This is a genomic window from Burkholderia stabilis (assembly GCF_001742165.1).
Taxonomy (GTDB): Bacteria; Pseudomonadota; Gammaproteobacteria; order Burkholderiales; family Burkholderiaceae; genus Burkholderia; species Burkholderia stabilis.
The window spans coordinates 1,771,451-1,885,577 of the sequence record NZ_CP016443.1 but is presented as its reverse complement, the minus strand read 5'-3'; the positions used below and the strand labels follow the sequence as shown (position 1 = coordinate 1,885,577).

The 114,127-nt window shown below is 67.3% G+C and carries 100 protein-coding genes and 1 pseudogene (2 of these 101 cut by a window edge); 43 read left to right on the top strand and 58 right to left on the bottom strand.

Annotation, left to right across the window (positions count from 1 at the left end; translation table 11 throughout):
* Together BBJ41_RS26265 and BBJ41_RS26260 are read left to right on the top strand one after the other, a co-directional pair.
* Positions 1-459, top strand: partial view of a porin gene (locus tag BBJ41_RS26265; RefSeq protein WP_069749156.1) — the 3' end only. It extends 654 nt beyond the left edge of the window; only the last 459 of its 1,113 coding nucleotides appear in the window; the start codon falls outside the window, past its left edge; its stop codon occupies positions 457-459.
* An 88-nt stretch (positions 460-547) separates the two neighbouring features.
* Complete coding sequence (locus BBJ41_RS26260; RefSeq protein ID WP_069749155.1) at positions 548-1,600, top strand: nucleoside hydrolase; 1,053 nt, start codon at positions 548-550, stop codon at positions 1,598-1,600.
* Between the two features lie 43 nt (positions 1,601-1,643).
* Here the strand turns inward: BBJ41_RS26260 and BBJ41_RS26255 are convergent, their stop codons facing one another.
* A complete protein-coding gene (locus BBJ41_RS26255) occupies positions 1,644-2,555 on the bottom strand; it encodes a LysR family transcriptional regulator (RefSeq protein WP_069749154.1) in 912 nt (303 codons plus the stop codon).
* A 94-nt stretch (positions 2,556-2,649) separates the two neighbouring features.
* Here BBJ41_RS26255 and BBJ41_RS26250 point away from each other — a divergent pair, with 94 nt between their 5' ends.
* Together BBJ41_RS26250 and add are read left to right on the top strand one after the other, a co-directional pair.
* Entirely contained in the window at positions 2,650-3,999 is a 1,350-nt protein-coding gene (locus BBJ41_RS26250; protein ID WP_069749153.1) for an NCS2 family permease, read from the top strand.
* 44 nt (positions 4,000-4,043) lie between these two features.
* Complete coding sequence (add, locus tag BBJ41_RS26245) at positions 4,044-5,144, top strand: adenosine deaminase (RefSeq protein WP_069749152.1); 1,101 nt, start codon at positions 4,044-4,046, stop codon at positions 5,142-5,144.
* Positions 5,145-5,172: 28 nt separating this feature from the next.
* On the opposite strand, the gene BBJ41_RS26240 is transcribed toward add, so the two are convergent.
* On the bottom strand, positions 5,173-5,631 hold the full coding sequence (locus BBJ41_RS26240; protein ID WP_069749151.1) for a nuclear transport factor 2 family protein: 459 nt from the start codon (positions 5,629-5,631) through the stop codon (positions 5,173-5,175).
* Positions 5,632-5,797: 166 nt separating this feature from the next.
* Here BBJ41_RS26240 and BBJ41_RS26235 point away from each other — a divergent pair, with 166 nt between their 5' ends.
* Positions 5,798-6,145, top strand: coding sequence for a DUF2314 domain-containing protein (locus BBJ41_RS26235; protein WP_069749150.1), 348 nt, complete (start codon positions 5,798-5,800; stop codon positions 6,143-6,145).
* 274 nt (positions 6,146-6,419) lie between these two features.
* Here the strand turns inward: BBJ41_RS26235 and BBJ41_RS26230 are convergent, their stop codons facing one another.
* Both BBJ41_RS26230 and pdxR read right to left on the bottom strand, forming a co-directional pair.
* Positions 6,420-8,648, bottom strand: a complete 2,229-nt coding sequence (locus BBJ41_RS26230; protein ID WP_069749149.1) for a penicillin-binding protein 1A — start codon at positions 8,646-8,648, stop codon at positions 6,420-6,422.
* A 97-nt stretch (positions 8,649-8,745) separates the two neighbouring features.
* Positions 8,746-10,290 carry a MocR-like pyridoxine biosynthesis transcription factor PdxR gene (gene pdxR / locus BBJ41_RS26225; protein WP_069749148.1) on the bottom strand — a complete coding sequence of 515 codons (1,545 nt, stop codon included), beginning with the start codon at positions 10,288-10,290 and terminating at the stop codon, positions 8,746-8,748.
* Positions 10,291-10,415: 125 nt separating this feature from the next.
* Between pdxR and BBJ41_RS26220 the strand changes: the two genes are divergently transcribed.
* Positions 10,416-11,054, top strand: a complete 639-nt coding sequence (locus BBJ41_RS26220) for an FMN-binding negative transcriptional regulator (RefSeq protein WP_069749147.1) — start codon at positions 10,416-10,418, stop codon at positions 11,052-11,054.
* Between the two features lie 60 nt (positions 11,055-11,114).
* Here BBJ41_RS26220 and BBJ41_RS26215 read toward each other — a convergent pair whose 3' ends face one another.
* Positions 11,115-11,696 (bottom strand): thioredoxin family protein, encoded by a 582-nt coding sequence (locus BBJ41_RS26215; protein WP_069750381.1) that lies wholly within the window; start codon positions 11,694-11,696, stop codon positions 11,115-11,117.
* A gap of 226 nt (positions 11,697-11,922) precedes the next feature.
* On the opposite strand from BBJ41_RS26215, the gene BBJ41_RS26210 reads away from it, so the two are divergent.
* Together BBJ41_RS26210 and BBJ41_RS26205 are read left to right on the top strand one after the other, a co-directional pair.
* Complete coding sequence (locus BBJ41_RS26210; RefSeq protein WP_069749146.1) at positions 11,923-12,663, top strand: response regulator; 741 nt, start codon at positions 11,923-11,925, stop codon at positions 12,661-12,663.
* Positions 12,660-13,982: an ATP-binding protein gene (locus BBJ41_RS26205; RefSeq protein WP_069749145.1), complete on the top strand. Its 1,323-nt coding sequence runs from the start codon at positions 12,660-12,662 to the stop codon at positions 13,980-13,982. Before BBJ41_RS26210 ends, BBJ41_RS26205 begins: the two co-directional genes overlap by 4 nt.
* Before the next feature lie 54 nt (positions 13,983-14,036).
* On the opposite strand, the gene BBJ41_RS26200 is transcribed toward BBJ41_RS26205, so the two are convergent.
* The 4 genes from BBJ41_RS26200 to BBJ41_RS26185 form a co-directional block, all read right to left on the bottom strand.
* Positions 14,037-14,648 (bottom strand): alpha/beta fold hydrolase, encoded by a 612-nt coding sequence (locus tag BBJ41_RS26200; RefSeq protein WP_069749144.1) that lies wholly within the window; start codon positions 14,646-14,648, stop codon positions 14,037-14,039.
* 50 nt (positions 14,649-14,698) lie between these two features.
* Positions 14,699-15,433, bottom strand: coding sequence for a metallophosphoesterase family protein (locus BBJ41_RS26195; protein WP_069749143.1), 735 nt, complete (start codon positions 15,431-15,433; stop codon positions 14,699-14,701).
* A 76-nt stretch (positions 15,434-15,509) separates the two neighbouring features.
* Positions 15,510-16,046, bottom strand: coding sequence for a GNAT family N-acetyltransferase (locus tag BBJ41_RS26190; RefSeq protein WP_069749142.1), 537 nt, complete (start codon positions 16,044-16,046; stop codon positions 15,510-15,512).
* A 12-nt stretch (positions 16,047-16,058) separates the two neighbouring features.
* Positions 16,059-16,691: a LysE family translocator gene (locus tag BBJ41_RS26185; protein WP_069749141.1), complete on the bottom strand. Its 633-nt coding sequence runs from the start codon at positions 16,689-16,691 to the stop codon at positions 16,059-16,061.
* A gap of 325 nt (positions 16,692-17,016) precedes the next feature.
* On the opposite strand from BBJ41_RS26185, the gene BBJ41_RS26180 reads away from it, so the two are divergent.
* From BBJ41_RS26180 to BBJ41_RS26170, 3 genes are all read left to right on the top strand, one after another.
* Positions 17,017-18,210, top strand: coding sequence for a porin (locus BBJ41_RS26180; protein WP_069749140.1), 1,194 nt, complete (start codon positions 17,017-17,019; stop codon positions 18,208-18,210).
* Positions 18,211-18,300: 90 nt separating this feature from the next.
* Positions 18,301-18,729, top strand: a complete 429-nt coding sequence (locus tag BBJ41_RS26175) for a GFA family protein (protein WP_069749139.1) — start codon at positions 18,301-18,303, stop codon at positions 18,727-18,729.
* Positions 18,730-19,195: 466 nt separating this feature from the next.
* Complete coding sequence (locus BBJ41_RS26170; RefSeq protein ID WP_069749138.1) at positions 19,196-21,121, top strand: NHL repeat-containing protein; 1,926 nt, start codon at positions 19,196-19,198, stop codon at positions 21,119-21,121.
* Between the two features lie 52 nt (positions 21,122-21,173).
* On the opposite strand, the gene BBJ41_RS26165 is transcribed toward BBJ41_RS26170, so the two are convergent.
* From BBJ41_RS26165 to BBJ41_RS26145, 5 genes are all read right to left on the bottom strand, one after another.
* On the bottom strand, positions 21,174-22,091 hold the full coding sequence (locus BBJ41_RS26165; protein WP_069749137.1) for a c-type cytochrome: 918 nt from the start codon (positions 22,089-22,091) through the stop codon (positions 21,174-21,176).
* The gene (locus tag BBJ41_RS26160; RefSeq protein WP_069749136.1) at positions 22,088-22,774 is read right to left on the bottom strand and encodes a c-type cytochrome; all 687 of its coding nucleotides are present in this window, start codon (positions 22,772-22,774) and stop codon (positions 22,088-22,090) included. Before BBJ41_RS26160 ends, BBJ41_RS26165 begins: the two co-directional genes overlap by 4 nt.
* Before the next feature lie 45 nt (positions 22,775-22,819).
* A complete protein-coding gene (locus tag BBJ41_RS26155; RefSeq protein WP_069750380.1) occupies positions 22,820-23,872 on the bottom strand; it encodes a molybdate ABC transporter substrate-binding protein in 1,053 nt (350 codons plus the stop codon).
* An 8-nt stretch (positions 23,873-23,880) separates the two neighbouring features.
* The gene (tetH, locus tag BBJ41_RS26150) at positions 23,881-24,672 is read right to left on the bottom strand and encodes a thiosulfate dehydrogenase (RefSeq protein ID WP_069749135.1); all 792 of its coding nucleotides are present in this window, start codon (positions 24,670-24,672) and stop codon (positions 23,881-23,883) included.
* 247 nt (positions 24,673-24,919) lie between these two features.
* Positions 24,920-27,103, bottom strand: coding sequence for a TonB-dependent siderophore receptor (locus BBJ41_RS26145; protein ID WP_069749134.1), 2,184 nt, complete (start codon positions 27,101-27,103; stop codon positions 24,920-24,922).
* Positions 27,104-27,519: 416 nt separating this feature from the next.
* Between BBJ41_RS26145 and BBJ41_RS26140 the strand changes: the two genes are divergently transcribed.
* The gene (locus BBJ41_RS26140) at positions 27,520-27,966 is read left to right on the top strand and encodes a hypothetical protein (RefSeq protein WP_069749133.1); all 447 of its coding nucleotides are present in this window, start codon (positions 27,520-27,522) and stop codon (positions 27,964-27,966) included.
* Between the two features lie 21 nt (positions 27,967-27,987).
* On the opposite strand, the gene BBJ41_RS26135 is transcribed toward BBJ41_RS26140, so the two are convergent.
* The 5 genes from BBJ41_RS26135 to BBJ41_RS26115 form a co-directional block, all read right to left on the bottom strand.
* Entirely contained in the window at positions 27,988-29,082 is a 1,095-nt protein-coding gene (locus BBJ41_RS26135; protein ID WP_069749132.1) for a porin, read from the bottom strand.
* 102 nt (positions 29,083-29,184) lie between these two features.
* Positions 29,185-30,528 carry an MFS transporter gene (locus tag BBJ41_RS26130; RefSeq protein ID WP_069749131.1) on the bottom strand — a complete coding sequence of 448 codons (1,344 nt, stop codon included), beginning with the start codon at positions 30,526-30,528 and terminating at the stop codon, positions 29,185-29,187.
* 156 nt (positions 30,529-30,684) lie between these two features.
* The gene (locus tag BBJ41_RS26125) at positions 30,685-31,746 is read right to left on the bottom strand and encodes an aromatic ring-hydroxylating dioxygenase subunit alpha (RefSeq protein WP_069749130.1); all 1,062 of its coding nucleotides are present in this window, start codon (positions 31,744-31,746) and stop codon (positions 30,685-30,687) included.
* 48 nt (positions 31,747-31,794) lie between these two features.
* The gene (locus BBJ41_RS26120; protein WP_069749129.1) at positions 31,795-32,760 is read right to left on the bottom strand and encodes a PDR/VanB family oxidoreductase; all 966 of its coding nucleotides are present in this window, start codon (positions 32,758-32,760) and stop codon (positions 31,795-31,797) included.
* Positions 32,757-33,836 carry an aromatic ring-hydroxylating oxygenase subunit alpha gene (locus BBJ41_RS26115; RefSeq protein ID WP_069750379.1) on the bottom strand — a complete coding sequence of 360 codons (1,080 nt, stop codon included), beginning with the start codon at positions 33,834-33,836 and terminating at the stop codon, positions 32,757-32,759. Before BBJ41_RS26115 ends, BBJ41_RS26120 begins: the two co-directional genes overlap by 4 nt.
* A 198-nt stretch (positions 33,837-34,034) precedes the next feature.
* Between BBJ41_RS26115 and BBJ41_RS26110 the strand changes: the two genes are divergently transcribed.
* A complete protein-coding gene (locus BBJ41_RS26110) occupies positions 34,035-34,523 on the top strand; it encodes a MarR family winged helix-turn-helix transcriptional regulator (protein WP_069749128.1) in 489 nt (162 codons plus the stop codon).
* Between the two features lie 73 nt (positions 34,524-34,596).
* Here BBJ41_RS26110 and BBJ41_RS26105 read toward each other — a convergent pair whose 3' ends face one another.
* A complete protein-coding gene (locus tag BBJ41_RS26105; RefSeq protein WP_069749127.1) occupies positions 34,597-35,343 on the bottom strand; it encodes a TetR/AcrR family transcriptional regulator in 747 nt (248 codons plus the stop codon).
* 170 nt (positions 35,344-35,513) lie between these two features.
* Between BBJ41_RS26105 and BBJ41_RS26100 the strand changes: the two genes are divergently transcribed.
* From BBJ41_RS26100 to BBJ41_RS26070, 7 genes are all read left to right on the top strand, one after another.
* Positions 35,514-36,695: an isovaleryl-CoA dehydrogenase gene (locus BBJ41_RS26100; RefSeq protein WP_069749126.1), complete on the top strand. Its 1,182-nt coding sequence runs from the start codon at positions 35,514-35,516 to the stop codon at positions 36,693-36,695.
* A 31-nt stretch (positions 36,696-36,726) separates the two neighbouring features.
* A complete protein-coding gene (locus BBJ41_RS26095) occupies positions 36,727-38,334 on the top strand; it encodes a carboxyl transferase domain-containing protein (protein WP_069749125.1) in 1,608 nt (535 codons plus the stop codon).
* A gap of 19 nt (positions 38,335-38,353) precedes the next feature.
* Positions 38,354-39,139: an enoyl-CoA hydratase/isomerase family protein gene (locus BBJ41_RS26090; protein ID WP_069749124.1), complete on the top strand. Its 786-nt coding sequence runs from the start codon at positions 38,354-38,356 to the stop codon at positions 39,137-39,139.
* Positions 39,140-39,179: 40 nt separating this feature from the next.
* Complete coding sequence (locus BBJ41_RS26085) at positions 39,180-41,177, top strand: acetyl/propionyl/methylcrotonyl-CoA carboxylase subunit alpha (protein WP_069749123.1); 1,998 nt, start codon at positions 39,180-39,182, stop codon at positions 41,175-41,177.
* A 417-nt stretch (positions 41,178-41,594) separates the two neighbouring features.
* A complete protein-coding gene (locus tag BBJ41_RS26080; protein WP_069749122.1) occupies positions 41,595-41,798 on the top strand; it encodes a hypothetical protein in 204 nt (67 codons plus the stop codon).
* Between the two features lie 42 nt (positions 41,799-41,840).
* Positions 41,841-43,955, top strand: coding sequence for a phosphocholine-specific phospholipase C (locus BBJ41_RS26075; protein ID WP_069749121.1), 2,115 nt, complete (start codon positions 41,841-41,843; stop codon positions 43,953-43,955).
* 345 nt (positions 43,956-44,300) lie between these two features.
* Positions 44,301-45,443: a DUF2827 domain-containing protein gene (locus BBJ41_RS26070; RefSeq protein WP_069749120.1), complete on the top strand. Its 1,143-nt coding sequence runs from the start codon at positions 44,301-44,303 to the stop codon at positions 45,441-45,443.
* A 211-nt stretch (positions 45,444-45,654) separates the two neighbouring features.
* Here BBJ41_RS26070 and BBJ41_RS26065 read toward each other — a convergent pair whose 3' ends face one another.
* Together BBJ41_RS26065 and BBJ41_RS40665 are read right to left on the bottom strand one after the other, a co-directional pair.
* On the bottom strand, positions 45,655-46,746 hold the full coding sequence (locus tag BBJ41_RS26065) for an IS5 family transposase (RefSeq protein WP_069746659.1): 1,092 nt from the start codon (positions 46,744-46,746) through the stop codon (positions 45,655-45,657).
* 253 nt (positions 46,747-46,999) lie between these two features.
* Positions 47,000-47,308 carry a hypothetical protein gene (locus tag BBJ41_RS40665; RefSeq protein WP_156814873.1) on the bottom strand — a complete coding sequence of 103 codons (309 nt, stop codon included), beginning with the start codon at positions 47,306-47,308 and terminating at the stop codon, positions 47,000-47,002.
* A gap of 199 nt (positions 47,309-47,507) precedes the next feature.
* Between BBJ41_RS40665 and BBJ41_RS26060 the strand changes: the two genes are divergently transcribed.
* Together BBJ41_RS26060 and BBJ41_RS26055 are read left to right on the top strand one after the other, a co-directional pair.
* Positions 47,508-48,335 carry an EAL domain-containing protein gene (locus BBJ41_RS26060; RefSeq protein ID WP_069749119.1) on the top strand — a complete coding sequence of 276 codons (828 nt, stop codon included), beginning with the start codon at positions 47,508-47,510 and terminating at the stop codon, positions 48,333-48,335.
* 93 nt (positions 48,336-48,428) lie between these two features.
* Complete coding sequence (locus BBJ41_RS26055) at positions 48,429-48,845, top strand: hypothetical protein (RefSeq protein ID WP_069749118.1); 417 nt, start codon at positions 48,429-48,431, stop codon at positions 48,843-48,845.
* 36 nt (positions 48,846-48,881) lie between these two features.
* Here the strand turns inward: BBJ41_RS26055 and BBJ41_RS26050 are convergent, their stop codons facing one another.
* From BBJ41_RS26050 to BBJ41_RS40660, 6 genes are all read right to left on the bottom strand, one after another.
* Positions 48,882-50,855 (bottom strand): FkbM family methyltransferase, encoded by a 1,974-nt coding sequence (locus tag BBJ41_RS26050; RefSeq protein WP_069749117.1) that lies wholly within the window; start codon positions 50,853-50,855, stop codon positions 48,882-48,884.
* Positions 50,856-50,879: 24 nt separating this feature from the next.
* Positions 50,880-52,016 carry a DUF2827 family protein gene (locus BBJ41_RS26045; protein WP_069749116.1) on the bottom strand — a complete coding sequence of 379 codons (1,137 nt, stop codon included), beginning with the start codon at positions 52,014-52,016 and terminating at the stop codon, positions 50,880-50,882.
* A 58-nt stretch (positions 52,017-52,074) separates the two neighbouring features.
* The gene (locus BBJ41_RS26040; RefSeq protein ID WP_069749115.1) at positions 52,075-53,229 is read right to left on the bottom strand and encodes a DUF2827 domain-containing protein; all 1,155 of its coding nucleotides are present in this window, start codon (positions 53,227-53,229) and stop codon (positions 52,075-52,077) included.
* Positions 53,230-53,243: 14 nt separating this feature from the next.
* On the bottom strand, positions 53,244-54,389 hold the full coding sequence (locus BBJ41_RS26035) for a DUF2827 domain-containing protein (RefSeq protein WP_069749114.1): 1,146 nt from the start codon (positions 54,387-54,389) through the stop codon (positions 53,244-53,246).
* A 406-nt stretch (positions 54,390-54,795) separates the two neighbouring features.
* Positions 54,796-55,458, bottom strand: a complete 663-nt coding sequence (locus BBJ41_RS26030; RefSeq protein WP_069749113.1) for an OmpA family protein — start codon at positions 55,456-55,458, stop codon at positions 54,796-54,798.
* Positions 55,459-55,582: 124 nt separating this feature from the next.
* A complete protein-coding gene (locus BBJ41_RS40660) occupies positions 55,583-63,505 on the bottom strand; it encodes an ESPR-type extended signal peptide-containing protein (protein ID WP_069750378.1) in 7,923 nt (2,640 codons plus the stop codon).
* 198 nt (positions 63,506-63,703) lie between these two features.
* Between BBJ41_RS40660 and BBJ41_RS41460 the strand changes: the two genes are divergently transcribed.
* Positions 63,704-63,943 (top strand): hypothetical protein, encoded by a 240-nt coding sequence (locus BBJ41_RS41460; RefSeq protein WP_223151212.1) that lies wholly within the window; start codon positions 63,704-63,706, stop codon positions 63,941-63,943.
* A gap of 497 nt (positions 63,944-64,440) precedes the next feature.
* Here the strand turns inward: BBJ41_RS41460 and BBJ41_RS26020 are convergent, their stop codons facing one another.
* From BBJ41_RS26020 to BBJ41_RS26005, 4 genes are all read right to left on the bottom strand, one after another.
* Complete coding sequence (locus BBJ41_RS26020; RefSeq protein WP_069749112.1) at positions 64,441-65,343, bottom strand: aminomethyltransferase; 903 nt, start codon at positions 65,341-65,343, stop codon at positions 64,441-64,443.
* A 95-nt stretch (positions 65,344-65,438) separates the two neighbouring features.
* Positions 65,439-65,657, bottom strand: coding sequence for a transcriptional regulator (locus BBJ41_RS26015; RefSeq protein WP_069749111.1), 219 nt, complete (start codon positions 65,655-65,657; stop codon positions 65,439-65,441).
* A 263-nt stretch (positions 65,658-65,920) separates the two neighbouring features.
* Positions 65,921-66,571 carry an NADPH-dependent FMN reductase gene (locus tag BBJ41_RS26010; protein WP_069749110.1) on the bottom strand — a complete coding sequence of 217 codons (651 nt, stop codon included), beginning with the start codon at positions 66,569-66,571 and terminating at the stop codon, positions 65,921-65,923.
* Positions 66,572-66,881: 310 nt separating this feature from the next.
* On the bottom strand, positions 66,882-67,187 hold the full coding sequence (locus BBJ41_RS26005) for an NIPSNAP family protein (protein WP_069749109.1): 306 nt from the start codon (positions 67,185-67,187) through the stop codon (positions 66,882-66,884).
* Between the two features lie 280 nt (positions 67,188-67,467).
* Here BBJ41_RS26005 and BBJ41_RS26000 point away from each other — a divergent pair, with 280 nt between their 5' ends.
* The gene (locus BBJ41_RS26000) at positions 67,468-68,256 is read left to right on the top strand and encodes a GNAT family N-acetyltransferase (RefSeq protein WP_069749108.1); all 789 of its coding nucleotides are present in this window, start codon (positions 67,468-67,470) and stop codon (positions 68,254-68,256) included.
* Between the two features lie 301 nt (positions 68,257-68,557).
* Here BBJ41_RS26000 and BBJ41_RS25995 read toward each other — a convergent pair whose 3' ends face one another.
* Both BBJ41_RS25995 and BBJ41_RS25990 read right to left on the bottom strand, forming a co-directional pair.
* Positions 68,558-69,913, bottom strand: coding sequence for a DUF3999 domain-containing protein (locus tag BBJ41_RS25995; protein ID WP_069749107.1), 1,356 nt, complete (start codon positions 69,911-69,913; stop codon positions 68,558-68,560).
* Positions 69,910-73,299, bottom strand: a complete 3,390-nt coding sequence (locus BBJ41_RS25990; RefSeq protein WP_069749106.1) for a DUF2339 domain-containing protein — start codon at positions 73,297-73,299, stop codon at positions 69,910-69,912. Before BBJ41_RS25990 ends, BBJ41_RS25995 begins: the two co-directional genes overlap by 4 nt.
* 329 nt (positions 73,300-73,628) lie before the next feature.
* Between BBJ41_RS25990 and BBJ41_RS25985 the strand changes: the two are divergent.
* The 4 genes and pseudogenes from BBJ41_RS25985 to BBJ41_RS25970 all read left to right on the top strand — a co-directional run.
* Positions 73,629-75,085 (top strand): annotated as a pseudogene (locus BBJ41_RS25985) (quaternary amine ABC transporter ATP-binding protein); the annotation flags it as partial.
* The gene (choW, locus tag BBJ41_RS25980) at positions 75,078-75,974 is read left to right on the top strand and encodes a choline ABC transporter permease subunit (protein WP_069749104.1); all 897 of its coding nucleotides are present in this window, start codon (positions 75,078-75,080) and stop codon (positions 75,972-75,974) included. The pseudogene BBJ41_RS25985 and the gene choW, both read left to right, overlap by 8 nt.
* Before the next feature lie 105 nt (positions 75,975-76,079).
* Entirely contained in the window at positions 76,080-77,078 is a 999-nt protein-coding gene (locus tag BBJ41_RS25975; protein WP_069749103.1) for a GlxA family transcriptional regulator, read from the top strand.
* A 109-nt stretch (positions 77,079-77,187) separates the two neighbouring features.
* Positions 77,188-78,135 (top strand): choline ABC transporter substrate-binding protein, encoded by a 948-nt coding sequence (locus tag BBJ41_RS25970; protein WP_069749102.1) that lies wholly within the window; start codon positions 77,188-77,190, stop codon positions 78,133-78,135.
* Between the two features lie 122 nt (positions 78,136-78,257).
* Here the strand turns inward: BBJ41_RS25970 and BBJ41_RS25965 are convergent, their stop codons facing one another.
* The gene (locus tag BBJ41_RS25965; RefSeq protein ID WP_069750377.1) at positions 78,258-78,683 is read right to left on the bottom strand and encodes a PACE efflux transporter; all 426 of its coding nucleotides are present in this window, start codon (positions 78,681-78,683) and stop codon (positions 78,258-78,260) included.
* A gap of 147 nt (positions 78,684-78,830) precedes the next feature.
* On the opposite strand from BBJ41_RS25965, the gene BBJ41_RS25960 reads away from it, so the two are divergent.
* Positions 78,831-79,793 carry a LysR substrate-binding domain-containing protein gene (locus BBJ41_RS25960; RefSeq protein WP_069749101.1) on the top strand — a complete coding sequence of 321 codons (963 nt, stop codon included), beginning with the start codon at positions 78,831-78,833 and terminating at the stop codon, positions 79,791-79,793.
* 45 nt (positions 79,794-79,838) lie between these two features.
* On the opposite strand, the gene BBJ41_RS25955 is transcribed toward BBJ41_RS25960, so the two are convergent.
* On the bottom strand, positions 79,839-80,990 hold the full coding sequence (locus tag BBJ41_RS25955; RefSeq protein WP_069749100.1) for a WD40/YVTN/BNR-like repeat-containing protein: 1,152 nt from the start codon (positions 80,988-80,990) through the stop codon (positions 79,839-79,841).
* Positions 80,991-81,071: 81 nt separating this feature from the next.
* A complete protein-coding gene (locus BBJ41_RS25950) occupies positions 81,072-81,341 on the bottom strand; it encodes a MoaD/ThiS family protein (RefSeq protein ID WP_069749099.1) in 270 nt (89 codons plus the stop codon).
* Between the two features lie 227 nt (positions 81,342-81,568).
* Between BBJ41_RS25950 and BBJ41_RS25945 the strand changes: the two genes are divergently transcribed.
* Positions 81,569-81,934 carry an ASCH domain-containing protein gene (locus tag BBJ41_RS25945; RefSeq protein ID WP_069749098.1) on the top strand — a complete coding sequence of 122 codons (366 nt, stop codon included), beginning with the start codon at positions 81,569-81,571 and terminating at the stop codon, positions 81,932-81,934.
* A gap of 15 nt (positions 81,935-81,949) precedes the next feature.
* Here BBJ41_RS25945 and BBJ41_RS25940 read toward each other — a convergent pair whose 3' ends face one another.
* Positions 81,950-82,639, bottom strand: a complete 690-nt coding sequence (locus tag BBJ41_RS25940; protein ID WP_069749097.1) for an aspartyl/asparaginyl beta-hydroxylase domain-containing protein — start codon at positions 82,637-82,639, stop codon at positions 81,950-81,952.
* A gap of 232 nt (positions 82,640-82,871) precedes the next feature.
* On the opposite strand from BBJ41_RS25940, the gene BBJ41_RS25935 reads away from it, so the two are divergent.
* Both BBJ41_RS25935 and BBJ41_RS25930 read left to right on the top strand, forming a co-directional pair.
* Positions 82,872-83,216 (top strand): DUF4148 domain-containing protein, encoded by a 345-nt coding sequence (locus BBJ41_RS25935; RefSeq protein ID WP_069749096.1) that lies wholly within the window; start codon positions 82,872-82,874, stop codon positions 83,214-83,216.
* 75 nt (positions 83,217-83,291) lie between these two features.
* On the top strand, positions 83,292-83,555 hold the full coding sequence (locus BBJ41_RS25930) for a DUF4148 domain-containing protein (RefSeq protein ID WP_069749095.1): 264 nt from the start codon (positions 83,292-83,294) through the stop codon (positions 83,553-83,555).
* 239 nt (positions 83,556-83,794) lie between these two features.
* On the opposite strand, the gene BBJ41_RS25920 is transcribed toward BBJ41_RS25930, so the two are convergent.
* The 3 genes from BBJ41_RS25920 to BBJ41_RS25910 all read right to left on the bottom strand — a co-directional run bounded on the left by BBJ41_RS25920 (position 83,795) and on the right by BBJ41_RS25910 (position 86,512).
* Positions 83,795-84,322: a cytochrome b gene (locus BBJ41_RS25920; RefSeq protein ID WP_069749093.1), complete on the bottom strand. Its 528-nt coding sequence runs from the start codon at positions 84,320-84,322 to the stop codon at positions 83,795-83,797.
* Positions 84,323-84,392: 70 nt separating this feature from the next.
* On the bottom strand, positions 84,393-85,856 hold the full coding sequence (locus BBJ41_RS25915; protein ID WP_069749092.1) for an ATP-binding protein: 1,464 nt from the start codon (positions 85,854-85,856) through the stop codon (positions 84,393-84,395).
* Positions 85,853-86,512 carry a response regulator gene (locus BBJ41_RS25910; RefSeq protein WP_069749091.1) on the bottom strand — a complete coding sequence of 220 codons (660 nt, stop codon included), beginning with the start codon at positions 86,510-86,512 and terminating at the stop codon, positions 85,853-85,855. The genes BBJ41_RS25915 and BBJ41_RS25910 overlap by 4 nt, the downstream gene beginning before the upstream one ends.
* Positions 86,513-86,565: 53 nt before the next feature.
* Between BBJ41_RS25910 and BBJ41_RS40655 the strand changes: the two genes are divergently transcribed.
* The 3 genes from BBJ41_RS40655 to BBJ41_RS25895 all read left to right on the top strand — a co-directional run bounded on the left by BBJ41_RS40655 (position 86,566) and on the right by BBJ41_RS25895 (position 89,458).
* On the top strand, positions 86,566-87,141 hold the full coding sequence (locus tag BBJ41_RS40655; protein ID WP_156814872.1) for a hypothetical protein: 576 nt from the start codon (positions 86,566-86,568) through the stop codon (positions 87,139-87,141).
* A gap of 62 nt (positions 87,142-87,203) precedes the next feature.
* Positions 87,204-88,373, top strand: coding sequence for a bacteriohopanetetrol glucosamine biosynthesis glycosyltransferase HpnI (gene hpnI / locus BBJ41_RS25900; protein WP_083281980.1), 1,170 nt, complete (start codon positions 87,204-87,206; stop codon positions 88,371-88,373).
* Positions 88,370-89,458 (top strand): lysylphosphatidylglycerol synthase domain-containing protein, encoded by a 1,089-nt coding sequence (locus BBJ41_RS25895; RefSeq protein WP_069749089.1) that lies wholly within the window; start codon positions 88,370-88,372, stop codon positions 89,456-89,458. Before hpnI ends, BBJ41_RS25895 begins: the two co-directional genes overlap by 4 nt.
* Positions 89,459-89,501: 43 nt before the next feature.
* On the opposite strand, the gene denD is transcribed toward BBJ41_RS25895, so the two are convergent.
* From denD to BBJ41_RS25855, 8 genes are all read right to left on the bottom strand, one after another.
* Positions 89,502-90,473, bottom strand: coding sequence for a D-erythronate dehydrogenase (gene denD, locus BBJ41_RS25890; protein WP_069749088.1), 972 nt, complete (start codon positions 90,471-90,473; stop codon positions 89,502-89,504).
* 28 nt (positions 90,474-90,501) lie between these two features.
* Positions 90,502-91,278: a 2-oxo-tetronate isomerase gene (gene otnI / locus BBJ41_RS25885; RefSeq protein WP_069749087.1), complete on the bottom strand. Its 777-nt coding sequence runs from the start codon at positions 91,276-91,278 to the stop codon at positions 90,502-90,504.
* Between the two features lie 56 nt (positions 91,279-91,334).
* Positions 91,335-92,660, bottom strand: coding sequence for an MFS transporter (locus tag BBJ41_RS25880; RefSeq protein WP_069749086.1), 1,326 nt, complete (start codon positions 92,658-92,660; stop codon positions 91,335-91,337).
* Between the two features lie 124 nt (positions 92,661-92,784).
* A complete protein-coding gene (gene otnC, locus BBJ41_RS25875; protein ID WP_069749085.1) occupies positions 92,785-93,423 on the bottom strand; it encodes a 3-oxo-tetronate 4-phosphate decarboxylase in 639 nt (212 codons plus the stop codon).
* Positions 93,420-94,745 (bottom strand): 3-oxo-tetronate kinase, encoded by a 1,326-nt coding sequence (otnK, locus tag BBJ41_RS25870; protein ID WP_069749084.1) that lies wholly within the window; start codon positions 94,743-94,745, stop codon positions 93,420-93,422. Before otnK ends, otnC begins: the two co-directional genes overlap by 4 nt.
* Positions 94,746-94,764: 19 nt before the next feature.
* Positions 94,765-95,655, bottom strand: coding sequence for an L-threonate dehydrogenase (gene ltnD, locus BBJ41_RS25865; RefSeq protein WP_069749083.1), 891 nt, complete (start codon positions 95,653-95,655; stop codon positions 94,765-94,767).
* 70 nt (positions 95,656-95,725) lie between these two features.
* Positions 95,726-96,430, bottom strand: coding sequence for a FadR/GntR family transcriptional regulator (locus BBJ41_RS25860; protein WP_059452152.1), 705 nt, complete (start codon positions 96,428-96,430; stop codon positions 95,726-95,728).
* A 189-nt stretch (positions 96,431-96,619) separates the two neighbouring features.
* Positions 96,620-97,687 carry a GlxA family transcriptional regulator gene (locus BBJ41_RS25855; protein WP_069749082.1) on the bottom strand — a complete coding sequence of 356 codons (1,068 nt, stop codon included), beginning with the start codon at positions 97,685-97,687 and terminating at the stop codon, positions 96,620-96,622.
* Positions 97,688-97,973: 286 nt separating this feature from the next.
* On the opposite strand from BBJ41_RS25855, the gene BBJ41_RS25850 reads away from it, so the two are divergent.
* The 6 genes from BBJ41_RS25850 to BBJ41_RS25825 are packed head-to-tail and all read left to right on the top strand — an operon-like array spanning position 97,974 to position 105,009.
* Positions 97,974-99,359, top strand: a complete 1,386-nt coding sequence (locus BBJ41_RS25850) for an L-serine ammonia-lyase (protein ID WP_069749081.1) — start codon at positions 97,974-97,976, stop codon at positions 99,357-99,359.
* A gap of 16 nt (positions 99,360-99,375) precedes the next feature.
* Positions 99,376-100,620 (top strand): sarcosine oxidase subunit beta family protein, encoded by a 1,245-nt coding sequence (locus BBJ41_RS25845; RefSeq protein ID WP_006480591.1) that lies wholly within the window; start codon positions 99,376-99,378, stop codon positions 100,618-100,620.
* 22 nt (positions 100,621-100,642) lie between these two features.
* The gene (locus BBJ41_RS25840; RefSeq protein ID WP_069749080.1) at positions 100,643-100,942 is read left to right on the top strand and encodes a sarcosine oxidase subunit delta; all 300 of its coding nucleotides are present in this window, start codon (positions 100,643-100,645) and stop codon (positions 100,940-100,942) included.
* A complete protein-coding gene (locus BBJ41_RS25835) occupies positions 100,939-103,950 on the top strand; it encodes a sarcosine oxidase subunit alpha family protein (RefSeq protein WP_069749079.1) in 3,012 nt (1,003 codons plus the stop codon). The genes BBJ41_RS25840 and BBJ41_RS25835 overlap by 4 nt, the downstream gene beginning before the upstream one ends.
* On the top strand, positions 103,940-104,572 hold the full coding sequence (locus tag BBJ41_RS25830; protein WP_069749078.1) for a sarcosine oxidase subunit gamma: 633 nt from the start codon (positions 103,940-103,942) through the stop codon (positions 104,570-104,572). The genes BBJ41_RS25835 and BBJ41_RS25830 overlap by 11 nt, the downstream gene beginning before the upstream one ends.
* Positions 104,569-105,009: a dihydroneopterin aldolase gene (locus BBJ41_RS25825; RefSeq protein WP_034186032.1), complete on the top strand. Its 441-nt coding sequence runs from the start codon at positions 104,569-104,571 to the stop codon at positions 105,007-105,009. Before BBJ41_RS25830 ends, BBJ41_RS25825 begins: the two co-directional genes overlap by 4 nt.
* A gap of 102 nt (positions 105,010-105,111) precedes the next feature.
* On the opposite strand, the gene BBJ41_RS25820 is transcribed toward BBJ41_RS25825, so the two are convergent.
* Positions 105,112-106,179, bottom strand: a complete 1,068-nt coding sequence (locus BBJ41_RS25820) for an alkene reductase (RefSeq protein WP_069749077.1) — start codon at positions 106,177-106,179, stop codon at positions 105,112-105,114.
* Between the two features lie 169 nt (positions 106,180-106,348).
* Here BBJ41_RS25820 and BBJ41_RS25815 point away from each other — a divergent pair, with 169 nt between their 5' ends.
* On the top strand, positions 106,349-107,224 hold the full coding sequence (locus tag BBJ41_RS25815) for a LysR family transcriptional regulator (protein WP_069749076.1): 876 nt from the start codon (positions 106,349-106,351) through the stop codon (positions 107,222-107,224).
* Positions 107,225-107,254: 30 nt separating this feature from the next.
* Here BBJ41_RS25815 and BBJ41_RS25810 read toward each other — a convergent pair whose 3' ends face one another.
* The 7 genes from BBJ41_RS25810 to osmF form a co-directional block, all read right to left on the bottom strand.
* Entirely contained in the window at positions 107,255-107,665 is a 411-nt protein-coding gene (locus BBJ41_RS25810) for a lysozyme inhibitor LprI family protein (RefSeq protein WP_083281979.1), read from the bottom strand.
* 38 nt (positions 107,666-107,703) lie between these two features.
* Positions 107,704-108,354, bottom strand: a complete 651-nt coding sequence (locus BBJ41_RS25805; RefSeq protein WP_069749075.1) for a lytic transglycosylase domain-containing protein — start codon at positions 108,352-108,354, stop codon at positions 107,704-107,706.
* A gap of 254 nt (positions 108,355-108,608) precedes the next feature.
* Positions 108,609-109,004: an NAD(+)--rifampin ADP-ribosyltransferase gene (gene arr / locus BBJ41_RS25800; protein WP_069749074.1), complete on the bottom strand. Its 396-nt coding sequence runs from the start codon at positions 109,002-109,004 to the stop codon at positions 108,609-108,611.
* A gap of 32 nt (positions 109,005-109,036) precedes the next feature.
* A complete protein-coding gene (locus tag BBJ41_RS25795; protein ID WP_069749073.1) occupies positions 109,037-109,813 on the bottom strand; it encodes an ABC transporter permease in 777 nt (258 codons plus the stop codon).
* Complete coding sequence (locus tag BBJ41_RS25790; RefSeq protein ID WP_069749072.1) at positions 109,810-110,748, bottom strand: ABC transporter ATP-binding protein; 939 nt, start codon at positions 110,746-110,748, stop codon at positions 109,810-109,812. The genes BBJ41_RS25795 and BBJ41_RS25790 overlap by 4 nt, the downstream gene beginning before the upstream one ends.
* The gene (locus BBJ41_RS25785; RefSeq protein ID WP_069749071.1) at positions 110,745-111,923 is read right to left on the bottom strand and encodes an ABC transporter permease; all 1,179 of its coding nucleotides are present in this window, start codon (positions 111,921-111,923) and stop codon (positions 110,745-110,747) included. The genes BBJ41_RS25790 and BBJ41_RS25785 overlap by 4 nt, the downstream gene beginning before the upstream one ends.
* Positions 111,920-112,843, bottom strand: a complete 924-nt coding sequence (osmF, locus tag BBJ41_RS25780) for a glycine betaine ABC transporter substrate-binding protein OsmF (protein WP_069749070.1) — start codon at positions 112,841-112,843, stop codon at positions 111,920-111,922. The genes BBJ41_RS25785 and osmF overlap by 4 nt, the downstream gene beginning before the upstream one ends.
* A gap of 166 nt (positions 112,844-113,009) precedes the next feature.
* Here osmF and BBJ41_RS25775 point away from each other — a divergent pair, with 166 nt between their 5' ends.
* A complete protein-coding gene (locus BBJ41_RS25775; protein WP_069749069.1) occupies positions 113,010-113,939 on the top strand; it encodes a 2-hydroxyacid dehydrogenase in 930 nt (309 codons plus the stop codon).
* Between the two features lie 24 nt (positions 113,940-113,963).
* Here the strand turns inward: BBJ41_RS25775 and BBJ41_RS25770 are convergent, their stop codons facing one another.
* Positions 113,964-114,127 carry the end of an NUDIX domain-containing protein gene (locus tag BBJ41_RS25770; RefSeq protein ID WP_069749068.1) on the bottom strand. 205 nt of this gene lie beyond the right edge of the window, so only the last 164 of its 369 coding nucleotides appear in the window; its start codon lies beyond the right edge, outside the window; its stop codon occupies positions 113,964-113,966.

The following is a 114,127-nucleotide window of genomic DNA, read 5'->3' as shown; positions in this document are numbered from 1 at the left end:
GACTATGCGTCGCCGCTGCTGATCTTCAGCAAGAGCGCGACGTCGCCGGCGGTGTACGCGAGCCGGCAGCGGATCACGGGCACCGGCGGCTTCTATACGATCGGCCGCGCGCAGTTCGCGGCGATGTTTACCGACGTGCGCTACGATTACCTCGACAATTCGCACCTGCATTTGCAGAACCTCGGCGTGAACGTCGTCTACACGATGACGCCGCAGCTCTTTCTCGGCGCCGCGTATGCGTTCACGAACGGCAAGTACGACGTGATCGACAAGCGCCCGCGATGGCACCAGGTGAACCTGCAGGCCGATTACTACCTGTCGAAACGCACCGACGTCGCGCTGACGGTGATCGCGCAACAGGCGGCCGGCGACGCGGACCACGCGCAGATCTTCGCGTACGCGCGCTCGACCAACACGCGCCAGATGATGGCGACGCTCGGCGTCCGGCACGTATTTTGAGCGCCCCCGAACCTGCCGCTTCGCGCCAGGCCCCCCGACGGGGGCAGGCAAACTCGAGGCGGCCCGGCGTTTTCCCGAGAGAACAACGATGACCCATCCGATCGCATCCCGCCGCACCTTCCTGAAGCTGTCCGCCGCGCTGGCCGGCACCGCGCTGTTGCCGGAAAGCGGCGCATTCGCGGCCGGCGGCGACGCCGCGCGCCGCACGGTCATCATCGACACCGACCCCGGCCAGGACGACGCCATCGCGATCCTGTTCGCGCTCGGCGCGCAGGACCGGCTCGACGTGCGCGCGCTGACCGCGGTTGCGGGCAACGTGCCGCTCGACCTCACCGAACGCAATGCGCGGATCATCCGCGACTGGGCCGGCCGCACGAAGACGCTGCCCGTCTACGCAGGCTGCCCGCGTCCGCTCGTGCGCGAACTCGTGACGGCCGCGAACGTGCACGGCAAGACGGGGCTCGAAGGCGTCGAGTTGCACGAGCCGCGTGCGCCGCTCGCTGCCGGGCACGCGGTGTCGTACCTCGTCGATACGTTGAGTCGCGCAGCGCCGAACAGCGTGACGCTGTGCGCGCTCGGCCCGCTGACGAACATCGCGACCGCGCTGGTCGAAGCGCCGCAGATTCGCGGCGCGCTGCGCGAAATCGTGCTGATGGGCGGCGCGTTTTTCGAGCGCGGCAACATCACGCCGGCCGCCGAGTTCAACATCTACGTCGATCCGCAGGCGGCCGACGTGGTGTTCGGCAGCGGCGTGCCGATCGTCGTGCTGCCGCGCGACGTCGCGGTGAAGGCGCCGATCACCCCGGCGCGCGTGGCGCCGTTCCGTGCGCTCGGCAATCGCTGCGGCGCGATCGTCGCGGACATCATGACGGCCGAGCTCGCGTACAACAAGAAGCGGCGAGGTGTAGAGGACGCACCGATGTACGACCCGACGGCGGTCGGTTATCTCGTCGATCCGACGCTGTTCGGCGGGCGCAAGGTGAACGTGGTGGTCGAGACGACCGGGCAGTGGACGCTCGGCGAAACGATCGTCGACTGGAACGGGCGCAGCGGCCGCGCGGCGAACGCGACGTGGATCAACGAGGTCGACGCGGACCGCTTTTACGCGACGCTCGTCGAGCGCATCGCGAAGCTGCCCTGAACGTACGAACGACCGAACGGGCGGCCGCGCGCGAAACGAGGAATCAGATGTGCTTCGCGATCCACTCGCGGCAGGTGCGCACGTGCGGGCCGCGATCGTCGCCGGCGAGCGAGATCAGCGAGATCGCGCGCGTGACGCGCGGTTTCTCGACGCGCAGCGCGACGAGCTCGGGATCGTGCAGATGCATCGTGTAGAGGCTCGGCAGCACGACCGTCGCGAGACCGTTGCGCGCGAGCGCGTAAAGCGGCTCGGTGTATTCCATCCGGTACGTGACGTTCAGGCGCAGCTTCTCGGCGCCGCCGGTGCGATGCAGCGATTCGCTGACGCTGCCGCGCACGAACACCGCGAGTTCGCGATCGACGAGCTTCGCCCACGTGACGCTCTTCGCGCCCGCGAGCGGATCGTCATGCCGCACGACGATCACGATCTCGTCCTCGAAGAGCTGCTGGTAGCGCAGCGTGCCGTCGTCGCTGTCCGGTTCGCGCACGCCGATGCCGAGATCCGCGACGCTGTCGCGCACGGCCTCGACGAGCGCACTGTTCGGCAGGTCGGTGAGCGTGAAGCGCAGCGTCGGGTGCGTGCCGCGCAGCGCGTTGAGCGCGGGCAGCAGGCGGCCCGCGACCGACGGGATGAAGGCGATCCGTACGGTCTGGATGCGTTCGCCGATGAGGCGCGTCATGTCGTCGAAGGTGCCGCGCGCCTGGTTGAGCAGGCGTTCGGCGAGCGGCAGCACGGCCTCGCCGGCGGAAGTCAGCGTGAGCCGGTGCGCGGAGCGCGCGAACAGGCGCCCGCCGAGCAGGAACTCGATCTGGCGGATCGACGCGGTGAGCGCGGGCTGCGTGAGCGACAGCGCCTGTGCGGCCTGCGTGAAGCTGCGGGCATGCGCGAGCACGACGAAGTGCTGGACTTGCCGCAGCGTGAGCGCGGGCAGCAGCGACGAACGGTCGGACGACATCGGGAATTAGCGGTCGGGGTGCGGTACGCGGCAGTATAAGACCGCGCCGCGCGAACCGACACAGGACAATAATCGGTATCACAGGAGAACCACCATGTCAGCGACTGACACGATGCCGGCGCGCAAGCCGGCCAACTGGCTCGAACGCCGCTTCGCGCTCGCCGCGCGCGGCACGAGCGTGCGCACCGAGACGATCGCGGGCGTCACGTCGTTTCTCGCGGCCGCGTACCTGCTCGTCGTGATCCCGTCGCTGCTTGCCACCGGCGGCATGGAGCGCGGCGCGGCGACGACCGCGACGATCATCGTGTTCGTGCTCTTCACCACGCTGATGGGGCTCTACGCGAACCTGCCGTTCCTCGTCGGCCCCGGCATCGGCGGCTCGGTCATCATCGGCGTGACGCTCGCGACGACGGAGCACGTCGGCTGGCAGACGGGCCTCGGCATCGCCTGCGTGTCGGGCGTGCTGTTCTTTCTGCTGACGATTCTCGGCGCACGCGGCGTCGTGATGAAGCTGATTCCGGTGCAGATCAAGCTCGGGCTCGGCGCGTCGATCGGGTTGTTCGTCACGATGCTCGGGCTGCGCAATGCGGGGATGGTCGTCGCGAACGCGAAAACCAACGCGTTCGCGCTCGGCGATTTCTCGCGGCCGGGCGCGCTTGTCGCGCTGATCGGTCTCGCGGTCGCGATCGTGCTGCAGGCGCGCAAGGTGCCCGGTGCGATCCTGATCGCGATCCTCGCCGCGGCTGCAGCCGGCGTGCCGCTCGGCGTCACGCACCTGCCCGCGTCGTTCGTGTCGCTGCCGCACAGCATCGCGCCGATCGCGTTCAAGCTCGACATCGGCAGCGCGCTGAGCCTCGCCGCCGCGCCGTACCTGTTCGCGTTCTTCGCGGCGGAGTTCTTCTCGACGCTCGGCACCGCGCTCGCGGTCGGCGCGAAGGCGAACCTGCTCGACGAGCAAGGCAACCTGCCGAACATCAACCGGCCGTTCCTCGTCGACTCGCTCGCCGCGACGATCGGGCCCGTGTTCGGCATCCCCGCGCTGACCGCGCTGATCGAATCGGCGGCAGGCGTCGAGGCGGGCGGGCGCAGCGGGTTGTCGTCGCTGGCCGCAGCCGTGCTGTTCGCCGCGATGCTGCTGTTCGTGCCGGTCGCGCTCGCGATCCCGAAGGAGGCCACCGCACCGGCGCTGATCCTGATCGGGCTGTCGATGTTCGCGACGATCCGTCATACGCATTTCGACGATTTCACCGATGCGCTGCCCGTGATGTCGATGGTGCTGCTCACGCTGATGTCGAACAGTTTCGGCACCGGCATTGCCGGCGGGCTGCTGTGCTACGTGCTCGTCAAGCTGCTGGCCGGCCGCTGGCGCGACGTGTCGTGGGGGCTCGTCGTGCTCGCGATTCCGCTCGGCTATTACTTCTGGACCGTCGTGAAGCCGCACTGAGAGACGGCTTTCACGATGCAACTGCACTACCCAAAGAGATCGACATGAAGGGAACACCAGGCAACGTCCCGGCCGCGCGCACGGGCATCGACATCACGCCGGCCCATCGGGCCTTCTTCCGCGCGCTGCCGAAAGTCGAGTTGCATTGCCACCTGCTCGGCGCGGTGCGGCACGACACGTTCGTCGCGCTCGCGGAGCGCAGCGGCGCGCCGATCGAGCGTGCGGAGATCGACGCGTTCTACGCGCGCGGCGAGAAGCCGGTCGGCGTGCTGCACGTGCTGCGCGCGCTCGACAAGTATCTGCTCACGCAGCCTGACGACCTGCGGCGGATCGCATACGAGTACCTCGAAGATGCGGCCGCGCATAACGTTCGGCATGCGGAATTCTTCTGGAATCCGACCGGTACGGTGCGTGTGTCGGGTATCGCGTATGCGGACGCGCAGGCCGCGATCGTGACGGCGATTCGCGACGCCGCGCGCGACTTCGGGATCGGCGCGCGCCTGATTCCGAGCATCGACCGCGAGCAGGACCCCGACGAGGCGGTTGCGATCGTCGAATGGATGAAGGCGAACCGCGCGGACGAAGTCGCGGGGCTCGGCATCGACTATCGCGAGAACGACCGGCCGCCCGAGCTGTTCTGGAAGGCGTATCGCAACGCGCGCGCGGCGGGCTTCCGCACGACCGCGCATGCGGGCGAGTTCGGGATGCCGTGGCGCAACGTCGAGACGGCCGTCGATCTGCTGCAGGTCGATCGCGTCGATCACGGCTATACGATCGTCGACAACCCGGAGCTGTGCGCGCGTTATGCGGAGCGCGGGATCGTCTTCACGGTCGTGCCGACGAATTCGTATTACCTGCGCACACTGCCGCCGGAGCAATGGGCGGAACTGCATCCGATGCGCAAGATGCCGGGCCTCGGGCTGAAGATCCATCCGAACACCGACGATCCGACGCTGCACAAGGTCAATCCGAGCGAGGCGTGGGAGCTGATGTTCAGCCACTTCGGCTTCACGATCGCCGAGCTGAAGCAGTTCATGCTGAACGGGATCGACGGCGCGTGGGTGGACGACGCGACGAAGGCCGCATGGCGTGCCGCGTGGGCGCCGGAGTTCGACGCGCTGGCTGGCACGCTCGCTGCGAGCTGACCGCACGTGTTTTACGTCGGCCGGCGCGTCAGCCGGCCGATGGCTCGTTCGGAATCGGATTCAGATGGCGGCTCAGGTCGCCCGCGAAATCGAACAGCGTGTAGTCGCGGAATGAAAAGCGCCACACGCCGTCGACGCGTTCGAACGCATCGTGATAGCGGCCCGCGGCGATCGGCTGCAGCGCGAGGCCGTCGACTGACTGCAGCACCGTGTAGTTCGAGCGCGCCGTCGCGCGATGCGTGGCCTCATCGATCTCGATGATCGGATTGGTGACGACATGCTTCGTGCGCGGCGTGCCGCACGCGTAACGCTTCACGCTCGCGCTGAACAGCGCGAGCAATTCTTCCGCGCCGATCGTCGGCGCGCCTTCCTTCGTCTTGATGCGCGCATGCCGGAACAGCTCGGCGACGCCCGGCAGGTCGCCGGCATCGAGCCGCTCCGCGTAGAGATACAGCAGGTTCGCGATGTCGACTGCGCTTGGGGTCATGGAGCCTCCGTCATCGATGGACGATCACGGAGATGGTGCGCGGCGCGTGGCGGGCCCGCTTCGTCCGGGTGGACTAATTCGACACGCTGCTGCGCTAGTATGGCGCTTCGATCGCGGCACAATCGGGCATGCCCGGCCGCGCCGTTCAGGCTACAGGACGAAGAGCATGACGACACTCGCACGGATGGATACCGACGGCTGGGAACTCGACGATGCGGACGCGATCGCCGCCGAGCATCCCGATACGTTTCATCTGCCTTCGCGCGCGCAGCGCGACGCGGTCGAGGCCGATGCGCTCGTCAAGCTGATCTTCCGCATCTCGACCGTCGATGAGCACGGACACACCCAGGTCAACGTCGAACGCATGTGGGTTTGCGTGATCGAGCGCGCCGCCGGGCACTGGATCGGCGAGCTCGACAACCAGCCCCGTTGTACGGACGACATCGCACCGGGCATGCGCGTCGCGTTCGACTCGCGGCATGTGATCGATATCTGGGGCGTGGACTGGGAATAGCACGGCGCGGGCATCCTGCCCGTTCACGGCTGAAACGACGAAACCGACAGCAACGACGACGAGGGCGACCCTTTCGATGGGCAATCGAGGGCGAGCACCGGGGGCTGCTCGGCCGCGACGGGCAGTGGCGCGCGTGGCCCGAATGCACGTCGCTCGACCGGTCGCCGGAGCGCGGCGCGTTCCGGGCGGAACGCGCCGGGAAGGTCGGTCTCGTCGACGTGACGATGAAACGGGCAGCCGTCATGCCGGCCGGCGTTGCCTGCCGGCGCGGCGATCAGCGGAAAAACCTCAACCAGTCAAACAGGCCGGAATGCTGCGGGCGCCGTCTCGGCGCCGGCGCGCTGCGCGGCCGGAAGTCGGGCGAGAACTGCGCGCGCGGATCGATCGCACCCGCGCGCAGCGCCGCATCGTAGAACGAGCCGACGATCGGCAACGCGCTGTGCGCGCCCGCACCCCAGTAGTCGCTGCGCAGCGTCACGCTGCCGTCGTCGAAACCGACCCACGCGCCGGCCACGAGTTGCGGATGCATCAGGATGAACCAGCCGTCCGCGTTGTCCTGCGTCGTACCCGTCTTGCCGGCGACGTCGATACGGATGCCGTAGCGCGAGCGGATGTCGGCGCCGGTGCCGCGATCGACGACGTCGCGCATCACGTCGACGAGCGTTTGCGCGGCGGCCACCGGCAGCGCGCGTTCGGGCGGCGCGCTGCCGAACGCGGCGAGCACCTTGCCGTCGCGATCCTCGATGCGCGTGATCATCTGCGGCGCGACGTACACGCCGCGATTCGCGATCGTCCCGTATGCGGACACCATCTCCTTCAGCGTGACCGGGCTCGTGCCGAGCGCGAGCGACGGCACCGCATCGAGCGGACTGTCGCGCACGCCCATCGCGCGCGCGAGCTGCGCGACCTTCGCCGCGCCTTCACGCTGCATCACCTGCGCGGTGATGCGATTGCGCGACAGCGCGAGCGCGTCGCGCAGCGTCATCGGCTCGTCCGTCGGCGGCTCCGCATCGGTCGGGCGCCAGATCGCACGACCGTCGATCGGAATCGCGACGGGGCGGTCGATGAACGTATCGCCCGGCCGCATGCCGTCCGCGAACGCGGCGCCATAGACGAACGGCTTGAACGTCGAGCCCGGCTGGCGCCGCGCCTGCGCGACGTGATCGAACGGCTCGCTGCCGAAATCGGGGCTGCCGACCCACGCGCGGATCGCACCGTTGCGCGGATCGATCGCGACGAAGCCGGCCTGCACCTGCGTCTTGCGCTCGCACAGCGCGCGCATGAACGCGCGGTTCGCGCCGAGCTGCTTCAGCGCGGCGACATCGGCGAGCCCGGCGTCGCGGGCCTCGCGATAGTCGGGCGTCTGGCGGATGAAGCCGCGGAACAGGTCGTTGCGCAACCCGCAGCCGGACGGGCCGCGCCATACGCTGTCGGCAATCGCCTGCAACTGGTCGGTCTGCCGGGTCAGCGCCTGCGTCGCCATGTCCTGCAACTGCGCATCGAGCGTCGTGCGCACGACGAGGCCGTCCGAGTAGAGATCGTAGTTGTTGCGGTCGGCCCACGCGATCAGCCACTTGCGCAGCTGCACTGCGAAGTGCGGGGCCGGCCCGGGCTGCGCGGTCTGCGGCTCGAAGTCGACGCGCAGCGGCCGGCGCTGCAGTTTTGCGAGCTGCTGCGGCGTCAGCATGCCCATCTGCGCCATCCGGCCGAGCACGATGTTGCGCCGCTGTACCGCGCGCTCCGGGTTCAGCACCGGGTTGTAGTAGCTGTTGCCCTTCAGCATCCCGACGAGCGTCGCGCTTTCGACGATGTCGAGCTGGTTCGCCGATTTGCCGAAGTAGGTGCGCGCGGCCATTTCGACGCCGTACGCGTTGTACAGGAACGGCACGGTGTTCAGGTAGGTCTCGAGAATTTCGTTCTTGCTGTAGACCGTCTCGATCTTGAAGGCGGTGATCAGCTCCTTCACCTTGCGCGTGAGCGTCGGCGCGCGGCCGACCTCGTCCGGGTACAGGTTGCGCGCGAGCTGCTGCGTGATCGTCGAGCCGCCCTGGCGGCTGCCCGAGAACGTGTGCAGCCCGGCCGCGAGCGTGCGGCGCCAGTCGATGCCGTGATGGTCGTAGAAGCGATGGTCCTCGGTCGCGATCAGCGCGTCGACCATGTGCGGCGAGATCTGCTTGAGCGGCACCCATTCGCGGTTGACCGGCCGGAATTCGGCGATCACCTGGCCGTCGGCCGACAGCACGCGCGCGGGGCGGTCGATGCGCGCCTTGCGGATGTCGCCGATGCTCGGCGTGAACGGGATGAACGCGAGCAGCACCAGCAGGCCGAGCACCGGTATCGCGGCGAGCGTCAGCGCCACGCCGCGCCGCGTCGGATGACGCAGGCGATGCAGCACGCCGGCGCACAGTGCGCGGGCGCGCGCGCGGCAGGCGGCGGCGAGCGGCGCGAGGCGGGTGCGGCAGCGGGTCCACGAGTCTCGAAGAAACGGCACGAAGCGATTCACGGCGGCAGGGGCGTGGACGGAAGAGGCGCGATCCTAGCAAACGGCGCACGCGTGCCGGCGGTCGAAACGGCGTTTTGCTTGCAGGATTTACAGACAATTACGTTTGTTGCCCGCGGACAACCTTTTGCGGTGCAAACGGCCGCGATTCTCCCGACGAATGTCCGGACGATGCGACTACGTCCGCGAGCCGCTGCGCGGCGGCTTCCATCTGCGCGCGGCCGAATCCGCCGAAGCCGAGCACGAGCCCCGGGCGGGCCGTGCCCGGCGCGAACATCGGCGACACCGCGCGTACCGCGACGCCGGCTTGCGCCGCGCGCGCGACCACGTCGAGATCGTCGATGTCTGGCGCGAGCCACAGCACGACGTGCATCCCCTGGTCGCCCGGCTGCACCCATGCGAGCTCGCGCGGCAGCCGCGCGCCGAGCGTGTCGATCAGCAGCGCGCGCTGTTCCGCATACACGCCGCGCACGCGGCGAATATGGCGATCGAGATGGCCTTCCGCGATGAACGCGGCCAGCACGTGCTGGTCGGCGGTCGGCGCATGGCGGTCCATCAGCACGCGCGCGCCGCAGAACGCGGGCACGAGATCGCCGGGCGCGATCACGTAGCCGAGCCGCAGCGACGGAAACAGGATCTTGCTGAACGTGCCGAGGTAGATCACGCGGTCGGGGTCGAGCCCCTGCAGCGACGGGAACGGATAACCTTCGTAGCGCAGCTCGCTGTCGTAATCGTCCTCGATCACCCAGGCGCGCTGCGCGCGTGCCCATGCGAGCAGCGCGTTGCGTCGCGCCATGCTCATCGGCATGCCGAGCGGGTACTGGTGCGACGGCGTGACGAACGCGGCGCGCGCGTGCGGCGCGATGCGGATGCCGGCTTCGACGTCGATGCCGTCGGCGTCGACCGGCACGCGCACCATCGCGTCGCGCCGCCCGGTGCTTTCGAGCAGCGCGGTGATGCCGCGATAGGCCGGATTCTCGACCCACGCCTGATCGTCCGCGCCGAGCAGCACCTGGCTCGCGAGGTGCAGCCCCTGCTGCGTGCCGCTCGTGATCACGACCTGGTCGGCATGGCAGCGCACCGAGCGCGACCGGCGCACGTAATCGGCGATCGCTTCGCGCAGCGGCAGCGCGCCCTGCGGATCGGCATAACCGGACGGCGCGCCGGCGCCGCGTGCGCGCAGGCGGTTGCCGAGCCGGCGCCAGATGTCGTCGGGCGCGGTGAGGCCGACCGGCACGGAGATCGCGAACGGCATGGCCGGCAGCGGCCGGAATTCGCGGGCGATTTGCGCGAAGGTGGCGGCGGGTTCGGGCAGCCCGGCGTGCGCCGCGCGTTTGCGGGCGACGGGCGGTTCTTCGACGGGCGGCGGTTCCGCGAGCGCGTTCGCGACCCGCGTGCCCGCGCCGCCGCGCGATTCGAGAAAGCCTTCGGCGATGAGCTGCGCATACGCATCGACGACGGTGCCGCGCGCAACCTGCAGCGCCGCCGCGAGCAGCCGCGTGGACGGCAGCGTGTCGCCCGCGCGGACGTCGCCGCGGCGCACGGCTTCGCGCAACGCCTGCGCGAGCTGGCGGCTCAGGTCGCCGGCGGCGCGGTCGAGCGCGCCGAGCGACGGGATTTCGACGATCCGGGCCGTTCTTGCCATGATTCTGGTCTGCTGAAATTGTTCCAAACCGGCTCTACAGCATAAACCAGTTTGCGGTCACAATCGGCGGATGACGGGCCCCGGGCCCGCGCTTTTTCCGAACCCCGCACGACCGTGGAGCCGACATGTACGTCCCTGCCCATTTCGACGAATCCCGCCCCGAAGTGCTGCACGAGCTGATCGTGCAGCACCCGTTCGGCAGCCTGATCACGCACGGGAAGAACGGGCTCGACGCGAACCACATTCCGTTCGAGCTGCTGCCGGGCGAAGGCGCGCTCGGCGAACTGCACGCGCACGTCGCGCGCGCGAATCCGATCTGGCAGGAGGTGGCGAACGGCGACGAGGTGCTCGTGATCTTCCGCGCCGGCGACGCGTACATCTCGCCGAACTGGTACCCGAGCAAGCACGCGGCGCACCGGCAGGTGCCGACGTGGAACTACGTGGTCGTGCATGCGTTCGGCCGCATCACGGTGCGCGACGACGAGAAGTTCGCGCGCGGCGTGGTCGCGCGGCTGACGCGCACGCACGAGGCGTCGCAGCCGGTGCCGTGGAAGATGGGCGATGCGCCGACGGATTATCTCGACATGATGCTGCAGTCGATCGTCGGGCTGCAGATCGAGATCACGCGGCTCGTCGGCAAGCGCAAGCTCGGGCAGAACAAGGCGGTGGAGGATATTCGCGGGGCGGGCGACGGGCTGATCGCGGAAGGGAACGTCAAGATCGGCGAAGCGATGCTCGCCGAGGCCGACGCGAAGCGCGAGTAAGCATACGAATCAACGGGCAAGACCCGCGCGAGCGCCGGCACGCGCCCGCGCGCCGGCCCGTTACTGCGTGCGCGTCGCGCCCTTCGCCGTGTCCCCCGCCTGCGCGAGCGCACTGCGAATCGCCGCCTCGGTCTTGTCGTAGCCGCCTTCGCCGTAGCGCGTATAGACGACCTTCCCGCTCGCATCGATCAGGTACAGCGCGGGCCAGTACTGGTTCCCGTACGCGCGCCACGTGTCGTAGCGGTTGTCCTGCGCGACCGGATACTGGATGCCGAAGCGCTTGATCGCATCGCGGACATTGCCCGCATCGCGTTCGAACGGATATTCGGGCGTATGCACGCCGACCACGACGAGCCCCTGGTCGCGATACTTCCGGTCCCAGTCCTTCACGTACGGAATCGTGTGAATGCAGTTGATGCACGAGTACGTCCAGAAATCGACGAGCACGACCTTGCCGCGCAACTGGCCGAGCGTCAGCGGCGCGCTGTTGTGCCAGCGGTCGATGCCCGTGAAGTCGGGCGCGGGCGTGCCGGCCAGCGACGTCTGCATGCCCGCGTCGTCGCGGGTGCCGGCGAAGGCGGCGAGCCCGGCCGTGGCGGCGAGGGCGATGACGAGGGCGGCGGTCTTGAGTCGGGTCAGCATGGCGTTCTCCTGATCGGGAGGCCGCCGCTCGGGCGCGGCGGCCGACGGGTTTCGACAGGCCTCATTGAGCCGCGCCGACGTATCTGCGATGTGTCCGGCGAGACGCGCGTGTGCAATGTTGTGTGTCGTCACGGCGGCGCGATACATTGGGATACAAACGCGTGCCCGTCGTGCGGTATAACAGCGGACATCGCCAGCCCGAACCCACCCACACCGACCCCGACTCATGGACAAGATCGACCACGTGCTGATCGTCGACGACGATCGCGCCATCCGCGAACTGATTGCGGACTATCTGGAGAAGAACGGCATGCGCGTGTCGCTGGCCGCGAATGGCCGCGAGATGCGCAACGTACTGGACGACGGCGCGCCCGACCTGATCGTGCTCGACCTGATGCTGCCGGGCGAGGACGGCCTCACGCTGTGCCGCGACCTGCGCGCCGGCAAGTTCCGCACGGTGCCCGTGCTGATGCTGACCGCACGCGGCGAGGAAACCGACCGCATCATCGGCCTCGAGATGGGCGCCGACGATTACCTGGCCAAACCGTTCGCGGTGCGCGAACTGCTCGCGCGGATTCGCTCGGTGCTGCGCCGCGCGCGGATGCTGCCGCCCGGCATGCAGGTGACGGAAACGGCCGAGCTGCTCGCGTTCGGCGAATGGCGGCTCGACACGACGGGGCGCCACCTGCTCGACGCCGAAGGGACGCTGGTCGCGCTGAGCGGCGCTGAATACCGGCTGCTGCGCGTGTTCCTCGATCATCCGCAGCGCGTGCTGACGCGCGACCAGCTGCTCAACCTCACGCAGGGGCGGCAGTCCGACCCGTTCGACCGGTCGATCGACCTGCTCGTGAGCCGGTTGCGCCAGCGGCTGCGCGACGGCGCGCGCGAACCGCGCTACATCAAGACGCTGCGCAACGAGGGCTATGTGTTCTCGTCGGCCGTGACTGCCATCGACGGTACGCCATGAGCGCGCGCATGCCGTGGCACTGGCCGCGCTCGCTGTTCGCGCGGCTCGCGCTGATCCTGTGCGTGGGCCTTGCGCTCGCGCAGACGCTGTCGTTCTGGCTCACCGTGACCGAGCGCGACCAGGCGACCACCAACCTGATGATGGGCTACATCGAGCGCGAGGTCGCAAGCTCGGTCGCGCTGCTCGATCACCTGCCGCCGACCGAACGCGCCGCGTGGCTGCCGCGGCTCGCGCGGCGCAGCTACGCGTTCATCCTCGGGCCCGGCGAGACCGGCACGCCGCCGGAGGCGCGGCTGTCGGCGCGCGTCGAGCGGTCGATCTCGGACGGCATCGGCGGCGAATACCCGCTGACCGCGAACGCGATCCCCGGCGATCGCGAACATCTGCAGGTGCATCTGCGCCTGACCGACGGCTCGCCGCTGACGATCGACATCCATCCGATGTCGACGGTGCCGCTGTCGGGCTGGCTGCCGGTCGTGCTCGCGTTGCAGCTCGCGGTGCTGGCCGCGTGCTGCTGGCTCGCGGTGCGGCTCGCGACGCGGCCGCTCAAGCAGCTCGCGCAGGCCGCCGACGCGCTCGGCCCCGACCTGAAGGGCGAGCGCCTGAACGAGGGCGGCCCGTCCGAGGTTGCGCGCGCGGCGCGCGCGTTCAACGCGATGCAGGACCGCATCGCGCAGTACATGGCCGAACGCATGCAGATCCTCGCGTCGATCTCGCACGACCTGCAGACGCCGATCACGCGGATGCGGCTGCGCGTCGACGTGATGGACGACGACGCGCAGGGCGCGAAGCTGCGCCAGGACCTGCTCGAGATGGAGCATCTGGTGAAGGAGGGCGTCGCGTACGCGCGGACGCTGCATGGCACCGAGGAAGCCGCGCGCCGCATCGATCTCGATGCGCTGCTCGACAGCATCGTGTGCGACTACACCGATGCGGGGCAGGACGTCGCGCTGCACAGCCGCGCGCCGCTCGCGCTCGTCACGCGGCCGAAGGCGCTGCGCCGCATCGTCGGCAACCTCGTCGACAACGCGCTGAAGTTCGCGGGCGCGGCCGAGATCGACGTGCACGCCGCGCCGGATGGCGGCGCGGTGATCGCCGTGCTCGACCGCGGGCCCGGCATTCCGGACGATCAGCTCGACGCGGTGTTCGAGCCGTTCCGGCGCGTGGAGACGTCGCGCAATCGCGAGACGGGCGGCACGGGGCTCGGCCTCGCGATCGCGCGGCAGCTCGCGCTCGCGATGGGCGGCACGCTCACGCTGAACAACCGGCCGGATGGCGGCGGGATCGAGGCGCGGCTGACGCTGAGGAACGCAGGGTGACGCGACGCGGCGCGAACGCGCCGCATCGTCGGGTTCAGGCTGAAGCGGGCGGCGTTACGTGCGCTGCAGATGCGCGTCGACGAGCGGCGCGAGCGTGTGCGCATGCACGGCCGCGAGATCGTGCCGGCCGCCCGGCACGACGTGCAGCCGCGCATCGGGCAGCCGTTCGAGCAGGCGCCGGCCGGCCGCGACGGGGCTGACCGGATCGTCGTCGCCCCACAGCAGCAGCGCCGGCTGCGTGATACGGCCGATGTCTTGCGACAGATCGGCGCGAAACGTCATGAACCAGTCGGGCAACTGCGGGTTCGCTTCCGCGAAACCGGTGCGCCAGTCCTGTGCGCCGAGCCCTGCCATGTCGAGTCCGCCGGACGTGACCGTCAGCACCAGATGCGTGACGAGATCCGGCTTGTCGAGCGCCGCGCGCATCGCGATCACGCCGCCCATCGATTGCGCGATCACGGCGGTGGGCCGGTCGATCGTATCGAGCACATGGCGCACGAGGCTGTCGAAATCGTCGACGGACGGATCGCGCGGCGTGTCGCCGAAGCCCGGATAACCGACGATCCGCCGCTCGGCCGGATGCGTCAGCCGGCTGGCCAGCGGTTGCCAGAAGGCGGTGCTGCCCGACGCGCCGGGCAGGAAGAGCAGTTGCGACGGAACGGGCATGTCTCGGGCGTTTTCCGTTGAATGAAGTCGGGGCGTGGCGAGCCGGCGCGTCAGCACCGGCCGGTGCGCAGCGCGACGGTCCAGTCGTCGCGGCCGCGCGAAGCGGCCGTTGCGGCGGCCGTGTGCCAGTCGTATTCGACCGCGTGGAATTCGACGTTCCAGCCCGACGCCGTGCGCGACACCATCGCGTAGCGCGCATGCGGCGAGCCCGTCTCGATGCGGTGCGGATGCGGCAGGTCGTCGGTGTACGCCTGCAGCCCGACGCTGCCCGGGTTGACGATCAGCCGGCCGTCGTCGAGCTTCGCCGTGCGCGGCACGTGCGTGTGCCCGCACAGGATCAGCGACGCCGGTTCGTCGCCCGCGCGCTGCGCGATTTCATCGGGCGTGGCCGCGCGGCAGCCTTCCGGCGTGACCGTTTCGAGGAAATAGACGAGATCGCTGGCGGGCGTGCCGTGCACCATCAGCACGTCGCGATCGAGCGTCATGCGTTCGGGCAGCGCGGCGATCCAGTCGAGATGGTCGGTGCGCAGCGTGTCGTGCGCCCAGCGATCCGACAGCCGCATCGATTCGCGCTCGCCGGTGAGCAGTTGCCGCTCGTGATTGCCCTTGACGGTCGGCAGGTCGAGCGCGATCAGGCGGTCGGCCGTCTCGGCCGGATGAAGCGCGCCCGACACGATGTCGCCGAGATTGACGATCACGTCGGCGCCGCGGCGGCGGACGTCGTCGAGCACCGCGTCGAGCGCGGCAAGGTTGCCGTGGATGTCGGATAGCGCGGCGATTTTCATGGCGGAGCGTCGAGGAGGGGAACGGCGATTGTCGCCAATTCGGTGAGGGCCGTCCAATGGCGGCGCGCGTCGCGCGTCAGTCGGTGGCGAGACGCGCGTACATCGCGAAATCGCCTGGCGTGCCGCGCACCATCCGGTACGCGCGCAGCAATCCTTCGTAGCGGTAGCCGCACTTTTGCAGCACGCGTGCGGAGCCGACGTTGCTGGTCAGCACGATGCCCTGAAGGCGCATGAACCCGCCTTCCGCGAAGGCCCACGCGGTGACGGACGCGCACAGCGCGCTCGCGATCCCGCGCCCCCAGTGCGACGGGGCGAGATCGTAGGCGATTTCCGCCGAGCGGTTCACGGTGGACACCGTATGCAGCCCGATCGTACCGGCGAGCACGCCCGATGCGGTGTCGACGATCGCGAGACGCCGGATCGACTCCGGATGGGCCGATTCGATGCCGTCGAACAGCGGCAGCAGATCGTCGCGCGAGCGCAGGTTCCAGCTCGTGTGGCGGATCACGTCGGGGTTCGACAGGTACGCGTACCACGCGTCGAGATCCGCGCGTTCGAGCTGGCGGAGCGACAGGGCGGAGAGGCCGGAGCGGGGCGGCGCGTCGATTCTCATCCGAACCCGCCCCTACGCGGCATGACGCCGGTACAACGCGAGCGAACCGGCGAGCGCGAGCAGCATCGCGCCGCACGTGCGTTCGAGCCACAGCGCGCCCGAGCGCTTCAGCAGCCGCACCGCGCGTGCGCCGAGCAGCGCGTAGCCGGACATCACGACGCCGTCGAGCAGCGCGAACGTGACCGCGAGCGCGACGTATTGCGGCGCGAGCGGCGCGGACGGATCGAGGAACTGCGGCAGGAACGCGGAGAAGAACAGATAACCCTTCGGGTTCGTCACCGCGGTCAGGAAGCTTTTCGCGAAGATCGATGCGTTGCGCTCGGACGCCGCGTCGCCGTGCGCGGCGGCGACGTCGAGCGAACCCTTCGACGTCAGCAGCCTGATGCCGACGTACGCGAGATACGCGGCGCCGAGCCATTTGACCACCGAGAACCAGAACGCCGACGCCATCAGCAGCGCGCCGAGGCCGAGCGCGACCGCGACGATCAGCACGAAATCGGACAGCATCGCGCCCGCGAAGCCCCAGGCCGCACGGCGCACGCCGTAGCGCGAGCCGTTGGTCAGCGCGAGCAGCACGGTCGGGCCGGGTGTCGCGATGCCGACGAATGCGACGGCGGCGAAGATCAGCAGGGTCGTTTCTTGCATGAAGGCACTCCCGATGGGCGACGTGCGTTCGATTATCGGGGGCGTGCCCCCCCGCTGTACAGGCGTGGATGCCGCGCGCCCGGCCGCGCAGTCGACTATCTCGGATTTCGCAAGAAACTGTTTTCATTCTTCCACTTTCGGTTGGTACCGGTTCCAACTACCATGGCGGCCGCAGCGGGCTTGCCCGCCGCGACGCCGCGCGCGCCCGTCGCATGCGCGCGTTCCCGCGTGTGGATGCCGCCGGACCCGCACGGCCGGCGGCGCTCGCCGCCGCACGCGCTACTCGCATAGAACAACGGGTTCACCGCCCGGAGACACGACAATCATGAACAAGCAACTGATCGCAGCGCCGCTGCTGCTCTCGCTCGCGGGTATCGCATCCGCGCAAAGCTCCGTCACGCTGTACGGCATCGTCGATGCGGGCGTGACCTATCGCAGCAACGAACGGGTCGGCTCGGCCGGCGCGTACACCGGGCATTCGAGTGTCGGGCTCACGACCGGCAACCTGTCCGGCAGCCGCTGGGGCATCAAGGGTTCCGAGGATCTCGGCGGCGGGATGCGCGCGCTGTTCGTCCTCGAGAACGGCTTCGACATCACCAACGGCACGTCGGGCCAGGGCGGCCGCCAGTTCGGCCGGCAGGCGTTCGTCGGCGTCGGCAGCGACCGCTACGGCACGATCACGCTCGGCCGCCAGTACACGTCGCTCGACGATTTCGTGAGCCCGGTCGGCCCGTCGTCGTTCATCGGCGGATTCGGCGCGCACCCGGGCGACATCGACGACCTCGACCAGACCGCACGGGTCGACAGCTCGATCAAGTACACGAGCGCCAACTATTCGGGCTTCACGTTCGGCGCGCTGTACGGCTTCGGCGGCCAGCCGGGCAGCATGAAGCAGCGCAATACGTGGAGCGTCGGCGCGGCCTACGCGGCGGGGCCGCTGCGCGTCGGCGTCGGCTACGAGCGCTCGGACAACAGCAAGACGGGCGTGACCGACCCGACGACGGGCAAGTGGCAGAGCACCGACGACGGCCTGTTCAACTCGTCGATCAACGAGGGTTATGCGAGCGCGCAGTCGCAGCAGGTCATCGCAACCGGCGCGACGTACGACTTCGGCACGGCCGTCGTCGGCGTGAACTACAGCAACGTGCAGTACCGCAGCGGCGGTCAATCGCTGTTCACGGGCCACGCGACGTTCAACGTCGCGGGCGTGTTCACGCGCTGGAACGTGCGGCCGCAGACGCAGCTGTTCGCGGGCTACAGCTACACGCGCGGCAGCGACGTCGACGGCATCGACGACCGCGCGCAGTATCACAACGTCACGCTCGGCGCCGTCTACGACCTGTCGAAGCGCACCAGCGTGTACCTGCTCGGCGCGTACCAGCATGCATCGGGCATGACGCTCGACGCGCTCGGCCGGCCGGTGGCCGCGACCGCGTCGGTGTCCGACAAGGCGAACGGCCATTCGTCGGATTCGCATTCGCAGACGATCGTCAGCCTCGGGTTGCGCCAGAAGTTCTGACGCAACGATCGCGACGCGGCCCGCAGCCGATGCGGGCCGCGTCGCACGCCTGGCTCCTATACTGTCGCCTCCTTTCTACGAGAAGACGACATGACCCGAACGCATTCCGCGCACTGCCTGTGCGGCGCCGTCACCGTCACGCTGCGCGGCGAGCCGGCCGCGCGCGCGAACTGCCATTGCGCGACCTGCCGTGATTTCTACGGCACGCCGATGCTGTCCGCGACCGCGTGGCCGCCGGAACAGGTTGCCGTCGAAGGCGGCGCGACCTTCCCGCATCCGGCGAAGTCGATGTCGCGCACGTGGTGCCCGTCGTGCGGCGAGATCGTGTTCGGGACGAACCGGCTCGGCATGCGCGTCGTGCCGAACAGCCTGGCCGCGCGTGCGCATGGCGGGCAACTGCCCGCCGACCTGCAACCGACGATGCATCTGTTCTACCGGCACCGCGTGATCGACGTCGCCGACGCATTGCCGAAATACCTCGACGGCTGGGACGGCCCGACGCTCGACAACGCGAACTGAACGATCGCGACCGCGTGCCGGCTCGGCCGGCGCGCGGCTTTCTCCGCTGCATCCACCTTTTCCCATCCTCCGTTCTCGCCGCAATCGCGGCATGCCCGCTGCGTGAAATCGCTAAAAGGCGATTGCGCCGGTTAATATTTTTTCTCTTTCATTTCAATTTCGATTTGTAATCATCGAGCCCATTTCCGGGGAATGAAAAAGCAATGCGGGCATATCAGAAAAAATGACGCATTCGCATTGGGTGACCCGGAAGAAAATGCCGGGGAAAAGCGCCGAAATCGCGCTGCCGGCTGGCCTTTCCGGCGCGGCGTTCGGGTTTTGCCATCGTTGACGAAAAAGCGCCGGACGGCAAAAAGCGCGGGGTGAATAATTCGGGATGACGGCGAATGCGCTTTTGCCGGAATCACCAATATTTCATGCGCCGCGATTTACAGTGTCGACAAACGATCGTCCGGGAGCATTATTCATGTCAATGAAACAAATTCGCGCGGCGTTGCTGGGAATGTGCGTGGCCATGCTGGCGAGCGCGAGTCACGCGCAGGTGCAATACACGACCGACTGGCTCGCGAACACGTTCGGCACGCTGGCCGCGCACGTGGGCAACGGCGCGCGTTCGATGTGGGTCGCGCCCGAAGGCGTGATCTACACGGCGTCGCGCTGGGACGAGAACGCGGGCGGCGTCGCGATGTACCAGAACGGCCAGCCGATCGGCACGATCGGCATCCACGACGAATTCCAGGGCGGCGCGATCACCGGCAACGCGACGTCGCTGTTCGTCGCGCTTGGCTACAACCGCAACTTCGGCAGCGGCTCGGTGGGCCGCTACAACCGCGGCACGAACCTGCGCGACCTGCGCATCCCGGTCAGCACGTGGACGGGCATCCAGTACGCGGACGTGATCACCGGCCTCGCGACGGCCGGCAACCTGCTGTACGTGAGCGACTTCTACGGCAACCGCGTGCGGGTCTATACGACCGACGGCGTGTGGCAGCGCGACATCGGCGTATCGGGCCCGGGCGCGCTGGCGCTCGACGCCGCCGGCAACCTGTGGGTCGCGCGCAAGCGCGCGGGCGTCGTCGCGCAGTTCAGCGCGACCGGCACGGCGATGAGCACGATCCAGATGGCGGCCGGCGCGCGGCCGGCGTCGCTGTACTACGACGCATCGATGGCCCAGTTGATGGTGGGCGACGAAGGGCCCGACATGAACATCAAGGTCTACAGCGGGCTGCTCGGGCTGCCGATGCAGGTCGGCACGTTCGGCGTGCAAGGCGGGTATCTCGACACGACCACCGGCATCAAGGGGCAGGTCGGCGACAAGCGCTTCACGCGCGTCGCCGCGCTCGGCAAGGATTCGGGCGGCAACCTGTACGTGCTGAACAACGCATGGGGCGGCGGCTGGGATCTCGGCCGCAACGGCAGCACCGACCTCCATTCGTACGGCCCGACGGGCGCGCTGCAATGGAAGCTGCAGGCGCTGAACTTCGAAGCGATCGCCGCGCCCGACCCGGCGACGGACGGCGCCTTCTTCTACAGCGGCAACAACGTGTACACGGGCGGGGCGGGCGGCACGTTCGTCGCGAACACGGTCGATCCGTTCACCTACCCGAAGGACCCGCGCCTCGACATGAACGACTATCAGCGCGGCCAGCATTTCGGCCAGCTCGTGATGGTCGGCGGCAACCGGATTCTCGTCGCGTCGGGCCAGAACCCGGGCAACTTCAACTTCTATTACTTCAACACGGCGAGCGGCTATATCGCGATCCCGGCCGGCTCGCTGCCCGGCAAGCCGTTCAACACGACGCTGCAGGTGACGGCCGGTTTCGACATCGACGGAAACGGCGACGTGTGGGCCGGGCTGAACGGCTCGAACGTGATTTCCCGCTTCCCGATGACGGGCTTCGACGCGACCGGCAAGCCGTCGTGGGGCAAGCCTGTGACGACGCCCGTGCCGAGCAGCGTGGCGCCGGTCACGCGCATCATCTACCAGGCCGACAGCGACACGATGATTCTCGCGCAGGGCCTCGCGGGCAACTGGGACTGGACCGCGATGAACGGGCACATCGAGGTCTATCACGGCTGGAAGAACGGCAACACGAGCGCGCCGAACCCCGTGATCAACCTGACGAGCGCGAATCCGAAATCGATCGCGGCGGCCGGCCACTACCTGTTCGTCGGCTACGTCCACACGGTGCCGAACATCGACGTGTTCGACCTGAACACCGGTGCGCTCGTCACCACGCTGACGAATTCGAACACGTCGGCGATGGACGTCGGCAACGACGTCGACTCGATGTACGGCGTCCGGGCCTACCTGCGCTCGACCGGCGAGTACGTGATCACCAAGGACAACTACAACGGCACGAGCATCGTCGTGTATCGCTGGCATCCGTGACCGCGCCGGCCGAACCGGCCGGGCGGGTCGAACGGTGCCAACGGTTTGAACGTCAGGGCGCGCCGAGCACGCGGCCGTTCACGCTGAGCCCGTACATCGAGTCGGGCGAATCGTGGAATTTCGCGCGCGTGTCCTGCACGGAGCCCGTGAAGCGCGGGTCTTGCGGACGTTCGTGGCTGTCCATGAAGGTCGCGACGTCCCACGCTTCCTGATCGGTCAGCGTGCCGCCGAGCCCGAGCGGCATGTTGGCCTTGATGAAGCCGGCCGCGTTGCGGATGTCGCCCATCCCCGCGCCCCAGTTGAACGAGCGTGCGCCCCACAGCGCCGGGAACGCCGGCTTGCCGCCGCTCGACTGCCCCTGGCCGTCCGCGCCGTGGCACAGCGCGCAATGCTGCGTGTAGACGGCGGCGCCGCGCGCGTAGTCGGCCTTCTGCGCGGGCGGCGGCAGTTTCGGGAAACCCTGCCCCGGCAGCTTCGTGCCGACCGGCGCGCCTTTTGCGAGCCAGTACGAATACGTTTCGAGCGCGACGAGGATCGGGTCGCCGGCCGGCGGCGCCTTGCCGTTCATGCTGTAGCGGAAGCACCCCTGCAGGCGCTCGGCGAACGTGTTCACGTGGCCGTTCTTCGCGCGGTAGGCCGGATACAGCAGGTACGCGGCCCACATCGGGCTCGAATCCGGCCGGCGGCCCGCATCGAGGTGGCAGCTCGCGCAGGTCAGCTTGTTGCCGACGTATTTGCCCGCGAACTCCGGCGTGTGCAGGAAGATCTGCTCGCCGAGCTTCACGGTCTTGCCGAAGTCGTCGGCGGGAATCGCGGATTCGGCGGGCGGTGTGAACGGTTTGGCTGCCGTTGTAGCGGCAGCCGGTGCCGGTGCGTCCTGCGGCGCCGCCGCGAACGCGAGCGCGGGCAGCCAGGCCGCGCCGAGCAGCGCCGCGCGGGTGCGGCGGATCAGCGTCGTGCGGTCGATCATCGCTTGTCTCCTTGTGCTGCGCCGCCGCGCGCATAGTAGGCGGCCACCGCGTCGATGTCGGCGTCGGACAGTTTGCCGGCGATCATCGGCATCAGCGCCATCGGTCCGGGCGGGCGCGCGCCGTGTTTCCAGCCGTTCAACTGGCCGGCGATATACGCGGCCGGCTGGCCCGCGAGCGGCGGAAATGCGCTGCCCACGCCGAGGCCGCCGGGGCCGTGGCATTGCGCGCATGCGGGCAGGCCCTGCGACCAGCGTCCGCGCGTCGCGAGCCACGCGCCGGTGTCGGCCGGGTCGATCGGCGCGCCATCGGCCGTCACGACGCCGGCCGGCGAGGGCAGGCTCGCGAAGTACGCCGATACCGCGTCGCGCTCGTGCGGCGACAGCAGTTTCGAGAGCGGCTGCATGACGGGATTCTGGCGGCTGCCGTCCGCGAACGCGGCAAGCTGCGCCGACAGATACGCGGCGTTCGTGCCCGCGAGGCGCGGGAAGCCGGCCGCCGCGTTGCCTTCGCCCTGCGCGCCGTGGCAGCCGATGCAGGCGGCCACGCCCGTCGCCGAGCCCTGTGTCGCGAGCGTCTTGCCGAGCGTCGCGTCGTCCGCGTGCGCGCGGCCGGCGAGCAGCGCCGCCGCGGCAAGCAGCAGCGGCGCATACCGGCGTCGCCGTGTGTCGACCTTGTCGTTCACGTGTCCCCTCCTTGTTGTATGTCGCGTGCGTGCGCGATCGGGCGTTCAGCCGGCGCCGGGCCGGTCCTGCTCCGGCGCGAGGTGCTGCGTCGGTGTCGTCTCGTCGTATCGGCCGAAGCCGTAGCGCTGGAAAATCCGGAACGCGTCCGGCGACCGGATGAACGCGAGCCACGCGCGTGCGGCTTCCGGATGCGGCGCATCCTTCACCATCGCGCCCGCATAGATCGCCGTCGTATTCTGCGCGGCCGGAATGTCGATGTGCATCAGCGGATGCCCCACCTGTTCCTGGAATGCCGCTTCGGATTGCCACAACACGCCGGCGTCCGCACGCTCCTGCATCAGGAACAGCGCGGTTTCCCGGTGGTGGATGTGCGTGAGTTCGGTCGTGCCGGCGCGCACCTTGTCGTCGTAGACGGTGCGCGCAAGCGCGTCGCCGCCGGCCTTCACGAGCGATGCGCGAATCTGCCGCGCGACGCCTTCGAATGCCGGGTTCGGCATCGCGAGCTTCACGTCGGGCCGCGCGAGATCGTTCAGCGACGCGATGCGCTTCGGGTTGCCGGCACGCACCATGATCGTCAGCTGGTTCGTCACGTACGGCACCGCCGGGCCGGCGAGCGTACCGTCCGCGATCAGCCCGTTGATCTTGCCGAGCCCCGCGAAATACGCATCGGGCTTGACCGTCCACGTCATGTTCCCGACCGTGATCGTGCCGCCTGCCTGGATCTGCTTCACGAGCAGGCCGGGCGGGATCGTTTCCCAGTAGATGCGGCCGCGGTACTCGGGATGGTCTTCCTCGAACTTCGCGACGAGCGGCGCCATCGCGAAGAAGTAGTTGCCGCCGACGAACAGCACGAGCTTCGGCGCGGTGAGGTCGCCGTGGAAATCGGCGAGCACGTCGACCTGCGGCACCGTGAATTCGAGGCCGCGGTGCGTCGCGTCGTTGTTGCGGCCGTTCTGCCAGGGCGGAAAGATGTTCGTGGCGGTGTCGGCGGGCGCGGCGAGCGACAGCGCGGACGCGCAGCACAGCCAGCCGGCCAGTGCGGCGCGCAGCGTGCGGCGGAGCCGGCGCGAAGGGGAATGCGTGAGGATCGAGGTCATGGTGTGCGTCATTTCGCGTACGTGAAGCCGGCCTGCTGCAGTTCGGGCAGCGTGCCGACCGCGCCCGGCGTGACGATCGCCGAAGGAATCACGTGATTGGTCAGATCGGCCGCGAGCGCGTCGAGCGGCAGCTTGTCGGGATTCGCATTCGCGCCGTCGAGCCGTTCCGCGAGTTCCCAGATCGCGTTGTGGCACGACAGGAACACGACGCCGCGCTGCTGCAGCGCGGCGATGCTGTTGTCGTGCGACGAGAACGCGCCGTCGGGCAGCGCGTGATCCTGTGCGCCTTTCGATTGCGCGGGTTTCGCGTCGAGCAGCGTGTTGGCCGGGAATGCCGCGCCGGCCAGCTTCGCGAGCCCGTATTTGTCCCACGCGGCCTGGTCGAACAGCGCGAGATGGGCGCTGCCGTGCGTGGCCGATACGACGAGGAAATCCGGATGACCGTACGACCAGATCTGCGCGTTCAGCGAATTGCGCATCAGGTTCAGCCACGGGCCGGCGAGATCGGTGTTGTCCCACACCTGCTTCGGGCCGCCGCGATAGCCGATCACCTCGGCGAGCGCCGCGTGATCCCACTGGTCGGGGCGTTCGAGGATCATCGGCACCGTCTTGAAGTCGCGCCGTCTGGGTGTGGCCGCGAGGCGGCGTGTGAGGTCGGCGAGGCGCGCGGCGCCGCCGGGCAGCAGCGCACCCGTTTCGGGCGCCGCCGCGTGAGCAGAGCGCGCGGCAGCGAGCAGCGCGGTGCCGGCCGCGAGGCCGAGTGTCTTGAGCGCGCCTCGGCGCGCGTGCCGGTCGGACATGGCTTGTCTCCCAGGATCGTTTTTGTGGGGGCGTGTCGCGTTGCCGCGCGGCGACGCAGCGTCGCCATCGCGTAGCCAGTCTAGGGGCGCGCGATCGATACCGGAAATCGCGATATCGGATGGGAGATATTCGAGGGTCTGATGATTGACCGGAAGGCGGGCGTCGCCGCGGCGCGCGGCGGCGTGAAGAAAGCAGGGCTCCGAGGCCGGCGCATGCCTGCCTGCATGCGCCGGCCGTGCGGACGGGTCAGAACGACACGGTCGTCGTCAGCGTGACGAGCCGCGGCTCGCCGACCGCGACGATCAGGTTGTTGTTGCTCGACGGATAGTAGGTCTTGTCGAGCAGGTTCTTCACGTTGAGCTGGAAGCGCGTCGGGAACTTGCCGATCGTCGTTTCGTAGGCCGCGAACGCGTCGACGGTCACGTAGCCGGGCAGCGTGAAGCTGTTCGCGGTGTCGCCGGGGCGTGCGCCGACGAGGCGTGCGCCGCCGCCGAAGCGCCAGCGGCCGGGCAGGTTCGCGATGGCCGTGTCGTACACCGCGAACAGGCTGCCCGTGTGGTGCGCGACGTTGACGAGCGACGTGTTGCTGTCGCGATCGGTCGCGTTCGTATATGCATAGCTGCCGATCACGCTCAGGTGGCGCGTGATCTGCCCTGCGACGTCGAGCTCGATCCCGCGCGAGCGCGCGGTGCCGATCGTCGACGTGAGGTCGCCCACCGTGACGGCGACGTTGCGCTTGTCGATCTGGTAGGCCGCGAGCGTGCCGGTGATGCCGGGTTTCAGGCTGAACTTCAGGCCGGCTTCGACCACGCGGCCGTATTCCGGCGCAAGCGGCGCGGCGACGTTCGACGCGACGTTCGGCTTGAACGAACGGCTCACGTTCGCATACGCGGTCAGCGCCGGCGTGAGCGCATACGCGAGCCCGAACTGCGGCAGCCAGACGTTGCCGTGCGAGCGGTCGGCGAACACGAACGGCCGGCCCATCCCCGATTCCTGCTGCCAGTCTTCCCATCGCAGCCCGCCCACCGCGGTAAGGCGATCGGTGAGCTTCACCGAATCCTGCGCGATCATCGAGTACGCATGGACCACCGAGCGCGAATCGCTCTGCTTCGGGTTCGGCACGCCGCCCGGCGCGAGCAGGCCGTACACGGGATCGTAGAGATTGAAACCCGTCGTCGCCTTGCCGCGGATCGTGTCGCCGCGGAAGCTGCGCTGCCGCTCGTATTCGCCGCCGATGTAGAGCGCGTGATTCATCCCAGCGAGCGTCACGTTGCCGAGCAGGCCGAGCGTCGCGATCTGGTCGGAATCGTTGCGCCCGAGGTTCGCGTCGGACGAGCGCGTCAGTGCGCCGGTCCGGCTGTTGAACGCGGTGGCGCGCGTGATGGTTTGATCGTAACGGTCGCGGCCCCAGCCGTAGGTCGCGCGCATGCGCCACGCGTCGGAGAAGCGGTGCTCGATGCGCGCGCGCAGCGTTTCCTGGATGCCGCTGCTCTGCGACCAGGCTTCCTCGTAGCGGCGGTAGCGCAGCGCATCGTCGAGCTGGCCGTTCACGAGCACGGTGCCGCGATCGAACGGCGTCGTGTAGTCGACGTACTGGTAACTGACGTCGATCGACGTATTCGCGTCGTGCCACGACAGCGCGGGCGCGATCAGCGCGTCGCGCTGGCGGCCGAAGCTGCGCCAGTAGCGGCTCGTGTCGTATTCGCCGGTCAGCCTGAACGCGAGCGTGCCGCCCGCGACCTGGCCCGGCTTGCCGAGCGGGCCCGTGAGATCGAACTGCGCGCTGCTGCCACCGTGGCTCGTGTGCGATGCGGAGAGCGAGCCGCCGAACGTGTCTTCCGGCTTGCGCGTGACGAGATTGATCACGCCGCCCGGGTCCTGCATGCCATAGAGCAGCGACGCGGGGCCTTTCAGCACCTCGACGCGGTCGATCGTCGCGAGATAGCTGTGCAGTACCGGCGTGCGCACGCCGTCGACGAGCACCGAGCCGTCGTTGTTCGACCCGAAGCCGCGCTTGGTGAACGCGTCGCGCGTGCCGCCGAGCGTGTTCGTCTGCGTGACGCCGCTGATGTTGCCGAGCACGTCGTCGAGCGAGCGCGCCTGCTGGTCCTGCATCACGCTGCTGCTGACCACCGCGACCGATTGCGGAATCTCCTTGAGCGGGCGGTTGCTGCCGCCCGCGATGCTGCTGGTGCGCGGTTGATAGCCGATCGTCGGATCGACGGCCGCCGATGCGTTGACGCTGATCGTCGGGAGTTCGCGGCCGGCGGGTGTGGCGGATGTCGATGCCGTTGCGGGCGGCTCCGTATCGGTGCGGTCGCCGGTGGACGCATGCGCGCCGCTCGCGACGCAAAGGGTGATCAGGGCAGGCAGGCTGGTGCGCCACGGACGCAAGGTCCGGGCTCGGCGGGGCGTTCGACGGGATGGCATGAATCGATGCAGGAGGAGTGCTAAGGATCGTGTCGCGGGCCGCAGCGTATCGCTGCAACCGGGTGGCGCATCATATACGTAATGAGAATCATTTGCAATTGCAATGAGACGGCCGGCGGCGTGCGAGGCTCGGTTGCCGGGCCGTCGGCCGTCTGCTACCGTAGCGGCCAAAATCAGACGCAGTGAAATTCAACGAGAGAGCCGGGGGCCGCACCATGTCATCTTCCTGTCACGTCGCGTTCAGCGCGACGCTGCGCGCCGCGCACGACCATGCGGGTGATGAAGTGATCGCAGCCGTGTTCCTGCATTCGAACGACTGAAGCAACGGAAGCGAATTCATCCGGCGTGATGCCGGGCAACCGGCGAAGCGCCGGCTTCAATCACTTCAACCACCAAGCCTGACGGGAGACCACCCAATGAAGAAGATTTCCGCGCCGTTCGCGGCGGCCGCGCTGGCGGCGTGCGCCATGTTGGCGAGCGTTCACCAGACCGCTTGCGCCGCGCCGGCTGCCGAACCCGCGATCGATGCGCATTACGGCGCCGTGATCGAGGCCTATACGCAGGACATGGCCGCCGCGAAAACGAAGTACGACGGCAAGCGCCTCGCGTTCGTCGGTGCGGTGATCCGGATGGGCAGCGACCCGGGCGGCACCTACTTCGGCGCGTTGACCGCCGACGGCGAACAGTTCGACACGCATTTCGACGTGGCCGACCAGGATGCGCTGAAACCGAAATTCCCCGGCGGCGAGATCAAGCCGTTCGTCACGTCGGCGGCTTTCCGGTTCAGTTGCGTGAACGAAGGTTATATCGACGCGCCGGTGCTGCCCGGGTTGAAGCTGTCGCATTGCCGGCTCGCCAATTGATCGATGGGCGGTGTCCGGCGTTCAGAACTTCTGCTGGATGCCGGCCATCACGCCGAGCTGATTCATCCCGGTGCCGACCGTCCCGCCGGCGGCGACTGCGTTTGCGGCCAGCGTGCTGTTGAACATGTAGCCCACCGACGTATAGACGGTCGTCCGCTTCGACAGGAAGTAGTTCGCGCGGCCGACGAGCAGCGTGGCGTTGGTACCGCCTTCGCTGTTTTCGCGACGCTGCAGGTAGCGTACGCCCTGCAGGTCGAGCGCGAGGTAGGGCGTCGCGTAGTAGGTGCCGCCGGCGAACACGATGTCGGCCTGCAGGTGTTCGGCCGCTGCGAGGTTGCGGCGAATCCACCCGGCGCCCAGTTTCGCGGGGCCGATCTTCACGTAGCCGGCGACGATATCGCGCGTGTCGGTGTACGCCGGATTGTTCAGCGGCGCGAGCGCGCCGCCGCCGCCGCGCATCACGTCGTGCGATGCGGCCAGCCCGAAATTGCTCGCATCATAGGCGAGCATCGCCGTGTATTGACGGCAGGCGACGATGTCGCCGGGAACCTGCCCGGCGCAGCCCGTCGCCGACGGTCCTGCCGGCCCGGCTGCGTCGCGGCCGAAGCTGTAGGTGGTGCCGAGCGTCACGCCGTGGAACGTGCCCTTGTAGCCGATCGCATTGTCGCTGCGCGCGTTCGGCAGATAGGAGTCGAAATCCGCCATTGAATGAATCGACGGACCGATCACATCTGCATTGGTCAGCACGATCATCGACATGTTCATCTGGCGGCCGAGTGTCAGCGTGCCGAAGGGGCTGTTCACCCCCACGTTCGCCTGCCGCCCGAACAGGCGGCCGCCGTAGTTCAGCGCGCCGGTGCCGGGCTGGAAGCCGTTCTCGAGCACGAAGAAGGCCTGGTAGCCGCCGCCGAGATCCTCCGTGCCTCTCAGGCCCCAGCGTGACGGCACTTCGCCGGTCAGCGTCGGCATTCCGGTGAACGACCCGCCGTGCGCGGCGTTGTTGTAGTAGGACACGCCGGTATCGATGATCCCGTACAGCGTGACGCTGCTTTGCGCGCAGACCGGTCCGGCCAGCGCCATCGCCGTCGCGAGTGCGACGCCCAGTTTCGTTTTCATGGCTGTCTCCAAACAGTATGTAGATATGCTTATCGATTTTTTTATTGACCCGGATATGGCCGGGATGCCGACGGGTATCGGCAAGACTGCGGGCGTCGCGCGTTACGACATCGCCGGATCGCGTTGCCGGCGCGGTGCCGCGGGACGCGCGCCGACCACGGCGACGGCGATCGCCGCGCCGGCCATCGGCACGAGGAACGCGAGATAGAGGTGGGACACGGACCAGCCGTCGTCCAGCAGTGCGCCGACCGTCATCGGCGACAGGATCGCGCCGAGGCGGCCGATGCCGACCGCGAGGCCGATGCCGGTCGTGCGGATCTCGGCGGGATACGGCGTCGGCGACAGCGCGTACATGCCGGCCACGCACGCATTGATCACGGCACCGAGGAACACCCCGACGGTCATCCCGATGCCGAGGGCGCCCGTGTTCGCGCCGAACACGACCATCAGCACACCGCCCAGCAGCAGCGTCGCGCCCAGCAGGTTGCGCAGGCTGAACCGCGTCGACAGCAGGCTGAAGAGCGACGCGCCGGCGATGCCGCCGAGATTGAGCAGCACGCCGCCGGTTACGCCTTGGGATGCCGACAGCCCGGCCTGGACCAGCAGCTTCGGCGTCCAGCTCACGACGAAGTAGAAGCTGCCCATCACGAGAAAGAACGCGATCCACAGCGCGATCGTGCGGCGCGTGAGCGGTGCGCGCAGCACGGCCGTCCAGCTCGATGCGGGGCTCGCCGTGTCGACGGACGCAGTCGCGGTCGGCAGCGCATCGATCGGCGCACGCTTCATTCTTGCGAGGATGCGGTTGATTTTCTGCAGTGCGTTGTCCGGACGTCGCGCCAGCAGGAAGTCGAGCGATTCCGGCAGCAGCGCGAGCACCATCGGGATCGACATCAAGGTCAGGATGCCGCCGAACGCGAACACGCTGCGCCATCCCCACACCGACAGCAGGTAACCGGCGATGACGCCGCCGGCGGTAGCGCCGATCGCGTAGCCGGTCGACTGCATGCCGATCGCGGCGCTGCGCCATTTGTTCGACGCGTATTCGCCGCTGATGACGGTCAGGCTCGCGAGCATGCCGCCGATGCCGAGCCCCGTATAGGCACGCGCGACCGCGAGTTGCAGCGTGCTGTGCGTGGCCGCGCAGGCCAGCATCCCGGACGAGATCACGGCGAGGCAGAGCAGGATGATGCGGCGGCGGCCGACCCGGTCGGCCAGCGGCGCGATCAGCACCGAGCCGATGCCCATGCCGGCCAGCCCGGCACTCAGCAGCAGGCCGATTTCCTTGCCGCTCAGTTTCCATTCGGCCGCCAGGTGCGGCGCGGCAAACGCGATGGCCAGCACGTCGAAACCGTCGAGCATGTTCAGCACGACGCAGGCCGTGACTGCCATCGTCTGGAACGCGCTCATCGGGGATGCGTCGATCGTATTGCGGATATTTGCGCTCACGTCAAAGATCCTTCGAAAAAGTAGTATGACTAATTGAATGGGATGGAATCGACGCCGGCAGAAGCGAACGGGACGAAAGCGTATGCGCGGGTTGACGCGCAACCCGGGGAACGTCCGCCGCGACCGGCAGGCGTCGTTCGCGCGCCGGCGCGATGGTTATGCGGGTTCGGGTTGCAGCAGGAGCCGCTCGATCACGCGCCGTGCGCGATTGGGCCCCGCGTCGACGTGAATGTCGATCTGGCGGCCGCCCGGAAACCGCACCTGATTCCGGTATTGCGCTTCGATCACGGTCTTGTCCTCATCGAAGGTCGCCGCGGATTGCTCGATGACCGTTTGCGCGACGCGGTCGACGTCGTGCTGGGGGTTGGTCGCGACGGTCCAGAAGTAGTGCGTCGTGGTGTCCGTCTCGGGCGTGATGCCGTGGAAGCCGCGCATGTGAAAGCCGCCGCGCGCGGGATCGAGCAGGTCGCCGGTGCCGGCGTCCATCGCGCCGGTCCAGATCCGGATGTGGGACACATGAAACTCGATTTCCTGCCAGCGATCGACGCGGCCCGCGAACGGCCATGCGGCGGTGTAGGTCGGTGGCGGGTCGGAATCCGGCATCCGGCGGACCAGCGTCACCGTGTCGCCGTCGGTGCTGACGCAGGTTTGCGCACCCATGTGCAGCGGCGCGTTGCCGCCGATCGTTTTCAGATGGACGTAGCCCAGGTGGCTCAGGTCCATCAGGTTGTCGTGAATCAGCTGATACGGTGCGTCGTAATGGTAGTTGCCGCCGCCGAACCGGTATTGAGGATCCGTGTGGAACGCATAGCGCGGCGGCGCGCAGGTCGGTCGGGCGTGCGCGTCGGCGCCGATCCAGATCCACACGATGGCGTCTTGTTCCTGTACCGGATACGACGATACGCACGCCTTCGCCGGAATCCGGTCCTGGCCGGGAATTTCCACGCACGTGCCGCCGCGGTCGAACAGCAGGCCGTGGTAGCCGCAGCGCAGGCCGCGCGCTTCGAGCGAGCCGCACGACAGCGGCAGCGACTTGTGGCAGCAGCGATCCTCCAGCGCGCCGATTTCTCCGGACGGCAACCGGAACAGGACGACCGGGCGGCCGAGCAGGGTGCGGGCGACGGGTTTGTCCGTCAGTTCGGATGACAGCGCGGCGACCCACCATCGGTCGATCGGGAATTGAGTCGTATTGGTCGGTGGTCCGGCATCTTGCTTCATTGATCGTCTCCAGTATTGGGGTTGGCCGCCTCGTGCCGGGCGGTTCGTCTACAGATCGAGCACCAGCAGGTCGGTTCGGGATCGCGAACAGCACGGCATGAACTGGTCGCCGGCCGCTTGTTCCGCCTCCGTCAGATACGAATCGCGATGATCGGGCTCGCCGTCGAGCACGCGCGTCACGCACGTGCCGCATACGCCCTGCTCGCACGACGTCAGCACGTCGACGCCGTTGGCCGCCAGCGCCGCGATGACCGTGCATTCGGCCGGCACGTCGATCACCTTGCCGCTGCTCGCGATGCGGACCTGGAACGCGCGATCCGCGCCAGACGACGCAACCGCGCCGCCGAAGAACTCGTAATGCAGCCGCTCGTCGGCCCAGTTGCGCTCGCGCGCTGCGTTCAGCACCGCGTCCATGAAGCCGCGCGGGCCGCATACGTAAAGGTGCGTGCCGTCAGGCGCGGCGGCGAGCACGGAGGCCAGGTCGAAGCGTTGCGCGGCGTCGCCGTCGTCGACATGGAAGCGGGCGCGGTCATGGAACCCGGCGGCGTTGATCCGCTCGACGAAGGCCATGCGATCGGTCGAACGTGCGCAGTAGTGCATGTCGAATGACATGCCGGACGAGAACAGCCGTTCCGCCATGCAGAGAATCGGCGTGACGCCGATCCCGCCCGCGAGCAACAGGTGGTGTGGGGCGTCGGGGGCGAGCGGGAATTGATTGCGCGGCATGCCGATCCGCACGGTATCGCCTTGCCGGACTTCGTCGTGAATGGCGCGCGACCCGCCTCGGCCCGCGGCATCGCGCAGCACCGCGATCTGATAGCGATCGCCGTGCTCCGGGGGATTGCACAGCGAGTACTGGCGCACGAGCCCGCCCGGCAAATGCACGTCGATATGCGCGCCGGCGTCGAAGCGCGGCAGCGGCGAACCGTCGTCGCTGACGAATTCGAAGCCGCAGATGTCGCGCGCTTCCTGCCACTTGCGGGCCACGCGCACGGTCAGCGTCGCGGTGCTCATGACGCCTCCTTGATGTGCGCGACCGGAATCACGGGGCGCGGCGGGGCCGATGCGTTTTCGTCGGCGAGCAGTCGTTCGATCACCTTGCGCGACAGCACGCCGCCGGCGTCGATGTTGAGCTTGAGCAGCTTGCGGTCCGGCCACTGCTCGAGATTGCGCTGCTGGCGCTCGAGCATCTCGAGATCCTCGGCGAAGATCTTGCCCTGGCCTTCGCGGATCTCGGCGGTCAGCGCGTGATCGTCGGGCCGGAAGTTGCGCGCCATCCCCCAGAAATACCAGATCGAGGTTTCCGTCTCGGGCGTGATGAAGTCGACCACGATCGACGACGCCTTCAGCCCGGCCGGCGCGTCGTAGCCGCCGTGGCCCGCGTGCGCGACGCCGACTTCGATCATCACGTGGCTCGGTGGCGTGAAGCGGCAGATCTGCCAGCGGTCGACCGGCACGTCGTCGGCCAGCCCGTTGCCGCGCAGCGCCATCTGCCAGAACGGCGGCGGCATCACGTTCTCCATGAAGCGGCTCGTGACGACTTCGTCGCCCTGGCTGGTTGTCTTCGGCGGCGCTTCGTCGATTTCCTTCTGGCCGATGCTCGTTGCATGCACGTAGGTCTCGTGCGTGAGGTCCATCAGGTTGTCGATCATCAGCCGGTAGTCGCAACGGATGTGGTACAGGCCGCCGCCGTGCGCCCAGGCCGGATCTTCGGCCCACGGCAGCGCGTGCAGCTTGTCCGGATCGGCCTCGGACGCATCGCCCGGCCAGACCCAGATGAATCCGTACCGCTCCACCACCGGGAAACTGCGAATCGGCGGGAATCCGCCGACGCGCTGGCCCGGCATGCCGGCTGCCCGGCCGTTGCAGCCCATTTCCAGCCCGTGATAGCCGCACACGAGCACGCCGTCGCGCACGAATCCCAGCGACAGCGGCGCGCCGCGGTGCGGGCAGAAGTCCTCGAGCGCGGCGACCTGACCGTTCGCCGCGCGGTAAAACACCATCGATTCGCTGCAAATCCTGCGGCCCAGCGGCTTGCCGTCGATTTCATCGGGCGTGCACGCCACATACCAAGCGTTCTTGAGAAACACGTTCATCGTCTCCTTCAGGGCGGTGCCGCTGATACGCGGCAATTCTTCATTCCGTGTACTGAATGAGATTCAGTGTACTCATTGAGATTGGCAGGGGCAAGGCGAGCGGTATACTGGTTTTCCCGGGAAATGGCGCGAGGCAGCGCCATGCCGCGGGCGTACGCAACGGCGTGCGCCGCCTATGTCATCGACTCATTCATGGAAAAAACGAATCCCGCCGACGCGCCGGCTTTCCCGCTCGATCTGTACGACGAACCCGGGCACCTGATCCGGCGTGCGCACCAGATCGCGGTTGCGATGTTCTACGAGAAGCTGGGCCGGGACGTGACACCGGTGCAGTACGCGGTCCTGCGGATGCTGTACGAGTGTCCGGGGCTTGATCAGGTGACGCTCGCGCAGCGGGTGGCGCTCGACACGTCGACGACCGCGGACCTCGCGGTCCGGCTCGAAGCGAAAGGATTGATCGTCCGCGAAGTGCTGCCGCGACGTCAGCGGCGCCTGCTGCTGACGCCGATGGGCGTCGAACTGCTGACGCACCTGATTCCGTCGGTGAAGGAACTGCGTGCCGGCCTGTTCGACGGCATGGGCGAGGACGATTCACAGGAACTGGTGCGCCTGTTGCGCAAGTTCGTCCATTTGAACAACGAGCAGAGCCGCGCGCCGCTGCGGGTCGGAGAAGATTCGTAGCGGCGGATTGCCGCGCGATCGAAGCGGCGATGCGGCAAGGCGGCAGGCGCTTCGCGCCGCCGGCCGGTACCGATTACGCGCGTGACGCTTGCCCTTCCAGTCGCCGCACCGCTTCCGCGACCTCGTTCCTGAAACGCACGAGCGCCGCCTGTTGCGGCGCCGGCGGTTGCACGGCGGCCCACAGCATGTCGACCAGCTGCGTGGCCGTCGCTTCCGTATCGAGCTTGCGGTGCCCGAGGATCGCATCCCACAGCACGTGCTCGATCGGCCCGAACACCATCGAGCGCAGCAGGCTCTGCGGCATGTCCGCACGGACCAGCCCGGCCGCCTGGCCGCGCGCGAGCACGTCCATCAGCGGCGCCGTGTAGCGGCGCTGCAGCGCGGTGAGCTCGTCGCTCAGCGCATGCTGCTTCGCGCGGCCTTCCGACAGCACGAGTGCACACAGCCCGGTGCCGTTCACCAGCATCAGCCGCAGGTGGGTGCGCACGATGAACGCGAACTGCTGCTGCACCGACGCATCCTGCGGCATCCCGTGCTCGAACGCGGCGATGATTTCGTCGTACCAATCCGCGATCACACGCGCACACAGCTCGCGCTTGCCGCGAAAGTAGCTGAACACCGTCGCCTCCGACACGCCGACGCGCTGCGCGATCTCGGCGGCCGTCGCATGCTCGTAACCCTTTTCGGCAAACACTTCACGACCGGCGCGCAGGATGTCCTGCACGCGCTGCTGGGATTTGCGCCCGGCGGGCGCGCGCGGCGCGTCGGCGCGGTCGGCTTTGACGGTGTCGGTCATGGTGTCGGCGGTAGCGGCTGTCATGTCGGCATGATATCTGAGTGTCACTCAAAAAACTATTGACGCCGAATGCGACGAGGCGCGAAACTGTGCAAAATTTCCGCTGTATGGGTCAATGAATCGGCGCATTCATTCGATTTGAGCGAAACTCAGAAATCGGTGCGTGCGACACACTTTCTGGAGACGGAGGAGACATGATCAACCTGCCCGGCGTGCAATTCATGCTCGGTGAAGACATCGAGATGCTGCGTGACGCTGTCGCGACGTTCGCGGCGAAGGAAATCACGCCGCGCGCGGCGGAGGTCGACCGCACCGACCAGTTTCCGATGGATCTGTGGAAGAAGTTCGGCGATCTCGGCGTGCTCGGCATGACGGTCGCCGAGGAATACGGCGGCGCGAACATGGGCTACACCGCGCACATGGTCGCGATGGAAGAGATTTCGCGCGCTTCGGCGTCGATCGGCCTGTCGTACGGCGCGCACTCGAACCTGTGCGTGAACCAGATCCACCGCAACGGCACCGAAGCGCAAAAGCAGAAATACCTGCCGAAGCTCGTGTCGGGCGAACACATCGGCGCGCTCGCGATGAGCGAACCGAACGCCGGCTCCGACGTCGTCAGCATGAAGCTGCGTGCCGACAAGCGCGGCGATCGCTACGTGCTGAACGGCACGAAGATGTGGATCACCAACGGACCCGATTGCGACACGCTCGTCGTCTACGCGAAGACGGACATCGAAGCCAACTCGCGCGGCATCACCGCGTTCATCGTCGAGAAGGGGATGAAGGGCTTCTCGGTCGCGCAGAAGCTCGACAAGCTCGGCATGCGCGGTTCGCACACGGGCGAGCTCGTGTTCCAGGACGTCGAGGTGCCGGAGGAAAACATCCTCGGCCAGCTCAACGGCGGCGTGAAGGTGCTGATGAGCGGCCTCGACTACGAGCGCGCGGTGCTGTCGGGCGGCCCGACGGGCATCATGGCCGCGTGTCTCGACGCGGTCGTGCCGTATATCCACGACCGCAAGCAGTTCGGCCAGTCGATCGGCGAATTCCAGCTGATCCAGGGCAAGGTCGCCGACATGTACACCACGTTCCAGGCATGCCGCGCGTATTTGTACGCGGTCGGCCGCCATCTCGACTCGGCTGGCAGCGACCACATTCGCCAGGTGCGCAAGGACTGCGCGGGCGTGATCCTCTACACGGCCGAGAAGGCGACGTGGATGGCCGGCGAGGCGATCCAGATCCTCGGCGGTAACGGCTACATCAACGAATATCCGGTCGGCCGCCTGTGGCGCGATGCGAAGCTCTACGAGATCGGCGCCGGCACGAGCGAGATCCGCCGGATGCTGATCGGCCGCGAGTTGTTCGCGGAAACGATGTAACGCCCCAAGCCACGCGAACGGAGCCCCGTCGATGCCGATCATCGAATCCAAACTGAACCCGCGTTCGGAAGATTTCCGCACCAACGCCGCGGCGCTCGAGGCGATCGTCGCCGACCTGCGCGCGAAGATCGAACAACTCGCGCAAGGCGGCGGTCAGGCCGCGCGCGACAAGCACCTGTCGCGCGGCAAGCTGCTGCCGCGCGACCGCATCGCGCAACTGCTCGATCCCGGCGCGCCGTTCCTCGAGCTGTCGCAGCTCGCGGCGAACGGCATGTACAACGACGACGCGCCGGGCGCCGGCGTCATCACCGGGATCGGCCGGATCGCCGGCCGCGAGTGCGTGATCGTGTGCAACGACGCGACGGTCAAGGGCGGCACCTACTATCCGATCACCGTGAAGAAGCACGTGCGCGCGCAGGAGATCGCCGCGGAAAACCGGCTGCCGTGCGTGTACCTCGTCGATTCGGGCGGCGCGAACCTGCCGAACCAGGACGACGTGTTTCCCGATCGCGACCACTTCGGCCGCATCTTCTTCAACCAGGCGACGATGTCGGCGGCGGGGATCGCGCAGATCGCCGTCGTGATGGGCTCGTGCACGGCGGGCGGCGCGTACGTGCCGGCGATGAGCGACGAATCGATCATCGTGAAGAACCAGGGCACGATTTTCCTGGGCGGGCCGCCGCTCGTGAAGGCCGCGACCGGCGAGGAAGTGAGCGCCGAGGATCTCGGCGGCGGCGACGTGCACACGCGCCTGTCGGGTGTGGCCGATCACCTCGCGCAGAACGACGCACATGCGCTGTCGATCGCGCGCAACATCGTCGATCACCTCGCGCCGAAGATCGCGTCGCCGGTGGCGCTGCGCGAGCCGAAGCCGCCGCGCTTCGACGCGAAGAGCCTGTACGGCGTGATTCCGGTCGATACGCGCAAACCGTTCGACGTGCGCGAAGTGATCGCGCGCATCGTCGACGATTCCGAGTTCGACGAATTCAAGGCGCGCTACGGCACGACGCTCGTCACGGGCTTCGCGCACATCTGGGGCCACCCGGTCGGGATCGTCGCGAACAACGGCATCCTGTTTTCCGAATCGGCCGTGAAGGGCGCGCATTTCATCGAGCTGTGCTGCCAGCGCAAGATCCCGCTCGTGTTCCTGCAGAACATCACGGGCTTCATGGTCGGGCGCAAGTACGAAAACGAAGGCATCGCGCGGCATGGCGCGAAGATGGTGACGGCCGTGTCGAACGCGAAGGTGCCGAAGTTCACGGTCATCATCGGCGGCTCGTTCGGCGCCGGCAACTACGGGATGTGCGGCCGCGCATTCGGCCCGCGCTTCCTGTGGATGTGGCCGAATGCGCGAATCTCGGTGATGGGCGGCGAGCAGGCCGCATCGGTGCTCGCGACCGTGCGCCGCGACGGCATCGAGGCGAAGGGCGGCGAGTGGTCGGCGGAGGAAGAGGATGCGTTCAAGCAGCCGATCCGCGACCAGTACGAGCGCCAGGGGCATCCGTATTACGCGAGCGCACGGTTGTGGGACGACGGCGTGATCGATCCCGCGCAGACGCGCGACGTGCTCGGGCTCGGTCTGGCCGCGTCGATGAACGCGCCGATCGACGATACGCGCTTCGGCGTGTTCCGCATGTAACGGCCGGGAGGGCTGAACGATGCGATACGAAACGATCAAGGTCAACGAAGCCGGCCGCGTCGCGACCATCACGCTTGCGCGCCCCGACGTGCGCAACGCGTTCAACGAGACGACGATCGCCGAGCTGACCACGGCGTTCGAATGGCTCGACGCGCATGAAGGCGTGCGCGCGATCGTGCTCGCGGCGGAAGGCGTTGCGTTCTGCGCGGGCGCCGACCTGAACTGGATGAAGAAGATGGCCGGTTACTCGGATGACGAGAACCGCGCCGATGCGCGCAAGCTCGCGCGGATGCTCGAGGCGATCCATCGCTGCGGCAAGCCCGTGATCGCACGCGTGCATGGCGATGCGTATGCGGGTGGCGTGGGCCTGGTGGCTGCGGCCGACATCGCGATCGCCGCCGACGGCGTGAAGTTCTGCCTGTCGGAAGCGCGTCTCGGGCTGATTCCCGCGACGATCGCGCCGTACGTCGTGCGCGCGATGGGCGAGCGCGCGGCGCGCCGCTACTTCACGACGGCGGAGGTGTTCGACAGCACGCGCGCCGCATCGCTCGGCTTCATTCACGATGCAGTGCCGGCCGATGCGCTCGACGAAACGGTCGCGAAGCTGGCGGCGACGTTGGTTGCGAACGGCCCCGACGCGGTGCGTGCGTGCAAGCGGCTCGTCGCCGACGTGGCCGGCCGCCCGCTCGACGCCACGCTGATCGAGCAGACCGCCGACTGGATCGCCCATACCCGCGCAGGCGCGGAAGCGCGCGAAGGGATCGCGGCTTTCCTCGAGAAACGCACGCCGTCGTGGCGTGAATGATTGATCGCGTGACCCACTCTTTCCGGACGACACCGAAGCCATGTTCGACAAGATTCTGATCGCCAACCGCGGCGAAATCGCGTGCCGCGTCGCCGCGACGTGCAAACGTCTCGGGATCGCGAGCGTCGCCGTCTATTCCGACGCGGATGCGAACGCGAAACACGTGGCCGCCTGCGACGAAGCCGTGCACATCGGCGGCTCGGCCGCCGCGGACAGCTACCTGCGCATCGAGCGCATCATCGAGGCCGCGCGCGCGACCGGCGCGCAGGCGATCCACCCCGGTTACGGCTTTCTGTCGGAGAACGAAGATTTCGCGCATGCGTGCGAAGCGGCCGGCATCGTCTTCATCGGGCCGCCGGTCGACGCGATCGCGGCGATGGGCTCGAAGGCCGCCGCGAAGGCGCTGATGCACGCGGCCGCCGTGCCGCTCGTGCCCGGCTATCACGGCGACGACCAGGATGCGGCCAACCTGCATGGCGAAGCCGACGAGATCGGCTACCCGGTGCTGCTGAAGGCAAGCGCGGGCGGCGGCGGCAAGGGGATGCGCGTGGTCGAGCGCTCCGGCGATTTCCCGGCGGCGCTCGCGTCGTGCCAGCGCGAGGCCGCAAGCAGCTTCGGCAACGACCGCGTGCTGATCGAGAAATACCTGACGCGCTCGCGTCACGTCGAGGTGCAGGTGTTCGGCGACACGCACGGCAATACCGTCTACCTGTTCGACCGCGACTGCTCGGTGCAGCGCCGTCACCAGAAGGTGCTCGAGGAAGCGCCGGCGCCGGGGCTGCCCGACGACCTGCGCCGCGCGATGGGCGAGGCGGCCGTTGCGGCCGCGCGCGCGGTCGGTTACGTCGGCGCGGGCACCGTCGAATTCATCATGACGGGCGACGCGTTCTACTTCATGGAAATGAACACGCGCCTGCAGGTCGAGCATCCGGTCACCGAGATGGTCACCGGGCTCGATCTCGTCGAATGGCAGTTGCGCGTCGCGTCCGGCGAGCCGCTGCCGCTGAAGCAGGACGAGCTGCGCGTGCGCGGCCATGCGCTCGAAGCGCGTCTCTACGCGGAGAACCCCGGGCGCGGCTTCCTGCCGTCCACAGGCACGCTGAAGCATCTGCGGCTGCCGGAAGGCGTCGAGTTCGACATCGGCGCATCGGTGCGCGTCGACAGCGGCGTGCGCGAAGGCGATGCGATCACGCCGTTCTACGATCCGATGATCGCGAAGCTGATCGTCCACGGTGTGGACCGCGCGGAAGCGCTCGGCCTGATGCTGCGCGCGCTGCGCGCGTGCGAGGTGGTCGGCCTGCATACGAACGCCGCGTTCCTGCAACGGATCGTCGCGTGCGAACCGTTCGCGACGGCCGATCTCGACACGGGCCTGATCGAGCGCAACCACGACGCGCTGTTCGCACCGCAACAGCCGCCGCGCGCGACGCTCGCGCTCGCATGCGCAGCGCTGCTCGCGCGCGAACGCGGTGCGGCCGCGCAGGGCGCATCGCCGTGGGGCGCGCTGCCGGACTGGCGGTTGAACGGCGGCTATCGCCGCACGCTCGAATGGCATGCGATCGACCGCGAAGCGGACGTGACGGTGAGCTACGAGGACGACGGTGCCGGTGCACGACTCGCGGCCGGCGATGCGCCCGCGCAGACATTCGTGTGGACGCGCGGCGCGACGCCGCTCGATTTCGACGTGACGCTCGGCGGCGTGCGCAGCAGCGGCCGCGTGTATGCGGACGGCGATACGTTCCACGTGTTCACGCAAGGCACGGCCGAGACGTTCGAATGGCGCAACCTGCTCGCGCATGCAGGCGACGCCGAGCAGGGCGGCGGCCGCCTGACCGCGCCGATGCCGGGCAAGGTGATCGCGGTGCTGGTCGAGCCCGGCCAGAAGGTCGAAGCCGGCACGCCGCTGATCGTGATGGAAGCGATGAAGATGGAGCATACGATCGGCGCGCCGAGCGCGGGCGTCGTCGCGGAAGTGCTGTACGGCGTCGGCGACCAGGTCGCGGACGGCGCGCAATTGCTGATGATGGCGGAAGGCTGATCGGGGCTTTCGTCGTGCGCGGGCCGGCGGCTGCCGGCCCGCGCAAACCGCTTCGCGACGACGTACGGTTGGTGCCGGCGCGACAACCGCAGGCGGTGGTTTGATCGAAGAAGTGCAATACATGGCGGGTGATCGAACTCGCCGATTTTCAGTGGCAAGCGATGCGCATCGTCCTGGCCACGCGCGTTGAACAGCATCCACTGGCACAACGCGAATCTTTCGATCGCATTACATAACATCTCGCCGGCGCTCATGACTTGCAGCGTCGCGCGGATCACGACACACCCTCCGCACCCATCCCTCTCTCCGCCTCCACACGACACCGTCGTGTAACACGTGGTAATTAGCATCTCGGCGTCGATGTGACCGGCGCGGCTTCGCGTCCGTGCCATATCATCACCCCCACGGAGAGACGTTATGCGAAAGTCGGCCCTACGGCCTTTCGCGGTCGCCGGCCTGCTCGCGCTGATCGCACTCCTCGGCGCATGCGGTGACGACCTGAATGCAGACCCCGCGCCCGTCGCGCAGCAGAAGGCCGCATGCGGCGGCGGCACCGTCGCCACTGCGCAGATGCGCTGCCCGCCGGGTTTCACCGCGCCCGCATCCTCGCCCGCTCCCTGATACCGGCCGTTCCCACCAGAAATCCAATCAAGAGCAACCAGCATGGCCATCCATTCGCGACGCGATTTTCTGAAGTTCTCCGCCGGCCTCGCCGGCGCGACCGCCGCCAGCACGCTGCTGCCCGAGTCGATCCGCCGGGCGCTCGCGATCGAGCCGAATAGCGTGACGGGCACGATCCAGGACGTCCAGCACATCGTCGTGTTCATGCAGGAGAACCGCTCGTTCGACCACTACCTCGGTCACCTGAGCGGCGTGCGCGGCTACAACGACCGCTTTCCGGTCACGCTGCCGAACGGCAAGCCGGTGTGGTTCCAGCCGCGGCAGGAGGACAAGACGAGCGTGATCGCGCCGTTCCGCTACGACACGACCAATCCGGGCGTCAACGCGCAGTGCATCGGCGGCCTGCCGCATACGTGGGCGACGACGCACGGTGCGATCGACAACGGCCGCGCGGACCAGTGGGCCGTGCAAAAGTCCAACATGACGATGGGCTACCACGTCCGCGACGACATCCCGTTCCATTACGCGCTCGCGGATGCGTTCACCGTGTGCGACAACTACTTCTGCTCGATCCCGGGCAACACGCACCCGAACCGCATGTACCTGATGACGGGCATGGTCGATCCGCTCGGCACGGGCGGCGGGCCGCTGCTGGACAACACCGACTACATCGACAACCAGTTCGACAAGATCCAGCTGCCGCCCTTCAGCTGGAAGACCTACCCGGAGCGGCTCGAACAGGCCGGCATCTCGTGGCAGATCTACCAGCAGGGCACCGGCTTCGACAACTTCACCGGCAACTACGGTACGAACATGCTGGCGTGCTTCAACAACTTCGTGAATGCGCCGGCCGGTTCGTCGCTGCAGACGCGCGGGATGAGCACGCGTTCGATTACGCAACTGAAGGCGGACGTGCAGGCGAACGCGCTGCCGCAGGTATCGTGGCTGCTGCCGCCCGCCGCGTATTCGGAGCATCCGAAGTTCACGCCGCTGTACGGCGCGTACTACCTGTCGACGATTCTCGATGCGCTCACGTCCAATCCGGAGGTGTGGAGCAAGACCGTGCTGTTCATCATGTACGACGAGAACGACGGCTTCTTCGACCACGTCGTGCCGCCGCAGGCGCCGACGCTGCCGGGTTCCGGCATGAGCACCGTGGACGTGTCGCTCGAGCGGCACAACGTCGTGACCTCGACGCAGACGGGCACCTATACCGCCGACAACCTGCCGTACGGCCTCGGCCCGCGCGTGCCGATGTTCGTCGTGTCGCCGTGGTCGAAGGGCGGCTACGTGTGCTCGCAGGTGTTCGATCACACGTCGGTGCTGCAATTCATCGAGAAGCGCTTCGGCGTGACGGAAACGAACATCTCGCCGTGGCGCCGCGCGATCTGCGGCGACCTGACGTCGTCGCTCGACTTCACGAAATCGGATACGACGCTGCCGAGCCTGCCGAGCACGCAGGCGTATGTCGCGCAGGCCGACATGCAGTGCTCGCGTGCGTCGTCGCAGACCGCGCCGGCCAGCACCGCGCAGCAGGTCGTGACGGCGCAGGAGCCCGGCACACGGCCGGCTCGCGCGCTGCCGTACGAATTGCACGTCACCGGCCAGCTCCAGGCGCAAGGCTATGCGGTGACGTTCGCGAATACCGGCACGCAAGGCGCGCACTTCTGGGTCTATACGGGCGATCCGACCGCGATGCCGCGCCGCTACACGGTCGAGGCGGGCAAGCAACTGACCGATACCTGGGCGCTCGATGCGAACGGCAACTACCTGGTGAGCGTCTGGGGGCCCAACGGCTATTTCCGGCGCTTTGCGGGTTCGGCCGCTGCGGACGCCGGCGCGAAGCCTGAAATCACCGCGTGCTACGACGTCGCCAACGGCGACGTGTACGTGACGTTCGCGAATGCGGGCGCTGCCGCGCTGACGGTCACGGCGACCGACGTCGCATACGGCGGGGCCGCGCGCACGCTGACGATTCCGCCGGGGAAGAGCGTCGAAGCGCACTGGGATCTGTCGTGCAGCAGCCACTGGTACGACCTGCAGTTCGCGGTGGCGGGGAACGCGGGCTGGACGCGCCGCATCGCGGGGCACGTCGAAACCGGCAAGGCCAGCGTGACCGACCCGGCCGCCGTGGCGCCGACGATTACGCCGGTCTGACGGCAAGCGGTGTGCGCCGGCGGGGCAAATCCGGCCGGCGCGTGTGATTCGACTCAATTGGGGCCGCACGTGCACCATCGTCGGCGCACGCATGCCGAACCCCATCTCGTCGTCGCGCACGCCGTCGCCGTGCGCGCGACGAAACAGCCGGCGCGTGTCGACGCGCACGAGGCCGACCGCGCCGCCGAGAGCGGCGCGCAGCGCGCGTCTCGCTGACCATCCATGACACTGCGCCGGCCGGCGCTCCGCTAGAATGCCGGGCTGCGCCGCCGCTTGACGCGGGCGGCGCTTCGCGCGCTACACTGCGTCCATTCCACCCCCATCCAACCTCCCATCCCGCCGACGATGACGTCTCCTGCCCTGAACGGCCTGCGCATCGGTATCACGATCGGATTGCGTGCGCCCGACGAAAGCCTGTGGATCAACGGCATCAAGCAGAACGCGCTGTTTCTGGCGAAACTGCTGATGGCATCGCCGCGCGGCTACCGCGTCACGCTGGTCAACACGACCGACGTACCGCTCACCGACGCGCTGCCGTGGGATCGCGCCGTGTACGACACGCGTGCGTTCGCCGACATGAAGGACGCGCTCGACGTGGTGATCGAGCTCGGCGGGCAGATCGACGGCGAGCAGACGGCCTACCTGAAAGCGCGCGGCGTGAAGATCGTCAGCTACTGCTGCGGCGTCGAGTACATCAACGCGATGGAGTCGATGCTGTTCGGCCGCCGGCTGTGGGATTCGCTGTTCATCAACCGCGGCTACGACGAGGTGTGGGCGATCCCGCAGATCGCACCGTCGTCGCTGCCGTTCCTGCAGTCGCTGCGCCGCTGCCCGGGGCGCGTCGTGCCGTTCGTGTGGGACCCGATGTTCCTCGAAGCCCGCGCGCAGTCGCTGCCCGAGCACGGCGAATACCGGCCGCGCAGCGAGCCCGGCAAGCGGCTGACGGTGATGGAACCGAATCACAACGTCGTGAAGTTCTGCGTGTACCCGATGCTGATCATCGACGAAGCGTATCGCCGCGATCCCGATGCGATCTGCTTCACGCACGTGACGAACGCCGACCGCCTCGCGCACGACAGCCCCGAGTTCGTGATGCTGATGAATTACCTGGACATCGTGCGCGCGGGCAAGGCGAGCTTCGTCGGCCGCTTCGACACGCCGGTGTTCCTGGCCGACCTGACGGATATCGTCGTGTCGCATCAATGGTCGAACCCGCTCAACTACTTCTACTTCGACGTGTGTTGGCAGGGCTATCCGCTCGTGCACAACGCGAGCCTCGCGCCCGATCTCGGCTACTACTATCCGGACAACGACGTGCAGCAGGGCGCCGATGCGCTGTTGCGCGCGCTGCACACGCACGACGACGACTGGGAAGCCTACACGCGGCGCCAGCGCGAGATCCTTGCCCGCTACACGTCGGCGAATCCGGCGCTCGTCGCCGAGTACGACGCGCTGCTCGCGAACCTGGTCGGCGCGACGGCCGCATAAGGCCGTTTGCTTCGCGGCGCGCGCCCGCCGCGCCGCGGTCCGTCATCGGGCTTGTCCCACCCTAACAGGCCGTTGAAATACCTCTCAGCCTGACGCATTTTCCCTTTCGCCGTTCGCGGTGATCACCGAGAAGCGTTCGATTTCAGTTCAAGCGCCGATTTCAATGCGAATGGGTCAACGTTGAGCGCTTCCCGGCGCCCATTCCGGTGCATCAGGCGCTCTGCGGGCGCAACGCGGCCAACGATCTCAACCGCGTCAGGTTGTAGGCCGCCATCGTCAGCGTCAGCAGTTGGTCTACTTTCTCCAGGCCGCGAACCATGACCTGTCGCAGCGGCCCGATCGTCTTGCCCCAGCCGAAGCACTGCTCGATGCATTTCCGTTTGCGCTGGCTCAACGCGTAGCCCAGATGCCGGGTGGTGCGTTTGTCGATCGCGCTACCGCCGCTGCGTTTCGTATTCCGCGCCACGTGCGGCGTCACGTTCGCGTCCCGGCAGGCCTTGATGAACCCCCGCGTGTCGTAACCCTTGTCGGCGCCGACCGTGATGCGTCGATCGGCTAGTGCTACGTCCCGCAACATCTCGGCCGCAACGTTGCGTTCAGCCCGACCATTCGCCCGGCTGGCTTGCACATTGACCACCAGACCGTGCCGATTGTCAGTCAGCACATGGCCGAGATAGCTCGGCAGAGCCGGCGCCACATTGCTCTTTCGATACAAACGGCTGTCGCCGTCGCTCTTCGATTCGTGGGTTTCGTTGCTGCGCGTCTCGCCGTGCCAGTTGCCCGGCGGCCGGTCGTCGTCGCTGCCGTCCTTGCGGCGGAGGCTCTTGTGGCTAGCCCAGGCCTGAATCAGCGTGCCATCGACGCTGAAGTGCTCGCCTGACAGCAGGCCCCGTTTCTGCGCCGTTTCCACCGTCGCGTTGAACAACTCCGTCACCGCATCGAATTCGAGCAGCCGGTCACGGTTCTTACTGAAGACCGAGTGATTCCACACCGCATCCTCAATCGACAGGCCCACGAACCATCGAAACAGCAGGTTGTACGAGATCTGTTCAACCAGTTGCCGCTCGCTGCGGATGCTGTACAGCACCTGCAGCAGCATCGCCCGCATCAGCTTCTCCGGCGCGATGCTCGGGCGACCGCCCTTGACGTCCGCCTCGTACATCGCCGAGAACTTCGCGTCCATCTTCGATAGCGCTTCGTTCAACCATGTCCGGATCTGACGCAGCGGATGTGTCTGCGGCACAAATTCCTCCAGCCTCACCGTGCTGAACAATGATTCGTTGTAGCTGTCCGCGCCTCGCATCTGCCTTCGCTTCCTTGATCTCGGGTGACTACATCCTGCAGGATGGGGCGAGGTATTTCAACGACCTGCTAATGTCTGACGAAATAGTGCCGTTAAAAAAGAAACCGCCGAACCCGATCGGTTCGACGGTTTTTGAAGGCACGAAATTGACGGCTCCGAGGGAAGTCCGTCAAAAATAATTTTATAGGTTAACAAGTCGGAAAGATTGTTAAATTTGTTTCAATGGTTAATTATCATATCAATTAACTTGATATTATTGATTCAACGCAGCTTGATTCTGTTTTGAAATTTCATAATATCGTTTGAAACGTGAAAATTGAATGCTGCGGCGATCGAATGACGTGCGGCAACGGGTTTCGGCGGATGATGGCTCCAGGGCAGGCGGCTGTTGGCGCGAGCCGAAAATTATCCGACGAATTGAAGAATTCCGGATTTTCGTGGTCTGCAAATCGCGGGGAAAATGGATTCGGATAAATTTGTTTAGGTGAAAGTGATAAACGATATTGAATCCGGATTCTGTTATTTGCGTTGTGTAGCCTGGCGCACTGTCGGTGCGATGCATGCGTGGTGTATTTCCAGTAACTGAATATCGTTGAAAATATCGAATTTGACGGCGCGCCGAAACGAAAAGTACGCTCCCGGAAAAGATCGAAACAACAGGATGGGCCGGGTAGGCAGCGGAGCGCGTCGTGGTCGGCTTGCTCCGTACGTATCTTGAGGTCGAGCCGTCATCGGCGGCTCGACATTTGCCGGAGCGCCGGATGAATGCGGTCGAAGCTCGCCTGGAGGCGAATCGGGAAGCGAATCGGGAAGCGAATCGGGAAGTGAATCGCGACGAAATCGATCGGGTGTTCGGCGCGCGCGACGAACATCCCGATCTCGCGTCGGTACGCAGTTTCGTGGAAAGCCGGCTCGGGTTTGCGCACGAGCCCGTGTGCCGGGCCGACCTGTCGGGCGGCGTGCTGTACGAGGAATGCCTGGCGCGGTTGCGGTGGGGCGAGCGCGATGCACTGCCGCCGCTCACGTTCCTGCCGCGCCTCGAGTCGCTCGGGCTGATGCGCTGGTTCGACCGGCTCGTGGTGAACCGGACGATCGACGGATTGCGCGCCGATCCGGGCGCCGTCTACGGCTGTAACGTCGCGGCGACGAGCGCGGTCGTCGACGACGCATGGCTGGCGATTTTCAGGCGGCTCGAGCGCGAGCCGTCGGTGGCGGCGCGGCTGGTGGTCGAGATCACGGAGACGGGGCCGCTGAACCCCGTCGCGGGGCGGTCGTTCGTGAACCGCTTCCGGCAGGCCGGATGCCGGATCGCGATCGACGATTTCGGCGTCGGCTTCAGCGCGTTGAACAATCTGGTGGTCGGCAACCCCGATATCGTGAAGCTCGACAGGTCGATCCTGTCGATGATCAAGCGCAACGCGATCGGGCGCTACCAGTTCCGCAGGCTGATCGCGTTCGCGCATGAAGGCGCGCGGCACGTCGTCGTCGAAGGCGTGGAGAACGAGATCGACCGGCAGATCATCGTGGATGCGGGCGTCGCATGGGCGCAGGGCATCCGCTTTTCATGGCGGTCGCCGGCCGCCGCGTGACGGCGCGGGAACAGCCGGGGCGGCGTGCATGAGGCGCGCCGGCGCCGGGCGGGGCCGGCGTGTGGCCGGGACGAATCGCAAAGGGGCGTAGGCATGGCGGAGACGAAAGCCGGAGGCGGAACGGGCACGCAGGCGGCAGGTGCGCGCGACCTGGTCGCGATCGCCGAGCTGGCCGACATGCTGTGGCAACTGGGCGCCGAGTCGACCGATGTGCCGATCGACGTCGCGCCGTATCTCGACGGTCTGAAGGCCGTCGCGCATCGCATTCACCGGATGAAACCGCTCGACGCCAACGGCCGCGAGCTTGCGGCGCGCCACTATTACGCGGGCGTCATTGCGGGCGCATGCGGTGACGATTCGGCGATCGCGCGGGGCGTATCCGACAGCCTCGTGCGGCAGTCAGCCGGCGTCAGCCGGCTGGCGGCCCGTTGTTTCGCCGCGCTTGCACGCACGGGGCAGCGGCATGGCCGCGCGTTCGCCGCGCAAACCGGCGACCGGGTGCTGGTGTAGCCCGCCGGCGCGCGGCCCGGCCGCGCGGCCAATCGATCAATCCTTCCCGAAACCGCCGAGCACGAGCGCCATCGCGCGATCGATCGCGTCGTCCCATTGGCCGACGTGTGCGGCGCGCACGATCCGGATGCCCGGGTAGAGCGCGGTGCGCGAGCCGGTTTCCCAGCGCGCGTCGGCCTTCGGGCTGAGCAGCAGCACGGCCGGCACGCCGAGCGCGCCGGCGAGGTGGATGTGCGCGGTGCAGGTGGTCACCACCGCGTCCATCGCGAGCATCAGCGCCGCGAGATCGCTGAAATCGCCGATCGCATGATGCGGGAACGTCACCGGCAGGTCCGATTGTTCGGATTGCGCGGACAGGTCGCGGTTGATGCAGTACGCCGCGTGCCCGTGCAGCCGCGCGAGTGGCGCGAAATCACGCAGGCTGGCCGCGCGATGGAAGCGCACGTCGCTTTCGTCGCGTCCGCGCCAGTTGAGCCCGATGCGGCGCGTGCCCGGCGCATGGCCGTCGCGCGTCACGCGCTCGCGCCATGCGGCCGCTTGCGCGGGCGGGCACGACAGGTACGCGGCCGGCGCGCCTTCCGGCGCCGGCGCGTAGCCGAACTGCGCCGCGAGCATCAGGAACGAACACCAGTAGTCGTGCGCGATCTGCGACGTGTCGACCCACGCGCCGTGCGCGCCGATGAATTCGATGTGCGGGAACGTATGGCGCAGCAGGCCCGTCAGCGAGTCGGGAACGACGATGGTCACGCTCGCGCAACCGAGCGAGCCGAGCGCGTGCAGGTAGCGTGCGTACTGGAGCTGATCGCCGACGCCGCCGTAGCTGAGCACCAGCAGCCGTTTGCCTTGCAGCGGCTGGCCCTGGTAGAGCCGTTCCGTCGGCAGCCCGAACTGCGCGGCCGTCAGCACGTTTTCGCTGGAAATGGTGGCGCGCGCGGCCTCGTTGCGCCGGCCGGCGCGCAGCAGTAGCGCCGATCGCGCCAGCTCGATGCGCCCGCGCGATGCATCGGGCAACGCGGCCGGATCGCCGAAGCGCTCCAGCGCCGCGAGCCCGGCTTCGGGCGCGCCGGCGAAGCCGTAGCACGACGCGAGTTGCAGCGCGATCGCGTCGTCGTCGAGCCCGCGGCCGAGCACGCGTTGCCAGCGGTCGATCGCGTGCCCCCACTCGCCGCGCGATTCGTGATCGAGCGCGCGGTTCCAGTTCGTTTCGGGCGCGTCGGCGTCGGTGGCGGCTGTGGCCGTGCTATCCGTGCCGACCTCGGCCGTCGATGCGACGGCGATCGGGTCGCCCGAGATGAGCAGGCGTTGCCGGTCCCAGCGCGCATTCGGCACGCACAGCATGTTCAACGAGTCGGCCCGGTAGAACGTGTAGTCGAGACCGGCGAACGTCTCGATGATCGGCGCCTCGCCGACCTTCCAGTATTCGATCCAGCACCACGGAAGATGCGTTTCGATCAGCCGGCGCGCGCCGCGCAGCGCGTCGATCTCCATCCCTTCGATGTCGAGCTTCAGGAAGTCGAGGCGCGGCAGGCCGAGCGAATCGAGCCTGACGACCGGCGTGGGCGTGCCGCCCGCCGATTGGGTGTCGACGAGCGACACCGTGCCGAAATCGGCGTCCTGCCCGTAGTCGATGTCGGGCACTTTCATTGTGCCGTTGGCGCTCGCGAGCCCCATGTTCAGCAGATGAAGATTGTCAAGCTGGTTGAGCGCGATCGTGCCGCCGAGCGCGTGGAACAGCGTGCGCTGCGGCTCGAACGCATAGACGCGGCCGCCGCGTTCGCGCAGCCGATGCGCGATCGGCACGCACACGAGCCCGGCATTCGCGCCGCCATCCACCGCGATCGCGCCGTCGGGCAACTGGTCGATCACCGGCATCATCACGTCGAGCTCGCTCTGGATGTGCGGCCGGCCGGTCTTGATCAGCGCCTCCGCCTGGAGATCGCAATGACGGTTGATGACGAACGGGCCGTGGATCGAATCGATCACGACGAAGTTGCGGACGGTCTGATTCATGGGCGAGAGGGCAGGCGAAAGAGGTCAGCCGAGCGCGCGGCCGGCGAACAGGTGCTGGATCTGCGCGGAATAGGCGCGGACGTTGTGTTCGGCGAGCGTGTCGACCTGCTGCAGGCAGCGGCGGGCGGCTGCCGCGTAGTCGTCGAGCCGCGCGTCGTGCGTCTGCGCGGCGGTTGCGATCGCGCGCGCTGCGTCGAAGATCTCGAAGTCCGGGTAGTAATAGCCGACGTCGCGCAGGAACGGCGAGTTGTGCACGAGCGGGTAGTTGCCGTACAGCGCGTCGTACAGCAGGTAGTTGAGGCCGTTTTCCCAGTGGTGCGACACGACGATGTCGGTGTGATGCGCGGCCCACGCGACGAACGGCGCGCGCACGTCGGCCGTCGCCTTGCCGTCGCGCACCATCTCGAGCCCGAGCGCGAGATGCTTGAAGGCGACGTTTTCCTTCTTGTCGAAGGTGTTGGTCATGTACACGTGCTCGACGAGCTCCGGATGCTCGACGTAGCACGCGTTCGCCGCGAGCATCGGCACGATCGCGCTCTTCACGACGTTCAGGTTCGGTTCGAAGAACGCGATGCGCTTTGCCGAGCCGTGATTGCGATAGCCGAAGCGCGCCTTCAGTTCGGGGTCGGCGTCGAGGCTGCGCTCGATGAAATACGGCGACCAGATGTGCGGCAGCTCGATCACCGGCGCGCGATAGACGGCCTGGAAATAGGCCGCGCACGTGTGCATGTGCTGCGGGTTGGTCCAGATCTCGTCGAACTGCACGCGGTGCGGGTTCGGTCGCCAGTCGTTCTTCTCGAAGTTGATCGTCTCGACCGCGATCACGTAGTCGTTGCCGAAGCGGTACGACACGCACTTGCCGCCGCGCCGGCGCACGACCTCCGTGTGCGACGGGTCGATGAACGCGTTCATCTCGATCAGCAGGTCGGTCTGGTGGACGACGGACGACAGCGGCCGCAGCGCGTCGCCGAATGCATCCATCATCAGCGCTTGCGGATACTCGGTGATGCCGTCGTCGTGCGCGAGCCAGACTTCGCCGATCAGCGGCGACTGCTTCAGCAGCATGTACAGGTACACGCAGTGCTGGTTCGCGCCGTTGTACCAGATCGACTGCGTCGCGTCGCGCTGCACGTTCATCGTTATCGCGACATTGAGTTTCATAGCGGCTCCGTGGCGGCGGCCCGGGTCGACCGCGAGTGTCGATCCGGCGCGGCGTGCATTACGCGTCGCGATAAAGGGCTGCGATCGCGTCCGAATAGGCGGCGACGTTCGCGGGGTTGTAGATGCTGACCGAATCGAGCACGTGCTTCGATTGCTCGCGGTACGCGTCGAGATTCGCGTCGTGTTCGGCGAACGCCTGCAGCAGCGCGCGGCCGCCGGCCTGGCAGTCGAAATCCGGGTAGAAATACCCGGCCTTGCCGAGGAACGGCGAGTTGTGGATCAGCGGATAGTCGCCGTACAGCAGCTCGTAATACAGGTAGTTCTGCGCGTTTTCCCACGTGTGCGACACCACCGCGTCGCCGTACGCGGCCATGAATTCGTATACCGCATAGCGGCTTTCGAACGTCGTGATGCCGTGCTCGACGATATCGAGGCTCTTCGCGAAGTGGACGAAGGTTGCGTGCTCCTTGATGTGGATCGTGTTGCACACGCGCACGAACTCGAGGAATTCGGGCTTCGCGCGATACGCTTCCTCGGTCACGAGCATCGGGATGATGCTCGTCTTCACCATGCAGATGTTCGGCTCGAACATCGTCACGCGCCAGCGCGGCTTGCCGGGCTGATAGCCATACGACAGGCCGGCGCCGAGCGTCGCGCGTGCTTTGTCGAACAGCATCGGATGCCAGATGTGCGGGACGATCGTGACCGGCGCGCGCAGGCCGGTCTGGTAATAGTGCAGGCACGAGCGCTCGAATTCGGGAATCGTCCACACCGCGTCGTACGGCGCGCCCGAGAACAGGAAGCCTGACGGCTTGTTGAACATCGCGCGCTCGATGTCGATCACGTAGTCGTTGCCGACCCGCATCGTGACGACCTTGCCGCCGCGATCGCGGAACGCGCGCAGGTAGTCCGCGCCGAACTGCGCGCTCATTTCGATCAGTACGTCACAGCGCTGCAGCGCTTCATCCATCGACAGCAGCGGCACGTCCCATTCGCCGAGCATCATCTGCGGATCGGCGACCTGTTCGCCGCCGTTCACCATCACGGCCTCCGCGACGAGCGGCGACTGGCGCAGCAGCAGGATCAGCAGCAGGCAGTTCTGGAAAATGCCGTTTTCCCAAAGCGACTGGCCGGCGCCGCGCACGAACAGCGACACGCCGACGACGAGACGCTTGCCCTCGCCGGGCGCTTGACGGGCATTGGAGTCCGACATGCGTATTCTCCGGTTCAGGCGACCAGACGCGAGACGAGCGCGTCGAGGTTCGCGGGGTTGTCGATCGAGACCGACTGCAGCAGCCGGCCGGCCTTCGCGCGGTAATCGTCGAGGCGGTCGTCGTGATGCAGCCATGCATCGAGCAGCGCGCGGCCGCCCGCGGCCGAGTCGAAGTCCGGGTAGTAATAACCGGCGTCGCCGAGCAGCGTCGAGTTGTGGATCAGCGGATACCCGCCGTGCAGCACGTCGTAATACAGGTAGTTCTGCGCGTTTTCCCAGTGATGCGACACGACGGCGTCCGCGTGGCGCGCCATGAAACCGGGCAGTTCGATGCGCGGTTCGAACGTGGCCTTGTGCTGGCGCACGAGATCGAGGCTGTTCGCGAAGTGCACGAAAGTCGGATGCTCCTTCATGTGCACCGCGTTGACGACGAACATGTGTTGCACCGCATCCGGCCGCGCGCGGTAGAACTCGTCGCACGCGAGCATCGGGTAGTGGCAGGACTTGACGACGGAGATGTTCGGTTCGAGCGTCGCGAGCCGCCACGGGCGGCGGCCGGGCCGGTAGCCGAAGGTCTCGCCTTCGGCCGCGAGCGCGGCAACGCGGCGATCGAGGAAGTACGGCGACCACAGATGCGGAATCGTGTAGACGGGTGCACGCGTCAGCGTGCGCAGCAACGGCACGTCGATCGTTGCCGACTTCTCGAGCACCCATACTTCGTCGAATGACGTCCCGTTGAAGATGTGCCCCGACGGCTTGTCGAAGATGGGTGTTTCCGCGAGGCTGCTATAGGTATGGCCGACGTAGCACGCGACGCGCTTCTTGCCGAGCGCCTTCATGTGCCGGAGCCATTCGACCGGCAACTGCGCGCCCATTTCGATCACGACGTCGAGTTCGTGCGTGACGTCGGCGGGTTTCACGAGCGGGATGTCGAGGCCGTCGAGCTCGAGGCCGGTCGGCAGTGCGCTGGCGTCGCCGCCGTTCAGGAAGTAGACGGGGCCGACGCGATCCGAGCGCTTGAGCATCATCGCGAGGAACGCGATGTTCTGGTGAATGCCGTTCTCCCAGATCGCCTGGCCGTCGCGCGCAAACAGCGAGATGCCGACGGCCGGCCGTTGCTTGCGGGTGCCGCCCGAGGCGGCTTCATTGATGTCCGTCACCGGTTGGTTTCCTCTGCGGCGTCGTGCGTCCGGGCGTGGCGTCGAGCGCCTGACCGGGAAGCGGTGCGCCGTGGGTTGTCATGGTTGCATTCGCGCCGATGCTCCGCGGCAGGCGAATCGTGCGACGTGGATCGCGGGAGCGGCAGCCGGATTCCGGCGTGGCGTCGGGCGCGCCTGGCACGGCGCGCGGTTCGGGCAGGCTGCCCCGGCGTCTGTCTGCGGCGATTGTGGCATGGAAATCGCCGCTTTGTGGAGGGGCATGACGAACTTTGACATAGCCGTCGGCCAATGGAAACGGGGCGCCGGCAAAGCGGCGCCCCGTTCGTCCGGCGGATTTCCGGGGCGGCGCTGGCGCCCGCCGGATCGGGCCGCCGCGCGTGGCGCGCGGCCGCCGCCTGATGACTGTTTACTGTTGCAGCCGGATTTCGACGCGGCGGTTGCTGGCGCGGCCTTCGGGCGTCGCGTTGGAGGCGACCGGATCGGCTTTGCCGCGGCCCGTGACCGTCATCGAGTCGGTCTTCAGGCCGTGCGCCTTCAGGTAGGCCGCGACGGATTCGGCGCGGCGCTTCGACAGTGCGAGGTTGTAGTCGTCGCTGCCCACCGAATCCGTAAAGCCGGTGACCGTAACCTGCGAGTACGTGCGGTCTTTGCGCTCGTTCAGCAGCCGGTCGAGCGATTCGCGTGCGGTCGGCGCGAGCGTCGCGTGGTCGGTGGCGAACAGCGCATCGCCCGACAGGTTCACGCGTTCGACGGTGGCGGGCGTCGGCTCGGCGGCCGATGCCGGCTCGGCCGGCGCGGCGCCGCACTGGAATACCAGCGACGACGGGCTGGAGCCGTCGCGCAGCGCGCGGGCCGAGTCGAGGGCGCGCACGGGCTGATCGCCGCAGATCTTGCGGGCGGCCTTCATGCAGGTCTGCGGGCCCGACAGCAGGCCGGCGCAGTCCACCTCGAACGTGCGCACGCCATCGCGCGGCTGCAGTTCGGAGGCGCTGAAGGTCGGGCCGGATGCGGTCGAGCACGCGGCGAGGGCCGTTGCTGAAAGCGCGAGCGCGAGAGCGAGTTTGTTCACGGTTACGTCCTCAAAGCTTGGTTTGACAGAAGCCGGCCGCGGGTTGCGCGACGGGCTCGTCCTGCCGTCGGGGCCGCCGCGGGCCGTCCGGCTGGCGAGCCGGGCGGCCTGGCGGCGCGACGCATTACTTCCACTGGTACAGCATGCCGGCGCCGATCACCTTCTGACCGCCGCTGAAACCGCCGTTGATCGACGCTTTCAGGTTCTCCGTGATGCGGGCCTGCATGTTGACCGCCATTGCCTTCTGGCCGAGGAACGTCGACGTGCCCACGCCCATCCCGAAGTTGGCATCGCGATCGAGCGCCGGGATCGAGGCCATCGCGCCGACTGCCGCGATACCCTGCTTCGCCATCTGGTCGGTCTGCTGCAGTTGCGAACCCAGCGAGTTGATCTGCGCCTGCTGGCCCGACAGCGCCGTCGACAGCGTGGTCTGCACCTGAGTCAGCTGGTTCACGTTCACCGCGTCGGTGCCTTGCGTACCCGGCGCGACGTTGATGATCTGGCGCTGCTGCTGGTCGTTGCCGACCGACACCACGTTCTGACGGTTGCTGTCGTTCGAATTCGCGCCGATCGCCACCGAGTTCGAGCCGGCGGTCACGGTCGGGACGTCGGTGCCCTTGCCGTTCATGTCGGCGGCGATCCCGTTGTTGTTCACCGAACGCGTCTGGTTGTTGTTGATCGTCGTCGACAACTGGTTCAGCGTGTTGTTGATGTTCGACACGCCGGTCGACAGCGACGCCACGTTGCTGTTCGTCGTGCTCAGGCCGGTCGACAGCGAGCCGATGCCGGTCGAGGTCGACGTCGACAGCGAGTTGACGTTGCTGTTCGTCGTGCTCAGGCCGGTCGACAGCGAGTTGATCGCGGTCGAGGTCGACGTGGACAGCGACGACACCGAGCTGTTCGTCGCGCTCAGGCCCGTCGACAGCGAGTTGATGCCGGTCGACAGCGACGCGACGTTCGACGCGGTGGACGTCGACAGGTTGTTGACTGCCTGATTCGTCGCGTTGAGCTGGCTGCCGTTGATCGCGTCCGTGCTGCTGGCCGAGATCCGGCCCGCGGCGACGTTCGTGATCTGGCGTTCCGCGCCCGGTGCGCCGACGCTCACCACGCCGACCGGCGATGCGCCCTGGAAGAAGTACTGGACGCCACCGATCGTTGCGCTCGCCGTCGGGTTCGCGCTGCCGGTGACCGAGTTCGCACCCAGCGCGATCGAGTTGGCGACGTTGGCCAGCGCGTTCGAACCGAACGCGAGCGAATCGGCCGCACTTGCCGTTGCGCTCGAGCCGTAGGCCTGTGCGCCGACGGCGTTGGCCGTCGCCTTGTTGCCGAGCGCGATCGTGTTGTCCGCGAGCGCCTGGTTCGAGCTGCCGAGGGCGAGCGCGCTGGCGCCGTTTGCAGTGTTCGCGTTGCCGAGGGCCACTGCGCCGTTGCCGGTCGCCGTGTCGTTCGCGCCCATCGCCACCGCGCCGGTGCCCGTCGCGATGCTCGGGTCGCCGATCGCCACCGCGCCGTCGCCGGTTGCCGTGTTGCCGGAACCGATCGATACCGCCTTGCCGCCCGTTGCCGATGCATTCTGGCCGATCGCGACCGCGCCTGCCGACTGCGCGTTCGAACCGTCGCCGACCGCGACGCTGCTTGCGCCTGCTGCGCTGGCGTTGACGCCGGCCGCGAGGGCGTTGGTGCCGGTCGCGCCGTCGTTGGCGTAGTTGCTTTGCTGCGTGCCGTTGTCGTTGACGCTGTAGTAGTGCGTCTTCGCGGCGTTGATCGCGGTCGAGGTCGAGGTGGACAGCGACGCCACCGAGCTGTTCGTCGTGCTCAGGCCGGTGGACAGCGAGCCGATGCCGGTCGACGTCGACGTGGACAGCGACAGGACCGTGCTGTCGGTCGACGAGAGGCCGGTGGACAGCGAGCTGATGCCGGTCGAGGTCGACGTGGACAGCGAGGTGACCGAGCTGGTTACCGTGGACAGGCCGGTCGAGGTGGAGGTCGACAGGGAGCTGATCGAGCTGTTGGCCGAGGACAGGCCGGTCGACGTCGAAGTCGACAGCGAGCTGACCGAGCTGGTTACCGTGGACAGGCCGGTCGACGTGGAGGTCGACAGGGAGCTGATCGAGCTGTTGGCGGACGACAGGCCGGTCGAGGTCGAGGTCGACAACGACGTGATCGAGCTGTTAGCCGAGGACAGGCCGGTCGACGTGGAGGTCGACAGCGAGGTGATCGAGCTATTCGCCGACGACAGGCCAGTCGAGGTCGACGTCGACAACGACGAGATCGAGCTGTTGGCCGACGACAAGCCGGTCGAGGTCGAGGTGGACAACGACGAGATCGAGCTGTTGGCCGACGACAAGCCCGTCGAAGTCGACGTGGACAGCGACGAGATCGAGCTGTTGGCCGAGGACAGGCCCGTCGAAGTCGACGTGGACAACGACGAGATCGAGCTATTCGCCGACGACAGGCCAGTCGAGGTCGACGTGGACAACGACGAGATCGAGCTGTTAGCCGACGACAAGCCGGTCGAAGTCGACGTGGACAACGACGAGATCGAGCTGTTAGCCGACGACAAGCCGGTCGAGGTCGAGGTGGACAGCGACGAGATCGAGCTGTTGGCCGAGGACAGGCCGGTCGAGGTCGAGGTGGACAGCGACGAGATCGAGCTGTTGGCCGACGACAAACCGGTCGAAGTCGACGTGGACAACGACGAGATCGAGCTGTTAGCCGACGACAAGCCGGTCGAAGTCGACGTGGACAGCGACGAGATCGAGCTGTTTGCCGACGACAGGCCCGTCGAAGTCGATGTGGACAGCGAGGTGATCGAGCTGTTTGCCGACGACAGGCCGGTCGAGGTCGAAGTCGACAGCGACGTGATCGAGCTGTTTGCCGACGACAGGCCGGTCGACGTGGAAGTCGACAGCGAGGTGATCGAGCTATTCGCCGACGAGAGGCCGGTCGAGGTCGAAGTCGACAGCGACGAGATCGAGCTGTTAGCCGACGACAGACCGGTCGACGTGGAAGTCGACAGCGAGGTGATCGAGCTATTGGCCGACGACAGGCCGGTCGAAGTCGACGTGGACAACGACGTGATCGAGCTATTAGCCGACGACAAGCCGGTCGACGTGGAGGTCGACAGCGAAGTGATCGAGCTGTTAGCCGACGACAGGCCGGTCGAGGTCGACGTGGACAGCGAAGTGATCGAGCTATTGGCCGACGACAGGCCGGTCGACGTGGAGGTCGACAGCGAAGTGATCGAACTATTAGCCGACGACAGGCCGGTCGACGTGGAGGTCGACAGCGAAGTGATCGAGCTGTTAGCCGACGACAGGCCGGTTGAGGTCGACGTGGACAGCGACGAGATCGAGCTGTTGGCCGACGACAAGCCGGTCGACGTGGAGGTCGACAGCGAAGTGATCGAGCTGTTGGCCGACGACAGACCCGTGGAGGTCGAAGTCGACAGCGAGGTGATCGAGCTGTTAGCCGACGACAGACCGGTCGAGGTCGAGGTCGACAACGACGTGATCGAGCTATTCGCCGACGACAGGCCAGTCGACGTCGAAGTCGACAACGACGTGATCGAACTGTTAGCCGAGGACAGGCCGGTCGACGTGGAAGTCGACAGCGAAGTGATCGAGCTGTTAGCCGACGACAGACCCGTCGACGTGGAAGTCGACAGCGACGAGATCGAGCTGTTGGCCGACGACAGGCCCGTCGAAGTCGACGTGGACAGCGAAGTGATCGAGCTATTGGCCGACGACAGACCGGTGGAGGTCGAAGTCGACAGCGACGTGATCGAGCTATTGGCCGACGACAGACCGGTCGAGGTCGAGGTCGACAGCGAGGTGATCGAGCTGTTGGCCGACGACAGACCCGTCGAGGTTGAGGTCGACAGCGAAGTGATCGAGCTGTTGGCCGACGACAGACCCGTGGAGGTCGAAGTCGACAGCGAGGTGATCGAGCTGTTAGCCGACGACAGGCCGGTCGACGTGGAGGTCGACAGCGAGGAGATCGAGCTATTGGCCGACGACAGACCGGTCGAGGTCGACGTCGACAGCGAAGTGATCGAACTGTTAGCCGACGACAGGCCCGTCGAAGTCGACGTGGACAACGACGTGATCGAGCTGTTGGCCGAGGACAGACCCGTGGAGGTCGAAGTCGACAGCGAGGTGATCGAGCTGTTGGCCGACGACAGACCGGTCGAGGTCGACGTGGACAGCGAAGTGATCGAGCTATTAGCCGACGACAGACCCGTGGAGGTCGAAGTCGACAGCGAGGTGATCGAGCTGTTAGCCGAGGACAGACCCGTGGAGGTCGAAGTCGACAGCGAGGTGATCGAGCTGTTAGCCGAGGACAGACCCGTGGAGGTCGAAGTCGACAGCGAAGTGATCGAGCTATTGGCCGACGACAGACCCGTGGAGGTCGAAGTCGACAGCGAGGTGATCGAGCTGTTAGCCGACGACAGGCCGGTCGAAGTCGACGTGGACAGCGAAGTGATCGAGCTATTGGCCGACGACAGGCCGGTCGAGGTCGAGGTCGACAGCGAAGTGATCGAGCTGTTAGCCGACGACAGGCCGGTCGAGGTCGAGGTCGACAGCGAGGAGATCGAGCTATTAGCCGACGACAGACCGGTCGAGGTCGAAGTCGACAGCGAAGTAATCGAGCTATTGGCCGACGAAAGCCCCGTCGAAGTCGACGTGGACAGCGACGAAATGGCGCTGGTCGCGGTGCCAACCTGTTGCGCAACCGAGTAAAGCTGGCTGCCGTTGATCGCGTCGGTACTGGTCGAGGTCACCTGGCCGGCGGCGACGTTGGTGACTTGTCGCTCCTTTTTGTCGTCACCGACGCTGACGGTACCGACTGGCGTGGCGCCTGCGAACCCGCCGAACGTGACGCCGTTGACGGTCGCGCTGCTCGTGCCAACGGCCGGCGCGGTCTTCGAGTTGGCGCCGAGTGCGACGGAGTTGTTCGTGCTGGCGACTGCGCTGCTGCCGATGGCGACGGCGTCGGTGCCGGTCGCGGTGCTGTCGGGGCCGGTCGAGTTCGCGTGGAAGTACTTGATGCCCTTGTCGTTGATGTTGTCGATCGCCGAGCCGACGCTGTTGGCGGTCGACGTCGTGCCGTCCGCGTTGTAGGTCGTGTACGCCGGTGCGGACACCGTCCCGGTCGTCGGGTTGTACGTGGAGCCGCCGCCGAGTGCCGATGCCGTGCTGGTGCCGAGGTTGTCTGTCTTGGCCGCGACCGTGCTCAGGCCGGTCGACAGGGAGCCGATCGAGCTGGTCGCCGACGAAAGGCCGGTCGACGTCGAGGTCGACAGCGACAGGACCGTGCTGTTGGTCGAGCTCAGGCCGGTCGACAGGGAGCCGATCGAGCTGGTCGCCGATGACAGGCCAGTCGAGGTCGAGGTCGACAGCGAGGTGATCGAGCTGTTGGCCGAGGACAGACCCGTCGACGTCGAAGTCGACAGCGAAGTGATCGAGCTGTTGGCCGACGACAGGCCCGTCGACGTCGACGTGGACAGCGATCTGATCGAGCTGTTGGCGGAGGACAGACCCGTCGACGTGGAAGTGGACAGCGACGTGATCGAGCTGTTGGCCGACGACAAGCCGGTCGAGGTCGAAGTCGACAGCGACAGGACCGTGCTGTTGGTCGAGCTCAGGCCGGTCGAAAGGGAGCCGATCGAGCTGTTAGCCGACGAGAGGCCGGTCGACGTGGAAGTGGACAGCGACGTGATCGAGCTATTGGCCGACGACAGACCCGTCGACGTCGAGGTGGACAGCGACGTGATCGAGCTGTTGGCCGATGACAGACCCGTCGAGGTCGAGGTGGACAGCGAAGTGATCGAGCTATTGGCCGACGACAGACCCGTCGACGTCGAGGTGGACAGCGACGTGATCGAGCTGTTGGCCGATGACAGACCCGTCGAGGTCGAGGTGGACAGCGAAGTGATCGAGCTATTGGCCGACGACAGACCCGTCGACGTCGAGGTGGACAGCGACGTGATCGAGCTGTTGGCCGATGACAGACCCGTCGAGGTCGAGGTGGACAGCGAAGTGATCGAGCTATTGGCCGACGACAGACCCGTCGACGTCGAAGTCGACAGCGAGGTGATCGAGCTGTTAGCCGACGAAAGGCCAGTCGACGTCGAGGTCGACAGCGACAGGACCGTGCTGTTGGTCGAGCTCAGGCCGGTCGACAGGGAGCCGATCGAGCTGGTCGCCGACGAGAGACCCGTCGACGTGGAAGTCGACAACGACGTGATCGAGCTGTTAGCCGACGACAGACCCGTCGAAGTCGACGTGGACAGCGACTTGATCGAGCTGTTGGCCGACGACAGACCCGTCGACGTGGAAGTCGACAGCGACGTGATGGAGCTATTCGCCGACGAAAGGCCGGTCGACGTCGAAGTCGACAGCGAGGTGATCGAGCTATTTGCCGACGAGATGCCGGTCGAAGCCGACGTCGACAGGCTGGTGATGTTCGACGTGGTCGTGCTTGCGACTGCGTACAGCTGGCTGCCGTTGATGGCGTCCGTGCTCGTCGCGGTGACCAGGCCCGCGCCGACGTTCTGGATGCGGCGCTCGGCGTTTTGGGCGCCCACGCTGACTACACCGCCTGCCGAAGCAGCGCCTGCGTACGGACCGAAGTTCTGACCGCCGATCGTGGAGCTGTTGACCGCGCCGGAGCCGCCGGTCGTGGTGCCTGCCGCTGCGGTCGCCGACGAGTTGTAACCGAGGGCGACCGAGTTCGCAATGCTCGCGTTCGACGCGGTGCCGATTGCGATGGCACCCGTGGCCGAGGCACTGGCGTTTTGCGAGAAGGCGATCGAATTTGCACCCGACGCGGTCGCATTCGAGCCGAAGGCGGTTGCATAGGTGCCCGATGCCACGGCTGCCGCACCGACGGCGACTGCGCCCGCGTTGCCGCTGGCCGTCGAGCCGTTGCCGAGTGCCAGCGCGTCCGTGCCGGTGGCCTGCGAATTGGCGGCGAAGCTACCGACGTTGCCGAGCGCGATCGCACCGGTGCCGGTCGCGGTCGCGGCGTTGCCGATGGCTACCGCACCGTTCGTGCCCGTTGCCGACGCCGAGCTGCCGAGCGCAACGGAGCTGTTGGTCGCCGTGCTGTTGTTGCCGAGTGCGACGGAGCCCGTGCCGTTTGCCGAGTTGCCGTTGCCGATTGCCACCGCGCCGTTGCCGCTCACCGACTGTGCGCGACCGATCGCGACTGCGCCGCCGGCGGCCGTGCCGCTGTTGGCGGTCGTTCCGGACGAACCGATCGCGACGTTCTGGCCGGTCGAGCCGGAAATGGACCCGTCGCCCTGGGCGATGCCGTATGCGCCGCTTGCCGTCGCACCGCGGCCGATCGCGATGCCGGACGTGGCGCTGGCCGTGACCAGCGCTTGGCCGCCGATTGCGATGCCGTCGGCGGCGCCCGATTGCGCACCCTTCGTCGCATTGCTGCCGATTGCGACCGCGCCGGCGCCCGAGGCGATCGTCGAGTTGGCGTACGACAGCGGCGTCGTGCCGTTGCCGCCTGCGCCGCCGATTGCGACCGAGTTCAGTGCGTTGGCGGTCGCGCCGAAGCCGAGCGCCGTGGCAGCCGTGCCGCTGGCAGTCGATTCGAGACCGGCGGCCGTACCGTACAACCCGGCCGAGCTGAGGAAGCCGTTCGACGTGCCGCCCGTTCCCGTGACCTGAGCGAACGCACCGTAGGCCGTTGCAGCCAGATTGTTGTTGCCGGACGAGTTACAGCCGGTGACGGTCGAGTACGTGCCGGATCCGTCCACCGGGTAGGCATTCGTGTTGCCGGTCGTCGTGCGACCGACCGTTCCGGAGCCGCCGCTGGAGGTACAGCTGCTCGGCGTGAATACGCCGCCGGAAACCGTTCCGGGAGCATAGGTCCCCGCGCTGGCCATCCCTGGCATGACGATTGCCAGCGCAGCGACTGCGGCGGCCACGACGGCCGACTTGTTCGGCTTGCCCCGTGCCGAATCGTGTTCGGATGCTGCGACCCAGGCGCCAAGAGCTTCGTTCCAGATCGAGCGGTATGTGCGGTTCATGTCCTGCTACCTCCAAATGTGCACGCCACACACCGGTCTCTTTTGTTAGAGGAATACTCCGTGCGCTCGCGCGAATCTCAAAAATGATGGGCGGAGTTTATTGGAGGTCGATTTTGAAGATTGATAAATAGTGATAAATGGAGAGTTTTGAAAGTTAAAGAATGGTCAACACATCGTGTTTTGATGTATCTGTCGAGAATGAATTTGAAAGATGTAAGAATGTGTCGTGTAGGGTTTGAATTTCCATGGTTACATCATCAAAAACTCATTAAAATCAAAGAGTTATTCGTGTTTTGTGCGGCAGGTTACACAACGGGCATGAGCAAAAGTAAGATAAATGTAATAGCAAACGTTTGCGCGCTTGACCATTCTTTCATTGGTGTAATGTTTGATGGTATAGGGATTGATAATATATTGACTGTTTTGTTTGTTTGTTAAATATGAATTTATGTTTGGATTTTGTTTTATTTTAATTGGTTATCTTTAAATCAATTAAGTCCGGAATTTTGAAGATGAGACTGTGCTGATTTGCGCATCTCGCCAGCGGCGGCTGTCCGTGTGACGGGCGTTTCGGGCCGACGGGTTCGTCGAATTTGTAAAAAAGTGCTACAAGGCATGACCCGTATCGTCTGCATTCAATTTTAGAATTTGTCCTATTGACGATATTGGTGATGTTGGTGTCGAAGCGGAATTCGGGGGCATGTCGAATTGCCCCGGGAGGCGGCTCCCGGGGGCGGTCGCACGACGGGTGCCGACAGGTTGTTAAAGACGCCGGTCGGCGTCGGGGGCGGCGTGTCCGAACGAGCGGATCACGGGTGCGACAATTTGTCCGCTACGTGGCACACGTGCCGAAGCGTTGGAGGAAAAAAGGGCGGGAGGAGTGTGTCGGGCGCGCGACATCCGGCCGGCGAAGGTGGGCCGGCGCGCGCCCGGTCTTACTTCTTGAGCAACCGCAACGCGAACCGCGCCATGCGCGGAACGAACATCGGGCGCAGCAGGCGCTTGTCGTAACCGGCCATCCGCCGGTCGTTCTCGGCAAGGCACAGTTCGATCAGCTCGCGCGGGTTCAGCGTGTCGCCGATCTCGGCGGTGCCGGTCGCGGGGAAGTTCGCGTCATGCGCGACGCCATCGGCGTCGATGCCGCGCGCGATGCCGATGCGATCCCGGATCAGATGCACCCACACGGCCGCGACGCGCGCGAAGAACCACGGCCGGCGCCACCACGGCATCGTGCGCCAGTACCACGCGTACCAGTTCGCGAAGAACAGGATGTGGCGGCCTTCTTCCTGGATCACGGGCTCGAAGGTATCGACGAGTTCGGGCGGGAAATAGCCGGAGCGTTGCGCGGAACGGAACAGGCCGAACGCGAAGAAGCTGTCGATGCATTCGCTGAAGCCGGTCATCATCCACGACCACTCGGGGTCCTTGGGCGCCGGGTACGGCGGCTCGGGGGCGAGCCGGATACCGTACGCTTCGACGAGTTTCGACAGCACGACCTTGTGGCGCGCTTCTTCGCCGCCGTCCATTTCGAGTGCGCGGCGCAGCAGCGGATCGCCGATCGTCGCCGCGTAGGTCGCGACGCGGATCGACGCGCGGCCTTCGGTTTGCACCGCGATGTCCCAGATCGGCAGCGACGTGAGCCGCCTGAGTTCATCGGGCTTGAGTGCCGGCCAGTCGATCACGGCCGGCTTGTACGGATTGTGTGTGTCGAGCAGCATGCGACAGAACATCTGCTTGTGCGCATCGGAACCGATCCTGACCGGGCCTTGCCTCTCGAAGGTCCAGTTGCGCATTGCGTGATCTGCGGCTGCATGCTCTTCGTGCAGCGTGTCAGTCATGGCTGTTGTTATGCGATTACGGGCCGAAAGATTTTTGCATAGCTTCCGTAAACGCGTATTTTCGAGCGGCCATGTGCACGTCGGCCAGACGTGCGTCACGCGTTCGTGTCGACCCAGAGGCGGCCCCAGCGCGACGCGTAGGCGAGCGCGTGCTCTTCCTCGAAGAAGAAATCGATGGCGTCGAACGAAACGGAGCGCGGCGACGGGCCGCCGCTCGCCTTCTCGATCGTCAGGTTGGCGGCGAACAGCCCGTTCGGCAACCGGGCGGCGGCGGGGGCGACTTCATAGCCCTTGTAGCGGATCGTGCGGTTCATGGCGTGCGCGGAGAGAGTTCGGACTTTCAGCGTACGAAAACCCGCCGGCCGAGTGAACCAATCTTTCGGCCAATGCTAATCACGCGGTGGGCTGAATCGTTATCGGAGCGGTACGGGGGAAGGGTAGGCTGGGTAAGGCGTTGGCGCGGTCCGCGTGCGGTGCGGCCGTCGGCGCGTATTGCCCGTCGCGGCGCGCACGGAGGCGCGCCGCTCGCGCGCGGCGAATCATGTCGACCGGGGCGCGAGCGGCGGAAAGCGGGGGATTACTGGTTGGCGATCTTCAGCACGGGCGCGAGCGCGTCGACCGACGCCGCATGCGTGGCCGCGCGATGCGATGCGAACGCGAGTGCGAATTCGGCGGCTTGCGTGCCGACCGTCTCGAGTTGCGCGACGACCTTCGGGTCCGAGCAGCTGTCGGCGCTTTCGAAACGCGTTTCGAGCGTGTTCACGGTGGCGCCGAACGGCGTCGGCCAGCCGCGCAGCGCGTGGACGATCGAGCGCAGCGACGTCAGCACGGTGCCGGCCGCCTGCCAGCCGTAGGCGGTGACGATCAGGCCAACTGCGCGACCGTCCAGATAGGGGCGATCGTCGGCGCGCAGCTCTTCGAGCGTATCGAGTGCGTTTTTCACGAGGCCGGAGACGCCGCCGTGATAGCCGGGCGTCGCGATGATGATCGCGTCGGCCTGGCGCACGGCGTCGATCAGTTCGCGCTGCGCGTCGGTCAGCGTTTTGTGTTCAGGGGCGTAGTGCGGCAGCGTATGCAGGAACGGGCCGTCGAACAGGCGCGTGCGCGCGCCGGCGGCCTGCGCGCCGCGCAGCGCGAACGACAGCGCGCGCTCGGTCGACGACGCTGCTCGGGTGGTCCCGCCGATGCCGACGACGAACGGGCGGCGGTGTTGATCGAATGCAGTCAAGGGGCGCTCCTCGGGGATGGCTTGCCCGGCTAAGCACAGGCTTAAAACGCCATGGTAACGAGCGCGCTGCCACTCTGAAAACGACTTTTCGTTCTATCGATATGCCGTGCAGCGGGGGCAATCGTGTGCGCAGCCCCGCAGATCGATAGCAGAAATGCTTGGTTGGGGCGGTGTGCGACGGTCGATAAGATGGGCCCGTCTCCTCCATGATGTCTCTACTGACATGGGTTGGCCCCGCCGCGCGGATGCAGGCGGGGCTTTTTTTCGTCCAGGTCAGGAAACGGGGCGCGACACCCGGAGCCGTTGCCCGTTACTCGAACACCGGCCGGAAGAAACTGCGTTCGTAGCTGACGATGCAGCGCGTTTCCTCGGCATAGCGGAACGCGGCCTGGCAGGCCGGATCGTCCTTCGAGCGTTCGCGGTAGCGCTCGTACTCGGCGAGGCTCGGAAACGAGAACATCGCGAGTGCGATGTCGTTCGCGCCTTCGGACGGCAGGAAGTAACCGTGATGCGTGCCGCCGAACTGCTCGACGAGCGGAATCCACATCTTGCCGTAGGTTTCGAACTGGTCGAGTTTGTACGGATCGATGACGTAGCGAAGGAAGCAGGTGACCATGGCGGCTCGCGGTGCGGTGACGGAGCAGCGAGTCTGGATGGCGTCGCCGCATGTGTCAACGGCGGGCGTGCCCGGCTTCGACGCGGCCGGTCTGGATTGATTGCGCGAACAACGACCGGCGTCGACTCATGCGTGCGCAACGACGCCGGCGGAACGCTGCCGCGCCCCGCTGCCACAAGGTTTTCCGCGCGCATGCCCCCGAAACTTTTACGACATTTTTTCTTGCGACGGCCACCGGCGCGCTCCTAGACTTCGGGCATCCCAACCACGGAGTGCCACCATGTCGATACCCCGGAACGCGATTGCCCAACGTACGCCTGCCGCGCCGCCGCCCGTGCGCGCCGACGGGGTCGTCGTGCGGCGCTTCGATCCGGCATTCGACAGTTACGCGGCACTCACGGCGATGCTGCATCGCGCGTTCGAGCGGCTTGGCGCGATGGGGCTCAATTGCACATGCGTCGATCAGGACGAGGACGTCACGCGCCGCCGGGCGCAAGCGGGCGACTGCTATGTCGCGGTGTCCGGCGGCCGCGTGATCGGCACGCTGACGCTTTACGCGACCGATGCGTCGTCGGCGTGTTCGCTGTACCGGCAGGATGGTGTGGCGAGCGTGCGGCAAGTTGCCGTCGATCCGGACTGGCAAGGCTGCGGAATCGGTGCGACGCTGCTGGCGTTCGCCGAACAGTGGGCCGCGTCGCGCGGCTATGCGCGGCTCGCACTCGACACGCCGCAGCCCGCGTCGCACCTGCTTGCGTTCTATGGCGCGCAAGGCTTCGAGATCGTCGATACCGCGCGCTTTGCCGGCAAGCGTTACGACAGCGCGATCCTGTGCAAGCGGCCCGTTGCGCATCTTGCGCGGCGCGTGCCGCCGGCGTCGCGGCTGGCCGTGCGCGTGGCGGCAGTGCGCCGCATCGTGCGCGCATGGGCGCCGCGCGTCGTCGCGCTGGCCCGGCGCGATGCAGGCGCGCGTCGCGGTGTGCGATCCGCGGCGCGTCGCGCGGCCAGGGCGGCCAGTTGCCGGTCGTCGCCGTGGCGGCCGCGTCAGCACGGCCGCTTCGCGGTACGGTAGGCATCGGCGTTTCCGATCCGTTCGGGACACGTGCGCGCGAAGGGCTGCCGAGCGCAGCGCGTGTCGCGCCGAGTCATCGCGACCCGGCATGTTGTCGGCGTTGCACGCCTGCGTTTACGCGCTTTTTACGCTTTGCCGCGAGCCTTTGCCGCCACCTTCGCGCGAGCCTTCCTATCATGGTTTTCATGACGGCGGCACCTGCCGGTGAGGCAGCGGCCATACGCTGCCGCACCTTGCGATTGTCGAAACAAACCCGCATGCGCGCCGGGCGGCGCATCAAGACCGCCGCAACCGCGTGGCGTCAGTCGTCGCCGCGGGACTCGCTGCCGCCGCGCGCGAGGCGCCATGCGATCGTGCCGAGCACGCCGACCGCGACGACCAGCGCGCCCCACAGCACGTAGCGGCGCGGCGCGTCCGTATCGACGGCGGCCGGCGCGGCCGTCGCCGATACCGGCAGCGCCGCGCCGACGCGTGCGGGCCGGACTTCAGGCGCCATGCCGACCAGCAGCGCGTCGCGGCTCACGGCCGACGACTCGAGCGCCGTGTCGCCGACGCCGAGCGTGAACGGCGGCGTGCCGCGCGCGACGAAGGTCAGCGCGGCCGGATGCCAGCCGATCGCGACGCCTGGCTGGCCGCCGCCGAAGCCGCCGTTGCGCATGTCGACGACGATCCGCCATGTGCGATCCGTATTGGCCGAGAACTCGAGCGGCGGATTGCGCTGCTCGCCGGCTTTGCCCTGCAGTCGGAACAGCACGGCAACCGCGACGTCGCGCCACGGCGCCTGCGCGTCGGCGCGGCTTTGCAGCGTCGCACGCGCGACGGTGTTCGGCTGCGGCAGGTCGATGCGCACGCGGTCGACCGGATACGCGCCGTCGGTGTCGAACAGATATTCGCCGGGTGCGCCGCCGGCCCGCACGTGCGTGGCGTCACGCCATTGGCGCGGCACGGACGCGGTATCCGTGCCGCGCGTGTCGTGCGGATGCGTCTCGACGTCGATCGACGCGATCGCGGGCGCGCCGTCGAGCCAGTCCAGCCGCAGGTAGCGCGGTGCCGCGCCTTCGAGCGCGATGCGCTCCTGCACCAGCATGTCGTCGCCGTGCCCGACCTTCAGCAACTGCGTGCTGCCGAGCGGCCGCCAGCCGCGCAGGTCGTCGCTGGCTTCGACGGCGACACGCCCCTGGTAGCTGTCGTCGCTCACATGCACCAGCAGCGCGTCGATGTTGCCGTCCGCATGCGACAGGTCGACGAGATCCGCGCCATGCTGCGCGCGCGCCGGCGTGGCAACGGACGCGCGCAGCGAGCCGTCCGGGCCGACCGTCACGCCGAGCGGTGCGTTGCCGTCGTCGGCGCGCGCGGGCGGCAGCGGGAACCAGTGCACCGGCGTGCGCGTCGGCGGCACGGCGGGCGTGGCCGCGACGGGCGCATCGAGCGAATACGGAACGGGCTCGCCCGCGCCGTTGTAGATGCGCACGTCGCCGAGATCGTCGCGCCGGCTGGCCGCGTACACCGCCTGCGGCACGGTGAGCTGGTAATACGCGGCGCTGCCGTCGAGGTCGAGCGAGAAGCGCTGCGCGACACGCCCGGCGCCCGGCGTGCCGTCGGCCGCCGCGAACGACGCGAGCAGGCTCAGTCCGAGCAGGGCTGCGAGTCGCTTCATTGCGTGTCGTCCTGGTGGGCTGCGGCCTTCGGCGGCAGCGGCGAGAAATAGCCGATCAACAGCAGCAGCACGCCGATGCCGATGAACGACACGATGCGCTCGATGCCGGTCACGTGCGACAGGTCGAACAGGAACAGCTTGACGACCGTGAGCGCGAGCAGCGCGGCGCCGACGAACCACAGCGGACGCAGCCCGCGGCGCGTGGCCCAGATCGTGATCGCGAGCGCGCAGAGCGTCCAGTACACGGACACCGACGCCTGCACGAGCGTCGATTCGGCCATTGCGCCGAATTCGTACGGCACGCCGGCCCAGTGATGCAGCGTGCGCAGCAGGATCGCGTTCAGCCACAGGAATGCGGTCGCGCCGGCCGCGCTCAGCAGCTCGACGCGATGGTTGCCGAACGACCAGCCGAGCTTGCGCGCGCGTACGAACCACGACGCTGTGAGCACATAGACGACCGTGAGCACGAGATCGAGCGGATTGAAGAGCGGCACGCGCGCCCAGCTTCCGCCGTCCTGCGTGAAGTTCGCGTAGAAGGTCCACACCCACATCACGACGATCAGCGGCAGCGACGCGAGCGCACACACGCGGGCGATACCGTCGCGGCGCGTCAGCCACATGCCGGCGAACGCGAACAGGCTCCAGCCGACCATGAACACCTGCTGGACGCCGAACGACGACAGCACGGCATCGACGTCGTAGCCGGTGTGGAAGCGGTGATGTAGCGTGCGCAGCAGCAGCGCGTTGAACCACAGGAACACGGTCGCGATCGCCGCATAGTCGACGACGCGCGGATGCCATGCGATGCCGAGCGTCTTCAGGCGGCGCAGCCACACGGCGAACGCGACGAAGATCAGGCACTGCGCGATGTCGAGCGGATTGAGCAGCGGCAGCCAGAAGAGCGGCGATGCGTCGCCGTCGCTGGTCACGCTGGCGATGCTCCACAGCCACAGCAGCGCGGCGAGCGGCGCCGCGCCCCATACCTGGTAGGCGCGCGGAAACGCCGCGACCGGCCAGCGCAGGCGCGAGCCGGGGCCCGACACGAGCAGGAGCAGCGCGCCGAAGCCGTATGCCCACGCGCTCCAGCTCCACGCGCCTTCGGGCACGAATGCGCGCAGGCGCCAGAAACCTTCGAGCGACAGCAGCCCGCACAGCGTCCAGAACATCAGCGTATGCAGCGGCGCGATCAGGCTTGCAGCCATCGACGGCCCGCTGCCCGGCGCCGCGGCCGTCGCGCCATCGGCGCTCGCCGTACCGCGCGACTGGCGCCACAGCAGCGCCACGCATGCGGCGACGGCAACGGGCCACGCGAACGCGCCCATGCCGGACAGCGGCGCTTCGTGCGCATCGAACGTGCGCAGCGCGAGCAGCGCAAGCACCGGCGTCAGCGCGAGCGCGGGCCATTCGGCGAGCGGCCACGCCAGCCGGCGGCGTGCGACGTGCGCAAGCCACGCGGTGCCGGCCGCGAACAGCGCGGTCGTATCGACGACGAAGCGGTCGGCATGCAGGTCGACGTGACGGCTCGCGTAGACGAGGATCTCGTGCAGCCCGCCGCTCACCCACCACAGCAGCCCCCACGCCGCGGCCGCGGCGCCGATCTCGGGCATCCATGCGTGCCACGCGCGCGCTTCGTTGCGCCCGTGCAGCCACCAGCCGGTGAACAGGCCGGCGAGCGCGATCAGCAGCATCGCGATATACGGGCTGTTGAGCACCGGCAGCGCGGTGGCGTCGGCCGGCCCGAGCAGGCTCGTGAAGAACGCGCCGGCCGCGGCGACCTGCATCAGCAGCCCGAAGCCGAACCGCAGCAGGCGTTTCTCGCGCACGCCGAGCCAGACGATGGCCGCGCCTTCGATCGCCCATGCGGCGCTGGTCGTCGGGCCCGAGAATGCGAGCGGTACCGCGAGCGTCGCGAAGATCACCGCGAGCGCGAGCATCGATTCGAACAGCAGCGCGAGACGCTCGCGGCGCCGTGCGAGCCACGCGGTGACCACCACGTAGAACGCCGACAGCGCGACGGCGCTCCACGCGAGCCCGAACGGCATGTCCTTCACGAGCGCGGCCTGCAGTGCGGTCGCGACGATCGGCGTGCCGAACACGAGCGTGCCGTCCACGTAGTGCCGCAGCGCCAGCTCGCGCTTCACCGCATACAGCAGCGCGATGCCGACATACATCAGGAAGAACAGGATCAGGAACGGCTCGGTGCTCGCGAACAGCGCGGGGCGGTAGGCCGTGACGCCCCATGCCGAGCCGATCGTGAACGTGAACACGAAACCGAGCAGGTTCAGCGGCCGCCATGCCTTGAACCACGCGATCGCGAAGATGCCCGCGTTCAGCAGCGCGTAGTAGCTGAACAGTGCGACGTGGTTGCCGTGCCCGGTCGACAGCAGCACCGGCGCGAGAAAGCCGCCCGCGCTGCCCATGAACGCGAGCGGCAACGCGTTCTGCTTCACCGCGAGGAACGCGCCCAGCGCGCAGACCGCGACCATCAGCGGAAACGCGGCGCCGACGGGCAGCAGCGCATACAGCTTCGTCGCGGCGAAGATCGTCAGGTACAGGATGCCGATGCCGCCGCCCTGCAGCACGAGGCCGTACGCCGCGCGGCGCGCGCGCACGCGCCAGCCGATCGCGAGCAGCGCGGCCGCGGCGAGCGCCGTGCCCGCGAGGCGGAATTCGATCGGCAGCATGTTGTTGTCGGCCGCGTACTTGAGCAGGAACGCGACGCCGAAGAACAGCACGACGATCCCGACGCGCACGACCGTGTTGCCGCCGAGCAGCCAGTCGCGCGCGGCGCTGAATGCGCGCTCGGCGATGCCGGGTTCCCGCGGGACGGGTGGGGCAGTACGGGGCGGTGTTGCGGGTGCGTTCGCCGTCGCACGGGCGACGGGTGCGTCTTGCGTGCGCGCGGCGGTGGTCGGTGCGGCAGGAGCCGGCGCCGACGTGGAGGCTGGCATGCTTGCGTGCGCAACGGCCGGTTGCGCGGGCGGCTTCGGCTGCGTTGCGGAAGCCATGGGCGGCAGCGGCGCGGATGGGGTGCCGGCAAGGCCGGAAGAAGGGGATTGCGCGGCGGTACCGGTAGCGTTTGCACCAGCCTTCGCGCCGGCCAGTTGGCCGCGCAGCGAATCGAGTTCGCGCGTGAGTGTCTCGACGGTTGCTTCGAGGCGCGCGACGCGATCGGCGAGCGTCGCGGGCGGCGGTTGCGTCGTTGCGGGCATCGCGAACGCGTCGGGCGTGGCGCTCGTGTGCTTGCGTTTGCGCTGTTGCAGCGCGTGGCCGATGCAGAACCCGACGGCGGCGCCGAGCAGCGCGCCGTTCGCGGCCGAGAAATCCCCGATCAATGCGGCGATGCCGCCCACGATGAAACCGATTACGGCGAATGCCCAGTTCAACGCCTTGCTCCCTCTCTCGCATCGTTATCGTCCTTCGCTCGCGGCTTGCACCGGATCGAGGCGGTTTCAGCACGGCCGGCAGGCGAACCGGCATGCGCGTGCCGCGTGGCGGACCCTCGTGCGAAAGGCCCGCGGCAACGTCGCAATCAGCGTGTTTGCGGCGAATGTATCACAGCGGCCCGTCGCGAATTTCCGGGGTTGGCGCGGTATCGCGGCGTGCGCCGTCCGGTGTCGCCGAACGGTTTTTTGCACGGTCATGCTTTTTACCGGTGAATGCGATGGACGTTTTCGTCTGAACAGAGCGCCGCCGGATTGGACGTGAATTTGTCGCAAAGCGACGCGTGGCCGATGCGCATTGGCTCAAAACCTCATGCGATGCGTGTCGCGCTGCTGCGCACAAGTCCGGAGTGCGATGCCCGTCGTTGCTGGGCGTGCGCGTATTGCGCCGCCGCAATCGGGGGCGGGCCGCGCCGCGGCCCGCGTGGCGGGGCTGGCGGGTGTGTCGTATTTGCGCAAGCGTTTGTCGTAATTCGTCGGCAGGTCGGGGTTTTTTCTGGCAACTATGTAGGCACGCTATGACTCGCGTGAGTCCCTGCTACACGAGGAGAAGGTTTCGATGGATGCCCCCAAGGTCGTAGTCGAAGGTCTGTGCAAGGTGTTTGGAAGCAACCCCCAGCAGGCGCTCGACATGCTCGCCGCCGGCTCGACGAAAGACGAGGTACTCAAGCGTACCGGTCAGGTCGTCGGCGTGCACAACGTCTCCTTCGATGTGCAGGAAGGCGAAATTTTTGTGCTGATGGGCCTGTCCGGCTCCGGCAAATCCACGCTGATCCGTCTCGTGAACCGGCTGGTCGATCCGAGCGCCGGCAAGGTGATGATCGACGGGCTCGACGTCGCGTCGGCGCGCCGCTCGGCGCTGACCGCGCTGCGCCGCAAGGACATGAGCATGGTGTTCCAGTCGTTCGCGCTGATGCCGCATCGCACCGTGGTGTCGAACGCCGCGTTCGGCCTCGAGGTTGCGGGCGTCGGCAAGAAGGAGCGCGAACGGCGCGCGATGGAAGTGCTCGAGCAGGTCGGCCTCGCACCGTTCTCGCACAAGCTGCCGTCCGAACTGTCGGGCGGCATGCAGCAGCGCGTCGGCCTCGCGCGCGCGCTCGCCGTGAACCCGTCGCTGATGATCATGGACGAAGCGTTCTCCGCGCTCGATCCGCTCAAGCGCCGGGAAATGCAGGATGTGCTGCTGCAGCTTCAGAAGGAACAGCGCCGCACGATCATGTTCGTGTCGCACGATCTGGAAGAAGCGCTGCGCATCGGCAACCGCATCGCGATCATGGAAGGCGGCCGGCTCGTGCAGGTCGGCACGCCGCAGGACATCATCGCGAACCCGGCCGACGATTACGTGCGCGCGTTCTTCGACGGCATCGATACGAGCCGCTACCTTACGGCCGGCGACCTGATGCAGACGGGCGCCGTGCCGCTCGTGTCGAAGTGCGATGCCGCGAACGTCGCGGCGACGCTGAACGGCAGCGCCGAATACGCGTTCGTGCTCGACGCCGAACGCAAGATCCGCGGCTTCGTCACGCGCGATGCGATCGGTCAGGCCACGCCGTCCGTGCGGCCGATCGAAAGCATCCGTCACGATGCGTCGCTCGAACATGTCGTTGCGCGCGTGGTCGCGAGCCCGAATGCACTGCCCGTCGTCGACGACGACGGCTGCTACTGCGGCTCGGTCGATCGTGCGCTCATCCTGAAGGCCATCACGCGTTCGCGAGGTTCCCATGTCTGAAATGATTCCGCTCGGTACCTGGGTCGACCAGTCCGTTCACTACCTGCTCGACCACGACGCGAAGACGTTCGACGCGATCGGTCAGGCGATCGAAGGTCTCGCGGCATTCGTCGAGCACGGCCTGCAGGCGATCCCGATGTGGCTGATGATGGCGATCTTCATCGGCGTCGGGCTGTGGCGGGTAGGCTGGCGTTTCGCGCTGTTCACCACCGCGTCGCTGCTGCTGATTTTCGCGACGGGCTTCTGGGACCAGACGGTCATCACGCTCGGCCTCACGCTGTCGTCGACGATCATCAGCCTCGTGCTCGGCATCCCGCTCGGCATCTGGGCGGCAAAGAGCAAGTGGGTCGCCGCGATCGTGCGCCCGATCCTCGACCTGATGCAGACGATGCCGGCTTTCGTCTACCTGATTCCGGCCGCGATGCTGTTCGGTCTCGGCCGCGTGCCGGGGATCCTGTCGACGGTGATCTTCGCGATGCCGCCCGCGGTGCGCCTGACGAGCCTCGGCATCCGCCACGTGAACCGCGAGATCGTCGAAGCCGGCCAGGCATTCGGCTGCACGCCGTGGCAACTGCTGTACAAGGTGCAGTTCCCGAATGCGCTGCCGTCGATCATGCAGGGCGTGAACCAGACGATCATGATGGCGCTGTCGATGGTGATCATCGCGTCGATGGTCGGCGCGGGCGGTCTCGGCAACGACGTGCTCGCGAGTATCCAGCGCCTCGACATCGGCCTCGGTTTCGAAAGCGGTCTGTCGGTCGTGCTGCTCGCGATCATTCTCGACCGCATCACCGAAAGCTTCGGCCGCGCACCGGGCACCGTGAAGGCGCCGCTGTTCTCGGGCCTCAAGCAACTCTTTCGCGTGAAGACTGCACCCGCACAGGCCTGACCGACTGGCGGCCGGGATTCCGGCCGCCTTCCCCGAATCGATAACGGCTTCCGCGGCGATTGCCGCGGGGCTGGCTCCCTGCAACCTCGTCGCCAGGAGACCGATGTGACGTCCGCCGTCGCTGTCGCGCCCGCCGCCTGCGTTTCACCGGTTTCGTCCCTCGCCCATTTCGGCTTCCTGACGCTGCCGAACTTCTCGATGATCGCGTTCTCGAGCGCGGTCGAGGTGCTTCGGATGGCGAACTACGTCGGGCGCGCCGACCATTACACGTGGTCGATCTACTCGCTCGACGGCGCGCCCGCGCATGCCAGCAACGGCATCGCGATACGGCCCACGCAGGCGCTCGATTACGCGAACCTGCCCGACGTGATGATCGTGTGCGGCGGCATTCGGATCCGCGACGTGGTCGACGAAGGGGCGCGCGATACGCTCGCGGCGCTCGCCGAACGCGGGTTGCCGCTCGGCGGCATCTGCACCGGCGCGTACGCGCTGATGTCGAGCGGGTTGCTCGACGGCTATCGCTGCACCGTGCACTGGGAGAACCTGTCCGCGTTGCATTCCGAGTTTCCGCAGGTCGGTTTCGCCGACGAGCTGTTCGTCGTCGATCGCGACCGGCTGACCTGCACGGGCGGCACCGCGCCGCTCGACCTGATGCTGAACCTCGTCGGCATGCGGTTCGGCCAGCAGCTTGCCGCGCAGGTGTCGGAGCAGTTCATCCTGGAGCGCATCCGCAGCTCGACCGACACGCAGCCGATTCCCGTCGATGCGCGCGTCGGCTTCTCGCGCGCGGAGCTGATCGAAGTCGTGCGGCTGATGGAGGCGAACATCGAGGAACCGCTGTCGCTCGAGGAACTCGCGCGGCTCGTGCGGTTGTCGCAGCGGCACCTGCAGCGGATGTTCAAGGTGTACCTGAACGTATCGCCGACCCACTATTACCTGACGCTGCGCCTGAAGCGCGCGCGCGACCTGCTGCGCACGACCGATGCGTCGATCGCGCGCGTGACGACGGTCTGCGGCTTTCATTCGCCGTGTCATTTCAGCAAGGCCTACCGTGCGCAGTTCGGCCACGCGCCGAGCTACGAACGCAGGCTGCCGGGGCGCTGACCGGCGCCGGCCCGAATCATTCGGGCGCGACGCCGCCGGGATCGCGGTGCGCGGCTTCAATAAACGATCCCGCATTCATGCAAACGACATCACTTTGAGGAGAAGACAGATGAAGCGCCTATTGATCGCAGCGGTATGCGGGATCGGGATAACCGCGCCGATGTCGGCCGTTTATGCGGCCGATCCGCCCGTATGCAAGAACGTGCGCTTCGCGGACGTCGGCTGGTCCGACATCGCGGCGACCACGGGCCTTGCTTCGACGATGCTGCAGGGGCTCGGCTACAACCCGACGAAGACGATCGCATCGGTGCCGATCACGTTTGCCGGGATCAAGAGCAAGCAGATCGACGTGTTCCTCGGCTACTGGTCGCCGACGATGGACCCGATCATCCAGCCGTTCACGAAGGCCGGCTCGATCAAGGTGCTCTCGACGCCGAACCTGACCGGCGCGAAATACACGCTCGCGGTGCCCGACTACGTGTACCAGGGCGGCCTGAAGTCGTTCGCGGACATCCAGAAATACGCGGACAAGCTGAACGGCAAGATCTACGGGATCGAACCGGGCAACGACGGCAACCTGCTGATCAAGAAGATGATCGACGGCAACCAGTTCGGCCTCGGCAAGTTCAAGATGGTCGAGTCGAGCGAGGCCGGGATGCTGGTCGAGGTGAACCGCGCGATTCGCGACAAGCAGTGGATTGTCTTCCTCGGGTGGGAACCGCATCCGATGAACGTGCAGATGAAGATCGACTACCTGAGCGGCGGCGACGACGTGTTCGGCCCGAACTACGGCGAAGCGAAGGTGCTGACGGCAACGCCGCCCGACTACGCGCAGCGCTGCCCGAACGTCGCGAAGTTCGTGTCGAACCTGCAGTTCACGACGACGATCGAGAACCACGTGATGGTGCCGATCATGAACAAGGAAGACCCGAACAAGGCCGCGGCCGAGTACCTGAAGGCGAACCCGCAGGCGCTCGACAAGTGGCTCGCGGGCGTGACGACGCTCGACGGCAAGCCGGGGCTGCCGGCCGTGAAGGCCTATCTCGGCGTGCATTGAGCGCTGACGTGATCGCCGCGCCGGCCGAAGAGGGCGGCGCGCCGGCATGACGAAACGCGGCCTTCCCGCATCGAGCGGGAAGGCCGCGTCGTTTTTTGCACGGTTGCTTGCGGACGCAACCGTCACGACCCCTTCGTCGCCGCCGGCACGTCGAACACGCGATCGAACGCCCACTGGAAGACAAACGCGTAGCAGAAGAAGAACGCGAACAGCCCGATATCGACGACGAACGCGTCGAGCCACGAAATGTCGAGCCACCACGACACGACGGGCACGAGCATGAAGATCAGCCCGCCCTCGAATCCGGTGGCGTGCAGGATCCGCCGCCCCAGCGTACGCGCCGGCTGCCGGCGCGATGCTTCCCAGCGCTCGAACAGCGCGTTGAAGATCATGTTCCACAGCAGGGCGATCGCCGACATCGTCGCCGACAGCGCGCCCGAATAGACGAGGCCCTGCTTGAAGATCGTCGCGATCACGGGCGAGATGCAGGAAATGGCGATCGCTTCGTACAGCACCGCCTGCGTGATCCTGCGGGGTAGGCCTTGCACGTTGTTTCTCCGGTTCGACGGCAACCGCCGCGGCACCGTGCCGCGACGTCCAGCAAGGCTAACCGCGTTGCGCACGTGCTTCAATTCACCTAATCTCACCCGGATTGAATCGAATTCAACCCGGCCGCATCCGGCCCGCGAGGCCCCGTGTTCTCGAAAATTCCCCTGACCGCATTGCGTGTATTCGAGTCATCGGCGCGGCTCGGCACGTTCAAGGCCGCCGCGGACGAACTGTCCGTGACGCCGGCCGCCGTGTCGCATCAGATCAAGTCGCTCGAAAGCCGGCTCGGCGTGTTGCTGTTCGAGCGCGGCGCGAGCGGCGTGCGGCTCACGGAGGAGGGCGAGCGGCTGTTTCGCGCGTGCCACGATGCATTGCTCGCATTGAGCCGCGGGCTCGACGCGGTGCGACCCGAAGCCGCCGACGAGCGCACGCTGGTGCTGACCACCACGCCCGCATTTGCCGCGATGTGGCTGATCCCGCGCCTCGGCCGGTTCCGTCGCGTCGATCCCCAACTGAACATCAAGGTCGAAACCGGCAATGCGCTCGCCGATCTCGAACGCGACGCGCGCATCGATCTCGCGATTCGTGCAACGTCGCGCACGTTCCCGGCGCTGCACGAGATTGCGCTGATCGACGAGTATTTCGGCGCGTATGCGGCCGCCGGGTTCGATACGCATCGCACGGACGAGCGGCTCGAACTGATCGAGACCGTGTGGGATACGCCGCTGCCCGTTTTGGTCGAGTGGGCGTCATGGTGTCGCGCGGCCGGCCGGGAAGCGTGGCTCGAACGCGCGGTGTTCCGGCATTACGACGACGAGCAATACGCGCTGCAGGCCGTATTGCTCGGGCAGGGCGTCGGGTTGCTGAGTTCGGTGCTGGTGGCCGAGCACGTCGAGCGTGGCGCGCTGACGCCGATCGAGCCGGCGGTGCGGCTTGCCGGCGCGCGCTTCGTCGCGCTGTGCCGGCCCGGGCGCGAACGCGAGCCGCAGGTCAGGCGGTTTCTCGACTGGCTCGAAGCGGAGATCGCGCACACGCGCGCGGCGGTGGCGCGGATTGCGCCACGCGAGCGCCACGCCGACGAGCGCATTCAGGCGGAACCCGGCGAATGAGCGGGAACACCAACGTGTCGTGCCCCGCGTGCCCGCCGCATGCGATCACCCGAACCTGACGCAATACACCGGCGGCAAATGCGCCGACACCATGTGCCAGTTTTCACCGCCGTCGCCGGACGTCCATAACCCGCCGGTCGTCGATGCCATCGCGAGGCGCGTACCGGAATCGTCCACCGCGAGCCCGTGCCGGTACACGAGGTCGTATGCGGGCGCGGCCGGCAAGCCGTTCGAGAAACGCTCGAAACTGCGCCCGCCGTCGCGTGTGCGTGTGACGACGAACCGGCCGTTCACCGGAATCCGGCAGGCATCCTTCACGGCCGGCACGAACCACGCGGTGTCCGGTTCGTTCGGATGCACGGCGACCGCGAAGCCGAAGCTCGAAGGCTGGGCCTCGATCCGCTGCCAATGTTCGGCGCCGTCGGTCGAGCGGAAGATCGCGCAGTGATGCTGCGTCCACAGCACGTCCGGGTTGGCCGCACACTGGACGACCCGGTGCGGGTCCTGCGCGTTCGGTTCGCCGCGCCGTTCGGGAGGCATGTAATCGGCTTCCATGCCGTCGGCGGTGACGCGCCAGGTCGCGCCGCCGTCGAAGGTTTGCCAGACGCCGCCGCACGAGATGCCGATGGTCACGTGCCGGCTGTCGCGCGGATCGACCATCACCGAATGGATGCCCGGCGCGTCGTATCCGCCGCCGCCCCATTCGGCGCGTTCGGGGCGATCCCACAGCGGGCGGTTGAGCACCCACGAGTCGCCGCAGTCGTCGGAACGGAACAGCCCGCCGGGAATCGTGCCGGCCCACAGCACGCCCGGCTCGTCGGCGCCGCCGGCTTCGAGCGACCAGATCTGCTGAAGCGTCCAGGGCGGCCGTGGCGGGCCGGGCGCTTCGTCATCGGCATCGCCGCCGTGGCCTGCGGCCGCGCTGCTGCCGGCGCGCGGTTCGTCGGCAGGCTGTGGCGGATAGACGGGGACCGCGCATTCCTCCCAGTCGGCCGCGCCCGCCCGCCTGCGATGCAGCTTCACGCCGAAATGGCCGAGGTTGAGCGCCGCATACAGCGTGCCGTCGCGCGAATCGGCCGGCGTCATGCTGACCGGCTCGCCGACGAAATGCGGCTCGCCGAGCGTCCAGCCGCCGTTGCCGTCGGCCTGCAGAATGAACAGGCCCTTGCGGGTGGCGACGAGCAATCGATCGTTCATGTCGGATGTCTCCTGTCTCGACCCGGTGCGTCGTAGGGCGTCGTGCGTGCACGGCGCTGTCCCGGATTCGGATAAGACCCCTTATCCGCCCGACAACGCCTGCACGACATACACCCGGCTGCCATCGCCGAGCGCATCGGACAGGTGTTGCCGGTCGCGTACCGGCCGGCCGTCGATGAATACGGAAAGATGCTTTCTCAGCGCGCCCTGATCGTCGACGATGTAGCCGCGCAGCCGAGGTTGCTCGGCGAAGACGGTGTCGAACGCTTCGCCGAGCGTGCGCGCGTCGATCTCGCGCTCGGGCGTTTCGACGTGTCGCTGGATCGAAGCGGCGAAGAACAGATGCGCCATGGCGGTGGCTGGCAGGCACTGCGTGGAGGGGACGGTCTGTAGTGTAGGCGATTCGTCGGGGCCCGAAAGGCGAGGTCGATCAGCCCGGTGCGCATGGCCGGCGCGCCTGGATCGACACGCCCCGGCGAATCGGCAACAATCTCGCCCGGACCGTCATTGCATGCCCGTTCCGGCTGCATGACGATCGACGGTCGTGCGATTTCAACTTGCAGAAGGAATGACTTGCCATGCCTCGACCGGCCCTGTCGATCGTCGCGCCCGCCGTCGACGATATCGTCGCGGGACGCAAAAAGGTGGAAATCCGGTCGTGGTCGCCACCGGCCCTTCCGCTGCGCGATCTCGTGCTGGTGCAAAACACGATCTATCTGCGGCAGGACGGGCAGGAAGATCCCGACGGCATTGCGCTCGCGCTGGTCGATGTCGTGGGCGTACACGACTGGACACCCGACGAAGCCCGTTCGCAAGGCAAGCAATGGTGTGCCGGATACGTGTGCTGGGAACTGACGAATGTGCGGGCGATCGAGCGGCCATTCCGGTGCGTCGCCAGGCGAGGCATCTATGCGATGGAGCCGGCTTGCGCGCAAGCTTCGTGACGCCGGCATCGCTCGCTAGACCGGGATCGACCGCCCCCGGATCCGGATGCCGAGCCGCACGACGCCGATCACCGCGTTCGACAGCCACGTGAGCAAGCGCGGCATCCCGCGCCGGCGGATATCGAGCAGCAGCACGATCCGCACTTCGTCGCTGTCGTTCCACACCTCGTGCATGAACGTATCGTCCCACAGCAGGAAGCGGCCTTCGTCGAGCCGGTATTCGCGTCCGTCCACTTTCAGCACCGCGGCCGGCGAGCCGTCCGTGCGCTTCGGCATCGACAGCACGAGGTAGCCGCGCAGGATCCCGCGAAACGGGCCGCGATGCGGCGGAATGTGCTTGCCGGGCGCGAGGAACGACAACGAAGCGGACAGCACGTCCGGCGATGCGGCGACGATCGACGCGACGGTCGGGCAGCGCGACAGGTTGCGCGGAAACGGCTGGCCGTATGCCTGCATGATGAACATCCGCCAGTCGCGCGCATCGTTGGCCGAGATGTCGTACTGCTCGCGCATGATCTCGTGAAAGCGCGGAATGCGCGGCATGTCGCGCGCCACGTCGAGCGCCTCCGCCCGGATGGCCGGCCATGCGCGCACGAAACGCTCGGCGTCCGGGAACGTGGCCGTGTCGAGCACCGCGCCGCCGTCGAGATGGCGGTCGTACAGCGTGCGGAGCAGGCCGGCGGCGTAGTCGTAAGCGACGGACATGATCGGTCGATGGGCGATCCGTATGAGGTGTCGTCAGTCTGCCCGAAGCGCGACGGGCGCTGCGTTACGTCAGGTTACGCCGGCTGACGAAAGAATGACAGTTTGATGAAGGTCCGGCACGGGAAACCGGGAAGCCACGTGGTTCGAATCGCAATGCGCGGGAATAAACGAACCCCCTCCGTCGTCATACGGGTGTAGCACATCGTCTCGTTGACTTCTTAAGGAGTGGAACATGAACACGCATTGGCTGGTGGCCGCTACCGTGGCGGCGATGTCTCTCGCGGGTGTCGCGACGCAAGCGTCGGCACAGGCACTCACGCGCGCACAGGTCAGGCAGGAACTGATCGACGCCGAAAACAACGGGTTGCGCTTCGTGACCGACACGTCGTATCCGGACGTGAGCCCGCTCTTCCAGCGGCAGGTCGAACAGATGCCGCAGCATCAGGCCAGCACGGCGGTCGGCAGCGATCCGGCCGCGTCATCCGACGCAGGCAAGCCGGCGGCGATGTCGCCGCGCCAGCGCCCGGCCGCATGCGTCGGCCCCGCGAGCTTCTGCACGATCTATTTCGGCAGTTGACGCAACCCGCCGCCTGCGTGCGCAGGTTCGGCATTCACCACGGTTGATCGATACGGAACATGGAAGGAGTTCATCATGAAAGCATATATCGCACTACTGATGATGATTGGCGCGATCGCCGGTCAGTCGGCATTCGCGCAATCGAACGCGCCGCTGACGCGTGCGCAGGTTCGCGACGAGCTGATGCGTCTGGAAGCGGCCGGGTACGACCCGGCGAAGGGGGACGACGGCGAGTATCCGGCGGACATTCAGGCTGCGCAAGCGCGGCTCGCCGCACAGGAGCAGGCCAGGATGGCGCATGCGTCCGGCCCCGGCATGCCGGTACAGACCGGAAACTAGGTGCCGCTATGGACGTGTGTGGCGCGTGGCCATCGTGTTCGCGGTACGGCAAGCCGCATGCGCTGCACGTCGCGCGGCGCGGCCGAAGGGCGCCGGCCGCGATGCCGCTCATCGCACGCCGCTTCGCGCGGCGTCGCGATCATCTCGTCAACCGGCCGCGATGGACGGGGCGCTCGATCGTACGATGAAGCGGAACAGACCGGTTCAATCGCGCGACGGCGCGCTGAAGGGCGGGGGCGTCACCACGGCAGCATCCGCTGCAGGACCTGATCGCGCAGCACGAAGCGGTGCGCGAGCGCGGCGGCCACGTGCAGGCCAATGCCGGCGAACAGCACCCAGGCGAGGATGCCGTGCACGTCGCCCATCGCGTGACCGAATCCGGACCCGGCCGCTGACAGCGCCGGCAACGGAACGAGCCCGACGAGCGTCACGGCCCACGCGCGCGACGACGCGTTGATCCAGCCGAGCAGCGGCACCGCGATCAGCAGCGCGTAGAGCGCGAAATGCGTCGCACCCGACAACGCGCGCATCGCGGGCGACAGCTCGCTTGCCGGCGGGCGATGGGTGGCGCGCCACAGCACGCGGCAAGCCATCGCCGCGAGCAATGCGGTTCCCACGATCAGGTGCGCGGCGATCAGGCCGACCGGTTGCGTATCGCGATGCACGTCGGGCATCGTCCAGCCGATCGCGTATTGCGCGACGACCAGCGCGACGATCAGCCAGTGAAGAAAACGTGCGACTGCGTCATATCGAGCGGGCGTGGGCATGATGCCTCCTGACGAACGGCGGGGATCGTATTGTGTCCGCGGATTCTACGGGCGAATCCTTAACGAAACGTTAAGCACGCGGCATCGCGCGCGTTCGGTCGTCGTGCTCGCCGGCGGGCGCATCGTGCTGCGGCGATGCGGCGGCGTCCGCCGACGGCAGCGCGATCACGACGCCGAGCCCATGACCGCCGATGCCCGGCTCGAACTGCACGGTGCCGCCGAAATATTGCGCGATGCGCTTGACGATCGACAACCCGAGCCCGCTGCCGGGCGACTGCGTGCCGCTGCCGCGATAGAAGCGATCGCCGAGCCGCTCGTGTTCGCCGGAGACGACGCCCGGCCCGTCGTCGCGCACGATGATGCGTTGCAGCGCGCCGTCGTCGTGCAGGCCGAGCTCGATGCGGCCGCCCTGGCGCCCGTATTTGATCGCGTTGTCGACGAGATTGTCGAGCAGGATGCCGATCAGGATCGGGTCGGCATCGATCGCGCGTTCGGATGCGTCACCGGCAACGAGGTCGATCGCCTTGTCCGACGCCTTCGCGAGATGACGATCGATCGCTGCGTCGACGAGTTCGCGAACGACGACGGCGCGCGTCGGAATGCGTTCGTATTCGTCGAGCCGCGCGAGCAGCAGCAACTGTTCGGCGAGACGCGCGCTGCGATCGACGCCCTGCACGACACGTTGCATCGCGAGTTGCTTGCGCGCCGGGTCGTCGGTCGCGATCGCCACCTGCGCCTGTACCTTGATCGCGGCCAGCGGCGTCTTGAGTTCGTGCGCCGCGTCGGACGTGAACGCGCGTTCGCGCACGATCGATTGCCGCAGCCGGGCCAGCAGCCGGTCGATCGCGTCGACCAGCGCGCGCACTTCGTCCGGCACGGTGGCGACGTCGAGCGGTTCGAGCGATCGCGCATCGCGCGCGCCGATCAGCGTCGACAGCGTTTTCAACGGCGCGAGACTGTGGCCGATCATGTACCAGAGGAGCAGCGCGAGCACCGGCAGCGCGACGATCAGCGGCAACACGATGCCGCGCGCGATGCCGGTCGCCAGATCGCTGCGCGTGTTGACCGTTTCCATCACGCGTATCCATCGCCCGGACTCACTGTCGCGCAGCGTGTGCGTGCGCCATTGCGCGTCGCGGATGACGATCGTCGTCGGCGCGCCGCGCGGGGCGCGCGCATCGGGCAGGCCGGCGGCGTCGCGCGGCAGGTTCGATGCGATGACGTGGTTCTGCGCGTCGCGCACCTCGAACAGCACGTCGCGCGGCAGGCGATCGCCGTCGCTGTCGGGGCCCGATCGCGAATCGCCGAAGGCGAGCTCGACACGCGCATCGGGCGGGAAGCGGGCGAGGCGGCCGAGGTCGGCCGGCGACAGGCCGACGAGCAGCGACGCGTATTCGACGAGGCGCGCATCTTCCCATTCGCCGATCTCGCGCGTGGCGTGGTGGAAGCCGCCGAAGACGGCGACGATCCATACGACGGTGACGCAGCCGAGCGCCATCGCCGACACGCGGCGTCGTATCGAGCGCGAGATCATGGCGCGTCGACGACGTAGCCGATGCCCCGGACGGTGCGGATCAATTCCGCGCCGAGCTTCTTGCGCAGGTTCGAGATATGGACCTCGATCGCATTGCTTTCGACGCCGTCCTGCCATCCGTACAGGCCATCCTCGAGGCGCGCGCGCGACTGCGGCGTGCCCGGGTGGCTGACGAGTTGAACGAGGATGGCCCACTCCCGCGCGGTGAGTGCGATGCGCGACGCGTCGCGCGTGACGGTATGGGTGGTCAGGTCGATCGTGACGTCGCGCCAGACGATCTCGTCGCCGGCGCGGCCCTGGGAGCGCCGCACGAGCGCGCGACAGCGGGCGAGCACCTCGGACAGTTCGAACGGCTTCGCGAGATAGTCGTCCGCGCCGTCGTCGAGGCCGCGGACGCGGTCGGCGACGGTGCCGCGCGCGGTCAGCACCAGCACGGGAACCGTATCGCCCGCATCGCGCAATCCACGCAACAGCTCCGTTCCCGATTTCCCCGGCAGGCCGAGATCGAGCACGACGAGCGCGAAGCGCGTCGTCGCGAGTGCCGCGGCGGCCGCGTGGCCGTCGCGCAGCCAGTCGACGTGATAGCCGGCCTGGCTCAGGCTGACTTCGAGGCCGCTGCCGATCAGATCGTCGTCTTCAACAAGAAGGAGTCGCATGGTCGATTCGCGTGCAGATGCCTGCGATTGTACGAGCACCGACAGGGCACGCGATGCAACGGATTGTAATCGAGCGATCCCGGGCATCGCCCGATTCTGAAGAACGCTTAAGGTTTGCCACGGGTATTCCCGCTACTATCGGCCACGACATTTCCCCCCTGATCCCGATCCGGGTTTGCCGCGCCCGGCATGGACCGAGCGCACTTGCCCACGAATCAGCGACCCTTCAGTTTGATTTCAGATCGACCCGGGTCGCCCGCACGGGAGGTTCATTCTTCATGACACCCTCGACGATCGAGCGATGGCGCGCCCACCTGCTGATCGCCGCGCTGGCCGGCATGTTCATTCAGTGCTTCGTGCTGGTGTCGTTGCTCGCATGGCGCATACCTGAAGCATTTTTCACGACGATGACGTTTCGCGTCTGGACCGTCGTCGCGGTCGCAACGGCGATCCTTTCAGCCCGCAAGCTGGCCGATGCGGCGTTCAATGCGGCGCTCGCGTGCGGACAGGTGCGCCTGACCGGAATCGATCGCCGCACGGTAGTTGTGTCATCCGATTGCGTGTACCGTTTATTGGTCGTCCTTCACATCCGGCTCAACGGGAATCGATACGGCAGCGTGCACGGGTGAACCCGCGTGTGCGCGGCCGGCTTCGGGCGTCGCGGCGGTACGGGTCACCACTGGGGAGAAGCATGGTTTTGCTGCATGTGCTGCACGCGCTGGCCGGGGCAATGTCGATCGTCTGCGGGTTGGGCGTGTTGCTGGGCATTGCTTATACCGTGACGGCCAGCGTGCTGGTCGGCAGGTTCTTTTCACGCGCGGCGGCGGTGCCGCGCGATTATCCGGGCGTCACCGTCGCGAAGCCGCTGCACGGCGACGAGTGGGATCTCGTACAGCATCTTGAAAGCTTCTTCGTACAGGACTATCCGGGGCCGGTTCAGCATCTGTTCGGCGTGCACGATGCGGGCGACGCGGCGCTCGCCGCCGTCGAGACGCTGCGCGCGCGCTATCCGGACGCGAACATCAAGGTCGTCGCCGATGCGCGGCTGTACGGGCCGAACCGCAAGATCGCGAATCTCGTCAACATGCTCGAACACGCGGAGCACTCGGTGCTCTGTCTGGCCGACAGCGACGTGCTGGTCGAGCGCGATTATTTGCGCGGCGTCGTCGGTGCGCTACAGCAGCCGGATGTCGGCATCGTGACGAGCGTGTATCGCGGTATTGCGTCGCCGGGCTTCTGGCCCGGTATCGCCGTCGCGATGACCAACTACCATTTCCTGCCGGGCGTGATTACCGGGCTCTTCATCGGGCGCGCGCGCCCGTGCTTTGGGCAGACGATTGCGATCACGCGCGCGACGCTCGAACGCATCGGCGGCTTGACGCGTTTCGCGCATCATCTCGCCGAAGATCACGCGCTGGGTGAAGCGGTGCGGCAAGCGGGCGCGCAGGTCGTGATCCCGCCGTTCGCCGTCGGGCACGCCTGTGTCGAGGAGACGTTCGCCACGCTGTATGCGCACGAATTGCGCTGGAGCTGCACGATCCGCGCGGCGGACCGGGTCGGTCATGCCGGGTCGGTGCTGATGCACCCGCTGCCGCTCGCGCTGCTGGCGGTGCTGTTCTCCGGCGGCACGGCCGCCGCGTGCGGGCTGGCGCTCGCGGCGCTCGCCGCGCGGGCGCTGCTGATGCTGAAAACGAGCCGTGCGACCGGCGCGGGCTTGCGCGGCGCGCTGTGGCTGCCGTTCGTCGATCTGCTGCAGTTCGTGGTGTTCGTGTCGAGCTTCTTCTCGTCGCACGTCGTCTGGCGCGGCACGCGCTTTCGCGTCGACCGGGAGGGTTTGCTGTCGCCGGCGGCCAAGTCATGACGACCCGGACGAACGACGCCGACGCCGACGCGGACCGGCAGTCCGCGCGTCACGAGGCACGGCTGCGCCACGCGGCGCGTGCGGCGGCGCTGGCCGGGCTGGCGCTCGCGGTGTGGCTGATCTGGCGCGAACATCCGCTGGAAATCCTGCAACGGCTGCGGATCGCAGGCGCCGGGTTGCTCATCGCCGCGCTGGCGCACATCCTGCCGATGCTCGCGAATGCGTGGGACTGGCGGATGCTGATCCGCAGCCCGCGCCGGCCGTCGTTTGCGACGATGCTGAAGCTCGTCTGGATTCGCGAATCGATCAACGGGTTGCTGCCGGTCGCGCGGATCGGCGGCGAGATCGTGTCGTTCGGGCTGCTGCGGCAGGCGGGCGTGCGGCCGGCAACGGTCGTGGCCAGCCTCGTCGCCGACATGCAGCTCACCCTGATCAGCCAACTGATATTCGCGCTGATCGCGATCGGCTACGTGCTCAAGCACGTATCGTCCGATGCGGCGCAGGTCGCTGCGCAGCTCGCGATCGGCATGGCGGCGCTGGTGCCGGTGCTGCTGCTGTTCGCGCTGGTGCAGCATGCGCGGCCGTTCGAGCGCGCGATGCACGTGATCAACCGGATCACTAGCGGCAAGGTGGTGGCGCTGGTCGGCGAATCGGCGCGCACTGATCAGTCGATCCGGATGATCTGGAGAAAGACCGGCATCGTCGTGCGCTATCTCGCGATATGGCAGACGCTGCAGTTCGTGGGTTATTCGCTGGAAATCTGGCTGGCGCTGTATTTCCTCGGCGCCGATCCGACCTTCGCGCAGGCGCTCGCGATCGAGGCGCTGATCCAGCTCGTGAGCAGCATCGCGTTCCTGATGCCCGGCGGCCTGGGCGTACAGGAGGGCGGGTTCGTGCTGATCGGCGGGCTGCTCGGGTTCGACCCGCCGACCTGCCTTGCGCTTGCCGGCGCCCGCCGCGTGCGCGACCTGCTGTTCTATCTGCCGGGCCTGCTGGCGTGGCAGTGGGCGGCCGGTTCGACGAACCGGCCGGGCGGCACGAAACACGGGTCGCTGCACATCGGGGAATCCGCCCGGCCGCGCTGACGCGGGCCGGCGGTACCTGCCTGCGCGGCAGGCGGCGCGTGAATCAGCGCCGTTCGTCGGCGATATGGCTGCGGATCACATCCGCGAACGACGTATCGCCCTTCAGCCCGAGCGCTTCCGCACGCGTCGTATCCCAACGGCCCGGCCAGCTGCCGACGATCTTCTCGACGCGCTCGTCGGGTGCGTGGCGGATCAGCTTCACGACCTCGTCGCCCGCGACTTCGCGCAGCGCTTCGATCATCTCGTCGACCGACACCGACAGGCCGGGCAGGTTGATCACGCGCTTGTTGCCGAGCTTCGCGCTGTCGATCTCGCAGCCCGCGACGAGCGCTTCGATCGCGCCGCGCGGCGACAGCAGCCACAGCCGTGTCGAACCCGGCACCGGGCACACGCTTTCCTCGCCGTTCAGCGGTTCGCGAATGATGCCGCTCGCGAACGACGACGCCGCCGCGTTCGGGCGGCCCGGCCGCACGCTGATCGTCGGCAGCCGCAGCACGCGGCCGTCGACGAAGCCGCGCCGCGCGTAGTCGCACAGCAGCAGTTCGGCGATCGCCTTCTCGGCGCCGTACGACGATTGCGGGTTCAGCGCGGTGTCGTCCTGCACGACATCGGGCAGCGCGCCGCCGTACACCGCGACGGAGCTCGTGAACACGACGCGCGGCTGGTGGCCGCGCGCGCGGCACACTTCGAGCAGCGTGCGCGACGCATCGAGGTTGATCCGCATGCCGAGATCGAAATCGGCTTCGGCCTGCCCGCTGACGATCGCCGCGAGGTGGAAGATCGCGCCGGTCTGCGTGTCGATCGCGCTTTCGAGCACCGCGCGATCGGCGATGTCGCCGACGATCGACGTCACGCGCGCATCGCCGAAATCGCTGCCCTCGACGACGTCGAGCAGCACCAGCTCGTCGATCTTGCCGGTGCGGCCGTCGGGGCCGGTCAGTTCGCCGCGTTCGAGCAGCTTGCGCGCAAGGCGCTGGCCGAGAAATCCGGCGCCGCCGGTGATCAGGACTTTCATGTTCTTTACCCTCGTGGGAATGCTTGAATTACAGGTACGGCTTGAGCCAGCCGAGGCCATCGGATGTACCAGCCTTCGGGCGGTATTCGCAGCCGATCCAGCCGTCGTAGCCGAGCGCATCGATCAGCTCGAACAGATACGGGTAGTTGAGTTCGCCGATATCCGGCTCGTGGCGCTCGGGCACGCCCGCGATCTGGATGTGGCCGATGCCCGCGAAATCGCGCTTGAGCTTCATCGCGAGATCGCCTTCGACGATCTGGCAGTGATAGCAGTCGAACTGCACTTTCAGGTTCGGTGCGCCGACGTCCGCGCAGATCGCGTGCGCGTCGTCCTGGCGGCTCAGGAAATAGCCGGGCATGTCGCGCTGGTTGATCGGCTCGATCAGCACCGTGACGCCGTGCGCGGCGGCGGCCTGCGCCGCATGCCGCAGGTTCGCGACGTAGGTGTCGCGATGACGTGCGCGGTCCGCGCCCGGCGCGACCATGCCGGCCATCACGTGCAGCTTCTTGTTGCCGATCACGCGTGCATAGTCGAGCGCCTGATCGATGCCGCGGCGGAATTCGTCCTCGCGGCCGGGCAGCGACGCGGTCCCGCGTTCGCCCGCGGCCCAGTCGCCGGGCGGCGCGTTGAACAGCGCCTGCTCGAGGTTGTGCGCGTCGAGGCGCGCGCGGATGTCCTCGGCGGCGAAGTCGTACGGGAACAGGTACTCGACGGCCTTGAAGCCGTCGTAGGCGGCAGCGGCGAAGCGTTCGAGGAACGCGTGCTCGTTGTACATCATCGAGAGGTTGGCGGCGAAGCGTGGCATGGCAGCGGGTCCTGTGAATGAATGGGGCGGGGCTGGCTGCGCCCCGCGTCGTAGGGTCAGCGGTTCACGAGTTTCGCGGGCGTGAGCCACACGGCGATCGCGCCGAGCACGAGCATGGCGGCGAGCACGTACATGCCGGACGACGTGCTGTGCGTGACGTCCTTCAGGTAGCCGATCACGTACGGGCTCGCGAAGCCGGCGAGGTTGCCGACCGAGTTGATGATCGCGATCCCGGCGGCGGCGGCGGAGCCCGCGAGGAACGCGGTCGGCAGCGACCAGAACAGCGGCGCGCAGGTCAGCACGCCGCCTGCCGCGAGCGACAGGAACACGATCGACACCGCCGTATTGTGCGAGTACGACGCGGCGACCGCAAACCCGACCGCGCCCATCAGCGCCGGCACGATCAGGTGCCAGCGGCGTTCGCGGCGCTTGTCCGCGCTGTGGCCGAACAGGTTCATCACGACGATCGCGACGAGGAACGGAATCGCGGACAGCAGGCCGATCTGCAGCGTATCGGTGATGCCGGTCGATTTCACGAGCGTCGGCATCCAGAACGTGAGGCCGTACTGGCCGGTGACGAACGCGAAGTAGATCAGCGACATCCACCACATGCGCGGGTCGGAGAACACGGTCTTCAGCGAATGGCCGTGCTTCTGCTGTTCCTGCGGCTGCGCGGCGATCTCGTCTTCGAGCAGTTGCTTTTCACGCTCGTCGAGCCACTTCGCGCTGCGGATGCTGTTGTCGAGATACAGGATCGTCGCGATGCCGACGAGCACGGCCGGCACGGCCTCGATCATGAACATCCATTGCCAGCCGTGGAAACCCGAGCCGCCGTGGAAGCGCTCCATGATCCAGCCCGACAGCGGGTTGCCGAAGATGCCCGACACGGGAATCGCGGACATGAACACCGCGATGATCTTCGCGCGGCGGTGCGACGGGAACCAGTACGTGAGGTACAGGATCACGCCGGGATAAAAGCCGGCTTCCGCGAGGCCGAGCAGGAAGCGCAGCACGTAGAACTGCGTCGGCGTCTTCACGAACGCGAACAGCGCGGACAGCAGGCCCCACGTGATCATGATCCGCGCGATCCAGATGCGCGCGCCGATGCGGTGCATCAGCATGTTGCTCGGCAGTTCGAACAGGAAGTAGCCGAGGAAGAAGATGCCCGCGCCGAGCCCGAACACGGTTTCGCTGAACGCGAGATCCTGCGACATCTGCAGCTTCGCGAAGCCGACGTTCACACGGTCGAGATACGCGACCACGTAGCAGAGCATCAGGAACGGCACGATCCGCCAGAACACTTTCTTGTAGGTGCGGTCGAGTTCGGCCGAGTGGGCGGGCGCGGCGGGCGAGCGGCTTGCGGCCGCGTCGAGAGCAGTCATCGTCGTCTCCAGGGATATTGTCTGCCGGCGGCGCGTACGCCGCCGGATCGTGTGTGTGCTGACGGAAGGGCCCGCGCACACGGCGGGCATGGGAATCGGTGCGTGAAGCGCGATACGTGAAGCGTTACCAGCGCGCGCCGAAGCTCTGGCGCAGTTCGTCGAGCGCCGCGTCGGAGAGCGGTTCGGGCTTCGGGTTCGTCATCAGCCACAGCCGCGCGGTTTCCTCGAGCTCCTCGAGCGCATACGATGCGTGCGACACCGACGCTCCCCACATCACGGGGCCGAGACGGTCGAGCAGCACGCCGCGCACCCGATCGGCGAGCGCCGCGACTTCGGCCGCGACATCGGGGTCGCCCGGGCGGCGATAACGGATCAGCGGGATGTGGCCGACCTTCATCACGTAGTACGGCGTGATCGGCGGCAGCACGTCGGTGTCGCGCCATACGCCCGCGAGCGTCAGCGCGACGAGGTGTGTCGAATGCGTGTGGACGATGCCGTTCGCTTCCGCGTTGCGCGCGTAGATGCCGCGATGCAATGCGAGCGTCTTCGACGGCTTGCCGCCCGACACGGGCTGGCCGTCGAGGCTGACCTTCGCGATGTCGTTCGGGTCGAGCCGGCCGAGGCACGCGTCGGTCGGCGTGATCAGCCAGCCGTCGGCCAGGCGCGCGCTGATGTTGCCGGCGCTGCCGACCGCGTGGCCGCGCGCATACAGGCTCGCGCCGACGACGCAGATCTCTTCGCGCAGTTTGGCTTCGTCGCTCATCGTGCGGCTCCGTCCAGCGCACGCAGCGCCTTGTCGAAGAAGTCGGTCGTGCCGAAGTTGCCGGACTTCAGCGCGAGGCCGAGCGGCTCGGCGTCGATCGTCCCACGGGGACTTCCTTCGGGCGTGGCTGTCGCCGGCACACCCGGATCGATCTGCGCGCCGATCTGCAGCGACTTCACGTCGAGCGCCTGTACGACCGCGCCGGACGTTTCGCCGCCGGCGACGACGAACTTGCGCACGCCAAGCGCACGCAGGCCCTTCGCGATCGCGGCGAGCGTGCTTTCGACGAGATGGCCGGCCGCTTCGACGCCGAGCGCCTGCTGGACGGCCTTCACTTCGTCGGGCGTCGCAGTCGCGTAGATCAGCACGGGCTGCGGCAGGTGCGAGCGCGCGAAGGCCAGCGCCTGATCGACGACGGGCTCGCCGCGCGACGCCGCGAGCGGATCGATGCGGAAGCTCGGCCGCGTCGCGCGCCAGGCGGCGACCTGCGCGTTGGTGGCCTTCGATGCGCTGCCGGCGAGCACGGCCGACAGGCCTTCGATGCGCGGCAGCGCCGCCGCGTTGTCGCGTTCGGGCAGCAATTCCGCGCGGCGGAAATTCGCGGGCAGGCCGAGCGCGATGCCCGAGCCGCCGGTGACGAGCGGCAGGCCCGCGCATGCTTCGCCGAGTACGTAGAGGTCGCGATCCGACAGCGCGTCGGCGATCGCGAAGCGTGCGCCTTCCGCGCGCAACTGGTCGATCCGCGTGCGTACCGCGGCCGCGCCCAGCGCGATCGTGTCGTAGCGGATCAGGCCGACCGGCGACTTCGTCTGCCGTTGCAGCACGCGCACGAGGTTCGCGTCCTTCATCGGCGTGAGCGGATGATTCTCCATGCCCGATTCGTTCAGCAGCACGTCGCCGACGAACAGGTGGCCGCGATAGATCGTGCGGCCGTTCTCGGGAAACGCCGGGCACGCGATCGAGAAACCGCCGCCGGCCGCATCGAGCAGTGCGTCGGCCACGGGCCCGATGTTGCCCGCGTCGGTGGAGTCGAATGTCGAGCAGTACTTGAAGAAGAACTGCCGGCAACCTTGCGCGCGCAACCATTCGTATGCGGCGAGCGATTGCGCGACGGCGTCGGCTGCGGGGATCGTGCGCGACTTCAGCGCGACGACGATCGCGTCGGCGTCGATCAGGGTATCGACTGCGGCGTCGCCGGCGGGCACGCCGATCGTCTGCACGGTGCGCATGCCGCTCTTGACGAGCATGTTCGCGAGATCGGTCGCGCCGGTGAAATCGTCGGCGATGCAGCCGAGCAGGGGACGGGAAGCGGAAGCGGTCATGGCAGGTACGTCGTTCGAATCAGCGGGCGGGCGGCAGCGTGATGCCGGGGAAAGTCTTGATGACGGCGGAATCGTCCTCGCCGCCGTGGCCGGCGCTCGACGCGCTCATGAACATCTGATGCGCGGTGGCCGACAGCGGCAGCGGGAATTTGCTGCGGCGCGCGGTGTCGAGCACGAGGCCGAGATCCTTCACGAAGATGTCGACGGCCGACAGCGGCGTGTAGTCGCCGTTCAGGATGTGCGGCACGCGGTTCTCGAACATCCACGAATTGCCGGCGCTGTGCGTGATCACGTCGTACAGTGCGTCGGCATCGACGCCTTCGCGCAGGCCCAGCGCCATCGCCTCGGCGGCGGCCGCGATGTGCACGCCGGCCAGCAACTGGTTGATGATCTTCACCTTCGAGCCGATGCCGTGCGCGTCGCCGAGGCGGTAGACCTTGCCGGCGATCGCGGCGAGCACGTCTTCGCAGCCCGCATACGCGGCGGCCGGGCCGGACGTCATCATCGTCATCTCGCCGGAAGCCGCGCGCGCGGCGCCGCCCGATACGGGCGCGTCGAGCATCTGCAGGCCGGCGGCCTCGATGCGGGCGCCGAGGGCGACCGCGAATTCGGGCGCGACGGTCGCGCTCGCGATCACGACGCCGCCGGGCTTCATCGCCGCGACCGCGCCGTGCTCGCCGAACAGCACCGTTTCCGTCTGCGCGGCATTGACGACGAGCGTGACGACGACGTCGCACTGCGCGCCGAGCTCGGCCGGCGTCGCACAGGCCACGCCGCCTTCGGCGGCGAAGGCCTGCAGCACGGCGTCGCGCACGTCGCAGGCATGCACGCGCAAGCCTGCGCGCAGCAGCGAGCGGGCGACGCCGAGGCCCATCGCGCCGAGGCCGATGACTCCAACATTTCGTGACATGGTCAACCTTGATCGATTCGGGAGAGGGTCGGGACGACGGCGGCGCCTGCCTCGGCAGACGCCGCCGGCTTCAGCAGATGCCGGCTTCCGCGAGACGGCGGGCGGCGTTGTACATGTGCGTGCGCGCCGCGTTGCGCGCGGCCATCGGGTCGCGTGCGCGGATCGCATCGGCGATCGCCGCGTGTTCCTCGCGCACCTGGCGCGAGAAATCCTCGCGCGTCGCTTCGTTGCGACGCGTGACCTTCACGCCGGCTTCGAGGTACTGGTTCAGGAACTGCAGCGTCTTCAGGAAATAGGGGTTGCCGGTGACGGCCGCGATCGTGCGGTGGAATGCGACGTCTTCCGCGACGCCGTCGCGCCCTTCGGCCACCGCATCGTCGATCTTGCGCAGCGCGTCGTCGATGTCGGCCATGTCGTCGGCGGTGTGATGCAGTGCGGCTTCGGCCGCGACTTCAGCTTCGATCGCGCGGCGCACCGCGAGCAGGTGCGGCAGCGAGCTAGCTTCGACCGCTTCCGCGTAGTCGATCCGCAGCGGCCGGATCGCGCCGTGCTGGTTCACGTACACGCCGCTGCCCTGGCGCGGCTCGACCACGCCTTCGTTCTTCAGCCGCGAGATCGCCTCGCGGATCACGGTGCGGCTCACGCCGAATTCCTGTGCGAGCACGGCTTCCGTCGGCAGCTTGCCGGTGGCCGAGAAACTGCCGACCTCGATCTGCTTGAGCAGTTGCTGCGCGACGTGATCGCTCATCGCACGGGCGGGAATTTTCTCGAACATGGTGCTCTGGTTTGTAAGGTGATGTGGTCATCATACAAATTTGAATGTGCGTCAGCATCCGGGATAACCCTCGGTTAACGTGGGTGAACGTCGGTCAAATTCGATGAAACCGGTTCCAAAAGAACCGAAACCGATACGGCGGGGTGTTGTGCCATGGTCGATCGTGACGGGCGCGGGCGCCCGTGGCCGTCAGTCGGCGATGTCCTCGACGGGGTCGGCCGCCATCGCCGCGCCGGCTTCCGCCCCTTCTCCGCCACGCTCCCGATACGTCGCCGGCGGCACGCCGAACTGCTTGCGGAACTCGCGCCCGAGGTGCGATGCATCGGCGAACCCGCAGCTCGACGCGATATCGGCCACCGTGCGGTCCGAACTCGTCAGCAGCCACGCGGCCGTGCGCAGCCGCACCTGTTTCGCGAACGCCTGCGGGCTCTTGCCCGTCTCCGCCTTGAACAGGCGCTCGAGCTGCCGCGTCGACAGGTCGAGCTTGCACGCGAGTTCCTCGAGCGGCAGCGCGCGCCCGACATGCTGTTCCATCAGGAGAATCGCGCGCTTGACCTTCGGGTGCGTCGCCGGTTCGAGGCCCGGCGGATGCGGTTGCGGCGCATTGCCTTTCTGCATCTCGCCGACGAGCAGGATGCGCAGCGCCTTCTGCACGGTCGCATGGTCGAAATGGCGCAGCAGGATCGCGGCGGCGACGTCGATCGACGCGCGGCCGCCCGAGCACGTGATCCGGCGCCGGTCGATCACGAACAACCGGTCGGCGATCAGCAGGTCGGGATCGGCGGCCGGGAAGCGCTCGATGAAATCCCAGTAGTGGAACCAGCTCACGCAGGTGCGATAGCCGTCGAGCACGCCGGCGCGCATCAGCGTGAACACGCCCGTGCAGATCCCGACGACCGTCGCGCCGCCGGCCGCCGCGCGGCGGATGAAATCGAGGGTTTCAGGGCCGGCTTGCGGCCCCGAATGCAGCAGCCCGCCGACCACCACCACGTAGTCGAACGGCTCGGCCGCGTCGAACGTCTCCCACGGCGTGATCTGGATCCCGCAACTCGCGCGCACCGGCGCGAGCGTCTCGCCGATCACGCTCCACGCGCAGCGCACGGGCTTGCTGTAGTCGCCGTCGTCGGCCGACAGCCGCAGCATGTCGACGAAACCCGAGAAGGCCGTCAGCGTGAAGTTCGGCAGCAGCACGATGCCGAAGCGGATGCGCCGCGGTGCGGGTTCTGCAAGGGGGGAGGCGGGTACGTCGGGTGTCATCGCGGCCAATCTCGTCACGCCGGGCAGGCGGTCTCACTCGTTTCACTCGGGTTGCGGGTACGGCTGCCGGGGCGGCGCGGATGGAGCCAGCGTCGCCGATCGGCTCCCGCCGGACTTGTGGTTTTTCGTCGCGAACCATCGCCAAAACGCACTTTCGGGGTGGCCGGCGCGGCGCTTGGCGGCGGTATCCCACGCCGATGCCGTTTTTGTTCTATCGGCCGATTTTACGCTTTGATGTACTGAGGCCCAACGACATTTCACGTACGCCCATCCCAGAGGAAGCCAGATGAACGTCAGCGCGTTCGACCTGTTCAAGATCGGCATCGGCCCGTCCAGTTCGCATACGGTCGGCCCGATGATCGCCGCGTGCCGCTTCGCGTCGCACGTCGAGGACGCGAACCTGCTCGGCTTCGTGCGCCGCGTGCGGGTTGAGCTGTACGGCTCGCTCGGCGCGACCGGCAAGGGCCACGGCACCGACAAGGCCGTGCTGCTCGGCCTCGAGGGCCACCTGCCCGACACGATCGATCCGGACCTGATCGAGCCGCGGCTCGCGGCGATCCGCGCGGAGAAGTCGCTGTCGCTGCTCGGCAAGCAGACGGTCCGCTTCGAGGAAAAGGAGCACATCGGCTTCTATCGCAAGCTGATGAGCGGCACGAGCATCGTGCATCCGAACGGCATGCGCTTCCAGGCGTTCGACGAACACGGCCAGCTGCTGGTCGAGAAAGAGTATTACTCGGTCGGCGGCGGCTTCGTCGTGAACCGCGACGGCGATCGCGTGAACGGCGTGCGCGCGGCGGTCGAGGTGCCGTATCCGTTCCGCACCGGCGACGACCTGATGCGCCAGTGCCGCGAACACGGGCTGTCGATCGCCGAGCTGATGCTGCGCAACGAATGCGCGCTGCGCCCCGCCGACGAGGTGCGCGCCGGGCTGCTCGCGATCTGGCGCACGATGGCCGCGTGCGTCGAGCGCGGCTGCAAGGTCGAGGGCGACCTGCCGGGCCCGATGCGCGTGAAGCGCCGCGCGGCCGAGATGAATGGTCACCTGCGCGCCCGTTCGGAAGAGTCGCTGCGCGACCCGCTGTCGATGCTCGACTGGGTCAACCTGTACGCGATGGCCGTCAACGAGGAGAACGCGGCGGGCGGTCGCGTGGTCACCGCGCCGACCAACGGCGCGGCCGGCGTGATCCCCGCGGTGCTGCATTACTACGTGAAATTCGTGCCGGGCTCGAACGAAGCCGGCATCGTCGAATTCCTGCTGACGGCCGCCGCGATCGGGATCATCTACAAGGAAACCGCGTCGATCTCCGGCGCGGAAGTCGGTTGCCAGGGCGAAGTGGGCGTCGCGTGCTCGATGGCCGCCGCCGCGCTCGCGGCCGTGATGGGCGGCACGCCCGACCAGGTCGAGAACGCGGCCGAGATCGGCATGGAGCACAACCTCGGCATGACCTGCGATCCCGTCGGCGGGCTCGTGCAGATCCCGTGCATCGAGCGCAACGCGATGGGCGCGATCAAGGCGCTGAACGCGTCGCGCATGGCGCTCAAGGGCAACGGCCAGCACTACGTGTCGCTCGATTCCGTGATCAAGACGATGCGCGAGACCGGCGCCGACATGAAGACGAAATACAAGGAAACGTCGCGCGGCGGTCTCGCCGTGAACGTCATCGAATGCTAACGAAGGGTCCATCAAAATGAGCCGCTACTCGATATTCAGCCTGTTCCGCAACGGCCTCTCGTATCACGAGAACTGGGAAAAGCAGTGGAAGAGCCCGGAACCGAAGAAGGAATACGACGTCGTGATCGTCGGCGGCGGCGGCCACGGCCTCGCGACCGCGTACTACCTCGCGAAGGAGCACGGGATCACGAACGTCGCGATCCTCGAGAAGGGCTGGATCGGCGGCGGCAACACCGCGCGCAACACGACGATCGTGCGCTCGAACTATCTGTGGGACGAATCGGCTGCGCTGTACGAGAAGGCGATGAAGCTGTGGGAAGGGCTGTCGCAGGACCTGAACTACAACGTGATGTTCAGCCAGCGCGGCGTGATGAACCTCGCGCACACGCTGCAGGACGTGCGCGACACCGAGCGCCGCGTGAACGCGAACCGGCTGAACGGCGTCGACGCCGAATTCCTGACGCCCGCGCAGATCAAGGAAATCGAGCCGACGATCAACCTGAACAGCCGCTACCCGGTGCTCGGCGCATCGATCCAGCGCCGTGCGGGCGTCGCGCGCCATGATGCGGTGGCCTGGGGCTTCGCGCGCGGCGCGGACCGCGCGGGCGTCGACATCATCCAGAACTGCCAGGTGACGGGCATTCGCCGCGAAGGCGGCGCGGTGGTCGGCGTCGATACGGTGAAGGGTTTCATCAAGGCGAAGAAGGTCGCGGTGGTCGCGGCCGGCAACACGACGACGCTCGCCGACATGGCCGGCGTGCGGTTGCCGATCGAAAGCCACCCGCTGCAGGCGCTGGTGTCCGAGCCGATCAAGCCGGTCGTCAACTCGGTGATCATGTCCAACGCGGTGCACGCGTACATCAGCCAGTCCGACAAGGGCGACCTCGTGATCGGCGCGGGCATCGACCAGTACACGGGCTTCGGCCAGCGCGGCAGCTTCCACATCATCGAAAGCACGCTGCAGGCGATCGTCGAGATGTTCCCGGTGTTCTCGCGCGTGCGGATGAACCGCCAGTGGGGCGGCATCGTCGACGTGTCGCCGGACGCGTGCCCGATCATCACCAAGACCGACGTGAAGGGCCTGTATTTCAACTGCGGCTGGGGCACCGGCGGCTTCAAGGCGACGCCCGGCTCGGGCTGGGTGTTCGCGCACACGATCGCGCGCGACGAACCGCATCCGCTGAACGCGCCGTTCGCACTCGACCGCTTCTACACGGGTCACCTGATCGACGAGCACGGCGCTGCCGCCGTTGCGCACTAACCCGACCATTGGAGAAAGAAACATGTTGCTGATCGAATGTCCGTGGTGCGGGCCGCGCGCCGAATCCGAATTCTCGTGCGGCGGTGAAGCCGACATCGTGCGCCCCGTCAACAACGAGAACATGACCGACCGCGAATGGGGCGAATACGTGTTCATGCGCGAGAACAAGCGCGGGCTGCACAAGGAGCAATGGCTTCATGCGCAGGGCTGCCGCCGCTGGTTCAAGGCCACGCGCGACACGGTGACCTACGATATCAAGGGCTACGAAAAGTTCGGTAGCGCGGCTGCCGGCAACGCACACGAAGAGGGCACGAGCAAATGAGCCAGAAAGACCGTCTCGGCACCGGTGGCCGCATCAATCGCGCGATTCCGTTGACGTTCACGTTCAACGGCCGCACCTACCAGGGTTTCCAGGGCGACACGCTCGCGTCCGCGCTGCTCGCGAACGGCGTGCATTTCGTCGCACGCAGCTTCAAGTACCACCGCCCGCGCGGGATCGTGACGGCGGACGTCGCGGAACCGAACGCCGTCGTGCAGCTCGAATCGGGCCCGTACACGGTGCCGAACGCGCGCGCGACCGAGATCGAGCTGTACCAGGGGCTCGTCGCGACGAGCGTGAACGCCGAGCCGACGCTCGAGAACGACAAGTACGCGTTCAACCAGAAGCTGTCGCGCTTCCTGCCGGCCGGCTTCTACTACAAGACCTTCATGTGGCCGCGCAAGATGTGGCCGAAGTACGAAGAGAAGATCCGCGAAGCGGCGGGCCTCGGTAAAGCGCCCGACGTGCTCGACGCCGATCGCTACGACAAGTGCTATGCGCACTGCGACGTGCTCGTCGTCGGCGGCGGCCCGTCGGGTCTTGCTGCCGCGCATGCGGCGGCCGTGGCCGGCGCGCGCGTGATCCTCGTCGACGATCAGCGCGAGCTCGGCGGCAGCCTGCTGTCGTGCCGCGCCGAGATCGACGCGAAGCCCGCGCTGCAGTGGGTCGAGAAGATCGAGGCCGAGCTGCGCAAGCTGCCCGACGTGACGATCCTGTCGCGCAGCACCGCATTCGGCTACCAGGACCACAACCTCGTGACGGTCGCGCAGCGTCTGACCGATCACCTGCCGGTGTCGATGCGCAAGGGCACGCGCGAGTTGCTGTGGAAGGTCCGCGCAAAGCGCGTGATCCTCGCGACCGGCGCGCACGAGCGTCCGATCGTGTTCGGCAACAACGACCTGCCGGGCGTGATGCTCGCGTCGGCCGTGTCGACGTACGTGCATCGCTTCGGCGTGCTGCCGGGCCGCAATGCGGTCGTGTTCACGAACAACGATCGCGCCTATCAGACCGCGCTCGACCTGAAGGCGTGCGGCGCGAAGGTGACGGTCGTCGATTCGCGCGCGTCGTCGAACGGCGCGCTGCCGGCCGCTGCCAAGCGGCAGGGCGTGACGGTGATGAGCGGTGCGGTCGTGACGGGCGCGTCGGGCAAGTGGCGTGTATCGTCGGTCGACGTCGCGTCCAGCACGAACGGGCAGGTCGGCGGCAAGCTGCAGACGCTGCCGTGCGATCTCGTCGCGATGTCGGGCGGTTTCAGCCCGGTGCTGCACCTGTTCGCGCAGTCGGGCGGCAAGGCTTGCTGGAACGACGAGAAGGCGTGCTTCCTGCCGGGCAAGCCCGTGCAGGCGGAAGCGAGCATCGGCGCGGCGGCCGGCGAATTCGGCCTGGCGCGCGCGCTGCGGCTCGCGGTCGATGCGGGCGCGGAAGCGGCGAAGGCAGCGGGCTTCACGGCCGCGCAGCGCCCGGTCGCCCCGCAGGTCGCGGAAACCGTCGAAGGCGCTCTGCAGCCGTTGTGGCTGGTCGGCAGCCGCGAAGCCGCGGCGCGCGGGCCGAAGCAGTTCGTCGACTTCCAGAACGACGTGTCGGCCGCCGACATCCTGCTCGCCGCGCGCGAAGGCTTCGAGTCGGTCGAGCACGTGAAGCGCTATACGGCGATGGGCTTCGGCACCGATCAGGGCAAGCTCGGCAACATCAACGGGATGGCGATCCTCGCGCAGGCGCTCGGCAAGACGATTCCGGAAACGGGCACGACGACGTTCCGCCCGAACTACACGCCGGTGACGTTCGGCGCGTTCGCGGGCCGCGAGCTCGGCGATTTCCTCGACCCGATCCGCAAGACCTGCGTGCACGAATGGCACGTCGAGCACGGCGCGCTGTTCGAGGACGTCGGCAACTGGAAGCGGCCGTGGTATTTCCCGAAGAACGGCGAGGATCTCCATGCGGCCGTGAAGCGCGAATGCCTCGCGGTGCGCAACAGCGTCGGCATTCTCGACGCGTCGACGCTCGGCAAGATCGACATCCAGGGCCCGGACGCGGTGAAGCTGCTGAACTGGATGTACACGAACCCGTGGAACAAGCTCGAAGTCGGCAAGTGCCGCTACGGGCTGATGCTCGACGAGAACGGGATGGTGTTCGACGACGGCGTGACGGTGCGCCTCGCCGACCAGCATTTCATGATGACGACCACGACCGGCGGCGCGGCGCGCGTGCTCACGTGGCTCGAACGCTGGCTGCAGACCGAATGGCCCGACATGAAGGTGCGGCTGTCGTCGGTCACCGATCACTGGGCGACGTTCGCGGTGGTCGGCCCGAAGAGCCGCAAGGTCGTGCAGAAGGTGTGCCAGGACATCGACTTCGGCAACGAGGCGTTCCCGTTCATGAGCTACCGGAACGGTACCGTCGCGGGCGCGAAGGCGCGCGTGATGCGGATCAGCTTCTCGGGCGAGCTGGCCTATGAAGTGAACGTGCCGGCGAATGCGGGCCGCGCGGTGTGGGAAGCGCTGATGGCGGCGGGCGCCGAGTTCGACATCACGCCGTACGGCACCGAGACGATGCACGTGCTGCGCGCGGAGAAGGGCTACATCATCGTCGGACAGGATACCGACGGCTCGGTCACGCCTTACGACCTCGGGATGGGCGGGCTGGTCGCGAAGTCGAAGGACTTCCTCGGCAAGCGTTCGCTCGCACGCTCGGACACCGCGAAGGAAGGCCGCAAGCAGTTCGTCGGCCTGCTGACCGAGGACGAACAGTTCGTGCTGCCGGAAGGCGCGCAGATCGTCGCGAAGGACACGCAGGTGTCGGCGGTCGATCCGACGCCGATGATCGGCCACGTGACGTCGGCCTACTACAGCCCGATCCTGAAGCGCTCGATCGCGCTCGCGGTGGTGAAGGGCGGCCTGAACAAGATGGGCGAGAGCGTCGTGATTCCGCTGGCCAACGGCAAGCGCATCACCGCGAAGATCTCGAGCCCGGTTTTCTACGATACCGAAGGGGTGCGCCAGCATGTGGAATGAAACGAGAAACCAGACGCAGGTGGCGGGCGCGGGCGGCGTGACGCTTGAATCGCCGTTCGTCGGCGCGGCCGACGTGCTGAAGGCGCACCAGGCGCGCGCATCGAAGAAGTTCACGCTGCGCGAGCGGCCGTTCCTCGATCTCGTCAACGTGCGCGGCGAGTTGAGCGACCCGGCGTTCGTCGCCGCGTTCGAGCGCGTGGTCGGCTGCCGGCCGCCGGCCGCGCCGAACACGATCGCGCGCGGCGCCGAGTACGACGTGCTGTGGCTCGGCCCCGACGAGTGGCTCGTGCGCTCGAACGGGCCCGTGCAGGCCGGCGTGCTCGAGGCGAAGCTCGCCGAAGCCGTGCAGGGCTCGTATGCGGCGGCCGTCGATGTCGGCAGCGGCTACACGGTCGTCGAGATCAGCGGCGAGCGCGTGCGCGACGTGCTCGCGCGCGGCTGCCCGCTCGATTTCCATCCGCGTGCGTTCAAGCCGGGCCAGTGTGCGCAGTCGCACTACTTCAAGACGTCGATCGTGCTGGTCCCGACCGGCGACGATACGTTCGAGATCGTCCTGCGCCGCAGCTTCGCCGACTACTTCGTGCGCATCATGCTCGACGCCGCTGCGCCGCTCGCATCATGAAGCCGTTCGACGAACCGTTCGTGGCGATCGACGCGCCGCGCCTGCGCGGGCGCGGCTGGAGCGTGTTCGTCGACGAACTGAAGGTGCCCGCGCGGATCGGCATCCACGCGCACGAGCATGAAGCGCCGCAGCCGATCGTGATCGATGCGCGGCTCGGCTATCGCTGCGAGCCGAGCGAGCAGGGCGAGTGGATCGATTACGACGGCTATTGCGCGCGCGTCGCGTCGTTCCTGTCGCACAAGCCGCATACGCGGCTGCTCGAAACGCTGGTCGCCGATATCGCGGTGCTGTCGTTCCGCGAATGGCCGGCGCTGGAATCGCTGACGCTGTCGGTGTACAAGCCGAAGATCCGGCCCGGCACGAAGCGCGTCGGCGTGTCGCTCGACTGGACGCGCGGCGATTACCTGCGCTGGACGGGAGCGGCCGGGCAGCTCTGATTCGCCGGCCGGCCCGTATCGTTGCGATAGCGGCGCGTCATGACGAAGTCATGGCGCGCCGTTTCCTTTTACCGCTGCGTTTGCCGTCCTCGTTTGCCGCCCTTACGCCGCGCCGCTCAGCGCCGGATAGTCGACATACCCGCGCGCGTCGCCGCCGAAGAACGTCGCATGCTGCGCGTCGTTCATCGGCGCGCCCGTCCTGAGCCGCGTCACGAAATCCGGATTGGCGAGCACCATCTGGCCGTAGGCCTCGAGGTCGGCAATGCCTGTCGCGACGTCCGTGCCGATCGCGTCGCGCGTGCGGCCCGGACGGTTCACGATCAGCGTGCCGCTCCAGCGTTCGCGCAGGTCCGCGAGCAGCGGTTCGTCGCCCTGGTGCATCACGTGCAGGTACGCGAGGCCGAGCCGGTCGAGCTGCGTCGCGAGATGGCGATACAGGTCCGGCCCTTGCGCGCCTTCATCGATGCCCCACAGCGCGCTGCCGGGCGACAGGCGGATCGCGGTGCGGTCCGCGCCGATCTCGTCGACGATCGCTTCGGCGACCTCGATCGCGAAGCGCGCGCGATTCTCGATCGAACCGCCGTAGGCGTCGTCGCGCGTATTGGCGTTCGGCGCGAAGAACTGCTGGACGAGATACCCGTTCGCGCCGTGGATCTCGACGCCGTCGGCGCCGGCCTCGATCGCGCGGCGCGCGGCGAAGCGGAAGTCGTTCACCGTGTCGCGCACTTCGGCCGTCGTCAGCGCGCGCGGGGCGGGAATCTCCTGCATCCCCTTCATCGTGAACATCGGCACGCCCGGCGCGATCGCGGACGGCGCGACGCCCTGGCGATGATGCGGCGTATTGTCGGGATGCGACATGCGCCCCACGTGCATCAGCTGGATGAACAGGCGGCCGCCGCGCGCGTGCACGCGGTCGCTGACCGTCTTCCAGCCGGCGACGTGTGCATCGGTATAGATGCCGGGCGTGGTCAGGTAGCCCTGCCCGTCGTCCGACGGCTGCGTGCCTTCGGTGACGATCAGGCCGAGGCCCGCGCGCTGCGCGTAGTACTCGGCGGCCAGTTCGCCGGGCGTGCCGTCGAATGCGGCGCGGCTGCGCGTCATCGGCGCCATGACGAGGCGGTTTTGCAGCGTGTAACGGCCGACACGGGCCGGGGTGAACAGTGCGTCCATGATGCGTGCTCCTTGAGGGTCGGGTAACGACACCGGGGCGATGCCGTATCGGGCGTCGGCCGCGCATCGTTGCGCCAGCCTCGCCGCCATGGACACATCATCCATTGCTTCCTTTTCGAGATAAATGGGGTAATTTGGATAACATTGATCCATTGATGGAGCAACGGGTATGGAACTGCTGAACGACATGGCGCTGTTCGTGGAAGTCGTGAAGGCGAAGGGCTTTCGCAGTGCGGCCGATGCGCTGGGGATGCCGAATTCGACGCTGTCGCGGCGGATCGGCGCGCTGGAAAAGGCGATCGGATTGCGGCTGCTGCATCGTACGACACGCCGGATCGAGCTCACGGAGGCCGGACAGCTGTATTTCGCGCGTTGCAAGCGCATCGTCGACGAGGCGCGGCTCGCGCACGAGCAGCTCGGCGGGCTGCTGGCCGAACCGGCCGGCGTGCTGCGCGCGTCGTTTCCGGTCGATTTCGCGGTGATCTACCTGACGCCGCTGATCGCCGAATTCGCGAACCGCTACCCGAAGCTGACCTTCGATTTCGAGCTGACGTCGCGGCGTGTCGATCTGGTGAGCGAACCGTTCGACGTCGCGATCCGCATCGGCGAATCGGCGGATTCGCAACTGGTCGCGCGGCGGCTCGCCACGTTCCGCAATCAACTGTACGCGTCGCCGCGCTATCTGGAGCGCTCGGGCGAGCCGCGCGAGCCGGATGACCTGAAGCAGCATCAGTGCCTGAGCGTGCAGCGCGTCGCCGCGTGGACGCTGCATCGCGGCGCGCAGGCGGTCGAGGTGCCGGTGGGCGGGCGGTTCGTCGTGAACAGCGTCGGCATGAACCGGCAACTGGCCGTGCACGACGCGGGGATCATCCAGGTGCCGGAGGCGGTGGTGGCCGACGACTTGGCCGCCGGCCGGCTGCGTCGCGTGCTGCCCGAATGGGAGGGCGCGGTCGTTCCCGTCTACGCGATGACGGAAACGCGCTTACTGCCCGCGAAGACGCAGGTTTTCATCGAGTTTCTGCGCGCGCATTTCGCGCAGGAATGAACGGCGCCCGCCCGGGTCGCCCGGTGCCGGTCAGTTGTGCGCCGGTTGCGGCGCGTCCCCCTGCGCTTCCCATTTCTTCAGGATGCGTACGCGCGCCTGGCTGAAGTCGACCCAGCAGTTCACCCACGCGTCGTCCGGGATCATCTGCTGCGGATTGGCGGCCTTGACGTAGTTGCAGGTGTCGCTCGCGAAGCTGAGCCAGCTTGCCTGCGATTTCGCGAGTTGTTTCGCGGCATCGGGGTTGCGTTGCCGGGTCTTGCGTTCGAGCGACCGGTACGCGCGCTCCACTTCCTGATCGTTGTTGTCGCGGATGCAGCTTCGCACGGCGTACATCGTCGGCGCCTGACGTTCGCAATCGACCGCGGCAAACACGGAAGCGCTGCCGCTCGCCAGCGCGGCGACGGCCAGCAGGCGGGCGGCGTGTCGGATGGCGTGGCGCATGCGTGGCGGGACGAGTCGTGAAGCGGCGCGGGTTGCGCTTATTGCGGGTTGCGCGCTGACGTCGATTCGCTGACCGGCACCATCCGCGCCTTCGTGTCGTTCGCGGTTTTCGCGTCGTCGTCGGGTTCGAGCACGAAGCGGAACGAATCGACCCGCTGCATCACCTTGGCCGCATACGCGTTCGAACCGCCATAGCTTTTCAGCCCGGCCTGCACGTTGCCGCCTGCCGCCTTCACGTAGCCCGACAGGATCTTGGAGCCGGCTTCGACGTTCGCATTCGGTTCGGTCAGGTCCTTCACGTTGCGCAGCATGCCGCGATGCGCGGAAGGTACGACCTGCATCAGCCCGGTCGCGCCGTGCTGGCCGCGCGCCTTTTCCTGGAAGCGCGATTCGATCGAGATGATGGCGTAAACGAGTGCCGGCGGCAGCGAATATTTCGTCGCAGTGACGCTCACGATATCGGCGAGCTTCGCGGCCTTTTCCCTTGCGACGCCGAATTTTTTGGTGAGGTACGACGTGATGCGGCGGTTTGCTTCGTTCGGCTGATCGTTGGCGAGCGGCGCGGAAGCCAGGTCCGGCGCCGATGCGGCCGCTTCGGGTGCGGACGCAGGCAACGCGGGCGCTTGTTGCGCCGATGCCTGTTGCGCAACGCCGAGCGTCAGCACGATCAACCAGATAAACCGTCGCATGGTGGGGTGCGGGGAAATGGGAGGCGCATAGTATATCGGCCAATCGTCGTACGTGTTCGAATGGCGGCTCGATTGAAAGCGACGTGTAGGCTTGTATCGGCTCGCGATGACCGGCGGGCCGATCGTTGCACGGACACGCATCGGAGTCCGACGAATCCGGTATTTTCGTCCGTTCCTGCCATTCCTGCGCAGGATCGCGGGAATGTCATGGGTTCGCTTATCCGGCCTGGCTGGCGAATCGTCCGGACGGAACGCTAGTTGATGATCTCACCCGTGCCGGTTTCGATACGGATTCTGAGCTGCTGGATGAACGCCGGATCATAGGGTTCCCAGCTATCGAGTTCGCCAACGATTTTCAAAGGCAGTGTGCTTCGATACGATCGCGTTGGATTGCCCGGGAATTTTTTGTCCGTGACGTTCGGGTCGTTTTCGAATTCCCCGGTGGGCTCGACGATATAGACCCGCGGCTTGCCGTCGCCTTTGGCCATTTCCGCAGCAAGGCCGGCGCCTTTGGGCAGCGCCGTGAAATAAACGTGATTCATCACTACGTTATCCCGATAATTCGATACGAAGCCTGCCGTCAGAAAATCGCCGATCCGCAAATCCGCTTTCGTGCCATGAAAAAATGGGCCGGTGTCCAGGGCAGCCATGGCTTCTCCTTCGAAAAATTTCGCAACGACTTCTAGGCGCGTCGTGCGCTCGCCACCCGTGCCAGTGTGCCGATCGCATCGCTGACGAGCACCGCGAGCAGCCCGACGATCACGCCGCCCTGCAGCACGAATGCGGTGTTCGACGTCTGCAACCCGGCGATGATGACGTCGCCGAGCCCGCGTGCGGCGACCGTCGAGCCGATCGTCGCGGTGCCGAGATTGATCACGACTGCGAGCCGGATGCCGTTGACGATCACCGGAAACGCGAGTGGCAGCTCGACCGACACCAGTTGCTGCCAGCCGCTCATGCCCATCCCGCGCGCGGCGTCGACCACGTCGCGCGGCACGTCCTCGAGCCCCGCGATCGTGCTTTCGAAAATCGGCAGGAGCCCGTACAGCACGAGTGCGATCAGCACGGGTTTCAATCCGAACCCGACCGCCGGCACCGCGAGCGCGAGCACCGCGACCGGCGGGAACGTCTGGCCGATGTCGACGACACTGCGCGCGACCGGCAGGAAATCCGCGCCGGCCGGCCGCGTGACGAAGATCCCGGCCGCGACCGCGACGATCGTGCCGATCACGCTCGACAGCGCAACGGTGCCGAGATGCGCGAGCGTGAGGTCGAGCAGGCTCGCACGATCGTAGATGACCGGTGCGCCGTTGTCCGCGAACGGTGCGAACAGCCCCTGCAGCCAGGCGGGGCGCAACAGCAGCACGAGCAGCAGCACGAGCGCCGCCGCGCGTGCCGCATACGCGGGCAGTCGCCGCGCAACGGGCGAACGTGCGGGCCGCACGCCGTGCGTCGTCATACGGGCTTCCTCGCGTGCGCGCGGATCGCGTCGAGCGTGATGCGGCGCGCGCCGTGCCCGTTGCCGTCGTCGACCGGCAGCGCGTCCGCGCCGCGCCACAACAGTTCGGACACCGCATCGCGCAGCGTGCGCGTCGCGGCGATCGGTTCGCCGTCGGCATGACCGGGTTCCGCTACCGCGTCGATCGGCGTCAGCGCGAGCAGGCGCAGCGGCCGGTCGACACCCGCGACGAGCTGCTCGACGACGCCGGCCGCCGGCTTGCCGAGAATTTCCGCGGGCGACGCGACCTGCAGCAGCTTGCCGCCGTCCATCACCGCGATCGTGTCGCCGAGCTTCAGCGCTTCCTCGATATCGTGCGTGACGATCACGACCGTGATGCCGAGGCGGCGCTGCAACGCGAACAGGTCGTCCTGCGCCTTGCCGCGAATGATCGGATCGAGCGCGCCGAACGGCTCGTCCATCAGCAGCATCGCGGGCTCGGCCGCGAGCGCACGCGCGACGCCGACACGCTGCTGCTGGCCGCCCGACAGTTCGTGCGGCAGCTTGTCCGCGAACTCGGCCGGCGCGAGATGGAACAGTTCGAGCAGTTCGCGCACGCGCGCGTCGATGCGATCGGCCGCCCAGCCGAGCAGGCGCGGCACGGTCGCGATGTTGCGCGCGACGCTCCAGTGCGGGAACAGGCCGTGCCCCTGAATCGCATAGCCGATGCCGCGCCGAAGCTGCTCGGGCGCGACGCTTGCCGTATCGACGCCGTCGATGCGGATCGTGCCGCTCGACGGCGGGATGAGGCGGTTGATCATGCGCAGCAGCGTCGACTTGCCGCTACCCGATGCGCCGACGAGCGCGGTGATCGTGCCGCGTTTCATCGTCAGCGAGACGTCGTCCACGGCGACGACGTCGCCGAAGCGCTTGCCGACCCGTTCGATCTCGATCATCCGGTACGTCCCTTCGCGAGCGACGTCGCGGCTTCGAACACGACGGCCGCCGCCAGTGCGAGCGCGATCGTCGGGATCGCGCCGAGCAGCACGAGATCGGCGGCCGATTGCCCGATCCCCTGGAAGATGAAGGTGCCGAACCCGCCGCCGCCGATCAGCGCGGCAACCGCGGTCAGGCCGATGTTCTGCACGAGCACGATACGCACGCCGCTCAGGATCACCGGCAGCGCGAGCACGAGATCGACGCGCAGCAGCCGCTGCGCGCGCGTCATGCCCATCGCGCGCGCCGCTTCGGTCACGTGCGGCGGCACCTGCGCGAGCCCGACCACGACACTCGATGCGATCGGCAGCAGCGAATACAGGAACAGCGCGAGCACGGCCGGCGCGACGCCGATCCCGCGGATGCCGAGCGCGGCCGCGAGCGGCACGCGTGCGGCGAGCAGGCCGAGCGGCGCCATCATCAGCCCGTACATCGCGATGCTCGGGATCGTCTGCACGATATTGAGGACAGGCATCGCGACGGTGCGCACCGCCGCGACACGCGCGCACGCGATGCCGAGCGGCACGCCCGCGACCAGTGCGGCGGCGACCGAGCCGCCCGCGAGCGACACGTGCCGGATCGCCTCGCGCCAGAAATCGTCGCTGCGCACCGCGTATTCGCGCATCACGGAGAGGCCGTCCCACCAGCCGCTCGCGAGCGGCACCGAAATCGCCGCGATCGCGACGACGAGCGCGGCGAGGCGTCGCCACGGGCCGAACGCGAGCCGCGCAAGGGCGTCCGCGACGAGCACGGCCCAGGCGAACAGCAGCAGCCAGACGCCGGAAGAAGGGGATACGCGCGCGAGCATGTCGTCGGGCGCGACGATGTGCGTCGCGGCCGCACCCACCGCATACGCGAGCGTGGCAAGCCATGCACAGCCGGCCGCGAGCCGCCATGTGGGGCGGCTCGCCGTCATCGCCCACAGCGCGCCGGCGATCCACAGCGCGGCGAGCGCGGCGGCCTGCACGGCGGGCAGTGCGGCGAACAGCGACAGATCGGTGCCGGCCGCGATACGGTTGGGCCGCAGCACCGCGAACGGCAGGCCGAGCACACCGACGATCGTCAGGACACCGATCAGGATGCCGACCTTGTCGGGCGTGATGCGTCGCGCGGACGCTGCCGCGCGACCCGTCATTTAACGAAGCCCTTCGACTTCAGGTAGCTTTTCGCGACGCCGGCCGCCGGTTCGCCGTTGATCTGGATGCGCGCATTCAGCGACTGCAGCGTCTTCAGGTCGAGGCTCGCGAACACGGGCTTCAGGTACTCGGCGATTTGCGGATGCGCTTTCAGCACGGCTTCGCGGATCACGGGCGTCGGCGCATAGACGGGCTGCACGTGCTTGTCGTCGTCGAGCACCGCGAGGCCGCTCGACGCGATGCCGCCGTCGGTGCCGTAGACCATCGCGGCATTCACGCCGTCGGTCTGGTTCGCGGCGGCCTTGATCGTCGCGGCCGTGTCGCCGCCGGACAGCACGACGAGCTGGTCGGGCTTCAGCTTGAAACCGTACGCCTTCTCGAACGACGGCAGCGCGGACGCGCTGTTCACGAACTCGGCCGACGCCGCGAGTTTCACCTTGCCGCCGCTCGCGACCCACTTGCCGAAATCGGAGAAGGTCTTCAGGTGCTGCGACTGCGCGACGGGCGCGAGCACGGCGACGCCCCACGTGTTGTTCGCAGGGGCCGGCGCGAGCCACACGAGGTGGTTCGCCGCGTAGTCGAGTTTCTTCGCGGTGTCGTAGCCTTGCGCCGCGTTTTTCCACACGGGATCGTCGGCCTTGTTGAAGAAGAACGCGGCGTTGCCGGTGTATTCGGGGTAGATGTCGATCTCGCCGCTCGTGAGCGCCTTGCGCACGATCGGCGTCGCGCCGAGCGCGATCTTTTCGGTGACGGGCACACCATGGGCCTTCAGCACCTGCGCGATGAGGTTGCCGAGCAGGTTGCCTTCGGTGTCGATTTTCGACGACACCACGACGGGCGTGTCGGCGCGCGCGCCGGGGGCGACGAAAGCAGTGGCGAGCGCGAGGCCCAGGATCCGGGCGGGCAGGGCGAGCTTCATTGGGCCGATCTCCAGGACGGGGGCGTACGCCGAAAGTTACTTGACTGAGCCGGCTTTGGCAAACCGCGTGCGGCGGCGTGCCCACAGCCCGCGTGGGGATAACCCGCAGCCGTCACGCGGGCTTGTTACACTGAAATCCGTTCCCGTCTTCCAGACAAATGCTGACATGAAGCCCGAGCTGCTGGTCCTCATCGCATTGCGCGGCGACGCGCATCGCGAGATCGCCGCGTCGTTCGACGTGCGCTACGCCCCGACTCCCGAAGCACGCGAACGCGCGATCGCCGAACACGGCGGCGCGATCCGCGCGGTGCTGACCAACGGCAGCACGGGCCTGACTGCCGGCGAGATCGACCGGCTCCCGCAACTCACGTTCGTCAGCGCGCTCGGCGCGGGCTACGAGCATATCGACGTTGCGCATGCGAAGGCGCGCGGCATCACGGTCGTCACCGGCGCGGGCACCAACGACGATTGCGTCGCCGATCACGCGTTCGCGCTGCTGCTCGCGGCGGTGCGCGGCGTCGTGCAACTGGATGCGAAAACCCGCGCGGGCGTATGGCGCGAAGGGTTGCCGATGCCGCCGAACGTGTCCGGCAAGAAGCTCGGCATCGTCGGGCTCGGGAAGATCGGCGAGAAGTGCGCGCGCCGTGCGGCCGGCTTCGACATCGAGATCGGCTATCACAACCGTACCGCGAAGAACGTCCCTTACCGCTATTTCGACCGGCTCGACGCGCTCGCGCAGTGGGCCGATTTCGTGATCGTCGCGACGCCGGGCGGCGCGGGCACGCGGCACCTGATCGACCGCGCGGTGCTCGATGCGCTCGGCCCCGGCGGTTTCCTCGTCAACGTGTCGCGCGGCAGCGTTGTCGATACCGCTGCTTTGGCGGACGCGCTGCGCGACAAGCGCATCGCGGGCGCGGGGCTCGACGTGTATGAAGGGGAACCGGAGCCGCCGCGCGCGCTGACGGATCTCGACAACGTCGTGCTGACGCCGCACATGGGCGGCTGGTCGCCGGAGGCGCTCGATCGTTCGGTGCGGCAGTTCCTCGACAATGCCGCACGGCATTTTGCGGGGCAGCCGGTGTTGACGCCCGTGTGACACGCGCCGCGTGTCGGCGGGCGATCAGTTCGCCTGCCTGCAGAATTCCCAATAGAAATCCGGGAGATCCGGCGGCCTTGCGCCGTCGAGATCGATCCAGCCGAACTGGTTGTGCTCGTCGCTCAGCACGATTTCGTGCCGGTCGACCTGACACTGGAAGCACACGATGAGCACGCGCTTGCCCGGCA

Bases quoted from the DNA above. Each gene is read 5' to 3' on its own strand.
- BBJ41_RS26260 (WP_069749155.1), top strand. From the start codon at position 548: ATGACCCATCCGATCGCATCCCGCCGCACCTTCCTGAAGCTGTCCGCC.
- BBJ41_RS26255 (WP_069749154.1), bottom strand. From the start codon at position 2,555: ATGTCGTCCGACCGTTCGTCGCTGCTGCCCGCGCTCACGCTGCGGCAA.
- BBJ41_RS26250 (WP_069749153.1), top strand. From the start codon at position 2,650: ATGTCAGCGACTGACACGATGCCGGCGCGCAAGCCGGCCAACTGGCTC.
- add (WP_069749152.1), top strand. From the start codon at position 4,044: ATGAAGGGAACACCAGGCAACGTCCCGGCCGCGCGCACGGGCATCGAC.
- BBJ41_RS26240 (WP_069749151.1), bottom strand. From the start codon at position 5,631: ATGACCCCAAGCGCAGTCGACATCGCGAACCTGCTGTATCTCTACGCG.
- BBJ41_RS26235 (WP_069749150.1), top strand. From the start codon at position 5,798: ATGACGACACTCGCACGGATGGATACCGACGGCTGGGAACTCGACGAT.
- pdxR (WP_069749148.1), bottom strand. From the start codon at position 10,290: ATGGCAAGAACGGCCCGGATCGTCGAAATCCCGTCGCTCGGCGCGCTC.
- BBJ41_RS26220 (WP_069749147.1), top strand. From the start codon at position 10,416: ATGTACGTCCCTGCCCATTTCGACGAATCCCGCCCCGAAGTGCTGCAC.
- BBJ41_RS26215 (WP_069750381.1), bottom strand. From the start codon at position 11,696: ATGCTGACCCGACTCAAGACCGCCGCCCTCGTCATCGCCCTCGCCGCC.
- BBJ41_RS26210 (WP_069749146.1), top strand. From the start codon at position 11,923: ATGGACAAGATCGACCACGTGCTGATCGTCGACGACGATCGCGCCATC.
- BBJ41_RS26205 (WP_069749145.1), top strand. From the start codon at position 12,660: ATGAGCGCGCGCATGCCGTGGCACTGGCCGCGCTCGCTGTTCGCGCGG.
- BBJ41_RS26200 (WP_069749144.1), bottom strand. From the start codon at position 14,648: ATGCCCGTTCCGTCGCAACTGCTCTTCCTGCCCGGCGCGTCGGGCAGC.
- BBJ41_RS26195 (WP_069749143.1), bottom strand. From the start codon at position 15,433: ATGAAAATCGCCGCGCTATCCGACATCCACGGCAACCTTGCCGCGCTC.
- BBJ41_RS26190 (WP_069749142.1), bottom strand. From the start codon at position 16,046: ATGAGAATCGACGCGCCGCCCCGCTCCGGCCTCTCCGCCCTGTCGCTC.
- BBJ41_RS26185 (WP_069749141.1), bottom strand. From the start codon at position 16,691: ATGCAAGAAACGACCCTGCTGATCTTCGCCGCCGTCGCATTCGTCGGC.
- BBJ41_RS26180 (WP_069749140.1), top strand. From the start codon at position 17,017: ATGAACAAGCAACTGATCGCAGCGCCGCTGCTGCTCTCGCTCGCGGGT.
- BBJ41_RS26175 (WP_069749139.1), top strand. From the start codon at position 18,301: ATGACCCGAACGCATTCCGCGCACTGCCTGTGCGGCGCCGTCACCGTC.
- BBJ41_RS26170 (WP_069749138.1), top strand. From the start codon at position 19,196: ATGTCAATGAAACAAATTCGCGCGGCGTTGCTGGGAATGTGCGTGGCC.
- BBJ41_RS26165 (WP_069749137.1), bottom strand. From the start codon at position 22,091: ATGATCGACCGCACGACGCTGATCCGCCGCACCCGCGCGGCGCTGCTC.
- BBJ41_RS26155 (WP_069750380.1), bottom strand. From the start codon at position 23,872: ATGACCTCGATCCTCACGCATTCCCCTTCGCGCCGGCTCCGCCGCACG.
- tetH (WP_069749135.1), bottom strand. From the start codon at position 24,672: ATGTCCGACCGGCACGCGCGCCGAGGCGCGCTCAAGACACTCGGCCTC.
- BBJ41_RS26145 (WP_069749134.1), bottom strand. From the start codon at position 27,103: ATGCCATCCCGTCGAACGCCCCGCCGAGCCCGGACCTTGCGTCCGTGG.
- BBJ41_RS26140 (WP_069749133.1), top strand. From the start codon at position 27,520: ATGAAGAAGATTTCCGCGCCGTTCGCGGCGGCCGCGCTGGCGGCGTGC.
- BBJ41_RS26135 (WP_069749132.1), bottom strand. From the start codon at position 29,082: ATGAAAACGAAACTGGGCGTCGCACTCGCGACGGCGATGGCGCTGGCC.
- BBJ41_RS26125 (WP_069749130.1), bottom strand. From the start codon at position 31,746: ATGAAGCAAGATGCCGGACCACCGACCAATACGACTCAATTCCCGATC.
- BBJ41_RS26120 (WP_069749129.1), bottom strand. From the start codon at position 32,760: ATGAGCACCGCGACGCTGACCGTGCGCGTGGCCCGCAAGTGGCAGGAA.
- BBJ41_RS26110 (WP_069749128.1), top strand. From the start codon at position 34,035: ATGGAAAAAACGAATCCCGCCGACGCGCCGGCTTTCCCGCTCGATCTG.
- BBJ41_RS26105 (WP_069749127.1), bottom strand. From the start codon at position 35,343: ATGACAGCCGCTACCGCCGACACCATGACCGACACCGTCAAAGCCGAC.
- BBJ41_RS26100 (WP_069749126.1), top strand. From the start codon at position 35,514: ATGATCAACCTGCCCGGCGTGCAATTCATGCTCGGTGAAGACATCGAG.
- BBJ41_RS26095 (WP_069749125.1), top strand. From the start codon at position 36,727: ATGCCGATCATCGAATCCAAACTGAACCCGCGTTCGGAAGATTTCCGC.
- BBJ41_RS26090 (WP_069749124.1), top strand. From the start codon at position 38,354: ATGCGATACGAAACGATCAAGGTCAACGAAGCCGGCCGCGTCGCGACC.
- BBJ41_RS26085 (WP_069749123.1), top strand. From the start codon at position 39,180: ATGTTCGACAAGATTCTGATCGCCAACCGCGGCGAAATCGCGTGCCGC.
- BBJ41_RS26080 (WP_069749122.1), top strand. From the start codon at position 41,595: ATGCGAAAGTCGGCCCTACGGCCTTTCGCGGTCGCCGGCCTGCTCGCG.
- BBJ41_RS26075 (WP_069749121.1), top strand. From the start codon at position 41,841: ATGGCCATCCATTCGCGACGCGATTTTCTGAAGTTCTCCGCCGGCCTC.
- BBJ41_RS26070 (WP_069749120.1), top strand. From the start codon at position 44,301: ATGACGTCTCCTGCCCTGAACGGCCTGCGCATCGGTATCACGATCGGA.
- BBJ41_RS26065 (WP_069746659.1), bottom strand. From the start codon at position 46,746: ATGCGAGGCGCGGACAGCTACAACGAATCATTGTTCAGCACGGTGAGG.
- BBJ41_RS40665 (WP_156814873.1), bottom strand. From the start codon at position 47,308: ATGCATCGCACCGACAGTGCGCCAGGCTACACAACGCAAATAACAGAA.
- BBJ41_RS26060 (WP_069749119.1), top strand. From the start codon at position 47,508: ATGAATGCGGTCGAAGCTCGCCTGGAGGCGAATCGGGAAGCGAATCGG.
- BBJ41_RS26055 (WP_069749118.1), top strand. From the start codon at position 48,429: ATGGCGGAGACGAAAGCCGGAGGCGGAACGGGCACGCAGGCGGCAGGT.
- BBJ41_RS26050 (WP_069749117.1), bottom strand. From the start codon at position 50,855: ATGAATCAGACCGTCCGCAACTTCGTCGTGATCGATTCGATCCACGGC.
- BBJ41_RS26045 (WP_069749116.1), bottom strand. From the start codon at position 52,016: ATGAAACTCAATGTCGCGATAACGATGAACGTGCAGCGCGACGCGACG.
- BBJ41_RS26040 (WP_069749115.1), bottom strand. From the start codon at position 53,229: ATGTCGGACTCCAATGCCCGTCAAGCGCCCGGCGAGGGCAAGCGTCTC.
- BBJ41_RS40660 (WP_069750378.1), bottom strand. From the start codon at position 63,505: ATGAACCGCACATACCGCTCGATCTGGAACGAAGCTCTTGGCGCCTGG.
- BBJ41_RS41460 (WP_223151212.1), top strand. From the start codon at position 63,704: ATGAATTTGAAAGATGTAAGAATGTGTCGTGTAGGGTTTGAATTTCCA.
- BBJ41_RS26020 (WP_069749112.1), bottom strand. From the start codon at position 65,343: ATGACTGACACGCTGCACGAAGAGCATGCAGCCGCAGATCACGCAATG.
- BBJ41_RS26015 (WP_069749111.1), bottom strand. From the start codon at position 65,657: ATGAACCGCACGATCCGCTACAAGGGCTATGAAGTCGCCCCCGCCGCC.
- BBJ41_RS26005 (WP_069749109.1), bottom strand. From the start codon at position 67,187: ATGGTCACCTGCTTCCTTCGCTACGTCATCGATCCGTACAAACTCGAC.
- BBJ41_RS26000 (WP_069749108.1), top strand. From the start codon at position 67,468: ATGTCGATACCCCGGAACGCGATTGCCCAACGTACGCCTGCCGCGCCG.
- BBJ41_RS25995 (WP_069749107.1), bottom strand. From the start codon at position 69,913: ATGAAGCGACTCGCAGCCCTGCTCGGACTGAGCCTGCTCGCGTCGTTC.
- choW (WP_069749104.1), top strand. From the start codon at position 75,078: ATGTCTGAAATGATTCCGCTCGGTACCTGGGTCGACCAGTCCGTTCAC.
- BBJ41_RS25970 (WP_069749102.1), top strand. From the start codon at position 77,188: ATGAAGCGCCTATTGATCGCAGCGGTATGCGGGATCGGGATAACCGCG.
- BBJ41_RS25955 (WP_069749100.1), bottom strand. From the start codon at position 80,990: ATGAACGATCGATTGCTCGTCGCCACCCGCAAGGGCCTGTTCATTCTG.
- BBJ41_RS25950 (WP_069749099.1), bottom strand. From the start codon at position 81,341: ATGGCGCATCTGTTCTTCGCCGCTTCGATCCAGCGACACGTCGAAACG.
- BBJ41_RS25945 (WP_069749098.1), top strand. From the start codon at position 81,569: ATGCCTCGACCGGCCCTGTCGATCGTCGCGCCCGCCGTCGACGATATC.
- BBJ41_RS25940 (WP_069749097.1), bottom strand. From the start codon at position 82,639: ATGTCCGTCGCTTACGACTACGCCGCCGGCCTGCTCCGCACGCTGTAC.
- BBJ41_RS25935 (WP_069749096.1), top strand. From the start codon at position 82,872: ATGAACACGCATTGGCTGGTGGCCGCTACCGTGGCGGCGATGTCTCTC.
- BBJ41_RS25930 (WP_069749095.1), top strand. From the start codon at position 83,292: ATGAAAGCATATATCGCACTACTGATGATGATTGGCGCGATCGCCGGT.
- BBJ41_RS25920 (WP_069749093.1), bottom strand. From the start codon at position 84,322: ATGCCCACGCCCGCTCGATATGACGCAGTCGCACGTTTTCTTCACTGG.
- BBJ41_RS25915 (WP_069749092.1), bottom strand. From the start codon at position 85,856: ATGATCTCGCGCTCGATACGACGCCGCGTGTCGGCGATGGCGCTCGGC.
- BBJ41_RS25910 (WP_069749091.1), bottom strand. From the start codon at position 86,512: ATGCGACTCCTTCTTGTTGAAGACGACGATCTGATCGGCAGCGGCCTC.
- BBJ41_RS40655 (WP_156814872.1), top strand. From the start codon at position 86,566: ATGCAACGGATTGTAATCGAGCGATCCCGGGCATCGCCCGATTCTGAA.
- hpnI (WP_083281980.1), top strand. From the start codon at position 87,204: ATGGTTTTGCTGCATGTGCTGCACGCGCTGGCCGGGGCAATGTCGATC.
- BBJ41_RS25895 (WP_069749089.1), top strand. From the start codon at position 88,370: ATGACGACCCGGACGAACGACGCCGACGCCGACGCGGACCGGCAGTCC.
- denD (WP_069749088.1), bottom strand. From the start codon at position 90,473: ATGAAAGTCCTGATCACCGGCGGCGCCGGATTTCTCGGCCAGCGCCTT.
- otnI (WP_069749087.1), bottom strand. From the start codon at position 91,278: ATGCCACGCTTCGCCGCCAACCTCTCGATGATGTACAACGAGCACGCG.
- BBJ41_RS25880 (WP_069749086.1), bottom strand. From the start codon at position 92,660: ATGACTGCTCTCGACGCGGCCGCAAGCCGCTCGCCCGCCGCGCCCGCC.
- otnC (WP_069749085.1), bottom strand. From the start codon at position 93,423: ATGAGCGACGAAGCCAAACTGCGCGAAGAGATCTGCGTCGTCGGCGCG.
- otnK (WP_069749084.1), bottom strand. From the start codon at position 94,745: ATGACCGCTTCCGCTTCCCGTCCCCTGCTCGGCTGCATCGCCGACGAT.
- ltnD (WP_069749083.1), bottom strand. From the start codon at position 95,655: ATGTCACGAAATGTTGGAGTCATCGGCCTCGGCGCGATGGGCCTCGGC.
- BBJ41_RS25860 (WP_059452152.1), bottom strand. From the start codon at position 96,430: ATGTTCGAGAAAATTCCCGCCCGTGCGATGAGCGATCACGTCGCGCAG.
- BBJ41_RS25855 (WP_069749082.1), bottom strand. From the start codon at position 97,687: ATGACACCCGACGTACCCGCCTCCCCCCTTGCAGAACCCGCACCGCGG.
- BBJ41_RS25850 (WP_069749081.1), top strand. From the start codon at position 97,974: ATGAACGTCAGCGCGTTCGACCTGTTCAAGATCGGCATCGGCCCGTCC.
- BBJ41_RS25845 (WP_006480591.1), top strand. From the start codon at position 99,376: ATGAGCCGCTACTCGATATTCAGCCTGTTCCGCAACGGCCTCTCGTAT.
- BBJ41_RS25840 (WP_069749080.1), top strand. From the start codon at position 100,643: ATGTTGCTGATCGAATGTCCGTGGTGCGGGCCGCGCGCCGAATCCGAA.
- BBJ41_RS25835 (WP_069749079.1), top strand. From the start codon at position 100,939: ATGAGCCAGAAAGACCGTCTCGGCACCGGTGGCCGCATCAATCGCGCG.
- BBJ41_RS25830 (WP_069749078.1), top strand. From the start codon at position 103,940: ATGTGGAATGAAACGAGAAACCAGACGCAGGTGGCGGGCGCGGGCGGC.
- BBJ41_RS25825 (WP_034186032.1), top strand. From the start codon at position 104,569: ATGAAGCCGTTCGACGAACCGTTCGTGGCGATCGACGCGCCGCGCCTG.
- BBJ41_RS25820 (WP_069749077.1), bottom strand. From the start codon at position 106,179: ATGGACGCACTGTTCACCCCGGCCCGTGTCGGCCGTTACACGCTGCAA.
- BBJ41_RS25815 (WP_069749076.1), top strand. From the start codon at position 106,349: ATGGAACTGCTGAACGACATGGCGCTGTTCGTGGAAGTCGTGAAGGCG.
- BBJ41_RS25810 (WP_083281979.1), bottom strand. From the start codon at position 107,665: ATGCGCCACGCCATCCGACACGCCGCCCGCCTGCTGGCCGTCGCCGCG.
- BBJ41_RS25805 (WP_069749075.1), bottom strand. From the start codon at position 108,354: ATGCGACGGTTTATCTGGTTGATCGTGCTGACGCTCGGCGTTGCGCAA.
- arr (WP_069749074.1), bottom strand. From the start codon at position 109,004: ATGGCTGCCCTGGACACCGGCCCATTTTTTCATGGCACGAAAGCGGAT.
- BBJ41_RS25795 (WP_069749073.1), bottom strand. From the start codon at position 109,813: ATGACGACGCACGGCGTGCGGCCCGCACGTTCGCCCGTTGCGCGGCGA.
- BBJ41_RS25790 (WP_069749072.1), bottom strand. From the start codon at position 110,748: ATGATCGAGATCGAACGGGTCGGCAAGCGCTTCGGCGACGTCGTCGCC.
- BBJ41_RS25785 (WP_069749071.1), bottom strand. From the start codon at position 111,923: ATGACGGGTCGCGCGGCAGCGTCCGCGCGACGCATCACGCCCGACAAG.
- osmF (WP_069749070.1), bottom strand. From the start codon at position 112,843: ATGAAGCTCGCCCTGCCCGCCCGGATCCTGGGCCTCGCGCTCGCCACT.
- BBJ41_RS25775 (WP_069749069.1), top strand. From the start codon at position 113,010: ATGAAGCCCGAGCTGCTGGTCCTCATCGCATTGCGCGGCGACGCGCAT.